Raw genomic sequence first — 115,343 nt, forward strand, 5'->3', positions numbered from 1 at the left:
TCCCCCTACGAATCCCCCGACTCGCGCAAGCTCAACGAAGCCGCCGAGCGTGCCCTCGACCATTACCTCAACCCGATGTTCGTCCCTGAACCCGCGCTCAAGATCAGCAAGCTCTACGCCATCGCCCCCGCCGCCGACAACGAGGAGCTGCTGGCCGACGCCTGCGAGACCCTGACCTCGGCCAAGGTCATGGCCAACAACTTTGCGGGGTTGTTAGACGGCCAGCACCGGCACACGGCGCAAGGCATCGCGCAGCTGATCATGCTCGGCGAACTGGCGGTGAACCGGGTGCTGGACAGCCTGGAACTGAAGGCCGACGCCGCCCTCTGACCAAACGCAAACCCCTGTAGGAGCCAGCCTGCTGGCGATCGCGGTGGGCCAGCCAACATCACATTCGGCTGACCTGCCGCCATCGTCAGCAGGCTGGCTCCCACACGGTCTGGCGGTGAACACCGGCCTCACGTCTGGGCCCTCCAAATAACAATATTTCTCGTTTAACCCTAAATCGCGCCCTTCCCCTTCGTCTCTGAGCAAACGGAAATTTTCCCTCGATGACAAGGAGTCGGCTGCGATGTTCGCGCCCATTACCCGTTCCATGACCCTCACCCTGGGCCTGTGCAGTGCCGCCCTGAGCTCGGACCTTCTGGCCGAGACCGAGGCCGAGCAGCGCCCGGAAACCGACGCGCCGGCCCTGGAACTGGCCGCCACCAGCGTCACGGCCCAGGGCCTGGGCAGCACCACCGAACACACCGGCGCCTACACCACCGGCGCGATGAGCACGGCGACGCGGCTCAACCTGTCGATCAAGGACACCCCGCAATCGATGTCGGTGGTCACCCGCCAGCAAATGGACGACTTCAAGCTCGGCACCCTGTCCGAGGCCATGAGCCAGACCACCGGCATCGTGGTGCAGCACAACGACTCGGACCGGATCAGTTATTCCTCGCGCGGCTATTCGATCAACAGTTTCCAGGTCGATGGCATGCTCAACACGTTCACGTTCATGAAGTCGGACTCGGACACGATCATCTACGACCGCATCGAGGTGGTGCGCGGTGCCACCGGCCTGACCACCGGCGCGGGCGATCCGTCGGCGACCATCAACATGGTGCGCAAGCGCCCCACCGCCCAATGGCAGGCCCAGGCCGGGGTCAGCGGCGGCAGCTACGACGATTACTACAGCTACGTGGACGTGGGCGGGCCGCTGGCGTTCGACGGGCGCCTGCGCGGGCGCAGCGTGCTGGCCTACCGCGACAGCCAGTCGTTCCGCGACAAGTACGCGCTGCAGCGGGAAGTCGGCTACGGCATCCTCGAAGCCGACCTGACCGATTCCACCGTGCTGGCGGTCGGCTACGACTACCAGGACAAACACGTGCAAGGCACCTCCTGGGGCACCGTGCCGTACTGGAACGCCGACGGCGGCAAGGCCGGCCTGGGCCGTTCCACCAACATGGCGACGTCCTGGAGCTCCTGGCCGATCAGGGACAAGACCGCCTTCGCCACCCTCGACCAGGCGCTGGCCGACGGCTGGCACCTCAAGGCCGCCTACACCCACCGCCAGAGCGACACCGACGGCAAGGTCTACTACGGCGGCGCCGGGTTCCCCGAGGCGGACCGCAGCGGCATGACGGCCTACACCTCGCACATGCTCGGCACGCAGAAGATGACCGCCTATGACTTCAACGTCTCCGGTCCCTACACGCTGCTGGGCCGCGAACACGAACTGATGCTGGGGTACGGCGAGGCCGAACGGCGCTCCGCTTCGCCCTACGCGATCGCCGGCCCCCGGTCAGACGACTACGGCACCATCCGCGACTGGAAATACATGGGCACTATCGCCAAGTTCCCCGACACCGTCACCGGGCTCACCGAATCCAAGGACGATACCCGGCAGAAGGCCGGCTACCTGGCCACCCGCCTGAGCCTCACCGACCGTCTGCATGCGGTGCTCGGCAGCCGTTACGGCAGTTGGGAGTCGTCCAGCACCAGCAACACCTTCGGCGACGACCTGCACGTGACGGCCGTGGACACCACCCGCCAGAAGCACAACGACCAGTGGACGCCCTACGCCGGACTGCTCTACGACATCACGCCCGAATACACCGTGTACGTCAGCTACACCGACATCTTCAAGCCGCAGACCAACCGCGACGCCAACCGCAAATACCTGGAGCCGGTGGTGGGCAGCAACTACGAACTGGGGCTCAAGGGCAGCCTGCTGGACGAGCGCCTGAACCTGGCCACGGCGCTGTTCTGGAGCAAGCAGGACAACGTCGCCGAGGTGGACGATTCGGTGCCGCCGGACCCGAAGACCGGCGAAGAGTTCTACAAGAGCGGCGGCAAGGGCAACAAGGTCAGCGGGTTCGAGGCGGAGGTGTCCGGCGAGGTGCTGGACGGCTGGAACCTGACCGCCGGCTACACCTACACCCACTCCGCCGACGGCGAGAAACGGCGCACCAACACCAACCAGCCGCTGAACCTGTTCCGCCTGTCCACAGCCTATCGCCTGCCGGGCAGCTGGAACGCGCTGACGGTGGGCGGCGCGGTGAACTGGCAGAGCGACATCTACGGCAAGGCCAATCGCCCCGTGGGGCGCGACGCCGACGGCGAGATCGTCACGCGCCGCACGCGGATCAGCCAGGACGCCTACACCGTGGTCAAGCTGATGTCGCGCTACGAGTTCGACCGGCACCTGTCGGCGTCGCTGAACGTCGACAACCTGTTCGACAAGAAGTACTACGACAACGTCGGCTTCTACAACGGCGTGTTCTGGGGCGACCCGCGCACGGTGACGCTGAGCCTGGACTGGAAGCTTTGACCCCAAGGTAGTTGGGCATCCCCTGTGGCGGGTTCCCTCGTCACAGGCAGCCGTTAACCCTTAGTTAATGCCTCCGGCGGACACTGCGCGCCGAGACCTCGATTCATGGACGAAAGGCTCCGACATTCACAGTGGGAGGCACCATGAACATCACCACCGCAATCCTCGCCGCACTGCTCGCCTTGGGATCCGCCAGCGCGTTCGCCGAAGGCGGCGCCGAGCGCATGCGGCACTATTACCAGAACTTCCCGGTGCATCACGACGCCGCCGGGCAACAGGCCGACAGCAAAGCCGATGAGCTGAAGGTTCCGGACGACCAGACCGCGCAAGTGACCGAGTCCTATCGCCCCTGATGGCCCGATGATCTACCGATGACCCTGCGACGGATCCGCAGTGGACAGTTGGGCGCCTCCCGGGCGCCCTTTTTCATGCCTGCAGGTATTTGGACCAGAACAGCATCGGCCCCTGCGCCGGATCCCGCGTGCCGGTCACGAACCCGAGCTTGGCATAGGACGCCTTCGCCACGTCGTTGCCTTCGAGCACCTCAAGGGTGATCTTGCAGCAGCCGCGCTGACGGGCGATATCCTCAACCTTGCGCAGCATTTTGTGGCTCAGGCCCCTGCCGCGAAATTTCGTCATCACCGCCACGTCATGCACGTTGACCAACGGTTTGCAGGCGAACGTGGAAAACCCCTCGAAGCAATTCACCAATCCGGCCGGCTCGCCGCCGACGAACGCCAGCACGCTGAAGGCGTGGGGCCGTTTGGCCAGCTCCTCAGGCAGACGCCGCAGCAAGTCGGGCGCGAGCGACTGGCCGCCGCCCATCGGGTCTTCGGCATAGTGATTGAGCACGACACCGATGGCCTCGGCATGCACCGGATTGGTATAGCTGGCTTGAAGCACAAGAATTTCTGCGGAATCCATTTCCATCCTCGATCGCACGGGGCCCCGGCGCGCGTCTTGCGCGTTGAAAGGCCCGGAGACCATAACGTGGCGGCGGCACGGGCGACAAGACAAACATTGGCTTGCTCCCAGAGGACTGTGCAGGCGGCGTGTCAGGGAATGAATGTGTCGGTTGGCCCGACGCCATCGCTGGCAAGCCAGCTCCCACAGGTTTTGCGCTGGCCGCTGATCCTGCGAATGTCTACGATCCTTGTGGGAGCTGGCTTGCCAGCGATAGGGCCGCCACATCCGACATCCCTGGTGCCTGATTCAACGCCTTCATTGCGCAGCCAGTCGCGGTCAGCGCCCCCAGATCAGTTCCTCGGTCCAGCCCAGCTCGGCGAAGTCCTCGGCCCGCAGGGCCGACTCGCCGGCGCAGAAAAACTCGTCAAGCTGCGGCGGTTCCACAGAGGTGCCGCTGAGCATGGCATGCACCTGTCCGCGATGGTGGATCTGGTGCTCGAACAGGTGCGAGAGCAGGCGCAGGCGGGTGTCGTGCTGCGGCGTGTCCCGGGCGATGGTCACCACCCGGCCCAGATCGGCGTCGCGCAGTTGCTCGCAATAGGCGATCAGGCGCCGGTCCACCTGGGCCTGCTCAAGGCGCAGGGAATGCCCTTCGGTAAACGGTTCGTCGACCGCGAAGAACGCATAGCAATCGGGATGCGGCTCATCGCCGCGCAATTCGCGCTCCAGCGCATCGACGTAGAACCCGTCGCAGGTGAGGATGTGATTGAGCGTGAGGCGGATGCTCGGGAAGAAGCTCACCCGTGGCGCCGCCAGCTCCGCGGCGTCGAGGCGGCTCCAGGCCTTGGCCAGCCGATGGTTGGCCCAGGCGTTCTGGTAAGCCATGGTCAGCAAGTGGTGGGACAGTGGCTGCGTCATCGCGCGCCCTCCTCGCTTCAGGTCTCGGCAAAGCGTTGCAGCTGCATCTCCTTAAGGCGGCTGAGGGTGCGGCGGAACGGGAATTCCAGATAGCCCTCGGTGTACAGCGCCTCCATCGGCACCTGCGCCTCGATGTACAGCGGCACCTTGCGGTCGTAGCACTCGTCCACCAGGGCGATGAAGCGGCGCACGCCGTCGTCGTGCACCGACAGCTGCGGCAACTCGCGGTCGCCGGCGGCCACCCGTTCGGCGCCGTCCTCGGTGCCGCGGGCGATCCGGCCTTCGCGCTTCTTCGCGCTGAGGTTGGGCACCTCGCTCAACAGGATAGCCCGGTAGCTGTCGCACAGCGCGATGAAGTCCATGGCGGCGAACGGCTGCTCGCAAAGGTCGGCGTAACGGCACCACACCACCGACCCGCCGGCCTGCACCACCGGCAGGCTCCGGTGACCGACGGCCACCGGGCCGGCATGGCAAGCCTGCCCGGCCGTCAGTGCCTTGAACACGTCGCCCAGGGCGCTGCTCTGCCCCGGCGCGGCGACCCAGTAGCGATGCGCGTGCGCGCCGGGGTGCAGGCGATGGTCCTCGGCGCCGTTCACCGCGACCACTTGCATGTGCGCCTGGATCGCGGCGATGGCGGGCAGGAAGCGGTCGCGGTTGAAGCCGTCGGCATACAGTTGGTCCGGCGGCAGGTTGGAGGTGCAGACCACCACCACGCCCTCATCGAACATCACCTGAAACAGCCGCCCCAGAATGATGGCGTCGCCGATGTCGTTGACGAACAGTTCGTCGAAGCACAGCACCCGCACCTCGGCCGCCAATTCCCGGGCCAGCGCCCGCAGCGGGTCGGCGATGCCGGTCAACTGGAACGAGCGCTGGTGCACCCAGCCCATGAAGTGGTGGAAGTGCTGACGCCGGGCCGGCACCCGCAGGCTCTGGTGGAAACGGTTCATGAGCCAGGTCTTGCCGCGCCCGACCGGGCCCCACAAGTAAACGCCGGTGACCGAACGGACACCGGCGTGCAAGGCCTCGTGGCACTTGTGCAGTGCGAAGACGGCATGTTCCTGGGCTTCATCCTGGATGAAACCGTCGTGTTCGATGGCGTACTGCCAGGCGCTGAGCGGAGAGTCGAATGTCATGCGCGGCAGTATGCCATGAGCGCTACAGGGAAATGTCCAGTCGGGCGATCTTGCCCTGTTCGTCGAGCCGGAACATGTAGCGCAGCGGCTGCGGGCTGCCTGGAAAGTCGCCGGACACCAGCCCGTGCACCAGCACCTTGCCGGTGCGGTGCTGCACGTCCAGCACCTCGACGCGGGGCTGGTAGCGCCGGCCGCTGTCCTCGATCCAGTGGGCGATGGCCGTAGGACCGACCTGATGGTGGCCCTCGTCGAACACGTTGGCGTTCTCGGCGAAGAAGCTCGCGATCTGCGTGGTGTCACGGGCGTTCGCTGCGTTGATGTACCCGGCGATGGCCGGGGCCAGAGTCGGATGGGACATGGTTGCAACTCCTTGTTGAGTGGTTCTGCCGCCATCCTAGAACAGCCCTGCGTCAATTCTTGTCAGGAGTGAAGCGCCGGGTTTCGTCCTGTTGCATCTGCTGCTGCCAGGTGCGCAGCAGGTCGCTGCGCCGGCCCGGATAGCGCCCGTCAGCGGCCGTGGCGGCGGCGATCCGGTCGGTGCGGAAGGTGCGGTAGGCGCCGCGCAGTTCGCACCAGGCCACCAGGATCCGCACTTCATTGAGAAAGCCCAGCGCCAGCGGCCAGATCGAGCGCTGGCTGGGCGTCTGCTGCGCGTCGGCGTAGTCGATCCGCAGTTTGCTCTGCTCGCGGATGGCTTGGCGCAGCACGCTCAGCGGCACGACGTTCTGCGGGAAGCCGTACCCCGCCGGCCCCGGCATCACGGTGGGGTTGAGCAAGGCGTCCCGGGCCTTGGGGTCGAGCACCGCCGCGATCTTGGCCAGGGCATCGGCGGCGGCCTTGCCCAGCACCTCGTCGCCGCGCTGATCGACGTAGCGCAGGCCGAGGACGATGGCTTCGGTCTCATCGGCATTGAGCATCAGCGGCGGCAGGAACAGGCCGCTGCGCAGCACGTAGCCGACGCCGGCCTCGCCGTGGATCGGCGCGCCCAGGGCGGTGAGCTCGGCGATGTCGCGGTACAGCGTACGCTCGGAGATCTCCAGCTCCGCCGCCAGCGTCGCCGCCGTCACCGGGCGCTTCTTGCCGCGCAGCACTTGCAGCAGGGTCAGTAAACGGGTGGTACGCGACACGGTGCAGGCTCCGTCCGGAAAATGGCCGAAGCTTAGCACCGGGCACTGTCAGATTCTGTCAGCAGGTCTCTGCAGTCATGCCCCACCCAAGAACCTGTGGGAGCGGGCTTGCCCGCGATGGCGGTGCATCAGGCGATGAATGTGTCGGCCGGACCGACGCCATCGCCAGCCCAGGCACCTCAGGGACAAACCTGCCTCAGGCATCGACCTTATGACGGGCCGCGTAGAGGCACAGCATCTCCATGGCCAGGGTCGCCGCCGCCAGGGACGTGACTTCGGCGTGGTCATAGGCCGGCGCCACTTCCACCACGTCCATCCCCACCAGGTTGATCCCGCGCAGGCCGCCGAGGATCTCCAGCGCCTGCACCGTGCTCAGGCCGCCGCACACCGGGGTGCCGGTGCCCGGGGCGAAGGCCGGGTCGAGGCAGTCGATGTCGAAGGTCAGGTACACCGGGCTTTCGCCGACCCGCGCACGGATGGCCTCGACGATGGCCTCGCAGCCGCGCCGGTGCACCTGCCGCGCATCCAGCACCTGAAAGCCCTGAGGGTCGTCGTTGGTGGTGCGCAGGCCGATCTGCACCGAACGCGCCGGATCCACCAGCCCTTCCCGCGCCGCATGCCAGAACATGGTGCCGTGGTCGACCCGCTTGCCGCCTTCGTCCGGCCAGGTGTCGCTGTGGGCGTCGAAGTGGATCAGCGACAGCGTGCCGTGCTTGCGTGCATGGGCCTTGAGCAGCGGGTAGCTGATGAAGTGGTCGCCGCCGAAGGTGAGCATGGCGCTGCCGCTCTGAAGGATTCGCTCGGCATGGGCCTCGATGCTTTCCGGGATGGAATGCGGCGCGCCGTAATCGAAGTCGCAATCGCCGTAGTCGATCACCGCCAGATGATCGAACGGGTCGAACGTCCACGGCCAGTGGCGTTCCCAGGCGATGCCGGCGGACGCCGCGCGGATCCCCCGAGGCCCGAACCGGGCGCCCGGGCGGTTGCTGGTGGCGGTGTCGAACGGCACGCCGCTGACGGCCACGTCCACTCCGCGCAGGTCACGGCTGTAGCGCCGGCGCATGAAACTGGTGATGCCGGCGTAGGTGCTTTCGGCGGCGGTGCCGAAAAGGCTGTCGCGGGTGATGGCTTGATCGTTTTGCATCGGCACGTCCACGGTGAATCTCCTTTTTATTGATGGCTGCGAAAAGCGGTCCACAGGCGGGTGCGCTGGCGCATGTCCTTGAGGCTCATGCTGCGGTCGGCATATAGCCGCTCACGCACACCGGGCTGCGGGTAGATGTCCGGGTCGTTGCGCACCGCCTCGTCCACCAGCGGCGTGGCGGCCTGGTTGGCGGTGGCGAAGAACAGGGTGTTGGTCAGCGCCGCCACGGACTCGGGCCGCAGCATGAATTCGATGAAGGCCCGGGCGGCCTCCGGGTGCGGCGCGTCCTTGGGGATGGCGAGGTTGTCTTGCCACACCAGCGTGCCCTCACGGGGGATGCGGTAGGCGATCTCGAACGGCTTGCCGGCCTTGCGCGCCTGGTCGGCGGCCATGCCTGCGTCTCCGTTGTAGGTCAGCGCCAGGCACACGCTGCCGTTGGCCAGGTCGTTGATCTGCCGGCCGGTGGCGACGTACAGCACCGACGGCTGCAACCGCTGCAACAGGGCTTCGGCGGCGGCCAGGTCTGCCTTGTCGCTGCTGTAGGGATCCTTGCCCAGGTAATGCAGGGCCAGGCCGATGACCTCCTGCGGCGAATCCAGGATCGCGATGCCGCAGTCCTTGAGCTTGCCGGCGTATTCCGGTTTGAACAGCAGATCCAGGCTGTTGAGCGGCGCATCCGGCAGGCGTTTCTTGACGGCCTCCACGTTCATCCCCAGACCCAGGGTGCCCCAGGTGTAGGGCACGCCGTAGCGGTTGCCGGGATCCACCGCCGCCAGTTTCTCCAGCAGATCCGGATCGAGGTTGGCGTAGCCCTTGAGCCCTTCACGGGGGATTTCCTTCAGGGCGCCCGCCGCCAGCCCGCGGGCCAGCACGGTGGAGGACGGCACGACCACGTCGTAGCCGCTGCCGCCGGTCAGAAGCTTGGTCTCCAGCACTTCAGTGGTGTCGAAGGTGTCGTAGCGCACATGAATGCCGGTTTCCTGCTCGAAGCGCTGCAAGGTCTGCGGCGCCACGTAATCGGCCCAGCTGTAGAGGTTGAGGGTCTTGTCCTCGGCGTGGGCCGTGAACACAGCAGAGATCAACAGCGCGGGCAAGCCCAGTTTGAACACAGAAGCCATGACGAACACCTGACCGAGGGGAGTGGTGGCAGGATGCGCCGGCGGATACATTACAAAAATCTCAAGTTCGTTAACCTGACATTAGCCGGAGACAATGTGATGCTCGGTCAACTCCACGACGTGGATCTGCAACTGCTGCGCCTGTTCGTCGGCGTGGTCGAATGCAACGGTTTCAGTGCCGCCCAAGGGGAACTGGGCTTGAGCCAGTCCAGCATCAGCCAGCAGATGGCCAAGCTTGAGACGCGCCTGGGCTACCGGGTGTGCAACCGCGGCAAGGCCGGCTTCAGCCTGACGCCCAAGGGCGAACGGTTGCTGGCCGCGACCCGTGCGCTGTTCCAGTCCATCGAAGCGTTCCGTCATGAGTCCAACGGCGTGGCCGGGCGCCTGATCGGCGAGGTGCGCCTGGGGCTGTCCGAAGCGGTGGACCACTCGGTGCTGCAACGGGTGGCTGATGCGATCCGGCGCTTTCGCGCGCGGGACGAGGCGGTGCGCATCGAGCTGATCAGCGCCATGCCGGGGGAAATGGAGCGCCTGCTGCTGCAGCAGCGGCTGGACCTGGCCATCGGTTACTTTTCCCAGGTGCAGACTGCGTTCGACTACCGCGAACTGTTCCATGAGACCCAACACCTGTACTGCGCCCCCGGCCATCCGCTGTTCACCGACGACGCACCGGACGACGCGGCGCTGCAGGCCTGCGACCGGGTCGACCATCCGTACCGGTTCCTGCGCAGCGACGAGCCGTTCCAGGGCCAGGTCTGCTCGGCGCGCTCGGAACAGGTCGAAGGCACGCTGGCGTTTATCCTGTCGGGCAAGCACGTCGGCTACCTGCCGAGCCATTACGCCCGCCAATGGGTGGACAAAGGCCTGCTGCGACCGGTGCGCGAAGGCGGATTAAGCTTTGAGGTGGCGTTTCACCTGGCCCGGCACCGGGCCCAGGTGCCGGGGGACGCGCAGAAGGCGTTCGAGGAGGATCTGTTGGCGGCGTTTGCCTGAGGGCCGCGTAAAACCTGACCTTTCAGGCAATTTTATTGCGTTGCCCTCACCGCTCGCTTCCGGCATCCTGCGCACCCATTTTCTGACCCGGCTGCGCCTTGCGGCGCGCACACCACCATGACCGTCTCCGAAAAAGCCCCGCGCAACAACGACCTGATCTACGGCCTCAACGACCGTCCGGACTTCACCGCCACGGTGTTCGCCGCCCTGCAGCACGTGCTGGCCAGCTTCGTCGGCATCATCACCCCGACCCTGATCATGGGCAGCGCCCTGGGCCTGCACAGCGAAATCCCTTACCTGATCAGCATGGCGCTGTTCGTCTCCGGCCTCGGCACCTTCGTCCAGGCCCGGCGCTTCGGCCCGGTGGGCTCGGGGCTGCTGTGCCTGCAAGGCACCAGTTTTTCCTTCATCAGCGTGATCCTCAGCGCAGGTTTCATGGTCAAGGCCCGGGGCGGCGGCACCGACGAGATCCTGTCGACGATCTTCGGCGTTTGCTTCTTCGCGGCGTTCATCGAAGTGGTGCTGAGCCAGTTCATCGGCAAGCTGCGCATGCTGATCACCCCGGTGGTCACCGGCACCATCATCACCCTGATGGGCCTGTCGCTGATCAAGGTGGCGATGACCGACATCGCCGGCGGCTTCGGCGCACCGGACCTGGGGGCGGCCAGCCATGTGTTCCTGGCCGCGCTGGTGCTGGGCACCATCGTGGTGCTGAACCGGGTCGATGTGCCGTTCCTGCGCCTGGGCGCCATCGTCATCGGCCTGACCCTCGGCTACGTGGTGGCGTGGCTGACGGGCCAGGTGGATTTCGCCAACCTGCCGCAGGTGCCGGCGGTCAGCATTCCCGTGCCGTTCAAGTACGGCTTCAACTTCGACTGGGTGGCCTTCGTGCCGGTGGCGGTGATTTTCCTGGTGTCGCCGCTGGAGGCCGCCGGCGACCTGACGGCCAACTCGATGATCTCGCGCCAGCCGGTCAAGGGCCCGCTGTACATCCGCAGGATCAAGTCGGGGCTGCTTGCCGACGGCCTCAACTCGGCCATGGCGGCGGTGTTCAACAGCATGCCGATGGTGACCTTTGCCCAGAACAACGGGGTGATCCAGCTCACCGGCGTGGCCAGCCGCTACGTGGCGTTCTTCATCGCCGGTCTGCTGGTGCTGCTGGGCCTGTTCCCGATGATCGGCGCAGTGCTGCAACTGATGCCCAAGCCCGTGTTGGGCGGCGCCGAGCTGGTGATGTTCGGCACCGTGGCCGTGGCCGGGATCAAGATCCTCGCCGAGGCCGGGCTGCACCGGCGCAACATGCTGATCGTGGCCATCTCGGTGGGCATGGGCCTGGGAATCGCCGCCGTGCCGGAAGTGCTGCGCGAACTGCCGCAGGCCCTGCGCAACATCTTCGAGTCGCCGATCACTGTCGGCGCCCTGTGCGCGATCGTGCTGAACATTTTCCTGCCGGAAGAGTTCATCGAACTGGAAGAGGACGACTTCGACCCGGAGGCGTCTATCCTGCAGGTCATGGAAAACCCGGAAATGCCGGCCAAGGCTGAACCTGCACAGCCGCCTGCGGTCGCACCGTTGAACCGCTGAGGCGGCCCGCCGCACAATCAAAGGGCCGGACCGTTGGCGGTCCGGCCCTTTTTCTTCATCGAGAGAACGCCCCATGCGCCGTCTCCCCGCCCTGCTGCTGTCCCTGCTTGTGCTGTCCCTCAGCGCCTGTGCGCTGTTCCCTTCCCGCGACCCGGTGAACATCAACGTGGTCGGCCTCGAACCGCTGCCCAGCCAAGAACTGGAAATGCGCTTCGCCCTCAAGCTGCGGGTGCAGAACCCCAATGAAACCGCCATCGACTACAACGGCATCGCGCTGGATCTTGAGGTCAACGGCCGTCCGCTGGCCTCGGGGGTGAGCGACCAGTCCGGCTCGATCCCGCGCTTCTCCGAGGCGGTGGTCAGCGTGCCGGTGAGCGTTTCGGCGTTCTCGGTGCTGCGCCAGACCCTGGGCCTGAGCCAGACCCAGAACCTCGACAACCTGCCTTACGTGCTGCGGGGCAAACTGGCGGGCGGCGCGTTCGGCACGATGCGCTTCACCGACCGCGGCAAGCTCAGCCTGCCCAGGGCCAGCGCCGCCACCTGGTGACGCTGGCCGGGTTCTGCGCCGATCCGGCTGACGCCATCGCCAGCAGGCTGGCTCCCACAGGGATTCAAGGTGAGCGCAGAATCTGTGGTCACCGCATAACAGTGTGGGAGCCAGCCTGTTGGCGATGGCGTCAGTGAAGGCACCGCAGGGCTTGCGGATCAGGCGATAAAGCGCACTCCGGGCTTGGCCCGCTCATCCACGCTCAACTCGAACACGTCCGGCCGCGCATAGTGACCCACCACGTCGTAGTCGTAACGGGCGCGCACCAGCTCGTCGGTATCGATCTCGGCGGTCAGCAGCCCTGCCCCGCCTTTCAGCGGGCCGGCCAGCACATCGCCCATCGGTCCGACGATCACGCTGCCGCCGGCGATCAGCGGACGGTCCGCCGGCCAGTTGGCGACCTCGACGCCCAACTCGTTCGGCGAAGCCTGCACCTGGCACGCGCTGACCACAAAGCAGCGCCCCTCATGGGCGATGTGGCGCATGCTCACTTGCCACATGTCGCGCTCGTCCACCGTCGGCGCACACCACACTTCAATGCCTTTGGCGTACATGGCCGTGCGCAGCAGCGGCATCATGTTTTCCCAGCAGATCACCGCGCCCAGTTTGCCGACCTGGCTGTCGAGCACCGGCAGCGTCGAGCCGTCGCCCTTGCCCCAGATCAGGCGTTCGGTGCCGGTGGGCATCAGTTTGCGGTGCTTGGCCGCAAGGCCCGCCTGAGGGTCGAAATGCAGCGCGGTGCAGTACAGGGTGCTGCCGGCACGCTCGATCACGCCGATCACCAGGTTCGCCCCGGTGCGCGCCGACAGGCCCGCCAGCGCCTCGGTCTCAGCGCCAGGCACATCGATGGCGTTGTCGAAGTAGCGGGCATAGGCCTCGCGCCCTTCCGGCAGCCGATAGCCCAGTTGCGTGCCGAAACCTTCGCCTTTCGGGTACCCGCCGAGCAGCGCTTCGGGCATCACCACCAGCGCGGCGCCGGACTCCAGGATGGCCGCCTCCCAGCTCAGGATCTGTTCCAGGGTTTCGCCTTTGCCGCCGGGCAAGGCGCCGATTTGCAGCGCGGCAACGATGGATTTGGGCATTGCGTTCACTCCGTGAGGATCAGGTGTTGCCGATTCTCCGGCCGCACGGGATCATGAATAAAGCCCTGCCCGCTGCTGAATGATATGAGCCACATGAATATCGCGACCCTCGACCTCAACCTGCTGAAAACCTTCGAAGCCCTCCACGAAGAGTCCAGCGCCAGCCGCGCCGCCCTGCGCCTGGGCGTGACCCAGTCGGCGGTCAGCGCGGCGCTGCGGCGTTTGCGCGAGGTGTACGGGGATCAATTGTTCGTGCGCACCGGCCGGGGCCTGGCGCCGACGCTCAAGGCCAATCAGTTGAAGCCGGTGGTCAGCGATGCGTTGAACAAATGCCGGCAAAGCCTGGCGATGGTCGACCCGGCCGCCGATCAATACGACGGCCGCTCGGTGATCATCGGGCTGTCGGACGATTTCGAGATCGCCTACGGCCGGCGGCTGATCGACGCGATCGCCGACGCTGCGCCGAAACTGCGGGTGATTTTCCGCCAGACCCACAGCCAGATCGTCGCCCGCGCCCTGATGGAGCGCAGCCTCGACCTGGCGATCACCGCCGGCGGGTTTGCCGAGCGGCTGCTCAGCCGTCAGGTGCTGGGTGAAGGGGGATATGCCTGCCTGGCGGATCCGGCGAGCCTGGCGCCCGGCCAGGGGCAGATCGGACTGGAGGAGTTTGTCGCCCGCGAGCACCTGCTGGTGTCCTCGGGCGGCTTCATCGGCATCACCGACGAAGGGTTGGCGGCGCTGGGGCTGAGCCGCCGGGTAGGCGCCTCGACCACTCATTTCGCCGCGTTGCCGCACCTGCTCAAGGGCAGCGGCGCCGTGGCGACGATCCCGGCTCATGCCGCCGAGGCCATCGCGTCGCTGAGCGGCCTGGCGCTGCTGCCCTGCCCCCTGGCGCTGCCGCGTTACCCGGTGGAGCTGGGCTGGCGCACCAGCCCCCAGACCGATCCGGTGGTGCTGAAGGTGCGCGAGGCGATCATCGCCTGTTTCGCCAACGCGTGACGGCGGGTTACTTGTTCGCCGCCATCAGCCGGTTGACTTCGCTGCGCACCATGTTGGAGTACTCCGGCGGCGACATGCCGTCCAGCTCCGACCGCACCCACTCGGCCCATTTGCCTTTGCGCTTGGCCCGCTCGCCGAACAGACGCGCGGCTTCGCCCTTGGCCTTGCCCAGGTTGGTCTTCCAGAGTTCGAACAGTCGGGATTTCTCGTCTTCCAGCGCGGCGCGCTCTGCGAGGGATTTGTCGGCCAGATTGAAACTCATCGGAAATTACCTGCTGCATGAAATGGCGACATCTTACACGCTGGACGGAATTCTCCGGCGGCGGTTTTTCTGCCGCAGATGAAATCGCTGCAACTTTTCAGTTTGCGCCACACTCCATTGATCACTGTCCATTCACCTGCAAGGAGTCACCCAATGGCCCGTAGAACCGCCGCGCACACCGCCGAAGACCAGATCAAGGATCAAGCCTTCAGCGACCTTCAGGCCCTGATCGAAGAATCGGAAAAACTGCTCAAGAGCAGCGCCGCGCTGGTCGGCGAAGAAGCGGAGACCCTGCGCGGGCAGATCGCCCAGAAGTTGCAGCAGGCGCGGGACTCGGTCACGAACGTGCGTGCCCGCACGCAACCGGCGGTCGAAGCCACCCAGAACTACATCGGCGGGCATCCGTGGCAGACCGTGGCGATCTCCGCCGGGTTCGGCCTGGTGGTGGGACTGCTGCTCGGCCGTCGCTGAACACGTGGCCAGGGAGCGTGCTCCCTGGCCACAGTCCGTTCAAAGGCCTGCCAATTCGCGCAGCTGCGCCATTGTCGCGCCGTCCAGCACAATCCCCTCGCTCAGCGACCGCGTCCGCTGAAGGTGCCGGCGATCGCCCGGCAAACGCTTGAGCCCCACCCCGTGCATCTGCCGCACCAGTTCCTGGCTGCGCTCAGCGAAGCTCTGCCCCGCCGCCTTGCTGGGGTCGATGACGATCAGCAACTGACCGGTCCACGGGGTTTTCGCGCCCGGATGGTTCGACCAGTCGAACTCGAAGGAGAAGTTGCCGCCGGTCAGCGCCGCCGCCAGCAACTCGACCATCATCGACAGCGCCGAGCCCTTGTGCCCGCCGAACGGCAGCAGCGCGCCGCCGCCCAGGACCGCCTTCGGATCCTGGGTCGGCTGGCCGAGGCTGTCCACGCCCATGCCCGCCGGCAGCTTCTCGCCCTGGCGCGCGGCGATCTGCACGTCGCCATGGGCGATGGCGCTGGTGGCCAGGTCGAACACGATGGGCGCGCCGTCGGCCCGGGGCGCGGCGAACGCGATCGGGTTGGTGCCGAACAGCGGCCGGTCGGCGCCATGGGGCACCACGCAGGTCATACTGTTGACCACGCTCAAGGCCACCAGACCTTCTTCGGCGAACGGCTCGACATCCGGCCACAGCGCCGCGAAATGATGGGAGTTGCGGATGGCCAGCACCGCGATGCCGGCCGAGCGGGCCTTTTCCACCAGCAACGGCCGGGCGGCGGCCAGCGCCGGCTGGGCGAAGCCGTTGCCGGCATCGACCCGCACGAAGCCGGACGCCACGTCCTCGACCTTTGGCACGGCCCGGCCGTCGACCCAGCCGCTGCTGAGCGTCGAGACGTAACCGGGCATGCGGAACACGCCATGGCTGTGGGCGCCGTCCCGTTCGGCGCCGGCGCAGTTGGCGGCCAGGATCCGGGCCACTTCGGCCGAGGTGCCGTGACGCACGAAGATGGTTTCGAGCAAATGAGTCAGTTCATCGAGGGACAGGGTGGACGAGACAGCAGGATCGTGTGGCGCAGACATCTGAAGCTCCAGAGTAATTATTGGAGGGAACGACAGCGTTCGGACAACTCGCCCGCCGATTAACCATGCCCCGACGACAGGCTGTCAACCCTTGCGTGGAACGACCGCTGTCTCGGCGGCGTATATAACGGTGTACCACCTGCAACGCGACACGGCACCTAACCTTGACGCTCCATTCACGGCGCCCGCGCCCCGATCGAGTGTCAACGATGACCGCTTCCCCCGCACCGCTGCTGTTTTCCCAGATCCTGGAAACCCCTTCCCTTTGGAAAGAGCTCGGCACGCCGCTCGGGCTGTCCGAAAATGACCTGAAATGGCTGTGCCATGTGGAGTTGGCCAGCCATGAGCGCCGCAGCCGGGAAAGCTCGCCGATGTTCGCTTACCGCATCATGCTCAAGGCCAAAGACGCCCCGGCGGTGCCGCTGGCCGGAAGCTTTGCCTTGGACGGCACGCCTGACGACGCTGCCGCCGTGCTTTACACACCCTTGGGCGGCGTGCGCAAGTTCTTCGATCTGAATGCCCTCACCCTCCACCTGAGCGACTACATCCAAACGGCCAAGGAGGACGATCCGCTGCTCGCGCTGATGTCACTCGCGCAACGCAAGCGCCTGGTCTCCGGGCAGCCAGTGCAAGTCTCCTACGCCCTGATCAACGGCGACATCTTCGATGACCAGCGCACGGTGATCGAGCAAGGCCCGGCAGACAACGCCAAGGCCATGCTGGATGAACTGCTGCGGCTCCCCACGCTGGCGGATGCGATACAGGACATGTTCGCCGAGCGGTTGCGGAAAATGTTTCCGGGCATCGACCAGCGCCTGACCCGCGTAAGCTTCCCGGGCGCCCGCTGGCCGGCGCCGATGCCCCTGAGCGAAGCCGCGCTCCTGGTCTATTGTCATCCGCTGGAGCCTGACGCCCAGGTGCGCTTCACCCACCCGTCTCAAGCCTCTGACGCCACGTCGGCGAAAGCCTGGGAGCAATCGCTGACGCAAATCGCCGGCATGCTGCTGCCGCTGCTGTTCGATCGCATGGAGCGATATTGGGACGAGCCTTCGGCAGACGGTCACTCGCGCCGTGAATACTTCGCCCGCGCCTTGGCGCAGCAGGCCTTCAACGACCTTGTGCTCAAGCGGGAGGCCCGCATCATCGACGACGTGCAATTCACGGATCTGCTGCGCTGGATCCGGCCCGACACGGCCATCGGCCCCTCCCGCAGCGTCGCGCTGGAGACCGTACGGTTGTGGGAGAACCCGGCCAGACCGGTGGAACTGGCCGGATCGTTGATGACCAGCCGGACCGAGGCGTTCCTGTATACGCCTTCCCAGGGCCTGCAGGTGCTGAAGGACCATGCGGATCTGAAGGATACGCTGCTGGCCAAGTTCAAGGCCGCCGGGCACGAGGATGAGCTCTACGGGTTATTGAGCCTGGAGGAGCGCCAGCGCTTCCTGGGCTTCAAGTACCCGACGGTTTCCGGCGACGTCATCGCCGGGGACATTTTCAAGGTGCTGTTCGAGGCCATCATCACCAAGCAACGGCAGAACCTCGAATACATCCTGCAGGTGTACCGCCACAGCGACGGCACAGTGAATCTGGAGGCCCTTTACGACAAGGCCCTGGATATCCGCTCAATGGTCGACGAGAGACTCATGGGCCTCGATCCCCGAGGCCGCTGGAGCACCCGGCCGGTCTTGACGGGCAGCCTGCAACCGTCGCAAGTGTTGGCGGATCGGGCGAAGGCCGAGGCCAAGAAGTTCGCCAGCGTGCAGATACCCATCGCCCGGGAGTTTTCCCGTCAGCCACTGTATCCCACGCAAGATCAGCAGAGCTATCTGCTCGATATGGTGCCGCGGCTCGCCCACGCCCTGTTCGTCGGCCTCAGCGGGGAGGCCTATCTCGCGACCCTCACGGGCAACTTGACGCACCAGGATGAGGAGATCGTCAAAGCGGTGTTCAACGCTGAGCACCCGAACCGGCGCACCCGTCGCGCGGTTGGCGGTTTCAGGCCGGACGCCTACCGCCTGACCCTGCAATACGCCGATGCGATGCACACCGTGCCGCTGGCCAACTGCATCCTGCTGACCGAACGCGGCGGACTCGACGCACAACACTCGGGCCATGCCCTGCTGTGGACGCCGGCCCTGGGCCTGGAAGTGTTCGACACACTCGACCAGGCCAAGGCGGCGCTGAGTCAACGTCTGCAGGACAGCAGCGCACGTCTGACCCTGCTGGAAAACCTCGCGCCGTCCGCCGACCGCTTCCACCGTGACTTCATACTCGGCCCGCTACGGTTGATCGACGGCGACGTGCGGCAAGACCGGGCCGAATCGTCCCTCGACCGGTTCATGGAAGAATGCACCTATTGGCGCGAGCTCAAACCGAAAGCCGCCTCACTGCAGCGCGCCCTGCAGACGCTGGCCGGCTCCCAGCCCCACACGAACCTGCAACGGGCGGCTGCGCTGGCCCGTGCCATCGCCCTGCAACAGACCTTGCCGGCCTGGTTGGGCATGGCTGCCGTCGAGGATCAGCGACTGCAGATCGAACTGCTCGAACAACTGAGGATCCTGGACAACGAAGACTATCTGCACGGACTGCCGTCCTTGACCGACCAGGTGCGCGAAACCCTCAACCGGTTGCTGGCGCGCCGCTTCCCCGGCGCTGGGCTCAATCCGGACGAGATCGAAATCGCCCCGGTGCTGGCATTGGCCGGGCCGGCGTGCAGCCTGACGGAATATGCCCTGCGACATGTCGACGAAACGCAAGGCGACTTCACGGTTGCCCTGCGCTCACTCGAACCTGTGCCGGCCGGCCTGAACCGCCAAGCCATCCGGCAACTGTTGCTCTCGCTCGAGATCCCCGCCACGTTTGCCAGGCAGGTGAGCGAAGCGTTGTCGACCGATGCGTCAGGCGTGCGCAAGCAACGCTTCGCCCGGCAAGTGTCCTGGCAATTGCTTCAGCACGCCCATGCGCTGAAATTGCAGCAATACCTTTCTGCCGTCGCCTTCGACCTCGTGCATCAAGTGCTGGACATGCCGGATGCGGTCGCCCGGAGCCTCGTCCAGGGCGCACATGCCCTGGTGCGCCCGCTGGAGCTGGTCAAGACCGCCGGCGCCGAGCCGGTACAGGCGCTGGGCCTTTACCTGATCGGTCCGCCCCGCGCAATCGCCGGGCCGCAGGTGCTGTATGCGCCTTACCATGCCGAACAGGTGTTTCGCGAGTTCGCCGACGAAGCGGCTGTCATCGCCGCGTTCAACGTGCCCGGCACACTGCAGGATATGCTGGTACGACGCCTGCCCGAGGCCCAGCGATCGGTGTTCGCTTCACTGTTCAAGGACAGTGCCGGACAGACCAGCGAGATGTCCCTGGCTTTCAGCCCCATCGGCGGTAACCTGCTGGATCGGCTGTTCACCGACAACATCCTGCTGCTGGAGCGCTTGATCGCCGGGCGGTCGCTGACCGGCGCACTGCCGGACTGGGAAACCGTCAAACGAATGTTCGGGAAAACCGTCAACCTCCTCGCCATGCTGCTGCCCGGCAAGATCGGCGCCATACCGTTCCTGTGGCAAAGCCTCAAGGATCTGCGACACTCCGTCGAGGCGCTGGAGCACCACCATTGGAAACAAGCGCTGGGCGACATCATCAACGCGGCCGCGCAACTGGTCGTTTTGAGACGCTTGCGCCTGAAATCGCTGTTCGGCCTCCAAGAGGCCGCCGCTGCGGAACCTGCGCCGGCCCTGCCCGATCCGCAGTGGGACAAGATCAGGTCGACGGCACCGGCCCGTACCTGCCTGAAGGCATTCGAGGCGCCCATGGTGTCCTTGCAGAACCTCAAGCGCGACAGGGTCAGCGGCACCTTTGCGGATCCGACGAGCGTGAAGCGCTACGCGGCGGTGGCCGGCAAGGTGTACCGCGCCGCCCGGGCAGGAATGGGATGGCGTCTCGTCGATGACACCCAGGAGGGCCCGGCACTGGAAAGGACGAAATCCGGACTGTGGGCGATCGATCCGAACCAGCATACCGTCCATTACGGCAAGGCCATGTCGAGACTGCTTGACCGGTACGCGAGCAAGCGCGAAGTCGGGCTCAAGATGAACGTCGAAGCCCAGGGCATGGAGCAGATTCGCGCCTGCCATCCGGAAAAGGCCCGCGCGTTGATGCAGGCGGTGTATCTGGCCCGCCACTACGCCTTCAACAGCCTGCACAACCTGGCCCAGTTCAAAACACTGGCGTCCGCCCCCCGGCTCGATCGGTTTCTCAAGGAATTCTTCGACCTCAACACCATTGGCACCGATCTGATGGAAAAGATCGCCAATGCCGTTAAGCCGGTCTGCCGGGCGCTGGTGGAGCCGACCGACGACCTGCTCGACACTGAACGTTTCGTCATCGGATCCAGCCGACACGCGGAGGAAAACGTGATTGCATTCGTGGTCGATGTCGATCACCGCAATCGAATTCACTTCACCGAGCACTTCTTCAACCAGGAACTGGACTGTTACAAGTCGGGCCTGACCCAGCCGTTCGACGTCGACTGCCACGCGCAAGCCGCAACGCTGCTCCATGAGCTGGCCCATCAGGTCAGCGGCGCCGTGGATATCGCGTCGCTCGAAGCGCGACGACCGTTCTCGGACCTGATCGCCACCATTACCCACGCAGGGAAGAAAATGCACAAGGATCAGGTGGCGTTTCAGCGTAAAGCCCTGTCCCGCTCCACCCCCAGGGAGCAGTTGTTCACCCGCTGGGAGGATGAAGACAGCGCCTGGATCGACATGGATCAGGAAACGGCCACCAAGCATGTGGCCAAGGCCGTGCTCGCCGCCACATCGAGCCGCACGCTGGATGAGGCACGCACCGCGTTCCTTCACCCGACCAACCCCGTGCCGCGCATCGACACGATCCTGCGCAATGCCGACTCGATCGCCTTCCTCATCTGCGAGATGGGCCGCCAACTGGATCCCGTCCCCCAGCGTCCGGCCGGCCCGGTCTGACGAACGTACGTGCAAACGCGCAGCCCCCCCGAACCTGCGCGTTTTCTGTGATGAGCGCGCCAGACGCGCCGAGCGCCGGCGACTGGACCCGTCTTTTGATCATTTTTTCACGCTGCGTATGAATACTGTTCTCAATACAGCCTGTTTTCAGGATGTCGTACGGGAAAAACGGGCCTCATTGATGGGAATTAGCCATGACGGCTGTTCTCGTCCCCTTCCCGTCAAGGTTAGAATGCAGCAAATCAGGACGACTCGATGACCCAGAACACCCTTTCGGAAGCCGAATACGACGCGATCACCGATGCCGCCGCGCACTGGTGCATGCGCCTGCACGCGGTCGACTGCACGGCCGATGAGCGTCGCGCATTCGAGCAGTGGCGCGATGCCGATCCCGTGCACGCGTTCGAGTACGAGGCGATGCTGGAGATCTGGGACATCGCCGAGCACTTGCCGCGCCCGGAACCCTCCGTGGTCGTGCCCCTCGGCAAACCCGTCCGGACCTGGCGCCAGTACGCCACCGTCGCCTGCTTCAGCGCGCTGGCCGTGCCGCTGGCGGCCTGGGCCGGCTGGAACCTGGGCTGGCTGCCCAACAGCTACCAGCATGTCGAAGCCTCCGGCAATGTCCGCCAGGTCACCTTGAAGGACGGCAGCCAGGTCGAACTGAACCTGAACACCGAACTGACCTACGCCAACTACAAGGACGGACGCCATGTCACCCTGAAAAAGGGTGAAGCGTTCTTCGAGGTCAGCCATGACCCGAACCACCCGTTCACCGTCCGTGCCGGCGAGGGGCGGATCCGTGTCACCGGCACCCGCTTCAACGTCTGGATGTACGAGGATCAGGTGAAGGTGAACCTGATCGAAGGTTCGGTGCTGGTCACCAGCAATGCACAGCTGCCGGGCGACGGCCTGCGCCTGGGGCCGTCGATGCAGGCCCGCTACCATCATGGCGACTTCATGCCGCAGATCAGCCAGACCTACGCCAACGACAGTTCGCTGGCCTGGCGCAGCGGCAAGCTGGTGCTGGACAACCTGTCGCTGACCGAAGCCCTGCCGCAGATCAACCGCTACCTGGCCAAGCCGCTGATGCTCGCCGACAACGCCACCGGCACGATCCGGGTCGGCGGGATCTACAACGTCAAAGAGCTCGACAGCCTCGTGACCTCGCTGCCCAAGGTGCTGCCGGTCTACCTGACCCGCAACCAGGACGGCAATCCGGTCATCAACTCGATGCCGCAGCAACCCCCGAAAAGCTGAAGGCCGTACCCCGCAAAGGGTACGGCCTTCATGCTGCATCCGTTTAGCGGCGCTTACTGCGCCGCCACCTTCCCGGCCTTCTCGTTGGTATCTCGCACCGTCTGCAACCGATACTGCGGATCGGCCTTGATCTGCTGTTCGGTGAACGGCAGCACGCTCCAGCGCTTTTTCGAGAACGCTTCGGTCTGGTCCTTCGAATGCTGCGACGCAGGGTCGCTCGACAGCGAGAACGCCAGCAGCCCTTGGGCATGGGGCCCGTTGTCGTCGAACGTGACCACCTGCAGGTAGCTGGTGCCGCTCACCACCTCCAACCGGCCATCTTCGCGCGGCACGCTCTGGATCGCGTTGTAGATGCCCAGCGTGCCCGGGCCGCCATGGATCGGCGTGTGATGCGCGCCGCTGCTGGCCACTTGCACGTCACCCCAACGGGCTTGCGCCGGCAGGCCTATCTTGGCGACCGATTCGGCGGACGCCTGCATCGCTTCACCCACTGCCTTGGCCACCGCCGGCCGCTCGACCGCCAGACCGCGCGGGGTCGTCTGCGGCTGCTGGGGATCGAACGCGACACGCCAGACGTCCGGCGCTTCCTGCAAGGCCTGCATGATGTTCTGGAAGTGCACCAGCCCAAGGCCCGCATCCAGGTCGGCCCGGCCATTCCAGGCCTTAAGGTCCGCGCACACCGTTTTCAGCGCTTGCCCGTCGGCGCTCGCCTCACAGAACTTCAGCAGATCCGGCATGACCTGGGTCGCCAGGTACACCTGGTCGTCCATCACCATGGCCTGCAGGTCCTGCACCGACAGCTTGCCTTTCTTGCCCAACGAGGCCAGGCGGTCCAGCGCGAAGCGCGAACGCAGGCCCAACGGCTGGCCTTCCTGGCTGATCAGCGGCGAGAACCCGGTCAGCGGCTGGGCCGGGTTGGCCAGCCAAGCCGAATCGTTGGAATGCTGGACGAAGTCCTTGCGCAGCAGCTGCGGCAATTGGCCGGAGGCGTAGATGCCTTGCTGCGCCGCTTTGGGGTCGATGTCCCAGGCGCAGTCGCGGCGCGAGCCGTCGAGCACGATCATTTGCAGGCCCGCACGCGGATCGCTGCATCGGGCCAGTTTGTCGGCACTGACGTTGGGCACCACCGACAGGTTCATGTACAGGGTCTGGCCCTTGTCATCCGCCGCCAGGGTGTTGACCCATGGGATGCCCTGGAACTTGTGCACCGAGTCCTGGAAGGCTTTCAGGTCCGCGGCGCGGTTCATCGAATACCACTGGGTCAGCACCCGGTCGTTGCCGAGGTTGGCGTCGCGCAGGCTGTAGGCGTACTGGTTGTCCCAGTCGAGCTTGCCCGGCCACTGCACCACCGGCCCGAACTGCGAGCTGTAGACGTCACGCGTCACCGGCACGACCTGCCCGTCGGCCTGTTTGACCTGCACGGTCAGGGTCTGCTTGCCCATCGGCACCGATTGGCCGTCGAGCAAGTAGCGGGTCGGATCCTTCGGATCGAGCTGCAGACGGTACAGGGTGTAGTGCTTGGACGCGTCGACGGTGTGTGTCCAGGCCAGGTGACGGTTGAAGCCGATATTGATCACCGGCAGGCCCGGCAGGGCCGCGCCCATCACGTCCAGCTTGCCGGGGATGGTCAGGTGCATCTGATAGAAGCGCATGCCGCCGACCCAGGGGAAATGCGGGTTGGCCAGCAGCATGCCGCGACCATTGAACGAGCGCTCGCTGCCCACGGCCACCGCGTTGCTGCCGCGATCCAGCGCGAAGCGTTGCATGTGCAGGTCGGCCACCCGGTAGGCCCGCGCATCGTCGGCGATCCGGGCGCTCGCCTGAGGCGGTGTGGCGCCGGCCAGGGCCTCGGCGAACTGCCCGACCCCGCCCTCGACCAGCAGACGGCGCGTCAGCTTCACCAGATCCTGGGCCGAAATGTCACGCACCCAATCGCCCTGGCATTGCTGCGGCAGCCCCTGCGGGCGCCGTTCGGCCAGGTATCGGTTGTAGCCGGCGGCATACCCTTCCACCAGGTCGCGCACTTCGGCCGGCTGCGCCTGCCAGAACGCCTGCACGGCCTGCGGGGTATTGAGCCAGGTGAAGAACAAGTCGCTGACGCGGTTCTCCCGTTCCTCGACCGTCAGTTGTTCCGGCCCGAAATAACGCGAACGCTCACCGTTGACGGTGACGATCTCGTTGGCCAGCAGGCACAGGTTGTCTTGCGCGTAGGCATAACCGATGCCGAAGCCGAGGCCGCGCTCGTTCTGCGCGCTGATGTGCGGCACGCCGAAACCGGTGCGGCGGATGTCGGCGCCGGTCTGGGCCGAGGGGCTCAACGCATGGGCGGGCAGACTCAGCCCGAGAAACATACCGGCAAGGGCCAGTCCGGTTAACTGCCTGGAAATAATCACGCTCGCTCCTGATCAAATGCCGAAGAGCAGGTCCGATCGTCTTGCCCGGGCACCGGGACAGACCGGATCCGCTCCGGAAACACCCACGCGTCCACGCGCAATGAGCCTTATCAGAGAACGAGCCCGGTAAAAAAAATTTAATCGGCCCGACGCCCGTTCCGCCCCGTGATGACGGAGAAACAACGAATCGGCGACAAATTTTCTACATTTTGACCTTCATGATTTGGCGTGCTGATTCGTCTTGTTACAGAGAGAGCAGCCACATTTTCCTGATCAGGCTCTGAGAAAGGAGTAATCCCATGTACAACCCACCACTACCAACGGACGGTAGCCTGGCGTCGCAAGGCGCTTCGATGGGCCCCCTCGCGAGCAATTTCGGTCAACGCCCCGAGCGCCACGGCAACGAGCGCATCCGCCTGCTGCTCAAAAGCTTCGGCCTGCGCACCAGCCTGATTCGCCTGAAAGTCATCGACGCCCTGCTGGTCGCCGCCGAGAACGACCGCCGCCTGGGTGTGCGCGGCGTGCACAGCCAGTTGCTGGACCTGGACATTCCCTTGTCCTTCCTCAGCGTGCGCGAAGTGCTCAAACGCCTGTGCACCGAAGGCGTGGTCATCTACAACGCCGACAAGAGCTACAGCCTGCACCCTCAGGCCTGCGCCGTGCTCAACGCCGAGTGAGGCCGCCTGCGATCGCCGTCAGGGCTTGACCTTGCGGCGCATCACGCCATTGATCACCACCACGACCACCGCCACACCGATGGCGATGTACTGGAACGTTTTCTCGCCGATCATGCCGGCGTTCTGCAGCCAGGACAGGCCGAGCATGATCGCCAGAACGGCCAGGGCGATCAGAATCGAATATTTCAAGCGTTGCGACTGGGTCATTGCGGGTTCCTGAATCTTGGAATGTATCCGGTTTGTATCGGCTTGCATGCCATGCGCTTACCGTATTGCGGGGATGCGCGGCAGCGGGCGGGGTCTCATGTTACAGCCGATGACGAGTTTTGGCTCGCAGGCGGCGTTAACCATGAGGACTTTCGAAATGCTGCGTCGAATCACCTGGCTGATTCCGGTTCTTGCACTGCTGACCCTCAGCGGCTGCATCATCTTTCCCCACGACGGCTGGCATGGCGGTCACCGTTACTACGCTCCGCAAGGCCCCGGCTATTACTACCATCGATAAGCCCGTCGCCCAGGAGCCTGTCGCGCTCCATTCAACTGTAACCAATTGATGAACACCTGAAGGAATGCCCACGAGGATGTGGGCATTTTTCGTGGGGCACCCGGCCTGAAACGCACCGGAAAAGAAACCGGCCAGCGCAGGAAAGGCCTCTTTGGCAACACGTTGCAAATCGGCCAAACATCGGGTCACACCTGCGGCGTGGCAGCCTCCCGCCCCCGCCCCCTATTCTTTGCGCTCCTCATCGATTGACCGCCATGGACGCGCATGCAAAGAACCCTCATCCCCCTTCGGCCCGTACAGGTGTTCGGCTTTTGCCTGGCCATCACCCTGTTCGAAAGCCTGACCTACCTGGCCAGCGACGTGGTCATGCCCGCGATGTCAGCCGTCACCCGCGAGCTGCAAGCCGATACGCGCCATGTTCCGTATGCCTTTCATCTCTACCTGATCGGCGGCGCCTGCCTGCAATGGCTGATCGGCCCCTTGTCGGATCGGTTCGGCCGACGCCCCGCCCTGCTGGCCGGCTGTGCGCTGTTCAGTGCGGCCTGCGCGGCGGCATGGGCCACCCACAGCATTGAAGCCTTCAATGCCTTGCGCTTTGTGCAAGGCATCGGGTTGGGCTTTGTCGTGGCCGTCAGCTATCCGGCGTTGCAGGAAGCGTTCCGGGAGGCCGACGCCGTGCGCCTCATGGCGCTGCTGGGCAACGTCGCCTTGCTGTCTCCCCTGTTGGGCCCGCTGCTCGGCAGTCTTTTGCTGGAATGGATCGGTTGGCGCGACCTGTTTCTGGGGTTGGGCATCATCGGCGCCGTCGCATGGATCGGGCTCTACCTGTGCATGCCGGAAACGGTCGCCAGCCTGCGGCACGGCCACACGCCACAGGCTTCATCCCCGTTCTGCTGGCGCCGGATCGGCCGCCGTTACCTGACCTTGCTGCGCAACCGCAGGTTCCTGGGCGCTTGCCTCGCCTTGGGCCTGATGAGCTTGCCGCTGATGGCCTGGATCGGCCTGGCGCCGCTGCTTTTGGTGGAGGTTTCAGGCCTGTCCACCCGAGCGTACGCGCTGTGGCAGATACCGGTGTTTTGCGCAGTCATCGTCGGCAACCTGATCCTCGACCGCTTGCTGGCGAGCCGCGACCTGACCGCCGTGATCCGCCTTTCGCTCTGGCCCTTCTGCCTTGGACTCCTCATCCTGGCCGGCGCAGCCGCGACCTCGCCCTCGGTGGTCTGGCTGATCGGCGGGCTTTCGGTCTACGCCCTCGGCGTGGGCATGAGCAACGCCGCCCTGTATCGCCTGGCGCTGTTCTCCAGCGATGACAGCAAAGGCCTGGTGTCCGCCGCCGCCGGCATGCTGTCCATTGGCGTCATGGGGGCCGGCGGCGCCCTCATCGTCGCCGTCGGCGGCGGCACCCGGCTGGCCTCCTTTGCCCTCTGGGCCGCGCTGGGCGGCCTGCTCAGCCTGCCCCTGCTCCACCGTTTCCTTCGCGGCCAGCCAAACGGCCGAACTTCTGCGGCACCACAATAAGGACAATCCGTGTTCCACTTCCCCCACAGCGATGCGCTCTGCGCGTTGACGCAGCCCTATTGCCCGCAATCCGTACCGCCGGGCCTGTTCGACCGGGCCATGGCCGAAGTCTCGCGGTTCCATGCCCGGCACACGCCCGGCTATGAATCCTGGCTCCAGGCCAACGGCCTGACCGTCGCGGATCTGGACAGCCTCGATGACTGGTCGCGGCTGCCGCCGGTGTTCGCCAACTTCTTCAAGCGCCGCATGCTGCTCAGCCCGACCGGCGAAGACGCCCTGGAACTCACCTCGTCCGGCACCCGCGGCCAGAAAAGCCGCATGCGCTATGACCGGCGCAGCCTGGAGGCCGCGCAGTTCATGGTCGGCCGGATCTTCAGCCATTACGGGTGGGACACGCCGCACGCGCCCTGCAATTACCTGCTGCTCAGTTACGAGCCCCAGGGCCGCATCAGCCTGGGCACCTCCTACACCGATCAGTTCCTGTGCCGGTTCGCCCCGGCCCACCGGGTGGCCTACGCCTTGCGCCCGACCGCCGACGGCCATCGCTTCGATCTGTTCGGCGTCGTCCAGGCGCTGCAGTCGTTCGCCGAGGAAGGCCTGCCGGTGCGCATCCTGGGCTTTCCCGCGTTTCTCTGGCAAGCGTTGCAGCACATGAGCGCCCAGGGCCTGCCTGACCTGCAGCTGCCGCCGGACTCGTTGGCGTTCTTCGGCGGCGGCTGGAAGGCCCGTGCCAGCGAAGAGATCCCCAAACAGCGGTTCTACCGACGCATTCAGCAACAGTTGGGCATCACGCCGGCCCGCTGCCGCGACGGCTACGGCGCGGTCGAGCACGCGGTGCCCTACATCGAATGCGCCCGGCACCGCTTTCATGTGCCGGTGTACGCCAAGGCGTTCGTGCGCGATCCGGCGGACTTGCGCGTCCAGCCCTACGGCCGTCCGGGCCTGCTGGGCTTCGTTTCCCCCTACATCACCTCAAGCCCGGCCCATGCCGTGGTCATGAGCGACCTCGCCACCCTGCACCCCGGCGCTGACTGCGGCTGCGGCCTGACCGGCGACTGGTTCGAACTGCACGGACGCGCCGGCACCAGCCCAGGCAGAAGTTGCGCCATGGCCGCCGCCGAACTGTTGGAGACCCACTGAAATGTACCTGATCAACGGACACCTGCGCGACGACTGCACCCTCAGCGACGCACTCGAACACCTGCGCACCGAACTGCCGCAACGCCTGGCAACCGCAGTGCGATCAACGACCGTGATCGCCGCAGCCGCCGCCCTTGCCGAACGTCTGCGGGACGTCTCTGCCCTGCCGATCCTGGAAGCCGAGCAACGCCAGGCGCTGATCGACTTCTGCCAGCCGTCGGCGCTGCGCGAAAAAGTCGAGCGCGAGCTCGGCGAGCAAGCGGATTCCTTGCGCCGCACCGACTACCGGCAATCGCGCTTTGAACGCTGGAGCCCGCTGGGCCTGGTGATTCACATCACCCCCGGCAATGCGCCGCTGCTGGCCTTCTGCGCCGTGGTCGAAAGCCTGCTGGCCGGCAACGTCAACTGGTTGCGCCCCAGCGCCAGCGACACGGGGCTGACCGCGCAACTGCTGCACGCGCTGGTGCACTGCGCCCCCGACGGCCTGCTCGCCGGCCATGTGGCGGTACTGCCGGCCACCACCGCGCAAACCCGCGAGCTGTGCCAATGGGCCGACGGCGTCTCGGCCTGGGGCGGCGAAGCGGCGTTGCAGGCGATCAGCCGACAGTTGCCGCCCGGCTGCCGCTGGATCGACTGGGGCCACCGCATCAGCTTCGCGTACCTGACCCCGGACAGCGCCTCGCCGGCAGCATTGGAGGCGGTGGTCGACGAAGTCTGCCGTCTCGACCAACAGGCCTGCTCCAGCCCGCAATGGCTGCTGGTGGACAGCGACGATCCGGCGCTGCTGCAGCGGATCGGCGCGGCGCTGGCCCAGGCGTTCGAACGCCGCTCGCAGCACTGGCCGATCCTTGAGCCGACCCTTGAGGAGGCGTCGGAAATCACCACCGTGACGGCGATGGCCCGGCTGGGCCGGCATTTCGCCGCAGAGACCGGCCACGTCTGGGACGGCCGGCATTGGCGGGTGATCTGGAGCCACGACCAGCCGCTGACACCGTCGCCGCTGTTTCGCACCGTGCACCTCTGCCCGGTGCCCCGTGCGCAGCTGACTGAAACCCTGCTGCCGTGGCGCAACAGGCTGCAAAGCTGCGCGCTGCAGTGCGCCGAACAGGACGTGGCCGACCTGTCGCGCCGGCTGCTCACCGCCGGCGTCACCCGCCTTGCGCCGGCCCCGTCCATCCATGACGGCTACCCCGGCGAACCCCACGATGGCGTCTACGCCTTGCAGCGCCTGAGCCGACGAGTGTCGGTCAGCCTGACCGCGGCCCTGTCGGGCAGCCGCACCACGCTGGATGAGGGGCCCGCCGCGCCGCCGCCCGGCGAGCGGCCGATCCTGTCCAAGGACGCCTTCACCCAGCGACCGGTCGACCCGGCGGCGCAGCTGTACTTCCGCTCCGGCGGCAGCAGCGGCGCCCCGGCGCTCGCGGGTTTCAGCCACCGCGACTTCCGCCGGCACATGCGCGCCACCGCCGACGGTTTGTTTGCGGCGGGCCTGGAACCGGCCCGCGACCGGGTGATGAACCTGTTCTTCAGCGGCGGGCTGTACGGCGGATTCTTCAGTTTCGCCAAGGCCCTGGAACTGCTCGACGTCACCCACCTGCCCATGGGCGCCCCGGCCGATGACGATTACCGCGAAATCGTGGACTTGATCATTCGCCTGCGGGCGACGGTGCTGGTCGGCATGCCCAGCACCCTGCACCGCCTGTTCCTCGACGGACAGGAACGCCTGCGGGCCTACGGTGGCCTGGAAAAGGTGTTCACCGGCGGCGAGCACCTGAGCGAGCCAAGCCGAGCGCTGATGCGCAGCTGCGGGGTCTCGCTGATCCGCTCGGCCATTTACGGCAGCGTCGACGCAGGCCCCTTGGGGCACGCCTGCCGCGCCACGGGCGATGGCATCTTTCATCTGATGAGCGAGACCCAACAGTTGGAGATCGTCGCGTTCGATGCCGACCGGCCGGTGGGCGGTCAGGAGCCCGGGCGCCTGCTGTTCACCTCGATCGGGGCTCAGAGCCAGGACGTGCAACGCTATGACATCGGCGACAGCGGACGCTGGGTGCCAGGCCGTTGTGCCTGCGGTCTGGTTTCGCCGCGCTTCGAGCTGCTGGATCGCCACGGCAAGCTCATTCGCATCGGCACCGACTTCATCTCCCTCGCCGAGCTTGCGCAGCACCTGCAGACGGCGTTTCAGGTGCTGCTCGACCATGCCCCCGACGGCCTCGAACGCCTGCGGATCCGCAGCGAACGGCCGGTCGAGGATGCCCGCCAACGACTGCTGGGCTACCCGATCCTGGCGACCTTGATCGACACCGGATTGCTGACGCTGGAGATCGAAAGGTGCCCCGCCGAGCGGTTCACCCGCAACCGGCACAGCGGCAAGACGCCATTGCTGATCGACTCGCGCCGCTGATGGCTGGCGCAGCGCTCACTCCCCCTGAATCCACTGTCGAGAACATTATGCTGAGCACTTCAACGCTGAACGGGCTGGTGACGTTCGCCCGTCGGCATTCGCGCTACTACCGACTGCTTCATGCAGACGCCCCCCGGGACTTCGGTTCACTGTCTCAACTGCCGGTCGTCGATCCCGGCGAATACTGGAAAGACGCTCAACACCTTGACCGCTGGCCGGTGCTGACGGGTGAGGCAGACGGCGCCCTGGTGTTCAAGACCGGCGGCACCACCGGCGACGGCAAGCTGTCGGTGTTCAGCCGTGACGAATGGCACATGCTGACCCGGGACTTCGGCCGCAGCCTGGCCCTGCAACTGAACCACGGCGACCGGGTGGCCAACCTGTTCTTTGTCGGCGATCTGTATGCCAGTTTCATTTTCGTCCACGATGCCCTCGCGCACGTCGGAACCGCCATCACCGAGTACCCCTTCACCGGCAGCGTGGATCCGGCGCCCCTGGCCGAGGCGGTCGTGCGCAATCGGATCAACGTATTGGCTGGCGTGCCCGCGCAACTGCTGACGTTCGCCGCCTGGCTCGCCGGCCGGGACCAGACGCTTGAGGGCGTCACGGCCTTGCTCTACGGCGGCGAAAGCGTATTCGCCGGCCAGCGGCGATTGCTCGAACGGGCCTTTCCCCGGGCTCGCGTGGCGTCCATCGGTTACGCCAGCGTCGATGCCGGGCTCATCGGCACCCGCCACCCCGATTGCGCGATGGATGAACACCGCACGCCGGACGGCCACAGCCTGCTGGAGATCCTCGATGAGGAAACGGGCGAAGCGATCGAAGCCTGCAACCGCCCCGGCCGGCTGGTGGTCACTAACCTCACCCGCCGCCTGATGCCGTTGATCCGCTATCCGGTCGGCGACCGCGCCTGCTGGCGGGAGCCGCCCGGAACGCCGCAGCGCAAGTTCGCGCTGACGGGCCGCAGCAGCGACAGCCAGCGGGTGCGGGTCGGCATCCTGAGCCTGGAGCCGCACGCCATCGGCGAGTGCGTGCGGCGCATCACCGCCAGTGACGATTGGCAGCTGCTCATCGAGCAATGCGAAGGCCGGGACGTCGTCAGCCTGAACTGGGTGCCGGACGCCTCATGCCCCGGCACCGAGACAGTCGGGCAGTCGCTGCGCGATGCGCTGACCGCACAGAACCCGCAGATCGAACGGTTGATCGCCGACGGTTTGCTGGAGCTGCGCATCGGCCGCTGCACGGTGCAGCAGTTGCTGCGCCATCCGCGCTCGGGCAAATGCCGGCGGGTGGTGGATCTGCGCCCCTACCAAAATCAGCCCCGGGAGCAGCCGTGATGGAGCCGGTCACTCTGCGGCGCTACCGCAGCGACGATGCGGCCGCCGTGACTCAGTTGTTCCGCGAGGTCTACGCACACCATTACGTTCAACCCCAGGTGTATCTGCCCCGCATGATCACCCAGAACCAAACGGATGGCCGCTGGCACTCCCTGCTGGCGGTGAGCGCTGACCGGGTGGTGGGGCATGCGGCGCTGATCCGCGACGAGGGCGGGCGCACCGCCGAACTGGCGCTGAGCGTGGTGCACCCCGATGCCCGCGGCCGAAGCATCGCGACACGGCTGGGCCGGGAGCTGTTGACCCAAGCCGAGGCCATGGGCTACCGGGGCGTGACGATCAAGCAAGTGACCCGGCACCCCTACACCCAGCGCATGGCCGAGACGCTGGGTTTTCACGGCACCGCCCTGTTTGCGGACTACGCGCCCTCGCCCGTCGGCGATCCGGAACCGGAGTCCGTCGTCATCGGTTACCGGCCCCTCGCCGGCCATCGGCGGCCTCTGCCTGCACAACGTTGGCCACACAGTTCTCGGCGCCTCATGCAGCACCTGTGCGATGTCTTCGGCACGGATCACCGAGCGGAGCCCTGGGTCGGACCCGCGGCACGCCTGCGCTTGCGCGGCGACCGCTACGATGGGGTGTTTGAGGCGCTCGACGCGGAGTTGGCCCGGCAGTTGATCGGCCTCCCGGAACGCTGGCGGATTTCCCTCAGGCTCAGGTTGGGGCAGGACTTCGCCTCGGATCTGCAGACCCTGTCGCACGCCGGGTTCGTGTTTTGCGGCGTGACGCCGGATGACGGGAGCAACGGCTGGCTGGCGCTGTTCCACCGGGGCGTGCGGCAATGCGCGCTGACATTGCACTGCCCTTACATGCAGGGTCTGCAGGACGACCTGCAGCGGAGCGCCCGGCCTTGACGCAAAAAAGGCCCGCCTTGAGGGGGCGGGCCTTTGTCGTTCGTCACGCCTTGGCGTTGACGCCCTTGTCGCTCGGAAGGGCGCGTTCGCCGCCCTGTCCGTACGTCTTCAGGTTCTGCAGCACGTAAATGGCTTTCTTGTATTCCGGAATCAACCCGTTGGCGTACTTGTTGCCCTTGAGGTTGTTGTTCTGGATGGTGTCCAGTTGGGTGGCAAAATACTCCAGTGCGTTGAACTTGGCATCCGGATCCTTCTGGACGCCGAAGCGGTCGAACTTGTCGCCGGCGTTGAGCAAGGTCATCGCGGTGATGTCGGAGATCAGCCCGCGGCTGCGCAGGAACGTGCTCAGGGTGCCCAGTTGCTTGGGCGAAACGTTTTCCGGATCGAACCCCTTGATGTTCTTGTGCAGGCGCTGCCTGTCCATCTCCGCCGTGTTGAGCGCGGTGGGGTCGTTGCCCACCAGGGCGAGCATCTGCTTGACCTTGACGCTTTGGGAGACGGGCTTGCTCGATGAACGGGTGTCTCTGACCAACAAGCCTGCCTTGCTTTGCCAGGCGCCGGTATAGCCGACGGTCATGATTGGGCTCCTTGCGGGATGAACATGGAAAGTCCTTGGTGAACGACTTGATTGGACGCGAGTATCGGCCGGCAAAGTGATAGCACCAACCGTTTTCTGTCCTTTTTTACAATTCTTGTACATTCTTGACACAAATGACGGACACCCCGAATCCATTGACCCAGAGCGGCATAAGCGAACGGCGGAAGTAGTTATTTTGCTCTAACGTACGGTTCGGTTAGTTTCTCTGTAACAGTTCGGATACGCCCGTTTGTCGCCCACTGCCGTTCTGGCACGAAAGTACCTAAAGCTTCGCGAAACGCCGACGATAGCTAAGGACACCTGCGTGTTTTTTTCGCTGCCCACAATAAGAATCGCCGCTCAAGGACTGGTCTTCATGCCCGCATTCCGCACCATTCAGGCTCGCTACACGTTGTTTCTGGTTCTGTTCATCCTCTTGCTCTCTGTGTTGACCGTGGTCGGCATCAGTCAGTTGGTCGCGCCCAAGCTGCGCCAGACCGAGGAGCAAGTGGCGCTCAACCGGATCGCCGAAGTCGCCGAACAGATCCAGGGCGAACTGAACAAGGTCCAGGCCCAGCAACGCAGCATCACCCAGACCGTCCCCCTGCTCGACAGCGCGGCCATCGACACGGTGCTGCCGGGCCTGGTGGATCAGTACGGCGAACTCAAGGTGTTCGGCGGCGGTATTTGGCCGCTGCCGGGCCAGCGTGAGGCCGGACGCAACAAATTCAGCACGTTCTGGCACCGCGACGCCTCGGGCAAACTGGCTGTGAACACCTTCTGGAACAGCGACGCGGCCCCCAACTACTACGACCAGAGCTGGTACAAGGGCGGCATGCAGACCCCGCGCGGCCAGTGCGCCTGGGCCGCCGCCTACAAGGACGACGCCAGCGCCGAGCCGCGCACCAACTGCGCCATGGCCATCCAGAAGAACGGCGCGGCCTGGGGCGTGTCGACCATCGACGTGACGCTGGGCTTCTTCAACGACCTGGTGGCGCGCAAGGAAAAGGACCTCAACGCGCAAATGCTGATCGTCGAGGCCGACGGCAAGATCATCAGCAACAGTTCGCGCATCAGCGGCCCGATCGTGCTCAAGAACATCAGCGAGCTGAATTCGCCCTTCGCCAGCCAGGTCAAGGCCGGCCTGCAGCAGCGCGACCGGACCCAGCGCAGCGAGTTCGACGACAACGGCGAAGCCAGCACCTTCTTCATGCGCCCGATCGAAGGCACCCCGTGGTTCCTGGCCACCGCCCTGCCGACAAGCACCATCACCGCCCAGCGCGACGACGTGCTCGGCACCCTGAGCCTCTTGCAGATTCCGTTGGTGATCCTGCTGGTGCTGTGGCAGGTCTATGCCATCCGCCAACTGATTCAGCGCATGAAGGCCCTCAAGGCCAACATCGATTCCCTGTCCAGCGGCGACGCCGACCTGACCCGGCGCATCACCATCCGCGCCGAGGACGAACTGGGGGCCATCGGCCATTCGGTCAATGCGTTCATCGCCTATCTGCAGAACATGATCGGCGAAGTGACCCAGGCCACCGGCGCCATGGCCTCGAGCCTGGACAACCTGCAACGCACCTCCGCGCATACCAGCCAGATCCTGTTGCGCCACGCCTCGGAAACCGACCAGACCGTCACGGCCATCAATGAAATGAGCTCCACCGCCGAAAGCGTCGCGCAGAACGCCGCCGAGACCGCCGCGTTCACCCGCCGCGCCAACGAGAACGCCGACCGCTCGCGGGTCGTCGTCGGCGAAGCCTCCGGCAGCGTGGTGGCGCTGATCGACGAAGTGGCCAGCGCCACCCACAAGGTCGAAAGCATGCAACAGGACGCCCAGCGCATCACCGAGATCCTCGGGGTGATCGGCGCCATCGCCGGCCAGACCAACCTGCTGGCCCTCAACGCCGCCATCGAAGCGGCCCGCGCCGGCGAGCAGGGCCGCGGCTTTGCCGTGGTGGCCGATGAAGTTCGTGCCCTCGCCGCCCGCACCCAGGCCAGCACCTCGGAAATCAACGAAATGCTGACCCGCCTGACCCAGGGCGTGAGTTCGTCGGTCAGCGCCATGGAAAACACCCAGGCCAGCTGCCAGTCGGCCGCCGACGCCACCGCCCGGGTCAACGCCGGGCTGGACGAGATGGCCGGCTCCGTCGGCCACATCAACAGCCTCAGCGCCCAGATCGCCACCGCCGCCGAACAGCAAAGCGCCGTGACCGAAGAGATCAACCGCAGCATGGTGCAGATCCGGCAGATGGTCGACGAACTGGTGCAGAGCGGCCAGGCCAGCGAACTCAACACCCGCCAGCTGGCAGAGGCGAACGGCCGGGTGAGCGCGATCATGGGGCGGTTCAAGGTGCGGTGAACCTTGCGCGGCTGACGGATTTGTCATCTGGCGCTCAGCGGGCTGACAGCCTTGATCTAGGATCATGCTGTCAGCCCGCTTCGTATTAATTGGAAACACTCCGTTGATGCCGAGCCGGAAAAACCGGTCAGAATGCGTTCCTTTTCTGGCCGTCACCCGAGTCGAGAACCTGCCATGCCAAACCTCCTGCGTCTGACCGCCCTGGGCGTCCTGCTCTTCTCTTCCCTGGCCCAGGCCGCCGACCTCATCCCGATCGAAGTCCACCGCGACGCCAACTGCGGCTGCTGCAAGAAGTGGGTCAGCCACCTGGAGGCCAACGGCTTCAAGGTCGAGGATCATGTCGAGTCCGACATGAGCGCCTTCAAGCAACAGCACGGCGTACCGCCGCGCCTGGCGTCCTGCCACACGGCGATCCTCAACGGCAAGTTCGTCGAAGGCCACGTGCCCGCCGAACAGGTGCGGGCCCTGAGCCAGCGCGACGACCTGCTCGGCGTGGCCGCACCGGGCATGCCGATGGGCTCGCCGGGCATGGAGATGGACGGCATGAGCGACGCCTATCAGGTCATCGGCCTGAAAAAGGACGGCACTGATGTGGTGGTGGCGGACTACCCGGCCCACTGATGGCCACGGCGTACGTCGGGCTGTTCCTGGCCGCGTTCGGGGCGGCGACCTTGCTGCCCCTGCAATCGGAAGCGGCGCTGGTGGGCCTGCTGGCCAGCGACCGCTACTGGCTCTGGGGCCTGCTGGCGGTGGCGACGGTGGGCAACGTCCTCGGCTCGCTGGTGAACTGGTGGCTGGGACGGGGGCTTGAGCGGTATCAGGACCGGCGCTGGTTTCCGGTCAGCCCACGGCACATGGACCGCGCCCGTACCCACTACCGGCGCTTCGGTCGCTGGTCGCTGCTGTTCAGCTGGCTGCCGGTGATCGGCGATCCGCTGACGCTGGTGGCGGGCGCCATGCGCGAACCGCTCGCTCGTTTCCTGCTCATCGTCACGTTCGCCAAGGGCGCCCGCTACGGGGTGCTGGCCCTGCTGACCCTGGGCTGGGCCGGTTGAACGTTCCCGTGCGGGTATTGCCTGTGTTTAACGTCGCCCTAATCCGGCCGTTCCAGCATCGGCCGATTTCCACCGGAGTCCGTCCCATGCCCGTCTCGCTCCGCCGCTGGTTGCCCGGCCTGTTCCTGAGCACCGCCCTGCCGTTGACTGCCCTGCCATTGACCGCACTGGCCGAAGCCCCGCAGTACGGCCCCGAACTGCAAGGTTTCGAATACCCCTACGCGCTCAAGCACTTCGCCTTCCAGTCCCAAGGCCAATCCCTGCAGATGGGCTACATGGATGTCGCCGCCCACGGCAAGGCCAACGGGCGCACCGTGGTGCTGATGCACGGCAAGAACTTTTGCGGCGCCACCTGGGACGGCTCGATCAAGGCCCTGAGCGACGCCGGCTACCGGGTGATCGCCCCGGACCAGATCGGCTTCTGCACCTCCAGCAAACCCGCGCAGTACCAGTTCACGTTCCAGCAACTGGCGGCCAACACCCAGCAATTGCTCAAGGCGCTGGGCGTGCAGAAAGCCACGCTGCTGGGCCATTCCACAGGCGGCATGCTGGCCACCCGCTACGCCTTGCTTTACCCCGACCAGGTCGAACGGCTGGCGCTGGTCAACCCCATCGGCCTGGAAGACTGGAAAGCCCTCGGCGTCCCTTACCGCACCGTGGACCAGTGGTATCAGCGCGAACTGAAGGTCACCGCCCAAGGCATCCGCGACTACGAGCGCAGCACCTATTACGGCGGCCGCTGGAAGCCTGAGTTCGACCGTTGGGTGGACATGCTCGCGGGCTTGAGCAACGGCCCGGGCAAGACTCAGGTCGCCTGGAACTCGGCGCTGATCTACGACATGATCTTCACCCAGCCCGTCTACTACGAGTTCAAGGACCTGAAGATGCCGACCCTGCTGCTGATCGGCACGTCGGACACCACGGCCATCGGCAAGGACATCGCTCCGCCGCCGGTGAAAGCCCGGATCGGCCGTTACGACGAGCTCGGCAAACAGGTCGCCCGGCTGATCCCGCAGTCCACGCTGGTGGAGTTCCCGGGCCTTGGCCATGCGCCGCAGATGGAAGAGCCCGCGCAGTTCCACCAGGCGCTGCTGGGCTGGCTGGACAACCCCCCTCCCGTTCGTTGAAGAGGTAAGGCTGATGGCGGTACAGATTGCAGTGCTCGATGACTGGCAGGACGTGGCCCGCGACGTGGTCGACTGGTCGGTGCTGGACCCGCTGGGCGAGGTGACGTTCCTTCACGACTACCCGGCGGACAACGCCACCCTGGCCACCCGCCTGGCCCGTTTCGACGTGATCTGCGTGATGCGCGAACGCACCCGCTTCGACGAAGACCTGCTCGGGCGCCTGCCGAACCTCAAGCTGCTGGTCACCGGCGGCATGCGCAACGCCGCGCTGGACATGCCGGCTGCCGCCCGGCTGGGGATCAAGGTCTGCGGCACCGACAGCTACAAGCACGCCGCACCGGAACTGACCTGGGCGCTGGTCATGGCCGCCACCCGCAACCTGGTCAACGAAGCCAACGCCCTGCGCGCCGGCCAGTGGCAGCAAGGCCTGGGCGGCGACCTGCACGGCAAGACCCTGGGCATCCTGGGCCTTGGCGCCATCGGTCAGCGGGTGGCGCAGTTCGGTCAAGTGTTCGGCATGCGCGTGATCGCCTGGAGCGAGAACCTCACGGCCGAACGCGCGGCGCAGGCCGGCGTCACCCTGGTCGGCAAGCAGGCACTGTTCGAACAGGCCGATGTGCTGTCGGTGCACCTGGTGCTCGGCGAGCGCAGCCGCGGCCTGGTGGATGCCCAGGCATTGGGCTGGATGAAGCCGACGGCGTTGCTGGTCAACACGGCGCGGGGCCCGATCGTCGACGAAGCGGCGCTGATCAAGGCCTTGCAGAAGCGCCAGATCGCCGGGGCCGCGCTGGACGTGTTCGACCAGGAGCCGCTGCCGGCGCTGCATCCGTTGCGCACGCTGGATAACGTACTGGCCACGCCTCATGTCGGTTATGTCAGCCGGCAGAACTACAGCCTGTTCTTTTCGCAGATGATCGAAGACATTCAGGCCTGGGCCGCCGGTGAACCGCTGCGCTTGCTCAACTGACGCCGCCCTCGCGGGCAGGCACGCGTCTACAGTCGAATGCTGTAGCCACGAACCTGCCCGCGATGATGCCTGACTGTCTCCCCGCCCACCGCACCGCAATAGTGCACCTGCCCCTTCCCCGCGCCCGGAATCGTGACTGACCGGTCACCAACTTGGGGCCAAGCCCGCCGCAAAACCTGCACTTCGTCGGTGCGTCTCGCCCCGCAGCCCACGGTTTCCAAGGCCCGGAAACGGATTGTCAAACAATTCATGCGTTTGTCATGGCCCGCTCTAGGATCTGGCCTAGACTGATTTTCGCGGCACAAGACCGACCGGTCACAAAGTAGAAAAACAATAGAAACTTTTGCTGATCGCGACAGGTCATCAGAAAGACAGGGCCAAGGCGGCTGGTTCGACTCTTGCAATGGCCTCTTCACCCATTCTGCTTGCGCGTGTTGGGTAGCGTGTGCTCTCCGATGCATGGCGCGTTTGCGCCCGGCCACAGGATCCGGCCATGGACATCGCTTGTTCCAGACAAGAATCAGTTCAAAGACACGGGAGATTCAAATGATCAGAGCGGCATTGGATATTCAGGGAGAGCGTGCCCATTCGTCCCTCGGCGACGCGAACGCCATGACCGTTTCCGGCAGCCGGTCGATCAACGCCCCGGTGGCCCGTCCGCTGACGCCCGCGACCGGCCAGAACCCCAACCGCAAGAAAGTGCTGTTCGTCACCTCGGAGATCGCCGACCTGGTCAAGACCGGCGGCCTGGGCGACGTCTCCGCCGCCCTGCCCCGGGCCATGGCCCACCTGCACGATGTCCGCGTGCTGATCCCCGGCTACCCGCAAGTGATGAACAGCGAAAACCCGATCCACGTCGTCGGCGAACTGGGCGGCCACGCGGCGTTGCCGCCGTGCAAGATCGGGCGCATGGACATGCCCGACGGCTTGGTCATCTATGTGCTGATCTGCCCCGAACTCTATGCCCGCGAGGGTTCGCCCTACGGCGCCAACAACGGCCGCGACTGGCCGGACAACCATATCCGCTTCGCCCGCCTGGGCCTCGCCGCCGCCGACATCGCCGCCAACCTGGCGCAGATCCACTGGTGCCCGGACCTGGTGCACGCCCATGACTGGCCCGCCGGCCTGGCCCCCGCCTACATGCACTGGCGCGGGCAGCGCACCCCGACCCTGTTCACCATCCACAACCTGGCCTACCAGGGCGTCACCAGCCTGGGCTCCTGCCCGGAACTGGGCATCCCCGCCCATGCCCTGCAACAGGAAGGCATGGAGTTCTACGGCAAGATGTCGTTCCTCAAGGCCGGCATGGCTTATTCGAGCCACATCACCACGGTCAGCGCCACTTATGCGCAGGAGATCACCACGCCGGACTTCGGCTGCGGCCTGGACGGTTTCCTCGCCGCCAAGACCCAGCAAGGCCTGCTCAGCGGCATCCCCAACGGCATCGACGAGAGCTGGGACGCGGCGACCGACCCGCACCTGTTCGCGCCGTTCGCCATCGGCGACTGGGACGGCAAGGCGACCAACGCCGCCCATGTGCGCGAGCTGTTCGGCCTGGACGATTGCGACGGCCCGCTGTTCGCCGTGGTCTCGCGGCTGGTCTACCAGAAAGGCCTGGACCTGACCGAGGCGGTGTCGGAGTACATCGTACGCAACGGCGGCCAGATCGCGATCATCGGCCGCGGCGAACCGGAAGAGGAACAGGCCATGCGTGAACTGGCGTTGCGCTTTCCGGGGCGGATCGGCGTGCGCATAGGCTTCAACGAGACCGACGCCCGGCGGATGTTCGCCGGTAGCGATTTCCTGCTGATGCCCTCGCGTTACGAGCCCTGCGGATTGAGCCAGATGTACGCCCAGCGTTTCGGCTCGCTGCCGGTGGCGCGCAACACCGGCGGCCTGGCCGATACCATCGAGAACGGCGTCACGGGTTTCCTGTTCAACGAATCCACGGCCGACAGTTACCGCGAAGCGTTGAGCCGCGCCTTCAAGGTGTTCGCCTACCCCGGCCTGCTCAACGCCATGCGCTGCCGGGCGATGGCCGCGCCGTTCAACTGGTGCAAGGCCGTCGAGCCCTACGCCGAACTCTACGAGCAATTGGTGGCCAAGGCGCTGGGCAAAGCGAGCCACAAATAACCAGGGAGGTTGTCAGCGATGCCGTCACGGTCCCTTGAAACCTGGCCCCACGGCGCAACCCTGCTGGAGACCGGGCACACGCAGTTCGCCCTGTGGGCGCCGGATGCGTTCTACGTCAGCGTCGAACTGGACGGCGGCCGCTCGCTGCCGATGCTGCCCCAGGCCGACGGCTGGTTCGTGATCAAGACCCCGTGTCCGGCCGGCAGCCGCTACCGCTTCAGCATCGACGGCGAACTGGAGGTGCCGGATCCGGCCTCCAGGGCGCAGGACGGTGGTCTTACGCGGCCCAGCGTGGTGGTCGACCCCCATGCCTATGCCTGGCGGCACACCACCTGGCACGGCCGGCCCTGGAACGAAGCGGTGATCCACGAACTGCACGTCGGCGCCATGGGCGGTTTCGCCGAGGTCGAGCAGCACCTGCAACGTCTCGCGGTGCTCGGCTTCACCGCCATCGAGCTGATGCCGGTCGCGCAGTTTCCCGGTGAGCGCAACTGGGGCTACGACGGCGTCCTGCCCTATGCCCCGCAGGCGTCCTACGGCACGCCGGAACAGCTCAAGCACCTGATCGACAGCGCCCACGGACATGGCCTGGCGGTGATCCTCGACGTGGTCTACAACCATTTCGGCCCCGACGGCAATTACCTGCACCGCTACGCCAAGGGCTTTTTCCGTGAGGACAAGCACACGCCCTGGGGCGCGGCCATCGACTTCCGCCGCCGCGAAGTGCGGGACTTCTTCATCGAAAACGCGCTGATGTGGCTGCTTGAGTACCGCTTCGACGGGCTGCGCCTGGACGCGGTGCACGCCATCGAGGATCCGGACTTCCTCCAGGAACTGGCCCATCGCGTGCGCCGGCAGGTGGATCCGGCCCGCCACGTCTGGCTGACCCTGGAAAACGAACAAAATCAGGCCAGCCTGCTCGAAGAAGCCTACGACGCCCAGTGGAACGACGACGGCCACAACGCCCTTCACGTACTCCTGACCGGCGAGACCGACGCCTACTACGCCGACTTCGCCGAACACCCGACCGAACAGTTGGCCCGGTGCCTGAGCCAGGGCTTCGTGTTCCAGGGCGACATCTCCCGCCACGGCACGCCACGGGGCGAGCCCAGCGAACACCTGCCTTCGACGGCCTTCGTGCTGTTCCTGCAGAACCACGACCAGATCGGCAACCGCGCCCTCGGCGAGCGCCTGCATCAATTGGCCGCGCCCAAGGCGCTGCAAGCCGCCACGGTGCTGCTCCTGCTGTCGCCGATGATTCCGTTGACGTTCATGGGCGACGAATACGCCGCCGAACAGCCGTTCCTGTTCTTCACCAGCCATCACGGCGAACTGGCGAAACTTGTGCGCGAAGGCCGGCGCAACGAATTCGCCGCCTTCAGCGCGTTCGCCGACCCGCACGCACGGGAGCGGATTCCCGACCCCAACGCCGAACGCACCTTCCTCGCTTCGCAACCACGGCCGGCAGGCACCGCCACGCCCCGGCAACACGCCACCCTGGCGCTGTACCGGCAGCTGCTGCAGCTGCGTCACCGGCACATCATCCCGCACCTGCCCGGCACCCAGGCCCTGGGCACTCAAGTACTCGGCCATGGCGCCGTCAGCGCACGCTGGCGGCTGGGCGACGGCAGCGAACTGCGAATCGACCTGAACCTGAGCGAGTCGCCGCAGGTCAACCCTCCACGCCCTGACGCCCGGCGGTTGTTCCCGGCAACCGCCGACGAGTGGCCCGAACCGGGCCTGCTGCCTGCGCACTGCGCGCTGGTCAGCCTCACGGCCGCCACCCCTTTGCCCCCTTTGACGGAGAGCGTGCATGAGTGATGCGCAACTGGAAATCCTCGCCAGCCGGGCAGGCCTCGCCGTGGACTGGATCGACGCCAACGGCCGCCCGCAGAAGGTCGCCCCGGCGGTGTTGCGCGCGGTGCTCACCGAACTCGGCCATCCGGCCGGCACCGCCCAGGAGATCGACGCCAGCCTGCTGGAGCTGCAGCAACGCCAGCAGGAACGCCGCCTGCCGCCCCTGTTGACCGTCGATGTCGATACGCCATTGGACCTGGCCCGCTACTTCGAGGCCGACACACCTTGCGAAATCCACCTTGAAGACGGCGCACGCCTGTCCCTGAGGCTCGACGACCAGGCCCGGCTGCCGGGCCTGGTTCCGGTGGGCTACCAAAACGTGCACATCGCCGGCCAGCGCTTCACCCTGGCCGTGGCGCCGCCGCGCTGCTACACCGTCGCCGACGCGGTGGACCAACCGGTTCCCCGCGCCTGGGGGCTGAGCGTGCAACTGTATGGCCTGCGCCGCCCCGGCGACGGAGGCTTCGGCGACACCCAGGCCCTGGAGGAACTGGCCCGGGTGGCCGGCGAACGCGGCGCCGATGCCTTGGCGATCAGCCCGCTGCACGCGATGTTCAGCGCCGACACCGGGCGCTACAGCCCCTATTCGCCGTCCAGCCGCCTGTTCCTCAATGCCCTGTACGCCGCGCCGGGAATGATCCTGGGCGAGCGGGCCCTGCGCGATGCGATCGACAGCAGCGGCCTGAGCGACCGCTTCAGGCACCTGGAAGACCTCACGCTGATCGACTGGCCGGCCGCCGCCGACGCCAAGCAAACGCTGCTGCAGGCCCTGTACGACGGGTTCATCGCCGGCCAGCACCCGCTGCATCCGGACTTCGCCAGTTTCCGCCATGCCGGCGGCGAAGCGCTGGAGAACCACTGCCGGTTCGAGGCGATCCAGGCCATGCGCGCCGCCAACGGCGAAAGCCTCGACTGGCGCCAATGGCCGCCCCAGTGGCATGACCCGCAAGGCGCGGCGCTGAAGGCGTTCGCCGAGGCGCAGGCCGACCGCATCGGCTACTTCGCCTTTTGCCAGTGGCTGATCCACCGCGGCCTGGAGCGCGCGCAGACCGCCGCCCGCAGCGCCGGCATGGGCATCGGCCTGATCGCCGACCTGGCGGTGGGCGCCGACGGCGCGGGCAGCCAGGCCTGGAGCTTCCAGGACGAATTGCTCGCCTCGCTGACGGTCGGCGCGCCGCCGGACATCCTCAACCGCAGCGGCCAAGGCTGGGGCATCTCCGCATTCTCCCCCGAGGGCCTGGTGCGCAACGGCTTCCGCGCCTTCATCGACATGCTCCGCGCCAACTTCGCCCACGCCGGCGGCCTGCGCATCGACCATGTCATGGGCCTGCAACGCCTGTGGGTGATCCCCAACGGCTCGGCCCCGGCGGACGGCGCCTACCTGTACTACCCGGTGGACGACCTGCTGCGCCTGCTGACGCTTGAGTCCCACCGCCATCAGGCCATCGTGCTGGGCGAGGACCTGGGCACCGTGCCCGACGGGCTGCGGGAAAAGCTCAGCGCCCGGGGAATGCTCGGCATGCGCGTGCTGCTGTTCGAACAGGACAACACCCGTTTCAAGCCGATCCTCGACTGGCCCGACAACGCGCTGGCCACCACCAGCACCCACGACCTGCCGACGCTCAACGGCTGGTGGCACGGCCGCGACATCGACTGGAACGCGCGCCTGGGGCTGATCGACGCCAACGGCGAAATCGACTGGCGCCGCTACCGCGAGCGGGAGCGCGAAGGCCTGCGCGCCGCCCTGAGCCAGGATCCGCAGAACTTTCGCGAGGAATCCCACGAGGCCGATCAGGTGGTGGACGCCAGCGTGCGTTTCCTCGGCCATACCCGGGCGCCGCTGGTGCTGCTGCCGCTGGAAGATGCATTGGGCCTGGACGAGCAAGCCAACCTGCCCGGCACCCTCGACTCCCACCCCAACTGGTCGAGGCGCTTGCCGGGCCTCGGCGAAGCGTTGCTCGACGGCGCGGACGCCGCACGGCGCCTGGAACTGCTCGCCTGCGCTCGCCTGCAGGCCGCCGAGCGTGACCGATGAGCGCGCCGCCGGCCCGGCCGCTGCGCGCCACGGTGCGGCTGCAGTTCCACAAGGGGTTCACCCTCGCGCAGGCGATCCCGCTGGTGCCGTATTTTGCCCGGCTGGGCATCAGCCATGTGTACGCCTCGCCGCTGCTCGCCGCACGGGCCGGCTCCCTGCACGGCTACGACGTGGTCGACCCGACCCGGGTCAACCCGGAGCTCGGCGGCGAAGCGGCGCTGCGCCAGTTGGTGGCGGCCCTGCGCGAGCACGGCATGGGCCTGATCCTGGACGTGGTCTCCAACCACATGGCCGTGGGCGGCGGCGACAACCCATGGTGGCTCGACCTGCTGGAATGGGGACGCCTGAGCCCCTACGGCGAGTTCTTCGACATCCAGTGGCACTCCCCCGACCCGTTGATGGAAGGCCAGTTGCTGCTGCCGTTCCTGGGCAGCGACTACGGCGTCGCGTTGCAGGAAGCCACCCTGCCGTTGGCCTTCGATGCCGGCGCCTTCCACGTTCAACACTACGAACACCGCTTCCCGGTCTGCCCCAGCGACTACGGCGAACTGCTCAAGCCCGACGAATCGCTGGACGAGGAGCGCCGGTCTCGGCTCAAGGCGCTGGCCGACCGTTTCGAGGCGCTCAGTTACCAGAGCGACGCCCGCTCGCTGTCGATCCCGCTCAAGCAAGAACTGGCGGAACTGGCGAACGACGGGCCGATCCTGCAGGCCATCGAACGCAACCTGACGCTGTACGACTCGAAGACCGAAGAAGGCTTCGCCCGCCTGCACCGCCTGCTGGAGCGCCAGAGCTACCGGCTGGCCAGCTGGCGCACCGCCGCCGATGACATCAACTGGCGGCGCTTCTTCGATGTCAACGAGCTGGGCGGCCTGCGGGTCGAGCGGCCTGCGGTGTTCGAGGCCACCCACGGCACGATCTTTCGCCTGATCGCCGAAGGCCTGGTCGACGGCTTGCGCATCGATCACATCGACGGCCTGGCCGACCCGCGCGGCTACTGCCGCAAGCTGCGCAGAAGGCTGGACCGGCTGACGCCGGGGCGCCGCTTGCCGATCTATGTCGAGAAGATCCTCGGCCCCGGCGAAACGCTGCCCGCCGACTGGGCGGTGGACGGCACCACCGGCTACGAGTTCATGAACCAGCTATCGCTGCTGCAGCATGACCCGGCCGGCGAGCACGTGCTCGGCGAACTCTGGCAGCGTCGCACGGAGCGGCCCGCCGCGTTCGCCGAAGAAGCGCAACTGGCGCGACAGCAGATCCTCAACGGTTCGCTGGCCAGCGACTGCGAGAGCGTCGCCCAAGCCCTGCTGCAAGTGGCGCGGGACGACCTGATGACCCGCGACCTCACCCTGGGCTCGATCCGCCGGGCGTTGCAGGCGCTGATCGTGCACTTCCCGGTGTACCGCACCTACATCGGCCCGCTGGGGCGTCCGGCCCGCGACGAGGTGTTCTTCGGGCAAGCCCTGGAAGGCGCACGCCAAAGCCTGGGCGAAAGCGATTGGCCGGTGCTCGAGTGCCTGGCCCGCTGGCTCGGCGGCGACCCTTGGCGCAGCAGGCCCCGGGGCCGCCCGCGCAAGATCCTGCGCCATGCCTGCGTGCGCTTTCAGCAACTGACCTCCCCCACCGCCGCCAAAGCCGTGGAGGACACCGCGCTGTACCGCTCGGCGGTGCTGCTGTCGCGCAACGACGTGGGTTACGACACCGAACGCTTCAGCGCCCCGGTCAGCGACTTCCACGAGGCGAACCGACAGCGTCTGGCGAGCTTTCCCGACAACCTGCTGACCACCGCCACCCACGACCACAAACGCGGCGAAGACAGCCGCGCGCGCCTGGCGGCGATCAGCGAGCGCGGCCCGTGGTACGCCGAACAGGTCGAGCTGTGGCGCGCCCTGGCCCGCCCCCTGCGCAGCGGTGACCAGGTGCCGTCGTCCGGCGACGAACTGATCCTTTACCAGGCGCTGGTCGGCAGTTGGCCGTTGCAGCTGGACCTCGACGATCACGCGTCCATGGCCGAGTACGCCGGGCGCATCGTCCAGTGGCAACGCAAGGCCCTGCGCGAAGCCAAGCTGCAAAGCAGCTGGAGTTCGCCGAACGAGCCCTACGAACACGCCGCGCACACCTTCGCCGAACAACTGCTGCTGGCCCCCGAAGGCGAACTGCTGCGGACCGCGCTGGCCAAGTCGGTCAACGGCATCGCCGCCGCCGGCGCCCTGAACGGGCTGGCGCAAACCTTGCTGCGCATGACCGTGCCGGGGGTGCCGGACCTGTATCAGGGCAACGAGTTCTGGGACTTCAGCCTGGTGGATCCGGACAACCGCCGGCCGGTGGACTACCCGGCGCGGGAGCAGGCGTTGCAGGCCGACGTGCCGGTTGCGCAGTTGCTGACGCAGTGGCGCGACGGGCGCCTCAAGCAGGCGTTGATCGCCCAGGCGCTGCAACGGCGCGCCGAACACACCGAGCTGTTTCGCCGGGGTTCCTATCAGGCCCTTGAGGTGCTGGGCAGCCAGGCGCACAACGTGCTCGCGTTCGCCCGCGAGCATGAGGGACAGCGGGCCATCATCGTGGTGCCGGTCCGCTGCGCCGCCCTGCTGGAAAACGGTGCCGTGCCCCAGGTGGACGCGCTGCGTTGGGGCGACACCCGAGTGATGCTGCCGTTCGCCCCCGGGGAAACAAACCTGAAGGGACTTTTCTCAAGCGGGGCAGTCACAAAAAACAGGGAGCTGAACGTCAGCGCCGCGCTGGGGGAGATCCCGGTCAATCTGTTTATCCAACTCTTCTAAAGCATGAGTTCAGTCCAGGAGCATTGCGATGAGTAACGACGATAAACGCATCCGCGAGTTCGCCTATCAGATCTGGGAATCCGAAGGCAAACCCGAAGGCCAGGAAGCGCGCCACTGGGAGATGGCGTGCAAGCTGGCGGAGGCCGAGGCGCTGGCGCCGACGAAACCGCCGAAGGCCGCCGGCAAACCCGCCGCGACCAAACCCAAGGCCCCCGCCAAGGTCAAACCGGCCGGCGTCGCCAAAGTCCTTCCGCCGGGCGAAAAGGTGACCGAGAAAAAACCCCGGGCCCCGCGCAAGCCGCCGGTGGCCTGACGTATCGATCACTGACCCAATCACTGTGGGAGCGGGCTTGCCCGCGATTGCGGACGGCCCTCCACCGCCGATGTCGCCATTCACGACGCCATCGCGAGCAGGCGCGCTCCCACAGGGAAGACGGTGACCGAACCGCCCCTTCCCGTTTTGCAGGAGCATTGGCATGACCCGTCCCAAGCAGACCGAGCCCGCCACACACACCGAACCCACCCGCATCCGCGAAGGCCGGCCCTTCCCGCTCGGCGCGACCTGGGACGGCCTGGGCGTCAACTTCGCCCTGTTTTCCGCCCACGCCACCAAGGTCGAGCTGTGCCTGTTCGACGACGCAGGCGAAGTCGAGCTCGAACGCATCGAACTGCCGGAATACACCGACGAGATTTTCCACGGCTACCTGCCCGACGCCCATCCGGGGCTGATCTACGGCTACCGCGTCCACGGTCCGTACGACCCGGCCAACGGTCACCGCTTCAACCCCAACAAGCTGCTGATCGACCCCTACGCCAAACAGCTGATCGGCCAGCTGAAATGGTCCGAGGCGTTGTTCGGCTACACCATCGGCCATCCGGACGCCGACCTCAGCTTCGACGAACGCGACAGCGCGCCCTTCGTCCCCAAGTGCAAGGTCATCGACCCGGCGCACACCTGGGGCCACGATCAGCGCGTCAACGTGCCGTGGGACAAGACGATCATCTACGAGACCCACGTGCGCGGCTTCAGCATGCGCCACCCCTCGGTGCCGGAGAACGTGCGCGGCACCTTCGCCGGGCTGATGGTCGATGACGTGCTCGACCACATTCGCAAGCTCGGCGTGTCGACGGTGGAACTGCTGCCGATCCATGCCTTCGTCAACGACCAGCACCTGCTGCACAAGGGCATGACCAACTACTGGGGCTACAACAGCCTGGCCTTCTTCGCCCCGGATCCGCGCTACCTGGCCAGCGGCAAGATCGCCGAATTCAAGGAGATGGTCGCGCACCTGCACGAAGCCCGGCTGGAGGTGATCCTGGACGTGGTCTACAACCACACCGCCGAAGGCAACGAACAAGGCCCGACCCTGTCGATGCGCGGCATTGACAACGCCTCGTACTACCGGCTGATGCCCGACGACAAGCGCTTCTACATCAACGATTCCGGCACCGGCAATACCCTGGACCTGAGCCACCCGTGCGTGCTGCAGATGGTCACCGACTCGCTGCGCTACTGGGCCGGCGAGATGCACGTGGACGGCTTCCGCTTCGACCTGGCGACGATCCTGGGCCGCTACCACGACGGATTCGACGAACGCCACAGCTTCCTGGTGGCCTGCCGCCAGGATCCGCTGCTCAGCGAGGTGAAGCTGATCGCCGAACCCTGGGACTGCGGCCCCGGCGGCTATCAGGTCGGCAACTTCCCGCCGGGCTGGGTCGAGTGGAACGACCGCTTCCGCGACACCGTGCGCGCCTTCTGGAAAGGCGACGAAGGCCAGCTCGCCGACTTCGCCAACCGCATGACCGCCTCCGGCGAAATGTTCAACCAGCGCGGGCGCAGGCCCTATGCGTCGGTGAACTTCGTCACCGCCCACGACGGTTTCACCCTCAACGACCTGGTGTCCTACAACGACAAGCACAACGAGGCCAACGACGAGAACAACCAGGACGGCAGCAACCACAACCTGTCCTGGAACCATGGCGTCGAAGGCCCCACCGACGACCCCGAGATCAACGCCCTGCGCCACCGCCAGATGCGCAACTTCTTCGCCACCCTGCTGCTGGCCCAGGGCACGCCGATGCTGGTGGCCGGCGACGAGTTCGCCCGCACCCAGGACGGCAACAACAACGCCTATTGCCAGGACAGCGAGATCGGCTGGGTCAACTGGGACCTGAGCGATGACGGCAAGGCCCTGCTCAAGTTCGTCAAGCGCCTGATCAAACTGCGCCTGACCTACCCGATCCTGCGCCGGGGACGTTTCCTGGTGGGCAACTACAACGAGGACATCGGGGTCAAGGACGTAACCTGGCTGGCCCCCGACGCCAGCGAGATGACCACCGAACACTGGCACGACGCGCACAACCGCTGCCTGGGCATGCTGCTCGACGGCCGCGCCCAGGAAACCGGGATCCGCCGCAAGGGCGGCGATGCGACGTTGCTGCTGGTGGTCAACGCCCACCACGACATCGTCGACTTCACGCTGCCGGACGTGCCTGAAGGCAGTTTCTGGATCTGCCTGGTCGACACCCACCAGCCGCAGGTGCGCGGACAGGAACGGTTCGCGTTCGGTCATCGCTACTCGGTCACCGGCCGCTCGCTGCTGCTGTTCGAGCTGCAGCATGAGCAAGACGAATGAGCAAACGCCCGGATTCACGGGACCAACTGCGACACACGACACAGGCAAGACAAAAAAAAGCAGATCAGATTGATCTGCAGCGCGACGAACCGCGCTTCTTGAGCAATACTCTGCATCGCGGCAATCCAGGGCTCGGAGCGTCGCACGGCAACCCACTGCCTCAACAGACCGGACGGCACCCGGATTTCAAGCGCCGCATTCGGCTGCGGGCAACGCACAACAAGGACGTAGCACCCATGAAACCGTTATCCCTGAGTGAACAGAGACTGCCGGCGCAGATCTGGAACAGCGCGCCGCAAATCGAACACATCCCCGTCATCAACACCCAAAGCCTGGTGCCCGCCGGCGCCCGCGCGGTGGTGATCGCCCCTCATCCGGGCGATGAAGTGGTGACCTGCGGCGGCCTGCTGCAACTGCTGAGCGGCCTGGGCCATCCCCTGCAACTGCTCTCGATCACCGACGGCAGCGCCAGCCACCCCGGCTCGCGCCAGTGGTCGGAGAAACGCCTGAGCGTGTTCCGCCCGCAGGAAAGCGTCGAGGCCCTGCGCCGCCTCGGCCTGCCGATGCACAGCCTCAAGTGGGTGCGCGGCGGTTTCGCCGACAATGCCCTGATCGAGCACGAATCCCAGCTGACCGACTTCATCAGCCGCTACCTGCGCCCCGGCGACGTGGTGTTCAGCACCTGGTGCGAAGACGGCAACCCCGACCATGAGGCGGTGGGCCGCGCCAGCGCCCAGGCCGCCCAGAGGGCCGGTGCCACGTTCCATGACGTGCCGGTCTGGGCGTGGCACTGGCCGGAGCGCGACCATGCGCTGATCCCCTGGCAGCGGGCGCGCAAGCTGCGGCTCGACACCTGGACCGTGGCGCGCAAGAGCCACGCCACCCACGCCTACGCCAGCCAGCTCAACGGCGAGCCGGCGGTGGGCCTGGAGCCGCTGCTGCCCAAGGTGATCCTGGAACGCATGCGCCTGCCCTACGAAATCGTCTTCGTCTGAGCCGCCTGCGGCGCGAAGGCGTGCGCAGGCAAAATGAACTGCCTGGCCTGCGCTCAGTCGCATGCACAGGCAGCCATGATTCAGAGGAGCGAACGTGTCCAGCGATCCCGAGCGTCACAGCCGCAATGTCCAGCCCGCCGACCCGCCCGCCATCCACCGGCTGCGGGTGCTGACGGTCAATACGCACAAGGGGTTCACGGCGCTGAACCGGCGCTTCATCCTGCCGGAACTGCGCGAGGCGGTGCGCAGCACGTCGGCGGACCTGGTGTTCCTGCAAGAGGTGGTCGGCGAGCATGAGCGCCATTCCAGCCGCTACAACGAATGGCCGCCGACCTCGCAGTACGAGTTTCTGGCCGACAGCATGTGGAGCGATTTCGCCTACGGGCGCAACGCAGTCTACCCCGACGGCCACCACGGCAACGCCTTGCTCTCCAAGTATCCCATCCGCGAATACCGCAACCTCGACGTCTCGATCACCGGCCCCGAACGGCGCGGCCTGCTGCATTGCGTGCTGGACGTGCCGGGGCACCCGGCGGTGCACGCCATCTGCGTGCACCTGAGCCTGCTGGAAAGCCATCGTCAATTGCAGCTGCAGCTGCTCTGCCAACTGCTGGAGTCCCTTCCCGACGACGCGCCGGTGATCATCGCCGGCGACTTCAACGACTGGCAGCTGCAAGGCAACGCCGCCCTGGGCCGGCGCAACTACCTGCATGAAGCCTTCGAACGCCACCACGGCCGCCCGGCCAAGACCTACCCCGCCCGCTTCCCGCTGCTGCGCCTGGACCGCGTCTACTTGCGCAACGCCAGCAGCCATGACCCGCAGATCCTCGGCAACAAACCGTGGACGCACCTGTCGGATCACCTGCCGTTGGCCGTGGAGGTGCGCATCTGATACCCCGCCGCACCTGTCAGACCTGACAGTAGGCACCTTGGGAAAGCCTTGTTAGGGTGCAGGCATTGCGCTGTCCACCGGCGCCAATGGACGGGGATACGGCATGAAATCGCCCGGTTTTCCTGCACCGTACGCCATCGTACGGCTGGCCCTTTCGATCGGGCTCGCCTCACTCCTGCCGCAGGGCGCCCTCGCCGCCTGCGCCTTCAGCCCGACGCAAGGAGACGACCGCTACGTCTGCGACAGCCCCGGCAGCGGCCCGCTCACCGACCTTTCCGGCAACAACAGCCTGACATTCCCCACAGGCGGCAACGGCAGCGTGCCCGGCAACGTCACCTTCGGCGGCGGTGCCGACCGGGTGCTCATGCAGTCCGGTACGATTCAGGGCGACCTCGACATGGGCGACGGCGCCAACGTGCTGCAGATCGACGGCGGGCGGATCACCGGCGAGGTGCACCAGCACAGCGGCGTGGACACGTTCATCATGAACGGCGGCACCATCGCCTCGCTGGCCCAGGGCGACGGGTACGACCAATTCACGATGACCGGCGGCACGATCGCCGGGGCGTTCGAGGACGGCGACTCCGCCCGCATGAGCGGCGGCACCATCGGCCGGGTCGACATGAAGCTGGACGACAACGTCTTCGACCTCTCCGGCGGCCAGATCCTGGGCAATCTGGTGACCGGCTTCGGCAGGGACACCATCGTCGTGTCCGGCGGCCGCATCGGCGGCAACCTCAGCGTCAGCGGCGGCGACGACAGCGTGACCGTCAGCGGCGGCGAAATCGTCGGTGAAGTGCGCACCAGCTTCGGCAACGACCGCTTCCTGTGGGACGGCGGCGGGATCATCCGCTCCGCGGTGCTGATGGGCGACAACGACGACAGCGCGACCTTGCGCAACCTCGACGACACCCTCCTCGGCCCGACGCCGCGCATCGACGGCGGCCTCGGCCAAGACACGCTGACCTACGACAACACCCGGACCGCCTTCGCCCAGCGCGCCGTCAATTGGGAAACGGTCAACCTCAGCAACGGCTCGCAGCTGGATCTGGCGGCCGCCCGGCTGGTGCTGGGCGACCCGCAAACCGGCAGCGGTGTGCTGAACATCGACGCCAGCAGCGTGCTGAGCGCCGCACAGGGCGAAGTGGCGCCCGCCGTCGCAGGACGGGCCGTGACCGTCAACAATGCCGGCGCCATCGACCTGACCCGCGACAACACCCGCACCGACGACACCCTGACGATCCAGGGCAACTATGCCGGCAACGGCGGCCAACTGCGGCTGCAAAGCCAGGTCGCCGGTGACGGCTCGCCCAGCGACCGACTGGTGGTGAACAACGGCAGCCTGACCGGCACGACGGTCATCGCGGTGACCAACCTCCAGGGTACAGGCGCACTGACCCGGGAAAACGGCATCGAGCTGGTGCAGGCCCTGGGCACCGCCACCAGTGACAACACGGCGTTTTCCCTGCGCGGCCCGGTGTCCGCCGGCGCCTACGACTACTTCCTGTTCAAGGGCGGCGTCACCGTAGGGACGGAAAACAACTGGTACTTGCGCTCGGCCGTGGTCGCGCCTCAGGTCGTCAGTGTGCCCAATCCCGACCCGGCGCTGCCGCCGTTGTCGGTGCCCGTGGTGCCTGTGCCGGTCGCGGCACCGGTCACTGCGTCAGCCGCTTCCCCCGGCACCCCCGCCGTGTCCACGCCTGCGCCCTTGCCGGTCGCCGTTCCGGGCGCCGCGCCGATTCCGCTCTACCGCCCGGAGGTGCCGACCTGGTCGGTGCTGCCCCCGGTTGCCGCGCTCCTGACCCTCAACGCGCTGGGCACCTACCACGAGCGCCAGGGCGACCAACGCCTCACCGGGCAACCCGCCACGTTCGGCGCCGGGTGGGCCAGGGCCTACGGCAACCAGATCGACCGCACGTGGGCCGGCACCGTCGCGCCACGCCTGGACGGCTCGCTCACCGGGTTCCAGGTCGGCCATGACCTGATGGACTCGGTCTCTGCCGAAGGCCGAACCCACCGCGTGGGGTTCTTCATCGGCCACAGCCGCTTGCGGGGCGATGTCGATGGGTTCAACCAAGGCATATCCGGCAAGCAGGCAGGCAAAGTCCGGCTTGAGGGCGACAGCGGCGGCCTCTACTGGACCCTGCTCGACCCGCAGGGCTGGTACGTGGACACCGTGGCCATGGGCACCCGCTTCTCGGGCGACAGCCGCTCCGACCGGGGCCTGAAACTGGACAACCGCGGCCACGCCCTGACGCTCTCGGTGGAGTCGGGCTATCCGATGGCGCTGGACGATGGCTGGGCCGTCGAGCCGCAGGTGCAGGTGATCCACCAGAACATCGCCCTCGACAGCCAGGACGACGGAGTCGCGCGGGTTTCGTTTCATTCGGACGATTCGTGGACCGGGCGCCTCGGCGTACGGCTCAAGGGCAACGGCAGCGTCTGGGGACGCCCGGTGCAACCCTATCTGCGGGCCAACCTGTGGCGCACGTTCGCCGGCACCGACAGCGTGACCTTCGACGATGCCGACCGCATCGACACCCGCCAGGCGGCGTCCACCGCGCAGGTGGGCCTGGGGGTGACGGTGTCGCTGGCGCCGTCGGTAGCCGTTTACGCCAGTACCGACTACAGCCGCAGTATTGACAGCAATGACAGCCGGGAACTGAGCGCCGACCTCGGCTTGCGCATCGAATGGTGACCGGTTGTCGGCTGTCCGGACGCCTCTCTGCGGGTGCTCGCGGAGCGATACGCCGCACAAACAAGAACTTATATAAATCACAATAAACAATCGCTTGTGGCGCCCGTTTTGCGGCTACCGCTTATCGTCCAATTTCTTGACGCACTGGCGCAGGTCTTCTTATCTCTACCTTACTACCCCCGGAATCACTACCCGGGGCGGGCCTTCGGACACTCGCGAAAACGGGCGGCCACGGTTCGCCCCGCTCCATTCGGTCGCCCCTCATTCGGGGTAGGAGAGACGCCAAGGCGAGACAGCGCATGCGATAGCAAGGTTGACCTCCATGAAAACCTCACTCACCTCACATGAGATCACAATCACCTTCTGCACCTTTTCAAGCTCTATCCTGCTGTGCTCGTCCATGGAGGCGCAGGCCGGCCCTGCGCAGGACGAGACCACGCCGTGGTATCGCCAGGATGTACCGGTCATGACCTTGCCCGCGACCCTCGTCACCCCTGAGGCGCAACGCCTGAACCCGCGCCCCGACCGCCAGGGCGAACACCTGATCACCGAAGACCTGGCCCCCGGCGCCTGGGACCGGCTGTACGGCGCCAGTTCGCGCCAGGCGCAGCTGGATGTGCTCACGCCCGGCTTCGCGACGCCCGGCAGCGGCGACTTCAAGGGCCCTGCGGTGCTGACGGTGCGAAGCGACAACGGCCACACCCAACGGATCGGCCTGATCGGCGGGGTCAAACAGATCCAGGTCAACGGCGGCGGGCTGGTCACCAGCCGCGCCCTCGCCGACCCCACCAGCGACACCCTCAACCTGCAAGGCCAGAGCCTGGGGGCCTACTACAGCCTGACCGGTGCCCAAGGCTGGCACGTCGACCTGTCGGCCAGCGGCGGCCGGGTCAGCGGCTTCAGCCGCAACGAGCAAGGGGCACGCCTGGCCACCGAAGGCAGCGCGATGACGTTCTCGGTCGAGGGCGGATTCCCCATCGGCCTGACCGACAACTGGGTGGTCGAACCGCAGGCGCAATTGATCAACCAGCGCATCACCCTCGACACGCCGTACGCGGGATCGGGCAATGCGTCCTCCAGCGACATTTCGGCGTGGAGCGGCCGGGTCGGCGCCCGCTTGAAAGGCAGTTACGACCTCAACGGCCTGCCGGTGGAACCCTACGTGCGCACCAACCTGTGGCACACGGTGTACACCGGCAACACCGTGACGCTGGATCAGGTGGACAAGATCAGCAGCAGCCGCAAGTCATCGACGGTGGAACTGGGGTTGGGCCTGGTGGCCCGCATGACGCCGACGGTCAGCCTGTACGTCAGCGCCGACTACAGCAGCGATGTGGACGACAACGACCTGAACGGACTGATCGGCAGCCTGGGTGTGCGGATGCGTTGGTGAGCCCCACAGACATCTCCGGTGGCTGACAGGTCGCAATCGCTAGCAAGCTAGCTCCCACAGGGTTCTCGGGCGTTCGCAGGCCTTGCGGACATCCGCAAAACCTGTGGGAGCTAGCTTGCTAGCGATGAGGCCGGCACATGCAGCCTCGGAACTGCCTGGCCGGACACCTTCGCTCAACCTTCCGGCTTGAGGATCAGCACCGCCAGCGGCGGCAGGTTCAGTTCCAGCGACAGCGCCTGCCCGTGGCTCGGCACCTCTTCGGCGAACGCGCCGCCGCCGTTGCCGTAGTTGGAGCCGGCATAGGTGTCGGAATCGCTGTTGAGCAACTCGTTCCAGCGCCCTGCGAACGGCACGCCGACCCGGTAGGACTGGCGCGGCACCGGGGTGAAGTTGGCCACCACCAGCAACGGCGTGCCGTCCCGGCTCCAGCGCAGCCAGGCGTAGACGCTGTTGATCGCGTCGTCGCCGATCAGCCACTGGAACCCCTGCGGCACGTCGTCCTGCTCATGCAGCGCCGGCTCTTCGCGGTACAGCCGGTTGAGGTCGGCGACCAGTTTCTGCACGCCCTGGTGCTCGGAATACTGCAACAGATACCAGTCCAACTGCTGATCGTGGTTCCACTCGCGCCACTGGCCGAACTCGCAGCCCATGAACAGCAGCTTCTTGCCGGGATGGGCCCACATGAAACTCAGGTACGCCCGCAGGTTGGCGAACTTCTGCCAGCGGTCGCCGGGCATCTTGTCGATCAGCGAATGCTTGCCGTGCACCACCTCATCGTGGGAGATCGGCAGGATGAAACGCTCGGACCAGGCGTACACCAGGCCGAAGCTCAGTTCGTTGTGGTGATGGGCGCGGTACACCGGATCCTGCTGGATGTAGTGCAGCGAATCGTGCATCCAGCCCATGTTCCATTTGTAGGCGAACCCGAGGCCACCCTGCTGGGTGTCCTGGCTGACGCCGGGCCAGGCGGTGGATTCCTCGGCGATCACCAACGCGCCCGGCGCCTCCAGCGCCACCACATCGTTGAGGTGGCGCAGGAAGTCGATGGCCTCCAGGTTCTCCCGCCCGCCGTGGCGGTTGGGCACCCACTCGCCGGCCTTGCGCGAATAGTCGCGGTAGAGCATCGACGCCACGGCATCGACCCGCAGCCCGTCCACATGGAAATGCTTGAGCCAGTGCAGCGCCGACGCCAGCATGTAGCCGTGCACTTCGGTGCGGCCGAGGTTGTAGATCAGCGTGTCCCAGTCCTGGTGGAACCCTTCCAGCGGGTTGCCGTACTCGTACAGGGCCGTGCCGTCGAACTGGGCCAGGCCATGGGTGTCGGTGGGGAAATGCGCCGGCACCCAGTCGAGGATCACCCCCAGCCCTGCCAGGTGGCAGGCGTTGACGAACGCGGCGAACTCGTCCGGCGTGCCGTAGCGTGCGCTCGGCGCGAACTGCGACAGCAACTGATAGCCCCAGGAGCCGCCGAACGGGTGCTCCATGATCGGCATCAGTTCGATGTGGGTGAAGCCCAGATCCTTGACGTAGGGGATCAGCCGCTCGGCCAGTTCCGGCCAGGTGTATTGGCGGGCGACTTCGCCCAGGTCGTCCAGCTCGCACTGCCAGGAACCGGCGTGCAGCTCATAGATCGCCAATGGCGCCGCAGGCCGTTGGCGCTCGACGCGGCCGCTCATCCAGTCCTCGTCCTGCCAGTCGATGCGCAGCGGCGTGGCGACTTTCGATGCGGTGTCCGGCGGCAGGCTGGTGGCCAGCGCCATCGGGTCGGCCTTGAGCGGCAGGATGCCGTGGGGTCCGAGGATTTCGTACTTGTACAGCTCACCGGCCCCCAGGCGCGGAACGAACAGCTCCCAGACCCCGGATGGATGGCGCAGGCGCATCGGGTGGCGGCGCCCGTCCCAGACGTTGAAGTCGCCGACCACCGACACCCGGCGGGCATTCGGCGCCCACACCGCGAAACGTACGCCGTCGACGCCGTCGACCGTCTTCAGTTGCGCGCCGAGGCAGGCGCTCAGGTCGCGGTGATTGCCTTCGGCGAACAGGTACAGGTCCATCTCGCCCAGCAACTGGCCGAAGCTGTAGGGATCTTCCGCCACCTGTTCGCCGCCGGCCCACTGGGTGCGCAACAGATAGGGCCGGACCTGGCCGAAATGGCCGACGTACAGCCCCGGCGTCGCCGTCGCCTCCAGCGGGCCGAGTTCCTCGCCGCTGTCGCGGTCCAGCACCGAGACGCTCAACGCGCCCGGCAGGTACGCCCGGATGAACTGCCCCCCGGCGCCGTCGCCGTGGGGGCCGAGGATGGCGAAGGGATCGTGGTGCTCGGCGCGCACCAGGGCTTCGATGTCCTTGGCGCGCGGCAGCGCGGTGTGTTTGACGTGACCCTGTTCCCTGTTCGAGACACTCATGACTGCTCTCCATCAAGACCGGAAAAGGGTTTGAGCCCCCTCAGCAGCCCGTGCAGGCCGCGCAACGGCACGGCCAGCCAGACGGGGCGGTTTTCGGCTTCATAGGCCACTTCGTAGGCCGCTTTCTCCAGGCCGAACAACGCCAGTGCGGCGTCGGCACCTTCAGGATCTTGCCAGGCATGATCAAGACTAGCTGCCGCCCGGCGATACGCCTGGACAAATGCCTCGCAGGATTGCTCCAGGTAGCGCCCGGCCACCCGCCGGCGCGCCGCCTCGGCCTCGGGGCTGTTGTCGACGGCATGCACGTTGAGGGCCATCGCGGCGGCGTAACCGAAGGAACGCAGCACGCCGCTGACATCCTTGTACGGGCTGTGCTTGCCCCGCCGCTCGGCCAGCGGCCGCGCCGGTTCACCCTCGAAATCGATCAGGTAGGCATCGCCCTTGATCACCAGCACCTGGCCCAGATGCAGGTCGCCGTGGACGCGGATGCGCAGACCGCCGACGGACTGTTCCGCCAGCGCCTGGACGTGGCCGAGAATGGCCTTGCGGTGTTCCAGCAAGCGCGTGACGAGTCCGCGGTCCGCCTCGCCGAGCTCGCCCTGGTGGGCCTTGAGCAGCGTGAGCGCATGCTCGACCTGGGCCGCCACGTCCTTGCCGCAGGCCTTGGCCTCCTTGGCGGAAAACACCTGCGGCGCGAAATCCGGATTGTCGCTCGGGGCCGCCAGCACTTGGTGCATCTCGCCCAGGCGTTGGCCGAGCATCCCGGCAAAGTCCTTCAGCTCGCCCAGCGCGTTGTAGTGCTGCTCCTGTTCGGAACGGGCAGCGGCCAGCTCATCGCGCAGCGCCCGTTCCAGGTTGTTCTGCGTCCATTCCCAGGCATCGCCCTGATTGCTCAAGTAGCCTTGGGCGATCATCAGCAGGTTGTCTTCGCCCTGGGCGTCGCGGCGAACCACGGAGCCCATGAGCGGTGAAATGTTGGCGAATCCCGCCGCCGTCAGGTAGGCGCTCATCTCCAGTTCCGGGTGCACGCCCGGGGCGACCTTGCGGATCAGCTTGAGCACCAGGCCGTTGCCGATCACCACCGAACTGTTGGACTGCTCGGCGGACAGGTAACGCACATCGGGCTCGTCCCCCAGGCCCAGGGCCGCCAGGTGCGGTGTGGCCTCGAAACGGATCTCGCCGGCCTCGCACGCCAGCGCCGTCCCGGCCTGCAGGCCTTGCAGCACCGCACGGATGAACGCTTCCAGGCTGAAGGCGTCGGTGATCAACCCGACCTGACGCCCCCGGCGCACGCGGGCGAGCGCCAGTTGCTGCGGCAACGCCGGGCCGACCTGATCCTCGGAAATGAAGCCGAACGGCAATTGATAGCGGCTGACCTGGCCTGCGGCGATCACTTCGATCTCGCTGAGCAACACCGGATGCCTGGCGTCGCCGAAACGCACCCCGTACGCCAGCTCGACCCGCTCGATGGCGGCGTCCTTGCCGGCGAACCAGCGGCGGTTCTGCAGCCAGTCCGGCAGGATGCCCTGCTCCAGCGTGGCGCGGACCGGCGCTTCGAGCAGCTCTTCCATGCGCTTTTTCAGCACCAGCGTGGTGAAGTCCGGCAGGCTCTGGGCCGGCTCCACGTGCCAGCTCGGCATCTGGTTCTCCGCCGCCAGGCCGAACCAGTAGAAGCCGTACGGCGCCAGGGTCAGCAGGAAGCTCAGCTGACCGATGGGCGGAAACGCATTACCGCCGAGCATCTCCACCGGCACCATGCCGACGTACGCCGACAAGTCCAGCTCCACCGCCTGGGCGCTGCGCGAGACGTTGGCCACGCACAGAATGATTTCGTGCTTGCCGTCGGCGCCGGTGTATTCGCGGGTATAGGCCAGCACGCGGCGGTTGGCCGGGGACAGCATCTTCAGGCTGCCGCGGCCGAACGCCTTGGACTGCTTGCGCACCGCCAGCAGGCGCCGCGTCCAGTTGAGCAGCGAGTGGGGGTCGCCGGCCTGGGTCTCGACGTTGACCGACTGATAGCCGTACAGCGGATCCATGATCGGCGGCAGCACCAGGCTGGCTGGGTCGGCGCGGGAGAACCCGCCGTTGCGGTCGATCGACCATTGCATCGGCGTGCGCACGCCGTCGCGGTCGCCCAGGTAGATGTTGTCGCCCATGCCGATCTCATCGCCGTAGTACAGGGTCGGCGTGCCCGGCATCGACAGCAGCAGGCTGTTGAGCAGCTCGATGCGCCGGCGGTCGCGCTCCATCAGCGGCGCCAGCCGGCGACGGATGCCGAGGTTGATCCGCGCCCGGCGGTCGGCGGCGTAATGGTTCCACAGGTAGTCGCGCTCCTTGTCGGTGACCATTTCCAGGGTCAGCTCATCGTGGTTGCGCAGGAAGATCGCCCATTGGCAGTTGGCCGGGATCTCCGGGGTCTGGCGCAGGATGTCGGTGATCGGGAAGCGATCCTCCTGGGCCAGGGCCATGTACATGCGCGGCATCAGCGGGAAATGGAACGCCATGTGGCATTCGTCGCCGTTGAGGCCTTGGGCGTCGGTGTCGCCGAAGTACAGCTGGGTGTCCTCCGGCCACTGGTTGGCCTCGGCCAGGAGCATGCGGTCAGGGTAGTTGGCGTCGATCTCCGCCCGGATCACCTTGAGCACGTCATGGGTTTCCGGCAGGTTTTCGTTGTTGGTGCCGTCACGCTCGATCAGGTACGGGATGGCGTCCAGGCGCAGGCCGTCGATGCCCATGTCCAGCCAATAGCGCATCACCGCCAGCACGGCTTTCATCACTTGCGGGTTGTCGAAGTTCAGGTCCGGCTGGTGGGAATAGAAGCGGTGCCAGAAATACTGGCCGGCCACCGGATCCCAGGTCCAGTTGGATTTCTCGGTGTCGAGGAAAATGATCCGGGTGCCGTCGTACTTCTGGTCGTCATCCGACCACACGTAGAAGTCCCGGGCCGCCGACCCGCGCTTGGCCCGGCGCGCACGCTGAAACCAGGGGTGCTGATCCGAGGTGTGGTTGATGACCAGCTCCGAGATCACCCGCAAGCCGCGCTTGTGTGCCTCGGCGATGAAGCGCCGGGCGTCGGCCATGGTGCCGTAGTCGCTGTGCACGCCCCGGTATTCGGCGATGTCGTAGCCGTCGTCGCGCCGTGGCGAGGGATAGAACGGCAACAGCCAGATGGTGTTGACGCCCAGTTCGGCGATGTAGTCGAGCTTGGCGATCAGGCCGGGAAAATCGCCGATCCCGTCGTTGTTGGAGTCGAAGTAGGATTTGACATGAACCTGATAGATCACCGCGTCCTTGTACCAGAGCGGATCCTTGATGAAGGTGGCTGACCTGGTTTTCTTCGCCATGTGAAACTCCTGTCAGTGCTGAGGATTGCCGGGCAGACCGCCCGCCCCGAGAACAGCCGATGCCCTGTGGGAGCGGGCCTGCTGGCGATGGCGGTTTGCCCGTCACCCGTTCATGACCTGATGCCTCGTCATCGCGAGCAGGCCCGCCCCACAGGAATGTACCTAAGCGCTGATCCGCCAGATGCCGAACGGCTGGTGCGCCGGATCGATGCGCATGAACTGGTGCTTGCCGTGCCAGTCCCAGCGGTGACCGTTCATCAGATCCTCGCCGTGGGTGGTGGCGTCGTCCGGCAGGCCCATTTCCCACAACGGCAGTTCGAAATTCGCTTCCTGGACGTTGTGCGGATCGAGGCTGACGGCCACCAGGATGAAGTTGCCGCCGTCCGGGCTGCGTTTGCCGAAGTACAGGATCCGGTCGTTCCAGGCGTTGTACACCTTGAGCCCCAAGTGCGAATGCAGCGCCGGGTTCTGCCGGCGGATGCGGTTGAGCTGGGCGATCTCGGCGATGATGTTGCCGGGCGCGTTGAAGTCCCGGACGCGGATCTCGTACTTCTCCGAATCCAGGTATTCCTCCTTGCCGGGCACCGGCGCCGACTCGCACAGCTCGAACCCCGAATACATGCCCCACAGGCCCGAGCCCATGGTCGCCAGCGCCGCGCGGATGAGAAACCCCGCCCGCCCCGACTCGTGGAGGAACGCCGGGTTGATGTCCGGCGTATTGACGAAGAAGTTCGGCCGGTAGCACTCGCGCCACGGCGATTCGTTGAGTTCGGTGAAGTAGGCGGCCAGCTCGGCCTTGGTGTTGCGCCAGGTGAAATAGGTGTAGCTCTGGCTGTAGCCGACCTTGCCCAGCCGCGCCATCATCGCCGGCGTGGTGAAGGCTTCGGCGAGGAAGATCACCTCCGGGTGCAGCGCGCGCACATCGGCGATCAGCCACTGCCAGAACGGCAGCGGCTTGGTGTGCGGGTTGTCGACGCGGAACATCTTGACGCCTTCCTTCACCCAGCCGACGACGATGTCGCGCAGCTCAAGCCACAGGCTCGGAATCGCCTCGGGCGCATAGAAATCGACGTTGACGATGTCCTGGTACTTCTTGGGCGGGTTCTCGGCGTACTTGATCGTGCCGTCCGGCCGCCAGTTGAACCAGCCCGGATGCTGCTTGAGCCACGGGTGATCCTGGGAACATTGGATGGCGAAGTCCAACGCGATCTCCAGGCCGTGCTCGGCGGCGGCGGCCACCAGCCGCCGGAAGTCCTCGCGGGTGCCGAGCTGGGCATGGATCGCCTCGTGCCCGCCCTCCTCGCTGCCGATGGCGTAGGGGCTGCCAGGGTCGTCGGGGCCGGCGGTCAGGGCGTTGTTGCGGCCCTTGCGGTGGCTGCGCCCGATCGGGTGGATCGGCGTGAAATACAGCACGTCGAAGCCCATGTCGCGGATCATCGGCAAGCGCCCGTGCACGTCGTTGAAGGTGCCGTGGCGGACGGGATCGTCGGTGACCGAGCGGGGAAACAGTTCGTACCAACTGGCGAACTCCGCCTGCTCGCGCTCGACGTCCAGCGGGTAAGGATTGCTGATGCTCAAAAAGGCGCGGTGGTCGGCCTCGGCCATCGGCTGCGCACTGCGCGGGTGCAGGAACAGCGCGACCTGCTCGGCTTCGGGCAGGCCGGACAGCTCGTGGTGCAGCGCCGCCAGCCGTTCGCTGAGCGGCCCTTCGCTGCGCTCGGCGGCCTGCTGCACCATGGCGCGGCCCTCCTGCAACTCAAGGCTGACCGGTACGGCCGCCACGTGCTTTTTCTCCAGTTCGTACTGGAAACTGGCGAACGTGTCGATCCACGCTTCGATCAGGAACCAATGGCGCCCCTGGCGCCCGGGCCGGAACCGCCCTTCCCAGCCGTTGTTGCCTTGGTCGGCCATGACTTGGCTGTGCCAGGACTCTTCGCCGTCCTCGCGCCAGCGGATGCGCACCGCCAGTTTGTCGTGGCCGTCGGCGAACACCTTGGCGGTGACGACGACCTCGCGCCCGACGATGGCCTTGGCGGCGAACTGTCCGCCGTCGATGACCGGGCGAGTGTTCTCGATGACGATCCGCGGCAGCAGCAACGCCTGCGACAGCGGCATGTGCGGGTTGCAGCCCGGAGCGGAAGGGTTTTCAGCGGTCATTGAGCATCTCTCCTTAACGCCCCAAGGACGCTCGTGTGCCTGTCGGAAAGCGGCGGCGGATCCACCCGCCGCGCACTCACTTAGGTTCCGAGCGAACGCCCTCGGGAAAAGTTCACCGGGATTTGCCGCGCGCCGAGACCGGATCGAATCCGCCCTGCAGCGGTCAATCCACTTAAGCACTTCTTGCGCCATGTGCCATATGGAGGTTCACGATGAGTATCCCGATCCCGGCCGAAACACCCGATCCGAACATCGACAAGCCCGTGCTGCCCGAGACCGAACCGTCGCAGGTTCCGGAGCAGGATCCGCCCGGCACCACCCCGCCGGCCAAGGAGGAACCGCCGACGACCATGCCGCCGGTGATCGTCCAGCCTGATCAGGGTTTGTGATCCTTTTCGAACAGATTGACGATCTTCGGCATCACGCTGAACACCCCCAGCGCCAGCAACGTGCTGAGCACCGCCGTCGCCTCGCGGCCCAACCCGGCCGCGACGCCGATGGCGGCGGTCATCCACAGGCCGGCGGCGGTGGTCAAGCCCTTGACGTGGCCCTCGTCGCCTTCGTGGTTCTTCAGGATCGTGCCGGCGCCGAGGAAGCCGATGCCGGCGATCACTCCCTGCACCACCCGGCTCATGGCGTCGGCCTGGGCCCCGGACACCTGCGGCACCAACACGAACAGCGCCGCACCGAGCGCCACCAACATGTGGGTGCGCACGCCGGCGGCCTTGCCTTTGTGCTCGCGCTCAAAGCCGAGGATCCCACCCAGCAGCGCCGCCATCAGCAGGCGCACGGTGATGCGCGTCACTTGCGCGGCGTCGCCGACATCGGCGAACTCCGCTTGCAGGGTTTGCCACACTTCATGCCACCACGCGTTCATCGCACCGTCCTCGCCAGGAGCCCTTAAGGGATGGACAGCGCCGACCGCTGATCGGTTGCGCAGAACCCTGCGCCGCCGCGGCGCCCTAACCTTTCAACAGCCTTTGCCAAAGGATCGTCCCATGACCGTGCGCATCGAGAACCAGACCTGTTTTTTCCCCACCGAAAACGGTGAGCAGATCCGTCTGTGCGGCGACCTCACCGTCATCACCGACAGCGAAAAGGCCATGTCCGCCGTCGAGATCGAAGGCCGGCGCATCTACATCACCGAAGCCGAGGCCGACGCGCTGACCGTCGCCGGCGCCAAGGACGGCCGCCAGCACCTGAAGGCCAGCGACAGTGATTCGGTGATTTGACTGACCCCGGTCAAGACCCAGCGCAGACGCCTGCGATAGGCGTTTGCGCCTTGGCCGGCGGGCTGCTTCAAGTTGTCGCAGGGCCGGGCGCAGAACGCATCTGATACGCTTTTTATGGAAATACCTGAGTCTGTTATGCAAACAGATCGGCGCTCATAGTGCATTGGCCTGATGGAGGCTGATGAGCGAACGACCATGAGCGAACAAATCCCCGTCCGAACCCTAGATCCAACACCCGACATAAAAAGTGTGCCCGCACGCCCAATGAAGGCGACGGCCAAGTCCAGCGACAACCAGATCTTCACCCGCAGCTTCACCGGCCTGTTCCGCACCCTGCGCATGAGCGGCGCCGGGTTCCTGTTCCTGCTGTTCTTCGGCACCGTGTGGCTGAACTGGGGCGGCCGCCAGGCCGTGCTGTGGGACTTGTCGGAGAGCAAGTTCCACATCTTCGGCGCGACGTTCTGGCCGCAGGACTTCATCCTGCTGTCGGCGCTGCTGATCATCGCTGCCTTCGGCCTGTTCGCCATCACCGTGTTCGCCGGCCGGGTCTGGTGCGGCTACACCTGTCCGCAGAGTTCGTGGACGTGGATCTTCATGTGGTGCGAAAAGGTCACCGAAGGCGAACGCAACCAGCGGATCAAGCTGCAGGCGGCGCCCTGGGGCGTGAACAAACTGGCGCGGCGTGCGGCCAAGCACACGCTGTGGCTGGGCATCAGCCTGCTGACCGGCCTGACCTTCGTCGGCTACTTCACCCCGATCCGGCCGCTGGCCCAAGAGCTGTTCACCTTGCAGATCGGCGGGGTCAGCCTGTTCTGGGTGCTGTTCTTCACCGCCGCCACCTACATCAACGCCGGCTGGCTGCGCGAAGCGGTGTGCATGCACATGTGCCCGTACGCACGGTTCCAGAGCGTGATGTTCGACAAGGACACCCTGGCCATTTCCTACGACGCGGCCCGCGGCGAGAACCGTGGCCCGCGCAAGCGCGACGTCAAGCCTGCCGAGGCTGGCCTGGGCGACTGCATCGACTGCCAGATGTGCGTGCAGGTGTGCCCGACCGGCATCGACATCCGCGACGGCCTGCAGATGGAATGCATCGGCTGCGCGGCGTGCATCGACGCCTGCGATTCGATCATGGACAAGATGAGCTACCCACGCGGCCTGATCCGCTACACCTCCGAGCGCGAACTGCAAGGCGGCAAGACCCACCTGCTGCGCCCGCGCCTGATCGGCTACACCACCGTGCTGGTGATGATGATCGGCGCCCTAGCCCTGGCGCTGGCCGAGCGGCCGATGGTGTCGCTGGACGTGACCAAGGACCGCGGGCTGTTCCGCGAGAACGGCCAGGGCCAGATCGAGAACATCTACACCCTCAAGGTCATCAACAAGACCCAGCAGCGCCAGGACTACACCTTGAGCCTGGAGGACGGCGACGGCTTCCAGTTGCAGGGCCGCACCGAACTGAGCCTGGCCGCGGGCGAGATCGTCGATGTGCCGGTGTCGGTGGCCATGACCACCGAACGCGCCGCCAGCAGTTCGCAGACCTTGAGCTTCAGGATCGCCGACAGCGACGACCCGCAGGTCTACAGCGTGGCCAAGAGCCGGTTTGTCGCGCCAATGAACCGCTGAGCCAGTAAGATGGCTGCCCTGTGGCGAGGGCGCTTGCGCCCCCACCACACCCCCTCTGCTCCGTGCGCAAGCAACGCCTTTCGAATTCAGTCCATCGCGGGATACCGATGAAACGCTACGAAAAATTCGCCGACGACATCGCTGAACTGATCCGCTCCGGCGTCCTCGGGCCCGGCCAGCGGGTGCCGTCGGTGCGCTATGCCAGCCAGACCTACGGCGTCAGCCCGTCCACGGTGTTCCAGGCCTATTACCTGCTGGAGCGTCGCGGCCTGATCCGCGCCCGGCCGCGCTCGGGCTACTTCGTCAACACCCACGCCCCGAGCCCGTTCTCGGAGCCGGTGATCAGCAGCCAGGTCAACGAATCCACCGAGGTCGACGTCAGCGAACTGGTGTTCTCGGTGCTGGAGTCGATCAAGGATCCGGGCACCGTGCCGTTCGGCTCGGCCTTCCCCAGCCCGACCCTGTTTCCGTTGCAGCGCCTGTCGCGTTCGCTGGCCCACGCGGCGCGGGAGATGGACCCACGCATGGTGGTCACCGACATGTCGCCGGGCAACCCGCAGCTGCGCCGGCAGATCGCCCTGCGCTACATGGTCGGCGGGCTGATGCTGCCGATGGAAGAACTGCTGATCACCAACGGCGCCCTCGAAGCTCTGAACCTGTGCCTGCAAGCGGTGACCGAGCCCGGCGACCTGGTGGCCATCGAAGCCCCGGCGTTCTACGCCAGCCTGCAAGTGCTGGAGCGCCTGAAGCTCAAGGCCGTGGAAATCCCCGTGCACCCGCGCGACGGCATCGACCTGGGCGTGCTCGCCCAGACCCTGGAACGCCATCCGATCAAGGCCTGCTGGTGCATGACCAGTTTCCAGAACCCCATGGGCGCGACCATGCCCGAGGCCAAAAAACAGGAATTGGTGGAGCTGCTGCGCCGGCATCAGGTGCCGTTGATCGAGGACGACGTCTATGCCGAGCTCTACTACGGCCAGCAGGCGCCGAAGCCGGCCAAGGCGTTCGACACCGAAGGCCTGGTGATGCACTGCGGCTCGTTCGCCAAGAGCCTCGCCCCCGGCTACCGCATCGGTTGGGTCGCCGCCGGGCGCTACGCGCAGAAGATCGAGCGGCTGAAACTGATGACCTCGCTGTGCGCCTCGATGCCGGCCCAGGCGGCCATCGCCGACTACCTGCAGCACGGCGGCTACGACCGTCACCTGCGCAAGCTGCGCTATGCCCTGGAGGAACAGCAAAGCGCGATGCTGGCGGCCATCGCCCGGTACTTCCCGGCGCAGACCCGGGTCAGCCAGCCGGCGGGCGGCTACTTCCTGTGGCTGGAACTGCCGCCGCAGATGGACTCGCTGAAACTGTTCCAGATGGCCCTGGCCCAAGGCATCAGCATCGCCCCGGGACCGATCTTTTCGCCGACCCAGCGCTTTCGCAACTGCATCCGGCTGAACTACGGCAGCCCGTGGACCGAAGCGTCGGAGAAGGCGATGGAAACCCTGGGGCGGATCGTGCGGTCGTTCTGACCGCACTCCTTCACTCAATCAGACGCTCAGTGCTGGACAGATACGACGGATGACTCGTTCCGGGCCGAAGGCCGGCCGCCACCAACAACTGCCCTCCAGGCAACAGACTGGCCGTGTGTATGAACCGAGCGTGTGCCAGTTCGGCGCCGATGGCCCATTCATGGGTGTCAGGGTCAAAAACTTCGGTCATGTTGCCGGACTCCACGCTTAGGCCATCTCCGATCACCAGTACATGCCCTGAAGCCAGTCGCGTGACGCTGTGCCCCTTGCGGCCATGAACCATTGTCCCGCCAAGGCTCCAGCTGTCCGCTTGCGGGTCGTAGAGGTACGCATCCGCCCGTCCAGGATTGAACGGGGCATCAGCCCCGCCCACCACCAGGATCCGGCCATCGGCCAACCGCGTTGCCGTGTGCTGCATGCGCCTTTCGGGCAACGGCTGGACGGTACTCCACCCACCCGTGGCCGGATCAAACAACGAAGCGTCATCGATCGCCGCATTCAGTTGCGCCGAATACCCTCCCAACACCAGCAATTTTCCGGACGCCAACAAGGTCGCTGTGTGATCCATGCGGGCGAACGGAACATCGGCGGCGGCACGCCACCGGTTGGTGACCGGATCGTAGATTTCGACGCTGGCGAGCACCTGCCCCTGCCCTTGGGACTGATGGTTGCCCCCGCAGACCATGACATGTCCGCTGTCCAGGAGCGTTGCGGTATGGGCAAAGCGCGGAGTCTCAAGCGTCGCCGCCGCAACCCATTGATCCGTTGCCGGGGAATACAGCTCGACGCCGTTGATCGAGCCCACCGCCCCGCTGCCGGCAATGACCATGACCTGCCCGCTGTTCAGACAGACAGCGCGATGCCCCAAACGGGGTCCAGGCAACACAGCCACCCGCGTCCAGGCATTGTTTGACGGGCTGTAGCGTTCGACGTCTGACAGCGCGCCGGACAGCCCCTGGCCGAGATGATGCCAAGGCACCTGACCGCTCGCCCCGCGTGTACCGTCCGTCAGCCATGAAGCGGGCTCCATGCCATTGGTTCCGCCCACCACCAGCACATCGCCATCGGGCAGCACGGTCGCCGAGTGATAGGCCCGCAAAACGTTCATGGGGGCGGCCGGAACAAAGGAACCGTCGACGGTATTGTTCATCACAGTGCTCCATTGCAGATCGTCGGTACCCACGGGTGACGCAGCGACTGCCCCGTCACTCGTTTCGCCCAGACGAATCTAAAAGCCCCGCTCACAACCGTCTACTGTCAGAAGTAACAGGTGCACGCGGCGTCTTCGCTCAACGCCGCCCTCACACTCACACCACCTCGCGCACCAGCAACACCCGCGTCACCCGCCGCTCCTCGACCGCCATCACGGTCATCCGCCAGCCGTCGTGCTCCAGCCGGTCGCCGATCATCGGCAACCGGTCGAGCAGGCTCATCACCAGGCCGGCGAGGGTCTGGTAGTCCTCGGTGGCGGGCGCACCGAAACCGGTGCGCTGACGGATCCGCGCCAGGTTCAACGCACCGTTGACCAGGAAACCGCCCTGCTCCTCGACCACGTCGGGCCCCTCGATCTCGCTGGCGTCCGGCAACTCGCCGGCGATCGATTCGAGGATGTCGGTCATGGTCAGCACGCCGACGAAATCACCGAACTCGTTGACCACGAACGCGATGTGGGTCGAGGCGGCGCGCATCTGCTCCAGCGCGTTGAGGATCGAGTAGCTGTCGAGCAGGTTGATCGTCTGGCGCGCCAGGTGTTCGAGGTTCGGTTCGTGACCGGCCAGGTATTCCTTGAGCAGCTCCTTCTTGTGCACGAAGCCCAGCGGCTCGTCCACCGCGCCGTTGCGAACCAGCGGCAAACGCGAGTAGGACGAATGCATCAACCGCGTGCGGATCGTCTCGGCATCGTCGGCCAGGTCGATATGGTCGACGTCGGCGCGCACGGTCATCAAGGCACGGATCGGACGCTCGGCCAGTTGCAGCACGCCGCTGATCATCACCCGCTCGCGGCGGTCGAACAGCTCGGCGCTCGGCGCGTCGCCGTCATCCAGAAGGTCGGAGATTTCCTCGCCCACCTCCTCCACCGCCAGCTTGCGCCCGCCCAGCAGGCGCATCACCGCATGGGCCGTGCGCTCGCGCAGCGGCCGCAGGCCCTGCATCGAACGCTTGCGCCGGGCCCGGGCGATCTGGTTGAACACCTCGATCAGGATCGAGAAACCGATGGCGGCGTACAGGTAGCCTTTAGGGATGTGGAAGCCCAAGCCTTCGGCGGTCAGGGCGAAACCGATCATCATCAGGAAGCCCAGGCACAGCATGATCACTGTCGGGTGCGCGTTGACGAAGCGGGTCAGCGGCTTGCTGGCCACGATCATCAGGCCGATGGAGACGATCACCGCGATCATCATCACCGCCAGCTCATCGACCATGCCCACGGCCGTGATCACCGCGTCCAGCGAGAACACCGCATCGAGCACCACGATCTGCGCCACGATCGGCCAGAACAACGCGTAAGCGGTGTTGGCCGAACGCTGGCCGACGTGGCCTTCCAGCCGTTCGTGCAGTTCCATGGTGGCCTTGAACAACAGGAACACACCGCCGAACAGCATGATCAGGTCACGGCCGGAGAAGCTCTTGCCGAACACCTCGAACAGCGGCTGGGTCAGGGTGACCAGCCAGGAGATGCTCGCCAGCAGGCCCAGGCGCATGATCAAGGCCAGGGACAGGCCGATGATCCGTGCGCGGTCGCGCTGATGCGGCGGCAGCTTGTCCGCCAGGATCGCGATGAACACCAGGTTGTCGATGCCGAGCACCAGCTCCAGCACGATCAACGTCAAAAGGCCCAGCCAGGCCGTGGGATCCGCTAACCATTCCATATTCTGTCTCGGTCTCTCTTCAGTGTTTTCGGGCTGCCGGGCACGGCAAAGTGCGACGCGAAAGCCCGAAGGCTGCGCCATCAACGATAGTCGGGAGTCGGAAGACCGGATGCTGCGAGTGCGTCAAGACCGCGCCTGGGCGCGAGAGGAAGGGGCGACTGGGAGGCTCCGTGAGGGTGTTCATGCAAGTCCTGAATGGGAAAAAGGACTTGGAGAGTACAGGCTGAGGCGGCCATCGCCACAGCGGCAAATCATTTCAAAATCTGTAAAGCACCTCGCCGGAGCGGTGGCCGGGATGGCCTCATCGCGGGCAAGCCCGCTCCCACAAGGATCTCAGTTGTACTCGGAACTCGCGTTCGCCGCAAAACACTGTGGGAGCGGGCTTGCCCGCGATGGGGCCGCCACAGACTAACGCTTGATCGACGACAGCAGCCGCTCGGCATTCGCCCCGCAGCTCATGCCTTCGGGCCGCGACAGGATGCCGTCGATCACCTCCAGCAACCGTGCCCGGCTCTGCGCCAGGTGCCGCTGCATGGCCTCGATCTCCTGGACCTTGCCCCGCAGGCTGGTCACCAGTTCGTCCTGGTCGTACTCGCCGGTGACGGCGTCCGGCAGCAGCAGCTTGAGTTCATCCAGGGAGAATCCCGCGCGCTGGGCGCTCTGGATGATGTGCAGGGTCTGCAGCACCTGCGGCGAGTAGCGCCGGTAGCCGTTGCCCAGCCGCTCGACCTTGGGGATCAGGCCCTGAGCCTCGTAGAAGCGGATCCTTGAGGCGCTCAGCCCGCTCTGTTGCGCCAGTTCACCGATTTTCATGGACACCTCGCATTCCTGCTTGACCTTAAACTTGACTTTAAGCTTAGCCTCGCTTCATCACTGATGAGGAGTCAAGCATGTCGCCCTTCAACACCCTGAATCTGCCCAACGGCCAGACCGTCGGCAACCGCATCGCCAAGGCGTCCATGGAGGAAAACCTCGCTGACGCCGACCAGGCCCCCTCCGCCGCCCTGTACCGTCTGTACCAGGCCTGGGCCGACGGCGGCGCCGGCCTGCTTTTGACCGGCAACGTCATGATCGACCGCCGCGCCATGACCGGCCCCGGCGGCGTGGTGCTGGAGGATGAGCGTCATTTGGCGCAGTTCCGCCGTTGGGCCGAGATCGGCCGCTCCGGCGGCGCGCAGTTGTGGATGCAACTCAACCACCCCGGCCGCCAGACCTTCGCCAACCTGGGCCAGCCGGCCCTGGCGCCGTCGGCGGTGGCGCTGGAGATGGGCGCGTTCTCCAAGCTGTTCGCCGAACCCCGGCCGATGAGCGAAAGCGATATCGAAGAGGTCATCCAGCGCTTCGCCACCAGCGCCGCCCTGGCGGAAAAGGCCGGTTTCACCGGTATCCAGATCCATGCGGCCCACGGCTACCTGCTCAGCCAGTTCCTGTCGCCGCTGACCAACCGCCGCACCGACCGCTGGGGCGGCTCGCTGGAAAACCGCGCGCGCCTGCTGCTGTCGGTGATCGAAGCGGTGCGTCAGGCGGTTTCGCCGCAGTTCTGCGTGGCGGTGAAGCTCAATTCGGCGGACTTCCAGCGCGGCGGCTTCGACACCCACGATGCGCGTCAGGTGATCGAATGGCTCAACGAGCGGCCCGTGGATCTGCTGGAGCTGTCCGGCGGCAGCTACGAGGCCCCGGCCATGCAGGGCGAGGCGCGGGACGGCCGCACCCTGGCCCGCGAGGCGTTCTTCCTGGAGATGGCCAGCGAACTGGCCGGCGTGGCACGGATGCCGGTGATGGTCACCGGCGGCATCCGCCGCCTGCCGATCGTCGAACAGGTGCTCGACAGCGGCCTCGACATGGCGGGCATCGCCACGGCGCTGGCCATCGAGCCGGGCCTGGTCAACCACTGGCGCGCCGGCCGTCCGAGCGAGCCGCAACTGCCGCCGATCCGTTGGAAGCGCAAACCGCTGGCGTCGCTGGCCAACATGGCCGTGGTGCGCTTCCAGATGGCCCGCCTGAGCCGGGGGCGCAAGACCAGGCCCGAGGTGTCGGCGCTGTGGGCGCTGATCCTCGACCGGTTGTACCTGGGGCGACGTACGCGGCAGTACCGGCAGGCGATGTCTGACTGACGCCCGTGGTTGCGACGCTCGCCGTCACCAGACCGCTCCGGCGGTGCGTCAGCCGTCAAACGAGTAGCGCTGGATGATGGCGACGTACTTCTTCACTCGATGGCGAGGCGGCTTCTTCTGCTTGGCGATCAAGTCCGCGTATATCGCCATTATTTCCCTGAAGCGCTCAAATTCGGCGAGATTCTCAGCGGATGGGTCGAGGCTGACCAGGCCTTTCAGCTCGTTCATTTCAAAGGTGTCACTCTTCGATCTGAGAGGCTGCAGCAAACTCGAAAAACACAACGGGGTGCCCAGCGCCACCGCCAGCAAGGTCAGCAGCGCTTTGTATTCACCCCCCTCGAGTGCCCGGAGGTCATCGGGCTTGAGGCTGACCTTGATCAGGCGATAGACATTCAGGAAACGCAGCGCGCGTCGAGGGGAGGACCCCATGTACCTTGCCAGCAGTTGCAGCGCCTCAGTCTCACCGGAGGAGATCTTCAACATTTCGGCTGGAACAGTTTGAATGCCGACGGCTCCTTCCGTTTCGTTTAGACCCGTTGGCACTTTGTCAGTCTGATCAGCGCCCCTTACCCTCTTCAACTGTGCTTGCAGAAACTGCTCACTGGCTACGCTGTCCATCGGGCGCATCCAGTAAGGGATCTGAAAGATCTTTTCCAGGTAGTCAGACACAGAGGCCGTCTGTTGCTGCTGGCCGTTCGCAGCCATCAAGTTGGGGTAGTGATCGAGCAAGGCCTGACGCACCCAACGCACATCCACCGCGACCATCACCACGAACAAGGGAAAGGTCAGCAGCAGATGCACCGCCTGCAGCACCTCGACGACTTTGTCCGGCGGACAGCGATCCAGGTCGTCGATGTACAGGGCGATCCGTTTGAAGGATCGGACTTCCTCAGGGGAATGCGTGGCCGCCGCCCGCAGCTTCTGGATGTCTCCGTCGTCCAGGAACGTTTTGTTGGCCTCCAGGAACGCATCCATTTTCAGCAGAAATGCAGCGCGCTCCGCCTCGACCGAATCCCGGAGGCTGCCCGCTTCCGTCACGTTGAACGCCAACTCCTCGAAGTCCTTGCGCACCGTGGCGATCAATCCAAGATGTTGCGCATAGTCGCCGTCCGTCGCGCGGGCCCGGACGAACTTCTTCAGGCGCCCGGCACCGGTTCCTTGAGAGAAATCGTGAGTGGCGAGCGCCAATTGTTCGCTGGTGACTTGCACCAAGGCCTTTGCCTCGTCGACGCTGGCATTCGCCTTGGCTTGCCTCTGAACGGCGTGCTCTAGCGCTTTCTTCTGTTCGGCCAGTCGGCTATCGATGGCTTTGTCCAGCGCCCTCTTGCCCGCCTCCAACTGCTTCAACGCCCCGCGGGCCTTGCCCCAGACCCAGCGCAGTCGGGCAGTCACCGCTGCCACCGCTACACTCGCCAACATCAAGCCGTCCTGCAGACCTTGCAGGAAAGGGAGTCGTGCCTTGAGGATTGCCACACCCTCTGTCGCCATCCAAGGCATCGCCAAGACCAACACGACAAAGGCACCGACGTTCCACCAGCTCAGCAGTTGGGACTTGTATCCGCGGGCCAGCAACCTAGCCTTTCCCGCTTCCTCATGCAGGGCATCGGATACGCTCTGGAAAGCCTCGGCACGCTCGGTCAAGGCATCGATTCCAAGGATCTTGGCCGCCTTCGCGAACTCGTCTTTTGCGTCTTTGATCTCTTGGCCGGCATCCGCGCCGTTGAACACCTCACTCAACGCCGCAAGATAGACAGACGGCGTAGTCGCGGTCTTGGCTTGAACCTCTTCGAGCGCCTGGCGGGCCTTGAGCAGTTGCTCTGCGGCCGCACGCTGGTCTCGACGGCGACGAACCAGCTCCTTGGCAGCGTCCAGCGTCAGCATTCGCGAAGTGGACAGGTGTTCGAGCAACGGGTCGCGAACCTCGGGATTGTGCTTCGTGTACCAACGGTCCAGCTCGACGAATATATGGCTGACCAGACTGGCCCACAGGTTCGTCTCCGCGTAATGCCAGGCATTGAACCGAATCTGCACGACATCCGTATGGAATTCCTTCGAGCCTGCTTCCGGGGCCTGGGCACTTGCCTTTCCCTGGCTGAGGCGTTCGATGTGCTGATGGATCAGGCGCATGAAAAAGGACTTGCCGCTGCCCCAGTTGCCGAACAGCCCAATGGCAAGCGGCGGCATGACATCTTTCGCTACGGCCAGGCGCGCAAAGGCTTTCGCCTCATCGTTGGCGCCCAGACGGTCATCCAGGTCAGACGCCCATGGATCGTCGTTTTGGGTGACGGCGATAGAGGTGGTGCCGGGACGGGAACCCCGTGTGTTTCCCTTCCCCCCCGGGACGTTCGTCACCTCGTCAGTCTTCTTTTTGTCGTCCGACGATGACAGCCCGTTCGGATTGTTTTCCGGTGGCGCAGAAGCCCCCTGGTCTGGATCCCGCACTCGCTGCTGGTCATTTTTCAGATCGGAAGGCGATAGCGAGGTCGTGTAGAACTTTGCTCTTTGATTCCTTGGGGACACCGATGAGCTCGGCTCGTCGTCACGGTTTACGGGTTCATCACTTTCTCTGTCCACGTAACACTCCATCGCATCCACAACATAAAAAACGCATTCAGATGTACAGGCCTGAACGTCCCGTTCCGGCTTGCTACCGCCCGGAAAACCGCAACCGCGACAACTGCCGCAAATCCCCGTCGACGTAATAGTCATCCGTCCAGCTGTCATCCGCCGCCAGCGGCTGCACCTGCTTGAGATCCAGTTTCTTGGCGAAATAGCGGAAGCGGTAATGCTCGTAGAAGCGCAGCAATTCCAGGCCGTAGCGGTCCGCCAGGTCGGTGTCGCCGCGGATGATCAGGAAGTTTTCGTCGTTGCCGTTGCTGGCCGAGGTGCTGAGGTTGTGGCTGCCGCTGATGATGGTCGGGGCGTCCGTGGTGAAGTCGGTGACCACCGCTTTGGTGTGCACCAGCAGGTTGCCCTTCTGGCCTTTCATGTTTTCCCGCAGCCAGCCTTCAAGGCCCGTGTTGAGCAGCGCAGTGGCGGCGAACTCGGCGGTGCGGTCGGCATGGAAGCCGGTGATCCGGCTCGCGGTGTTCTGCAGGCCGTAGCGCAGGATGTCGTCGTGAGGCTGGCCGAGCAAGGCGTTGAGGATCGGGTCGGGCAAGTCGAATGCGGTGACGAACAGCACGTCCTTTTTCGCCGCGTTGATGATGTCGACGAACTCGCGCAGGTCGGCGCCGCCGGAGCGCGGCGAAAACCCGGCGAACAGCGGTTTGGCCGGATCCATCGGATTGACGTCGGTGATCCAGTCGCGGGTGGCGCCGACATCGGCAGGCGTCGTCCAGATTTCCTCGAAGGTGCGCAGGTAGCTGGCGGCGATGGCCGGATCGTCCAGCACATGCACCACGTTGGCCTGGCGGTAGACGCCGTTGGCGGTGAAGTTGGTGCTGCCGCACAGCACCGCTTGTGGCTGGCGCACGCCGCCGGCATCGAGGCGGCTCAAGACGATGAACTTGTCGTGGAAGATGTTGTGGGTGACCCGCCCGCGCTTGCTGGCCTCTGGCAGGTGCGCCAGGCTCGCTTGGTTGATCGTGGTGTCTTCGTCGTCGGGCCGGGCGTGGTACAGCACCCGCACCTGCACCCCACGGTCGAATGCCGCGTTCACCGTGTCGATGATGGCTTGCAGTTGGTATTCGTAGATTGCGATGTCCAGCGCCCACTGGCCGTCGGTGGCGCGCTGGATGAAGCCTTGCAGACGCCCGAGCAGGCCGTTCTCCAGCCATTGGCGCGCCGCGTCGGGCCAGGCTTCGATGGGCAGGTTGCGGTTGGCGCTGATCTGCGCGTCAAGGTCCGGGAACTTGCGCTGGAAGGCTTGGCTGGCCGCGACGGCACGGTTGAAGATCACGCTTTGGTTGGCCGGGTGGCCGTCGTCGGAGCGGATGGTCAGCTCCAGCGATTCGCCGAGCGCGGGGGCGTCCGGCGTGCCGTAGGCCAGGTGCACGCGGTAATGGATCGTCATGCCGGGGTTCACGGCGTAGTCGGCCCAGCGAAATTTCTGCAAAGGGGCCAGGTCGCTCGGGGTGGCGTGGAACTCCGGCCGGGTGTGCGCCTTGCCGGGGAAGGTCAGGCTGTTGAACAGGAACAGCCACGGCTTGTCGCCCTGCTGCTTCTCGATGGCGAAACCGAGCAGGCCCTTGCGCCGGGGTTCGGCGACGTCCATGGCGAGCAGCACGCCGTTGGTGCCGGCGTAGGCCTTGACGCGGAAATCGTCCTGGGGGTTGGCGACCAGTACGCGCATGGTTCACTCCTTGTGATGGGCTGGGGTGCAGCATAGAGCAGCGCGGGGGGTTTTACGCGGTGGATCAGGCGAAAGCGATGCGGAATGTGCCGACGTCATCGCTGGCTTGCCAGCGATGGCGGTGGGTCAGCGAGCAGAGATGTCGACTGTGTTGGCCTCATCGCTTGCAGGCAAGCTCCTACAGGGTTCTGTGGGGTACATGGATATTGCGGATAACCGGGATCCCTTGTGGGAGCCAGCCTGCTGGCGATGGCGCTGGGTCAGCTCAGGTGCAGCTCATCGATGTGCCGGTATTCGGCCTCCAGCGCCGTCGCCAGCTGCCGGGCGCGGCCCAGGCGGATCGGTCCGCGTTCGATGTCGATCAACAGGCCCGGGCACGCCAGCGCCGGCAGGCCCCCCAGATCCTTCAGGCGCCCGTCCGTCACCACCAGCAACCGTTGCCGTTCCGCCGGGAAACGCTGGCGGCGCAGCGTCAGCCATTGCCCGGCCTCTGCGAGCGCCGCCAGCAGCGGCGTGCCGCCCCCGGCCCCCAAGCCGTCGAGCCAGGCCCGCAGGCCACTGCCGGACTTGAGCCCCTGCACCTGCCACTTCGGCGCTGCGCCGCTGGCGGTGAGCAAGGCCAGGCGCGCGCGCTGCCGGTAGGCGTCGTCGAACACCTGGGCGAGCAGCCCCTTGGCATCGCTCAGGGCCTGATGGCGACGGGTCGAGCCGGACGCATCGACGATCACCAGCCACAGTTCATAGGGCGTGCGGGTGCGCATCTGCAACAGCAGGTCCGCCCGGCACCGTGGCCGACCGTTGAGCAAGGTGCCCGGCCAGTTCACCGAGCCGCTGCGGGCGGCGTGGCGCCGCCCTTGCCTGCCGTTGTCGAGCCGTCCGGCGCGGGGTCTGGCATTCGCCCCCGCGTCGGACCGGGGGCGAATGCCTAGGGCTTTTTTGGCCAGTGCGGCACTTCGCGGCGGGCACCGGTGGCTTGCGCCGGCGCAGGCATCTCACCCCATTGGCCCTGCCCTTCGCGGCTGTCGGCCTGGCTGTCGGCGGGAGACTGTGCCGGTGCCTGCGCAGGCGGCGAAGGCTGTACGCGACGGCGGTGGCGCAAGGCGAATTCGGCCACCGCGTCGATGTCCTGCCCTTCGATCGCGCCGGCGCCGCGCCAGGCCGCATGGGCCCGGGCCGCCCGCAGCCAGACCAGGTCCGCCCGCAAGCCATCGACGCCGGCGGCGAAGCAACGCTCGGTGATCTGCGCCAGGGCGTCATCGTCCAGCGGAATGTCCGCAAGCCTGTCGCGGGCGCTGCGGCAGCGCTCGCGCAGGGCTTGCTGCTCGCCTTCCCATTGCGCGCAGAACCCTTCGGGGTCACTGTCGAAGTCGAGCCGGCGACGGATGATCTGCCCGCGCTCGGCCGGTGCCGTGTGCCCGCCCAAGGCGACGTTGAGGCCAAAGCGGTCCAGCAACTGCGGCCGCAGTTCGCCCTCCTCCGGGTTCATGGTGCCGATCAGGACGAACTTCGCCGAGTGCCGGTGGGAAATGCCGTCGCGCTCGATCAGGTTGGTGCCGCTGGCGGCCACGTCGAGCAGCAGATCCACCAGATGGTCGGGCAGCAAGTTCACCTCATCGACGTACAGCACGCCGCCGTCGGCCTTGGCCAACACGCCCGGCGAAAACTGCGCGCGGCCTTCGCCCAGCGCGGCATCCAGATCCAGCGTGCCCACCAGCCGCTCTTCGGTGGCGCCCAACGGCAAGGTGACGAACTGACCGCCGTTGAGCAGGTCCGCCAGCCCCCGGGCCAGGGTCGACTTGGCCATGCCCCGCGGGCCCTCGATCAGCACGCCGCCGATCTTCGGGTCGATGGCGGTCAGGCACAGGGCCAGTTTCAGGTCATCGGCGCCGACCACGGCGGACAGAGGGAAATGGTAGGTGTCGGTCATCTATCGGTACTCAATCAAGGTCGGGCCTGGGGCAACTGCGGGAGCGAGCAGGCTCGCGATCGCGGTGGAGCAGGCAACCCAAGGGATACTGGGGCAAGGCTATCGCGAGCAGGCTCGCTCCTACAGGGGTATGGGTCAGGTCTCTTCTTCTATATCCAGCAACAGGTTCTCCAGCGCCTCGCGGTACGCGCCCGGATCCTGCCACATCCCCCGCTGCTGCGCCTCCAGCATCCGCTCGGTCATGTCCCGCAGGGCATGGGGGTTGTGCTCGCGCACGAACTCGCGGGTCGAAGGATCCAGCAGATAGGCGTCGGCAAGCAAGGCGTACTGGTGGTCGTCGATCAGCTGCGTGGTGGCATCGAAGGCGAACAGGTTGTCCACGGTCGCCGCCAGTTCGAACGCGCCTTTATAGCCGTGGCGCTTGACCCCGTCGATCCATTTCGGATTGGCCGCCCGGGAACGGATCACCCGGTTGAGCTCTTCCTTGAGGGTGCGGATCTTCGGCAGGTCCGGTTGGCTGTGGTCGCCGTGATAGCTGGCGGCGGCCTCGCCGCGCAGGCTCTCCACCGCCGCGAGCATGCCGCCCTGGAACTGGTAGTAGTCGTTGGAATCGAGCAGGTCGTGTTCGCGGTTGTCCTGGTTGTGCAGCACCGCCTGTACCTGACTCAGGCGCCGGGCGAACCGGTCGCGGGCGGCGGTGCCTTCATCGGATCCGCCGTAGGCGTAGGCGCCCCAGTTCAGGTAGACCTCGGCCAGGTCCTCGCGGGTCTGCCACAGGCGTGCGTCGATGGCGCCTTGCACGCCCGCGCCATAGGCGCCCGGCTTGGCACCGAAGATCCGCCAGCCGGCCTGGCGCCGGGCGGCCTCTTCGTCCAGCCCCGACTGCACCAGCGCTGCACGTTCGGCGCGCACCTTGGCGGCCAGCGGGTTGAGGTCGTCCGGCTCGTCGAGTTCGGCCACCGCCTGCACGGCGGCGTCGAACAGGCGGATCAGGTTGGCGAAGGCATCGCGGAAGAACCCGGACACCCGCAGCGTCACGTCGACCCGGGGCCGGTCGAGCAGGCTCAGCGGCAGGATCTCGAAATCGTCCACCCGCTGGCTGCCGGTGGCCCACACCGGGCGCACGCCCATCAGCGCCATGGCCTGGGCGATGTCGTCGCCGCCGGTGCGCATGGTTGCCGTGCCCCACACCGACAGGCCGATCTGGCGCAGGTGGTCGCCATGGTCCTGCAAATGCCGCTCAAGGATCAGGCTGGCGGACTGGAAGCCGATGCGCCACGCAGTGGTGGTCGGCAGGTTGCGCACGTCCACCGAATAGAAGTTGCGCCCGGTGGGCAACACATCGAGGCGGCCGCGGCTCGGCGCACCGCTGGGGCCGGCGGGCACGAAACGACCGTCCAGGGCATCGAGCAGGCCACGCATCTCCGCCGGCCCACAGGCGTCCAGGCGCGGGGCGATGACCTCGCGCAGGTTCGCCAGGATCTCATTGACCGGGGCCCAGCGAGGTTCCTTTGGATGCGAATCGGTCGTGCCTTCAGCATTGCGTTCAACGGACACACCGCTCCCACAGGGGGACGGCGTCGTCGAGGCGATCAATTGGGCGGCGAACAACTCCAGCCGTTCGCGGGTATCGCCGCAGGTGCGCCAGGCCTCGTCGCTGACCGCTTGCAGTTCATCCGGGCGCGGGCCGGCCCACGGTTCGGCCAATGCGCAATCCAACGGGTCGAAACCCAGCCCGAACGCCTTGGCCAGCGCCCGCAGCAGGCTCGACTGCGCGCCCTTGCCGTCGCCCCGGGGGATGCGCAGCAAAGCCAGCAACGTGTCGGTGCGCAGCGGCCCGGTGGGCGACTCGCCGAACACGTGCAGGCCGTCGCGGATCTGCGATTCCTTCAGGTCGCACAGGTAGGTGTCCAAGCGCGGCAGCCACACCGCCGCATCCGCATCGCTGTCGAGCGCGGCATCCAGTTGCAGTTCGCGGTCGATCTGCGTGTCACGCACCAGTTGCAGGATGTCGCGCTGCAGTTCGCGGGCGCGGCGCGGGTCGAGCAGTTGCGCTTCGTAGTACTCGTCCGCCAGCAACTCCAGGTTGCGCAGCGGGCCGTAGGTTTCGGCGCGGGTCAGCGGCGGCATCAGGTGGTCGATGATCACCGCCTGCGTGCGGCGCTTGGCCTGGGCGCCCTCGCCGGGGTCGTTGACGATGAACGGATAGATGTTCGGCAAAGGCCCGAGCAACGCGTCCGGCCAGCACTGATCGGACAGCCCCACCCCCTTGCCCGGCAGCCATTCGAGGTTGCCGTGCTTGCCGACGTGGATCAGCGCGTGGGCGCCGTAGGTGCGGCGCAGCCAGAAGTAGAACGCCAGATAGCCGTGGGGCGGCACAAGGTCCGGGTCGTGGTAGACCGCGCTCGGATCGATCTGATAACCCCGCGCCGGCTGGATGCCGACGAAGGTCAGGCCAAAGCGCAGGCCGGCGACCATCATGCGGTTGTCGCGGCACATCGGGTCTTGCTGCGGCGTGCCCCAGCGCTCCAGCACCGCCGCGCGGTTGGCGTCGGGCAAGGCGTCGAACATCGCCAGGTACTCGTCCATGCCTAGGCTTTGCTGGCAGGGGCGCTGGTCGAGAGTGTCAAGATCGTTGCTGACGCCGCCGAGCAACTGGCGGATCAGGTCGGTGCCGCTGGCCGGGAGTTCGGCGGGCAGCGGATAGCCGTGCTGATGAAGCGCCCTGAGGATGTTCAGGGCCGCCGCCGGCGTATCCAGGCCGACGCCGTTGCCGATGCGTCCGTCACGGGTCGGGTAGTTGGCCAGGATCAGCGCCACGCGCTTTTCGTGGTTCGGCACACGGGCCAGGTCAGCCCAGCGCCGCGCCAGTTCGGCGACGAAATCCATGCGTTCCGGTTGCGCCCGGTAGCAGACGACGTCCGATTGGCTGCGTTCGCTGCGCCAGGCCAGATCCTTGAAGCTGATCGGCCGGCTGATGATCCGCCCGTCCAGTTCCGGCAAGGCGATGTGCATCGCCAGGTCGCGCGGGCCCAGGCCTTGTTCACTGGCGCGCCAGCCGGGTTCGTTGTCCTGGGCGCAGATGGCCTGGATCACCGGGATGTCGCGGCGGAACGGCCGCAGGTGCGGCGCCTCCGGGCTGGACTGGGCGAACCCGGTGGTGTTGAGGATCACGCCGGTTTCGGTTTCGTCCAGCCAGTCCTCGACCACCGTCAGGCAGCCGGGCTCCTTCAGGCTCGCCACCGCGATGGGCAACGGGTTGAGCCCCGCCGCCTGCAAGCGCTGGCAGAACACATCGATGAACGCCGTGTTGGCCGCCTGCAAATGCGAGCGGTAGAACAACACCGCCGCCACCGGCCGGCCGGCTTGCCAATCGGCCTGCCAGTCGCCCAGGGCGGCGGTGCTTTTATTCGGGTGATAGATCGCCGTGCGCGGCAGCGCCTGCGGTTCGCCCCAGGCGTAGGGGCGATCCAGCCAGCGGTTGGCCAGGCAACGGAAGAAATCCAGCGCATTGCCCAGGCCGCCCTGGCGCAGGAACTGCCAGAGCCGGTCGCGGTCCTCGGCGCCGACGGTGCTCAGGCCGCTGAGTTCCGGGTCGGGCCGGTCGTCGCCCGGCACCAGGATCACCTGCACCCCGCGCCCGGCCAGCTCCACCAGGCGCTCGACGCCGTAGCGCCAATAGGCGATGCCGCCGTGCAGGGAGATCAGGATCACTTTGGCGTGGCGCAGCACTTCGTCGACGTACAGATCGACCGAGGCATGGTTCTGCACCTGCATCGGGTTGGCCAGACGCAGGCTCGGATAGTCGTCGGGCAACTGCTGCGCGGCTTCGGCGAGCAGCGCCAGGCTGGAATCGCCGCTGCACAGGATCACCAGTTCGGCGGGGGTCTGTCCAAGGTCGGCAATATTGTCATCCGACACGAAACCGCCGGGCTGGGTCCTGAGCAGGTGCATGGCTTACACGCTGAGCGCGGCGCGCAGTTGCGCTTCGAGCTGGGCGGCGTCCAGTTTCTGGCCGATCAGCACCAGACGGGTGATGCGCGCCTCGTCTGCGCCCCACTGGCGGTCGAAGTGCTTGTCGAAACGGGTGCCCACGCCCTGGATCAGCAGGCGCATTGGCTTGTTCGGGATCGCCGCGAAGCCCTTGACCCGCAGGATGCCGTGCTGAACCACCAGTTGGGTCAACGCGTCGAGCAGCAGGCTTTCGTCGGCCTGCGGCAGTTCGATGGAAATCGAATCGAAGGCGTCATGGTCATGGTCGTCGTGGTCATCGCCGTCATGGTGGTGGTCGTGATGGCTGTGGCGACCGTCGATGTGTTCCTCGGAACCGGCGCCCAGGCCGATCAGCACGTCCAGCGGCAGGCGGCCGTTGCTGGCTTCGACGATCTTGACCGCCGGCGGCAGCTCTTCGGCGACTTCCAGGCGCACGCGGGCCAGGTCTTCGGCGCTGGCCTGGTCGGCCTTGTTGAGGATGACGAGGTCGGCGCTGGCCAGTTGGTCGGCGAACAGTTCGTGCAGCGGCGATTCGTGGTCCAGGTTCGGGTCGAGCTTGCGTTGGGCGTCGACCTGATCCGGGAACGCGGCGAAGGTGCCGGCGGCCACGGCCGGGCTGTCGACCACGGTGATCACCGCGTCGACGGTGCAGGCGTTGCGGATTTCCGGCCACTGGAAGGCCTGCACCAGCGGCTTGGGCAGCGCCAGGCCGGAGGTTTCGATCAGGATGTGGTCGAGGTCGCCGCGACGGGCCACCAGCTCGCGCATCACCGGGAAGAACTCTTCCTGCACCGTGCAGCACAGGCAGCCGTTGGCCAGTTCGTAGACGCGGCCGGTGGCCTCTTCTTCGGTGCAGCCGATGGTGCATTGCTTGAGGATTTCGCCGTCGATGCCCAGTTCGCCGAACTCGTTGACGATCACCGCGATGCGGCGGCCCTGGGCATTGTCGAGCATGTGCCGCAGCAGGGTGGTCTTGCCCGAGCCGAGGAAGCCGGTGACGATGGTGACGGGGAGTTTGGCCAGTGTTTTCATCGGATGCCCTTTGGCGAGGTGGCGGGCATGCGGGACGAGAGCCGGCGACGCGCTTGCGCGCCGGGAGCGTTCGCCACCGGATCACCCCGCCCGGTTGTAGTGAGAATCTGTGTCGAGGCAGGTCTCCTGGCTGACGGCGCGCCGGCCTTGGGGCCCGGCATCCGCTGCGCCTTCCCGCGGCCCTGTTGAAGCAGGCTTGCAGTGGCATGGCAGCGAACATCACCGTTCACAGTTGCGGGGGCAGCCGCGGCTTGGACCGCGTTCCCTTCTTAGCTTCGGCAGCCGCCGAAGAACCTCGAAAGCGCAAGGCTACGCATGGTCGGCAGGCGGGTCAATGTCTAGTGCGTTATCGCTATATAGACTTTATTTATTCATATATAGGCCGCGACCTTTTCTCAACCAAAAAGTTCAACGTAAGTTATTTCCTACAAGTTCACAAAACAGAAACTTCTCCTACACCCCGCTTCCCCTCGGACTAGAGCGTCCGAACAGCAAAATTACATATCTTTACAAAAACAGAATTGATAATTCAAAACAGGAAATGAACCATGACCCCACATAAGGAATATGTATTTCATAAGAAAGGACTTCTTGCATGCCTGATTATCGTCAGTGTCCGCGCCTGTCTATTCCTCTGAAACCTGCCTGTGTGCCTGCGCCATGAGTGCCGGTAGCGCCATCGGGCATCCGGGCAGTGCCGTGCTGTTCGAACTGTCCGAACGGCTGCGCAACGACCACTACGCCGACAGCGACGTCTTTCCGGCGGCGCAGGTGGCGTCCTTGGGCCGCGAAGCGTGCCGCGCCTTCGACCGCACCTGGGACAACCTGCCGCCGGACACCTACCTGAACGCAGAGAACGGCCGCCGCGAGCGGCGCATCTGCAAGTTCGAGTACCGCCAGCGGGAGCGCCACTGGACGCCCCTCGACGACTGCCATTTCTTCCAGGCCCAGGCCCACAACCCGCTGCTGGGCGGCGTCCAGCGCACCTATGCGCACAGCGAGCCGGCCTTCACCGGATCGCCGGTGCTGCGCAGCCTGCTGGCGGCGGACCTGGCGCTGATGGACCTGGCCGTCGGCCACCGCGACTGGCTGGTGACCTGCCATCAGTTTCGCATCCTGTGCGACGAAACCCGCGAAGGCCAGGCCACCCCCGAAGGCCGCCACCGCGACGGCCACGATTTCGTCTTTCAGCACCTGATCCAGCGCCAGCACGTCATCGGCGGCGAAAGTCGGATATTCAATGAGAACGGCGACAATGTTTTCAGCGCAACTTTGACGAACTATCTGGAAACCGTCGTATTGAATGACCGAATACTCCTGCATGAAGTTTCCCCATTGCAGAAGTTAGGCATTAGTTCAAATCACAGCACTCGCGACATGTTGATCATCGACTTCGACCTGGCGGATTACTAATGAACCATTCAACTTATGCAGTGCCCTCCGTCGCGCCCAGCGCGCACAGTTTCATTATCGAACAGTTCGAAGAGGCCTTGGCGCGCCGAACGTCGACAGTGTCCCTGACCGCCAATGAAAATGTATTGTCCGACACGGCCCGGGCCTTGGGGCAAAACCGCCATTACGACCGTTACCTGTTCAACGTCCGGCCGATTGCGGGCCAGCGCTACGCCGCCGAGTTCGGCGGGATGCAGGTCGAGCACTTTCCGGAGGTCGAAACGCTGAAGGCGCTCGCGACCCAGGCCGCGCAGACGATGTTCAACGCCGAGTTCGTCGAGTACCGCGTGCTGTCCGGCGTCCACTGCACCTTGAGCGTGCTGGCGGCGCTGAGCGTGCCGGGGGACATCGTCATGTCCCTGGCGCCCGAGAGCGGCGGTCATTTCGCCACCGGGCCGCTGGTGCAGAAGATCGGTCGCCAGAGTGTGTTTTTCGGGCTCGGCACGGACGGCCAGATCGATCTCGACGCCTTCGATGCGCAACTTCAGTCCCTCGGGCAACCGCCGGCCGCCGTGCTGCTCGACCACGGCCTGACCACCCGGGCGATCGCCGTCAAGCCGCTGCGCAAGCTGCTCAACCGGCGCGGCCTCGACCGCACGCTGATCATCTGCGACGCCTCGCACACGCTGGGGCTGATCGCCGGCCAGGCCTATCCCAACCCGCTCGACGAAGGCGCGGACATCCTCCAGGGCAACACCCACAAATCCCTGCCGGGCCCGCACCGTGCGCTGATCGTCTGCCGACGCGCCGAACTGGCCCGGCAGATCGAACACAACGTCGGCGGCGCGCTGGTGTCCTCCCCCAACCTGCCCGGCCTGCTGCAACTGTTCGTCACCCTGATGGAGATGGAACGCCACGGCCAGGCCTACGCCGAACGCATGTGCGCCAACGCCCGCCAACTGCGCGAGGGGCTGGCCGGGCTGCCGGGCTGGACGGCGCACGCCACCGACACCCATATGCTGCTGCTCGAAGGCGCCTTCAGCCAGCACGCGGCGCAGCAGCTCAACGAGCTGGGGATACGGGTCAACAACAAACGCATCGGCGGGCGCGACTGCCTGCGGTTCGGCGTGCAGGAAATCACCCGCCTGGGGATCGCCGGCGAAGACCTGGACGCCCTCGCCCACATCATCCGCAACGTGCTGACCGACAGCGTCAACGCCGCCGACCGGATCCGCCTGGCCCACATCTGTCACCGGTTGAACCGGGTTCACTACAGTTTCGACGAGGAGTCCTGCCGATGAGCGCAGCCGCTTGCCTGATTGTCGGCAACATCCGCGACGGCGAATACGAAGGCCTGGTCGCCGAGGGCGTCACACCGCTGCTGATCGCCGACAGCCGCGCCACCAGCAAGATCGCCGACGCGGCCAAGGTGCCGCCGGTGGCCCGTTACGACTTTTCCAAAGGCCTGACACCGGAACTGATCGACCTGACCCAACGCCTGCTGGATGAGCACAGGTTCACCAGCGTGCTGAACTTCCGTGAAGGTTATGTCGCCGTCACCGGCCGCCTGTGCGCGGCAGTGCCGGCCTTGGCCCATCTGCACCGCAACGTCGAGCACACGCTGGACAAGGTGCTGCAGCGCCAGCGCTTCCAGGCGTCGGCCAATCCCGACCTGCACGTGATCTCCCGCGAAACGGGCATCGACGAACTGCTCGCCGCACCGGATGCGCTGCCTTACCCGTTCGTCCTGAAGCCTGCGAACCTGTACAGCAGCCTGTTCGTGCGCTGCATCCGCGACCGCCACGAACTGCTGGACTACAGCCGCCGCGAATGGCCGGCGCTGCAACGCTACGTCGCCGGCAAGCAGCGGGAAACCGACCAACTGCTGCTGGAGGAATACCTGCACGGCTCCAACCATTCCATCGATTGCGCCATCGGCCCCGACGGCAACATCAGCAGCTTTCCCATCGTCGATGTGATCGCCGGGGTCGACATCGGCCGCGACGACTTCCACCATTTCGCCCGCTACACGCCCTCGACCATCGAACCGGACGCGTCGCTCAAAGCGCGCTGCCACCGTTTGGCCCACGACGCCGTGCAGGCCCTCGGCCTCAAGGGCACGTTCGCCCATGTCGAGTTCATCCTCACCGCACGCGGGCCGAGGGTTCTGGAGGTCGGTGCACGGCCCGGCGGCAGCCGGATCCACGTGATCCGCCAGGCGTGGCGACTGCCGCTGGATGTCTGCTATCACCGCGCCCTGTCCGGGGAAGCGCTGCCGCCCGCCTGCGACGTCCCCCAGCCGTTCGGGATCGCCACGCCTTTCGCGCGCACCCACCGGACCTACGACGGCCTGCATCACGCCCAACGCCTGCGCAGCCTGCCGGGCTTCCAGCGCTGGTACGCCTACGCCGCACCGGGCGACGCCATCGGCCCGGCCAGCAACGGGTTCCAGAACTACCTGTACGTCGAGTTCCGCCAGCCCGACACGGCCCGACTGCGCGAATCGCTGCTGGCGGTCACCGACATCGACGTGTATGGCGAGCGCACCGACCCCGAGCCTGCCAAACGCATCCTGCTGATCGGCGGGCGGGATTCAGGGTTGGACTGGGACACCGCACACCGCTTCCACTTCACCCTGGTGCAGCAACCCGACCAGTTGTCCGACTATCAGCGTGAACACGCGGCGCTGGTGCTGACGCCCGACATCGCAGACCTGGCCGGCTACGGCGACACGGTCGAACGCCTGCACCGTCAGCGGCCGTTCGACGCCGTGGTGTCGTTCTCGGAACTGGGCCTTTTGCCAGCCTCGCAACTGGGCGAACGGCTGGGCATCCCCCACAACAGCGTGCGCAGCGTCGAGGTCAGCCGCGACAAGCTGCTGTTCCGAAGGCTCCTGCAAGGCAGCCCCTACGAACTGCACAGCGCGGCGGCGGACAGCGCCGAGGCCGTGCGCGCCTTCGTCGAGCGCCACGGCGCCTCGATCGTCAAGCCCGTCAGCGGCTCGGGCAGCCAAGGGGTCTACGCGGTCAATCGCCCGGAAGACGTCGACGCCCTGCCCCTGCAGGGCCGCAACCTGATCGAAGCCTTCGCCGGCGGCGACGAATACAGCGTGGAATCCCTGAGCCTCGACGGCCGCCACCGGATCCTCGGCATCACCCGCAAGCACACCAGCGGCGCGCCGGGCTATGTCGAGACCGGCCATGACTTTCCGGCCGCGCTGGACGATGCCAGCCGCACCCTGATCGAAGACGCGGTGCTGTGGCTGCTCGAACGCATGGGCAACCGCTGGGGGCCGGCGCACACCGAGGTCAAGCTCGACGGATCGCGCCTGCATTTCATCGAGACCCAGACCCGCTTCGGCGGCGACCAGATCTGGGAGATGGTCTGGAAAACCACCGGCGTGCACCTGGCGGCCAGCACCCTCGCGGCGATGACCGGCACCGACCTGCCGGCCCCCGAGCAGGCCTTCGTGCAAATGGCGATCCGCTACATCGAGACCGACGGCACGACCGACCCCGAACACCTGCGCGACCAACTGCTGCGGCACCCCTTCGCCCTGCGCGCGACGCTCGACCAGGGCAAGTTCGGCCGGCCCATCCGCCGTTCCGCCGACCGGCACGGCTACGTGCTGCTGGCCTGCGCCGCCGAAGACGACCCGAACGTCTTCAGCGCCGCGATCTCCCACCCTCGTTTCACCACCCAAGGACTGGCGCAATGAGCACCCAAGAGACCCTGTTCCACATCGACGGCCCGATCAGCCCGAACTTCCCGCTGATCTCCTTTTCCACCAACGTGTACGACAACCCGGCGGACATTCTCGGGTCGATCACCGACCTCTCCAGGCATTTCAAGGCCGTGGAGTTCGAGATCGGCGAAGACGCCGAGACCGTGTTCTGGTCGCTCAGCGCCGAGGAGCGCAGCGAACTGGCGCGGCAAGTCCGCGCCTTCACCGAGCAGAACGGCATCACCCTGACGGTGCACGCCGGCTGGTGGGGCCGCCAGTACAACCTGTGCTCGCCCGATCCGGTCGAACGGGGCCAGGCGGTGGACTGCCTGAGCGCCGCCGTGGACTTCTCGCGTCAGGCCGGCGCCACCAGCGTGACGTTCCATCCGGGCTACAAGGACCAATTGGAGAACACCGAACTGCTGGACAACCTGATCGTGGCGATCAACGAGGTCAAACAGCGCGTCGACACCCGTGGCATCGACCTGTGCCTGGAGAACATGGGCGGCCAGCGACCGAAGTTCCCGGTGTTCAGCGTCGGCGAGCACTTGCGCTTCCACCGCGAAACCGGCTGCTTCGTGACCATCGACGTGACGCACCTGTGCTCGCTGATGCCCTACGGCGACAGCCTGTTCCAGGCCATCGCCGAGCTGGCCCCGGTGACCCGTCACCTGCACATCGCCGACCTCAACGACACCCACCACCAGCACCTGCCCATCGGTGAAGGCAACCTGCGCCTGAGCGATGTGCTCAACCGCTTCGCCGTCAACGGCTACCGCGGCGTGGCGGTGGTCGAGGAGTTCATCCCGCGCTTCTCCACCGAGTACTACCTGGAGAAGGCGCTGGCCTACAAGGACGGTGTCGAAGGCCTGCTGGCGGGCGCACGGCAGAGCGCCCATGCCGGCTGAGTCCGCGCTGGCCGAACCGGCCACCCACAGCGAGATCACGACCGGCCTGCGCGATGCGTTGCCGTTCGTGTTCTCGCTGCTGCTGACCTTCACCCTGATCGGCATGCTCGGCCGGCGTCACGGCCTGGATCTGCCGTCGATGGTGGTGTTCAGCGGCACGGTGATGGCCTCGCCGCTGCAGCTGACATTGCTGGAGACGCCGGCGCACCTGCTGAACGCCTTCGGGGTACTGGTCTCGGCGCTGAGCATCAACTTGCGCTTTCTGGTCTTCACCCTGAGCCTCAAATCCAGCCTCAAAGGCTCCGTCAGGTCCTTTGTCCCGGCCTTGGCGGTGATGGCCAACGCGGCCTTCACCCTGATGTCGATCCGCAAGGAACAAGGGCCGGTCAGCCGCCCCTACGCCAACACCGTGTGCTTTGCGCTGTACGCCGCCGCCCTGCTCGGCACCGCCGCCGGCTACGGCTTCGCCAGCCTGGCCGCCAACGGGCTGATGGAGCATGTCAGCGTGGTGATCGCCATTTTCATCAGCGCTTCGCTGGGCAAGATGGCTCGCGACCGGCATAGCCTGCACGCGCAATGGATCGCCGGGCTCGCCGCGGCGGCCAGCCTGCTGTGGCTGGGGGACATCAGCCTGATGGCGGTGCTCGCGGTGACCGTCCTCACGAGTTACGCCTATGACCGAGCCTAGTGTGTTCTGGCTGTATGTGCTGATTTGCGCGCTGGTGTCCGCCACCTGCCGGCTGCTGCCGCTGGCGGTGGATGTCGAACGCTTGTCCGGCGGGGCCCGGGCGTTCATCGACCGGCTGGGCAAATACACTTCCGTGGCGATGCTGATCAGCCTGCTGGCCGGTTCGCTGCAACCGTTGGCCGGCCAGCAGCCGTCGGCGCACCTGTGGATCGGGCCTGTGGCGCTGGCCTGGCTGCTGGGCCTGACGCGCATGAAGTCCTACTACGCCTTTCTGATCGCGCTGGGCGCCTACGTTCTGCTGGCCATGCGTTAGCCGTCGATTGACTCGGATCGTGCGCCCATGCTCTCCTACACAACTTGTTACGGGTGCCCTTCACAGGGTGAAACGGGAAACCGGTGAATCATGTGCTTTACTTCAAGGCCATGTCAGTCCGGTGCTGCCCCCGCAACGGTAAGCGAGCGAAGCGTCAGATCCACTGTGCCTGCGGCATGGGAAGGTGACGCTTGCAGGTCGGCCGACGCCGACCCCTCGCGAGCCCGGAGACCGGCCCGCAACACACAGCGCGCACCTGCGCCGCTGAACATAACAAACCCGCGGTGGGCGGGCGCTGTTCGAACCCTGCGTGCCCGTCCCGCAGGGTTTCCATGCGCTCTATTCACCCGCTGACACCACAGAGGGAAGCGCCATGTCGATCATCACCAGCACCGGCAGCACTGACAAGAGCTCCGCCGGCACCACTACCCTGAGCCAACGCCTGACCGCCGCCGTCTGCGCGTCGATCCTGGGGGCCTGCCTCGTCTACTTCGCCGGGTTCTCGCACATCGAAGCGGTGCACAACGCCGCCCACGATACCCGCCACAGCGCCGCGTTCCCGTGCCACTGAGACCTGCCGACATGATCAAGCGCATTGCCCGGACCGCCGGGTTCACCGGCCTGCTGGCCGCCCTGCTGCTCACCCTGCTGCAAAGCTTCTGGGTCTCCCCGCTGATTCTGCAGGCCGAGACCTACGAGAAGGCTGAACCTGCGGCCGAAGTCCACGAACACGCCGCCGGCACCCCGGCCCACACCCATGACGCCGAAGCCTGGGAGCCGGAAGACGGCTGGCAGCGCGTGCTGTCGACCACCGGCGGCAACCTGGTGGTGGCCGTGGGCTTCGCCCTGATGCTCGCCGGCCTCTATACCCTGCGCGCACCGACCAAGACCGCACAGGGCCTGCTCTGGGGCCTGGCCGGCTACGCCACCTTCGTGCTGGCGCCGACCCTTGGCCTGCCGCCCGAACTGCCCGGCACCGCCGCCGCCGACCTGGCCTCGCGGCAGACGTGGTGGATCGGCACCGCGGCGTCCACCGCCGTGGGCCTGGCCCTGATCGCCTTCAGCCGGAACTGGCTGATGAAGATCCTCGGCGCGGCCATCCTCGCCGTGCCCCACGTGATCGGCGCACCGCAACCGGAAGTGCACTCGATGCTGGCGCCGGAGGCGCTGGAAGCGCAGTTCAAGATCGCCTCGCAGCTGACCAACGTTGCGTTCTGGCTGGCCCTGGGGCTGATCAGCGCGTGGCTGTTCCGCCGCAACGGCGAAGGCCAACACCACGCATGACTGCGGACGGCGCAGCGCCGGCCCTGGTGGTCGGCCTGGGCTGCCAGCGCGGCTGCCCGGCCGCCACCCTGCGGGCCTTGCTCGACCAGGCCCTGCAGGCACATCGCATCGAACTGGCGGCGGTCAAGGCGCTCGCCAGCATCGACCTCAAGCGCGATGAGCCCGGCTTGCGGGAACTGGCCGCGCAACTGGCGCTGCCCTTGCTGTACTTCAGCAGCGCGGAACTGGCCGGTTACCGGCCGCGCCTGAGCCACCAGTCGCAGATCGCCTTCGAGCGCACCGGCTGCTACGGCGTGGCGGAAAGCGCCGCCTTGGCGCTGGCCGAGCAACTGATCCAGGCGCCGGCAAAGCTGCTGATTCCGCGGCAAAAGTACGCCCAGGCCACATTGGCATTGGCCGGCGCGGCCTGAATTCCCGATAATCCCCGCTTTCGATCATGAGCAACGCTCATGCGGGACCCTCATGACGCCCTGCACCGCTCCCTTTTTCAGGATGGAACAATGACCGTCTACTTCATCGGCGCCGGCCCCGGCGATCCCGAATTGATCACCGTCAAAGGCCAACGGCTGATCCGCAGTTGCCCGGTGATCATCTATGCAGGCTCGCTGGTGCCGGCGGCGGTGCTGGAGGGGCATCAGGCGGTCAGCGTGGTGAACAGCGCCGAACTGCACCTGGAACAGATCATCGACCTGATCAAGACCGCCCACGCCAATGGCCAGGACGTCGCCCGGGTGCATTCCGGCGACCCGAGCCTGTACGGCGCCATCGGTGAGCAGATCCGCTGCCTGCGCGAGCTGGGCATTGCATTCGAGATCATCCCCGGCGTGACCGCCACGGCGGCATGCGCTGCGCTGCTGGAGGCCGAGCTGACCCTGCCGGACGTGTCGCAGACCGTGATCCTGACCCGTTACGCGGACAAGACCGCGATGCCCGCCGGCGAGGAGTTCGGCAGCCTGGCGCAGCACGGCGCGACCATGGCCATTCATCTGGGGGTCAATCATCTGGAGAAGATCGTCGGCGAACTGCTGCCGCACTACGGCGCGGACTGCCCGATCGCGGTGGTTCACCGGGCGAGCTGGCCGGATCAGGACTGGGTGATGGGGACGCTGGAGGACATCTCCGCGAAGGTGGCCGCCAAGGGCTTCAGGCGTACGGCGTTGATCATCGTGGGGCGGGTGCTGGGCAGCGACCATTTCAGCGAATCGTCGCTGTACCGTGCGGGGCATGCGCATTTGTATCGGCCTTAGCGGCCAGCCTGCCGGTGATGGCATCCGTGATGTTCACCCATAAAAAAACGGCGCTCACGGGGCGCCGTTTTTTTGTGTCCGCAGGGAACGCCTTAGTAGTAGGCGTTTTCTTTCTGCGTGTGGTCGGTCACGTCGCGAACGCCCTTGAGCTCCGGAATGCGTTCGAGCAGGGTGCGCTCGATGCCTTCCTTCAAGGTCACGTCCGCCTGGCCGCAGCCCTGGCAGCCGCCGCCGAACTGCAGCACGGCGATGCCGTCGTCGACCACGTCGATCAGGCTGACCTGGCCGCCGTGGCTGGCCAGCCCCGGGTTGATCTCGGTTTGCAGGTAGTAGTTGATGCGCTCGTTGATCGGGCTGTCTTCGTTGACCATCGGCACCTTGGCGTTCGGTGCCTTGATGGTCAGCTGGCCGCCCATGCGGTCGGTGGCGTAGTCGACGACGGCATCGTCGAGGAACGCTTCGCTGAACGAATCGATGTACGCGGTGAAGCTCTTGAGCCCCAGCGCCTTGTCTTCGGGTTTTTCTTCGCCCGGCTTGCAGTAGGCAATGCAGGTTTCGGCGTACTGGGTGCCAGGCTGGGTGATGAAGATGCGGATGCCGATGCCCGGGGTGTTCTGCTTGGAAAGCAGATCAGCCAGATAATCGTGGGCGGCGTCGGTGATGGTGATAGCGGTCATGGAAACTCCTCGCAGGCTTGGGCGGAGTTTACGCCAATCGGCGCCCGGGACAAAGTCCTAGTATTTACGTAGGAATAGTTCGCAAATCGCCGGGTGGCAGCCCCTACCCTGCGGGAGCCTCCAGTGGCTCCCGCAGGATGGGTGGCGACATCGCCGCTTCAGAGGTTCTCGTAGCGGTTCATGTCCAGCACGCCCTCTTCCACCGGATCCGTATCGTGGATGTAGCGGCTCAGGTCATGGAAATAGAACCAGAATTGCGGATGGCTGCGGCGGATGCCCCAGCGTTCGACGATTTTCTCGAACTGCTCCTGATCCTTCGCGCCCTCCATCGCATCGACGAATGCCGGCACCTGGTCCGCCGGCAGGTTGAACATGAAGTTCGGATAGCTGGTGAGCACGCCCGGGTAGATCGTCAGGGTGTCGAGCCCCGGCTGGTAGCGCAGCGATTCGCCGAGCAGGAACGCCACGTTGCTGTGGGCCCGGTTGCGCAGCAGGCTGTAGACCTCGCGCTTGCCGCTGGCGGTCTCGACGCGCAGCAGGGTCGCTTCCGGCAACTGATCGATCACCTTGAGCCCGGCGGCCGGGCGCGATGCCAGGCGGCTCAGGGCCTGCTCGGCGTTCTGCAGGGCCGGGTCGATGTTCGGCCGCGAGCAATAGGCGTCCTCGCAGCGGTTGATCGGGTCGGGACGGGCGTTCAGGTCACCGTAGCGGGCCAGCAACTGGCGGGCGAAATCGCGTTTCGGGTCCTTGGCGTCGAGCTTCAGCGCGGTGGGCTTGTCGTCGTCGATGGCCTCGTAGTCGAGCCACATCTTGAACTGGCCGCTGCTCTGATACCAATCGTCCAGGTAGCCCTCGCGGGAGTCGGCGGGCATCAGGCGCAGGAAGTTCTGCTCGGCGCCGTTGCGGATCAGGTCGAAGTACAGGCGCGTCTGCGCCTGATGGGAGACGTTGCCGAACACATCGAAGTTGACCGCCAACTGGTAATAGGTGCGCTCGAGCAACGGGAAGTCGAACAGCCACATCGTCTGCGGCACTTCGCCGATCAGGCCCTTGGTGACCGAAGCGCTGTCGAAGTGACGGAAAATGCTCAGCAGCGCGTTGTCGTTGCCGGCCCACAGCGTGGACCAGCTCGGCGCAGGCAGTTCGGCGTAGCTGTCGCGGCGCAGGGCTTCGTACTGGTTGCGCTTGTTGCGGTAGTCGTGCCAGAGGCTCAGCACGCTGCCGACGTCGTCGTTCTGCCCCGGCATCGCCAGCAACGGCGTGGCCTGGCCGCGGTAGTTCGGGTCGGTGATGTACAGGTCGTGTTCCGGGGCCTGGAACAGCGCCCAGAAGTTGTCGCGGATCACGTCGGTCGCAATCTGCCCGCGGCACACCGGCCCGCGGATGAAGGTGCGCACGAAGTACTCGGCGTTGTCGAGCATGAACTGGTAGCGCGCCTGGGCCGGGATCGCCTCGAAGGTGGCGAACGGGTTGGCCCGGCTCTGGGGCCCGTAGCCCGGCAAGGCATGCACCTGCCACTTGCCGTTGTAGAACAGGCTCTTGACCCGCGCCAGCTTGGCCGCGCTCAGCGGATAGGTGATGTGGGTCTTGTGCACGATCACCCCCTGCACCGGCCACAGGCGGTAGTACACCTGAGTGCCCGGGTCGTCGTTGGGGCGACGGGTGTTGATCAGGTCGATCGGCTGGCCGGTCGGCGTGCGCGAACGCACCCACTGGAAGAAGTGACCCGGCTCGCCGTCCTTGAAGTAGATGTGCGCCAGGAACCAGTGCTCGAACAGCCACCGCCCCACCAGGCTCTGCCGGGCGCCGGGGGTGTTGAGCAGGTTTTCCCACTGCACGACCTGCATCGCCTCTTTGGCGCTGGGCGTCAGCCCTTGCTCGTCGATGGGCGCACCGGACGCCAGCCAGCGCTGCAGCGTCTGGTACTGCTGCTGGGTCAGGCCGGTCACGGCCAGCGGCATGCCTTCGGTCGGATGGCTTTGGGCATAACCCTCGAACTCGGCGGGCATGGCGCAGAGGTTCTCGCGCTGCAGGCCGAGCACGATGTCTTCGGGCAGCTTGGCGTTAGGTTGCAGGGGCGTCTTGTGGCCCAGCTCCAGCATGCGCGCCATCAGCGCGGCCTGGCTGCCCTGGGCGTCGAGCACCGAATAGAAGCCCTTCTCCTGCCATTGCCGTTTGCCGAAGGCGTCATAGAACAGCCGGGTGGTCGGCGCGGCCTGGGTGCGTTCGCCGTCGTAGACCGGCATCTTGCTGGCGCCGCGGGCCGCGCCCTCGCCGCTGCCCAAGTTCAGTTGGCAGGCGGAGTCGTAGCAGGCGTGGCAGGCCACGCACTTCTCGGTGAAGATCGGCTGGATGTCGCGGGTGTAGGAAATGGCCGTCCCCTGCGCCCCCGCGCCAAAGCTTAAAAGCAGCAACACGGTGCCGATGACGCGGTTCAACATATCCCTGATTCCGATCCTGAAGAAAACCGCGCGATTCTACCGCCGGTACGCCCGCTCCAACATGAGCGATATTCATGCAAATGCGCCGCCTGCTCTAAATCCGCGCAGGTTTGTTATGATTCCGGCCCTTCGTCATGGTCTTTTCGAGTAGTCCCAATGTCCGATCGCAGCGTCCGCCTCCAGGCCCTCAAGCAAGCTCTCAAAGAGCGCATCCTGATACTTGACGGCGGCATGGGCACGATGATCCAGAGCTACAAGCTCGAAGAGCAGGATTACCGCGGCAAGCGCTTCGCCGACTGGCCGAGCGACGTCAAGGGCAACAACGACCTGCTGGTGCTGACCCGCCCCGACGTGATCGGCGGCATCGAAAAGGCCTACCTGGATGCCGGCGCCGACATCCTGGAGACCAACACCTTCAACGCCACCCGGATTTCCATGGCCGACTACGGCATGGAAGAGCTGGTCTACGAACTCAACGTAGAAGGCGCCCGCCTGGCCCGCAAGGTGGCCGACGCGAAAACCCTGGAGAACCCGGCCAAGCCGCGCTTCGTCGCCGGCGTCCTCGGCCCGACCAGCCGCACCTGCTCGCTGTCGCCCGACGTGAACAACCCCGGCTACCGCAACGTCACCTTCGATGAACTGGTGGAGAACTACACCGAGGCCACCAAAGGCCTGATCGAGGGCGGCGCCGACCTGATCCTGATCGAGACCATCTTCGACACCCTCAACGCCAAGGCCGCGATCTTCGCCGTGCAAGGGGTGTTCGAGGAACTGAACCTCGAACTGCCGATCATGATCTCCGGCACCATCACCGACGCCTCCGGCCGCACCCTGTCGGGCCAGACCACCGAAGCGTTCTGGAACTCCGTGGCCCACGCCAAGCCGATTTCCGTCGGCCTGAACTGCGCCCTCGGCGCCCGCGAGCTGCGCCCGTACCTGGAAGAGCTGTCGGACAAGGCCAGCACCCACGTCTCGGCGCACCCGAACGCCGGCCTGCCGAACGAGTTCGGCGAATACGACGAACTGCCGGCGGACACCGCCAAAGTCATCGAAGAGTTCGCCCAGAGCGGCTTCCTCAACATCGTCGGCGGCTGCTGCGGCACCACGCCTGGGCACATCGAAGCCATCGCCAAGGCCGTGGCCGGCTACGCGCCGCGGCAGATCCCGGACATCCCCAAGGCCTGCCGCCTGTCGGGCCTGGAGCCGTTCACCATCGACCGCAGCTCGCTGTTCGTCAACGTCGGCGAGCGCACCAACATCACCGGTTCCGCCAAGTTCGCCCGCCTGATCCGCGAGGACAACTACACCGAAGCCCTGGAAGTCGCCCTGCAGCAGGTCGAGGCCGGCGCCCAGGTGATCGACATCAACATGGACGAGGGCATGCTCGATTCGAAGAAGGCCATGGTGACCTTCCTCAATCTGATCGCCGGCGAGCCGGACATCTCCCGCGTCCCGATCATGATCGACTCCTCCAAGTGGGACGTGATCGAAGCCGGCCTCAAGTGCATCCAGGGCAAGGGCATCGTCAACTCGATCAGCATGAAAGAAGGCGTCGAGCAGTTCATCCACCACGCCAAGCTGTGCAAGCGCTACGGCGCCGCCGTGGTGGTGATGGCGTTCGACGAGGTCGGCCAGGCCGACACCGAGGCGCGCAAGAAGGAAATCTGCAAGCGTTCCTACGACATCCTGGTCAACGAAGTCGGCTTCCCGCCGGAAGACATCATCTTCGACCCGAACATCTTCGCCGTCGCCACCGGCATCGAAGAGCACAACAACTACGCCGTCGATTTCATCAACGCCTGCGCCTACATCCGCGACGAGCTGCCGTACGCCCTGAGCTCCGGCGGCGTGTCCAACGTGTCGTTCTCGTTCCGCGGCAACAACCCGGTGCGCGAGGCCATCCACTCGGTGTTCCTGCTGTACGCGATCCGTGCGGGCCTGACCATGGGCATCGTCAACGCCGGCCAGCTGGAGATCTACGACCAGATCCCGCAGGAGCTGCGCGACGCCGTCGAGGACGTGATCCTCAACCGCAACGGCGACGCCACCGACGCCCTGCTCGCCATCGCCGACAAGTTCAAGGGCGACGGCAGCGTCAAGGAAGCCGAAACCGAAGAGTGGCGCAGCTGGGACGTCAACAAGCGTCTGGAACACGCGCTGGTCAAGGGCATCACCACCCACATCGTCGAAGACACCGAAGAGTCGCGCCTGTCGTTCGCCCGGCCGATCGAGGTCATCGAAGGCCCGCTGATGGCGGGCATGAACATCGTCGGCGACCTGTTCGGCGCCGGTAAGATGTTCCTGCCGCAGGTGGTGAAGTCCGCCCGCGTGATGAAGCAGGCCGTGGCTCACCTGATCCCGTTCATCGAGCTGGAAAAAGGCGACAAGCCGCAGGCCAAGGGCAAGATCCTGATGGCCACCGTGAAGGGCGACGTGCACGACATCGGCAAGAACATCGTCGGCGTGGTGCTGGGCTGCAACGGCTACGACATCGTCGACCTGGGCGTGATGGTGCCGGCGGAGAAGATCCTCCAGGTGGCCCGCGACGAGAAGTGCGACATCATCGGTCTCTCCGGCCTGATCACCCCGTCGCTGGACGAAATGGTGCACGTGGCCCGCGAGATGCAGCGCCAGGACTTCCACCTGCCGCTGATGATCGGCGGCGCCACCACCTCCAAGGCGCACACCGCCGTGAAGATCGAGCCCAAGTACAGCAACGATGCCGTGGTCTACGTCACCGACGCCTCCCGCGCGGTGGGCGTCGCCACCCAGTTGCTGTCCAAAGAGCTGAAGGCCGGCTTCGTCGAGAAGACCCGCGCCGAATACGTCGACGTGCGCGAGCGCACCGCCAACCGCAGCGCCCGCACCGAGCGCCTGAGCTACGCGGCCGCCATCGCCAAGAAACCGCAGTTCGACTGGGCCGCCTACGCGCCGGTCAAGCCGACCTTCACCGGTACCCGAGTGCTGGACGACATCGACCTGAACGTGCTGGCCGAATACATCGACTGGACGCCGTTCTTCATCTCCTGGGACCTGGCCGGCAAGTTCCCGCGCATCCTTGAGGACGAAGTGGTCGGCGAGGCCGCCACCGTGCTGTACAAGGACGCCCGCGAAATGCTGAGCAAACTGATCGACGAGAAGCTGATCAGCGCCCGCGCGGTGTTCGGCTTCTGGCCGGCCAACCAAGTGCATGACGACGACATCGAGCTGTACGGCGACGACGGCAAGCCGCTGGCCCGCCTGCACCACCTGCGCCAGCAGGCGATCAAGACCGACGGCAAGCCGAACTTCTCCCTGGCCGACTTCGTCGCGCCGAAGGACAGCGACGTGACCGACTACGTGGGCGGCTTCATCACCACCGCCGGCATCGGCGCCGAGGAAGTGGCCAAGGCCTACCAGGACGCCGGCGACGACTACAACTCGATCATGGTCAAGGCCCTGGCCGACCGCCTGGCCGAGGCCTGCGCCGAATGGCTCCACGAACAGGTGCGCAAGGAGCACTGGGGCTACGCCAAGGACGAAGCCCTGGACAACGAAGCGCTGATCAAGGAGCAGTACTCCGGCATCCGTCCGGCACCGGGCTACCCGGCCTGCCCGGACCACACCGAGAAGGCCACGCTGTTCGCCCTGCTCGACCCCGAGTCCAGCGAGATGCGCGCCGGCCGCAGCGGCGTGTTCCTCACCGAGCACTACGCGATGTTCCCGGCGGCGGCGGTCAGCGGCTGGTACTTCGCCCACCCGCAGGCGCAGTACTTCGCCGTGGGCAAGGTCGACAAGGATCAGGTGCAGAGCTACACCTCGCGCAAGGGCCAGGAGCTGAGCGTCACCGAGCGCTGGCTGGCGCCGAACCTGGGCTACGACGACTGAGACCGGCCTCGCCGCCCTTGTGCCCGCCCAAGGCGCAAGGGCCGGCCTATCCGGGCTTCCCTCCCCCGCGCCGTGCGGGCTCGGCCAAGGCTCCAGGCAACGGGAGCAGGATTGGCTATGCTCAATGGGCAAACACACAGACGGGGGATTTATGGACGATCCAGTCGACAACAAGCCACCGACCTTCTGGCAGATGGTGCACAGCGTCATGGCCGCCGCGTTCGGGGTGCAGAGCGGGAAGAACCGCGCCCGGGACTTCACCCACGGCAAGCCCAGCCACTTCGTGATCCTCGGCATTGCCTTTACGGCGCTGTTCGCGCTGACGCTGTTCGCCATCGTCAAGCTGGTGGTGCATCTGGCGGGGGTCTGACGCGGATCAGTGCATCAATGTCTGCAGGCTGAAGGGGTAACGGTAGGACGCCGGCCGCCCCTTGGCCGACAGCTTGCGGAACGGCACGCCGTAGTCCGGCGAATTGCCCATGGCCAGCATCTGCCGGGCCTGGGCCTTGTCGATCAACTGCATCAGCGGGATCTGCCGGTCGCGTCCGCCGTACCGGTCCAGGTTCACGCCCTGCGCATGGTCGTGCAATTCCACCAGCGCCCAGCCGCCCAAGGTGAAATGCCCGCCGAGCAACGCGCTCAGACGACCGTCGAGCAACGCCTGCAAGGCCGCAGGCGAAGTATTGACCGCACTGAACAGCACGTCTTTGCCCGGCACCTTGCCCGCTTCGGCGAAGGCCTGCATCGCGCCGAACGCCATTTCGTCATTGGCCGACCACACCAGCGACACCTTCGGGTAGCGCGCCTGCAACTGCTTGGCCTGCTCGTAGGCGCGCTGGCGTGTCCAGCCGCTGTAGACCAGTTGGCGCAGCCGTACCTGGGGATGCTCGGCCAGCGCCCGCTGCATGCCGCTTTCACGCAGTTGCGCCGACGGCGTGATCTTGAGCCCGGAGAACGCCAGCAACTCGATCTCCTCACCGGGCGCCACCGCCGGATGCAGGCGGATCAGCTCGTTCATCATCAGGTAGCCGCCCTCCTCGTCGTTGGGCACCAGGCTGCCGATCCGGTCGGCGCGCTCGCCCACCAGGCTTTGCTGATTGGGGGTCAAGGCAGCGTTGACCATGAACAGCTTCACGCCGCTGTTGTACGCCATGCGCAAGATCTGCGGCGCCACGTACTGCTCGTTGGCGAACATCAGGTAATCCGGACGGCGGGTGCCCTGCAGCGCCAGCCGTGCCTGGGCCAGGGTCTGTTCGGGAAGGCGTTGGGAATAGACGATCTCAAGGTCGATGCCCAGATCCCGGGCGGCGGCCTGCATGAATTGCGAATAGCTGACCCAGAACGCTTCCTGCTCCGAGCCCGGATTGAGGAACAGCACCGATTCCGCCCGCGCGCAGGATCCGAAAACCGCGCCGAACAGCAGCAGGCTGAGGTGGAGAATCTTCAACATGACACATCCGGGCCCATAGGAAAAACGGCGGCGCATTATAGCCTTCGATCAACCGGCCACTGGCGCTTGATCCTGCAATTTGTCCGACAACCGTCGGTAGCGGGCCCGGACGGGTCGCTTATTGATGACTGACCCAGAACACCGCCGTGCCCACGACCAGAATGATCAGGAACAGAATGGCCCAGGCATCAACGGTGCTGTCGCTCTTCCTTGCTTTGGTTGGGTTGCTCATTGCATCGCCTCTTGTCGGTTTTGTCGGTGATTGCAGAAGACTCGACCACAGTTAAGACGATGATTGTCCGCACGACAAATGTGGGTTAGCGGATACCCGCCCCTGTTAGGCGATTTGGTTCTTTACATATACTCAAACATCACTTTTGCGCATAAACGCAAACGGGTATATTGCCCCGGCTCCGTTGGGAGTGCGCGGCCGTGCGCGCAGAATTGCAGAGCATCCCTCGGTCTCAAGCAAGCAAACAAAAGCAGCGTTTTCCGAGTGGCCCAAGCCTGAGAACAGGACTTATATGTACGTATACGACGAATACGATCAGCGGATCATCGAGGACCGCGTCAAGCAGTTCCGTGATCAGACCCGACGCTATCTGGCAGGTGAGCTGAGCGAAGAGGAATTCCGGCCGCTGCGCCTGCAGAACGGCCTGTACATCCAGCGTTTCGCCCCGATGCTGCGGGTGGCGGTGCCTTACGGCCAGCTGACCTCGCGTCAGGTGCGCATGATGGCCAAGATCGCCCGCGACTACGACAAGGGCTACGCCCACATCAGCACCCGGCAGAACGTGCAGTTCAACTGGCCGGCGGTGGAAGACATCCCGGACATCCTCGCCGAACTGGCCACCGTGCAGATGCACGCGATCCAGACCAGCGGCAACTGCCTGCGCAACGTCACCACCGACCAGTTCGCCGGCGTCGCCTTCGACGAACTGATCGACCCGCGCCCGTGGTGCGAGATCGTCCGCCAGTGGACCACGTTCCACCCGGAATTCGCCTACCTGCCGCGCAAGTTCAAGATCGCCGTCAACGGTTCGACCTCCGACCGCGCCGCCATCGAAGTCCACGACATCGGCCTTGAGCCGGTGCACAACGCCGCCGGCGAGCTGGGCTTCCGCGTGCTGGTGGGCGGCGGCCTGGGCCGTACCCCGGTGGTCGGGGCGTTCATCAACGAGTTCCTGCCGTGGCAGGACCTGCTGAGCTACCTCGACGCCATCCTGCGGGTCTACAACCGCTACGGCCGTCGCGACAACAAATACAAGGCGCGGATCAAGATCCTCGTCAAGGCGCTGACCCCTGAGGTCTTCGCCGAGAAGGTCGACGCCGAGATGCAGCACCTGCGCGGCGGTCAGACCACCCTGACCGAAGCCGAAGTGCATCGCGTCGCCAAACACTTCGTCGACCCGGACTACAAGGCCCTGGACGACCAGGCCGCCGAACTGGCCGCGCTCGACAAGGAGCACCCGGGCTTCGCCCGCTGGCGCACCCGCAACACCCTGGCCCACAAGAAGCCGGGCTATGTGGCCGTCACCCTGTCGCTGAAACCGACCGGCGTCGCGCCGGGCGACATCACCGACAAGCAGCTCGACGCCGTCGCCGACCTGGCCGAGCGCTACAGCTACGGCCAGCTGCGCACCTCCCACGAGCAGAACATCATCCTGGCCGACGTCGAGCAGAGCCAGCTGTTCACCCTGTGGGGCGAGCTGCGCGAGCAAGGATTCGCCACGCCGAACATCGGTCTGCTGACCGACATCATCTGCTGCCCGGGCGGCGACTTCTGCTCCCTGGCCAACGCCAAGTCGATCCCGATCGCCGAATCGATCCAGCGCCGTTTCGACGACCTGGACTACCTGTTCGACATCGGCGAGCTGGACCTGAACATCTCCGGTTGCATGAACGCCTGCGGCCACCACCACGTCGGCCACATCGGCATCCTCGGGGTGGACAAGAAAGGCGAAGAGTTCTATCAGGTGTCCCTCGGCGGCAGCGCCAGCCGCGACGCCAGCCTGGGCAAGATCCTCGGCCCGTCCTTCGCCCAGGAAGACATGCCCGACGTGATCTCCAAGCTGATCGACGTGTACGTGGAACAGCGCACCGAAGACGAGCGTTTCATCGACACCTACCAGCGTATCGGCATCGACCTCTTCAAGGAACGCGTCTATGCAGCGAATCATTAAGAACAACGAGGTCATCGACGAAACCTGGCACCTGCTGCCCAAGGACTCGACCCTCGACGGCATCTCCAACTGCGACGACCTGATCGTGCCGCTGGCCCTGTGGCGTGACCACGCCCATGCGCTCAAGGCCCGCGACGGCGGCCTGGGCGTCTGGCTGGACGCGGACGAAGAAGCCGAGGAGATCGGCGACGACGTGGACCAGTTCCAGGTCATCGCCCTGAACTTCCCGGCCTTCACGGACGGGCGCAACTACTCCAACGCCCGCCTGCTGCGTGACCGCTACGGCTTCAAGGGCGAACTGCGGGCGATCGGCGACGTGCTGCGCGACCAGCTGTTCTACATGCGCCGCTGCGGTTTCGACGCCTACGCGCTGCGCGCCGACAAGGATCCCTACGAAGCCCTGGAAAGCCTCAAGGACTTCTCGGTGACCTACCAGGCCGCCACCGACGAACCGCTGCCGCTGTTCCGTCGCCGCTGAACGTCCGTCCTGCCCGCTTTGACCGAAGCGGGCAGGACAACGACGCACCACCGGCTCAGCCGATCATCGGCACAGGCCGCCCCGACGCCACCCAGTCCCTGTAGAACTTCACCCGGCCCTCCAACGCCTCGAACGCCACGAACGGGTTCTCGGCATCGCCGAACGCACTCGCCAGCCAACCGCTCAACAATCCCCACAGCTCATCGCTGGCATCGGCCTGCACCAGGAGCAACCATACGCGCACCTGAAGATCCCGATAGGCCACCCGGAAGTCCGCCGTCAGGCTCAAACCGCTCACCATCCGCAGCAGATCCGGGCCGGACGGTTTCGCGGCCACGCTCGCCCATATCGACCGGCGTGCCCGGTTCAGCACCTCATTGCCTTCCCCAAGCCAGGGTTCTGCGCCGCTTTCCTCCCGGGAGGGATCGAGCCACAGGTTGATGCCGGTGCGCCTGCGGTGTTCGACGACCCTTTCCAGCGTCTCTTCGTCGGACAGCGGATTGCCCCAGAGCATGACCCGCTGACGCGAGACGGCCTGGCTGAACACCGCCGCAGGCACCCGTTCGATCCGGTTTTCGGCCAGGTTCAGCAGGGCCAAGCGAGGCTGCTCCGGGATCCCGACGGGACATCGGGTGATGGCGGCATTCCTCAGGTTCAGGACGCGCAGTTCGCCCATCCCCAGCACCACCGGCGCCTCCGTGAGCGGGTTGTCGCTCAGGTCGAGCTCTTGCAGGTGCGTCAGTTCCCGGAACTGCGAGGCCGTGGACTCCTTGAGCTCCAGGAAGGTCGAGCGCAGGTTCAGCCGGGTCAGATGGCGCATCCTCAGGATCGATGGCGGCAATGCCCCCTCCAGCACGTTGTTGCCGTTGAAGCGACGGATGTCCACGCTTTCCAGGTTCAAGGTGCGCAGATTCGGGAAGCTCTCGAGGAAACCGTCCAGGCTTTCCTGCTCGATCACATGCAAGCCTCGCATCGACAGCTCGAACACTTCCCCGAAACGGACCGGGGTGGTCGGCAGGCGCAAATAGTCCTCGAAATCCAGATCGAGACGGTACACCTCCCTCTGCTCACCGGCCGTCACACGATTGACCCTGGGAGGCCGCTTCTGCCAGATGGCGATCAACTCCTGGGCCAGTTCGGTGCGCATGACGCGTTCCTGGGCAATGGCTTCCTCCAGCAGGTTCTGGTTGTGCTCGGCCAGTTGCGCCGGAGGCATGTGCGCCGCCTCGGCGTCGCCCGGCGCCAGAAAGTCGATGTCCATTTCATCGACGTCGGTCGCCGACAGGCCGATCCAGTCATTCAGGTCGAGGTTCAGCTGATCCAGCTCCAGGCGCAACGCCGCCAGCGTCGACTGCGCCTGCGGGCCGGCCTGAAGCAGCCAGGCATCCGCCTGGGCAGCGTCGAACTCGGGATAGAGTTCCTGGACCTGCAGGCGATCCACCTCGACCGTCAAGCTCCGCCCTTCAAGGGTTGTGGGAAAGCCGCCCCCCGCCAGCCGCCCCCAGGACTCGAACGCCAGGCCCGCGTCCGTTCGCTGCAGGCCCCGCTGCAGTTCGTCGCGGGGCAACGCATGCTCGCCCAGCTTCAGGCGCAAGGCACCGGCAGGATCCGCCGAGGCCAGGCCCAGCGAGGAACGCTCCTGTTCCGTCAGCACGGCAGACAAGGCCCGGTACAGATCGCCGGCTTCATCCGGTGCCCCATCACTGGCGCGGTAACGGCTGCCTGCCTTGATCAACCGGCGGATGTCATGGCCGCCCGGCACCCCGGCACGCTCCAGCACACGACCGCTGATCGAGCTGTCCAGTACCTGCACGGCCACACCCGATGGCCAGCCCGGCAGATGCCTCAGGGTGTGCAGCGCAAGCCTGTCCGTGTCGGGATGGTTCACGGCGCGCAGGTACAGCCCCGCATAGGCCTGATCCAGGCGGGCATGGGCCTGGTACTGACGGGCCTTGCCGTCCAGCGCCCGGAGCGCACGCCGGGCTTCATTCGGATCGAAAGGACGTGCGGCATCGATGTCCAGGCGTGCGAGTAGCTGTTCGATGGCCGCCTTGGGCAATCCCGGGTACTGTTCCTGACACAACCGCACCCACGCGCGCTCCGAGCGCTGGAGCGCCCGGTAGCGCCTGTTGAACTGCTCTGTGCGCACGGCGGGATCCAGCGTCGGATCAATGCTCTGCTCAAGCCTGAACCGGTCGATGGCGTCCGCCAGCAAAGGAAACGGTGTCGAACCGTCGCCGGTCAGCGGCCGCTCCTCATCGCTCCAGTCGATCACCCGGCCGATCTGCATCAGCACCTCATCGGTGAAGGCGGCGACAGGCTCGCCCAGTCCGCGCAGCGCAGCCAGGCGCGCGGCGGCAGGCACCCATGCATCGCCGGAGACCTTGCCGGCCGGCAGCAGGACAGCAGCCCCCTCCTCCGACGCCCGCAAGGCCCGCGCTTCACTCTTCACCGCCGCGAGCTCCCCGGCCACCGGCAACGCGTTCAGCAGGCCGAACACCGTGCGCGTCAGCCCTTCGGACTGGGCCGGCGCGGAGCTGCCGTTGACGGCGGCATCGAGGCCATAGCCCGCATCGATCAGCCCCGCCAGCGCCAGCACGCCCTCGCCCCCGGGCACGAACAACGCCAACGGCGCCAGACGGTTGATCCATTGCACGACCGGCTCGACCACGGCGCTGAGTTCATCGCGATTGACCTGGGCGTCGTCGCGGATGCCGTCGGCACTGGCCAGCGCGTCCTGTTTCATCGTCAGCACCCATTGGGCGAACGGATCGCAGCGTCCCTTGAACGGCTCCAGCACGACGTAGTCGTCGGGGTTCCAGTAACCGTCATTGTTGAAGAATCCGGCCGTCCGGCCCAGCCAGTGCACCTTCGGATACAGCCCGATGCCGTCCAGCGCGGTCAGGACACCGGCGTGGAACAGCCCGTCCTCGATGTCGTCCTCGGCAAAATGCGTCCCCAATGCCCGCCGTCCTCCTTCGGTCCGGCCTTGAGCCGCGAGCCATTGGCGCAACCGGCCGGTGTCCGTGAATTCGTGCAGCGGCGACGAGTTGCCGGGAATGTGCAGAAGCACCCGGTGGCTGGCACGGTCATGGAAGTACCAGATGTCCTTTGACGTATAGCGGTAGATGGCCAGACGCCCGGTTTCGATCCCTTCCGCCGGCCGGGTGGCTGCCTGCAATTGCGCGAAGGTCAGATCTTTCCAGCGCAGATCCGGCGCCAGACCGGCGCAACGCAACGCCAGCGCCAACCCTTCACGGCTCAGGCTGCGCTCGCTGCGCTGGAGAAAGGCACTCATGATGAAGGCCGCTTTCACGGTGGTTCTCAAGGGATAGGGAGCATCGGCCAACAGGATCCTGTCCGACGGCCAGACACTGTCCAGGTAGTCCTGGTACAGCGGGCGCAGCTCCAGGGTCCAGACCCACCGCTTGAAGTCCGCCGCACGGATGGGCAATTGCGTGGCAGGGCCGTAGACCTGAGGCGTGGTCTGGCGGTAGATGCCTTCGTAGTCGCGCAGCCAACCCGGCTCATTCGTCGCGTCCGCTGCGCTTTCGTCCTGGATCACGACGGTCGGACCGATGTCCGGCGGGGTATACAGGCCGAACAGGTTTTCGCCGAACGCGCCGTCCGCCACGGTCTGGTCATTGTCCAGCAAGGCCCGGATGAGCGTGTGCGAACGCCGCACCTTGCCGTGATGCACGCCGTTTTTGCCCTGATCCCAGTCACGGTCGTAGTCGAGCGTGACCATCCGGGCGGTCTGCGGGTCGATGTCGGCGCCCCACCGGGCGCGGATCCGGGCGATGCCGAAGGCTTCCGGCGTCAAGGGCAGCGCCGACGCCACCGTGGCGTTCAGCGCCGAGCGCATGTCCGGGCCGGGAGGGTTCAGGGAAAGGGATTCGTCGTTGTTGTCGGTCATGGTCGCAATGCAATCCTTTGCGGTGCTGGAGATAGCGCAACGTAACCCGACGCATGTGATTTGAAAGTAGGAACGGTCAGCGGCACCGAATGGATTTTTCTCCTTGTCGCCCGCAAGCGCCGGGCAAAGAAAAACCGTGGCAGGACCACGGTTCGTTCAGGCGCCGACGAGGGCAAGAGCGTTCATCGGAGCCCGGCCGTCGCCGGTTCGGGCAGCGCCAGGCCCGGATGCCGAGCCAGCGCCTCTTGCGTCAGTCGTTGGTACAGGCTCCGGTTTTCATTGCGGAAATTGTCCACGATCGCCATCGTCCTCTGCGTCGCGGCCTCACGCGACAGATCGTTTTGCGTCTCCAGCTCGGCAAACGCTTGGGCGGCGCGTTCCTCCACGCCGAAGAACAGCTCTTGATGGGTCGAATGCAGATACTCCGTCCAGAAAGGCTGGGTATCGATCAGATCAAGCAACGCGGGTGAGTTTTCCGCCTTGACCACTTCTGCGTAAGCCTTGTCCAGTTGCTGCTCGGTCACGTCGACGTCGAACGCGGTGTCGATCGCACTTGGCTGGGCCAACAGTTCCAGGCGGCGCGCCAGCCTGACCCGATAGATCAGGCTCAGTTCCGACGCCTGCCGGCGGCTGAGGGTGTTGTCGCGCAGGCGATGGCCGATCTCGATCTGAGCCTGCCTCTTCAGTTCCTGCAGGCGAAACAGCCCTCGCAGCAACCGCACCAGTTCGCCCTCCAGCGATCGCTCGCCCGTGCGTGCCGCCCTCATGGCGCGATAGCCCAGCACCCTGATCTCCAGATCATTGAACACACTGCCGGCCTCATCGGCGCTGACCCGTCCGATCCGTGCCATGCGAAACAGTTCGCTGCGCAAGCTGTCATCTTCCGCGGCCGCCCGCAGCAGGTTCCAGACGCGAGCGGCCAGGTTCGAATGCTCACGCACGTCATCGGCCGAATCGCGCATCTGATCGAGCACCAGGAAGAAGTCACGGGAACGTGGATAAGCCGACAACGAGGTCCATGCGGCCTGCATCTGCGCAATGTCCTCCTGCGCCAGCCCGCTCTCCCAATGGGCGCCGGGACCACTGTCGGGCAACAGGTCGACGGGCGGATGGGTATAGTCGACGGTGATCACGCCGAGATTGACGCCGGTGGACTGCTGATATCGGGCAATATCCTCCAGCGCCTTGGCCGACAACGGATTGCCGTCGATGTTGGTGCCTTGGTTCAGCTCCGTCCGCGCCTTGAAGATCGCGTCCGCCAGCACCTTGATCTGGTTGTCGCGCAGGTCAAGGGTCCGAAGCATCGGATGCTCTTCAAGGCCCGTCGGCCATTCGTCGATTCCGCTGCCGCGCAAGGCCAAATGCTGCAGGTTGCGCATCGAAGCAAAGGACGGCAGCCGCCTGAGGCCGGGGTTGAAACTCAGGTTCAACGATTGCAGATGTTCTTTGGCACCCAATGCGGCCGCTGCCTCTGCCGTCAGGACGATCTGGTTGTCACTCAGGTCCAGGTGGGTCAGGCGCGGCATGTCATGGATCGCCAGGGGCAGCCGGGTCAGGCCGTTTCCGGTCAGGCTCAGCGTGTGCAGGTTCGGGAAGTTTTTCAGAAACGCATTCAGCCCCGCGCTCTCTCCGACGTTGTTCATTTCCAGTGCGCCGATGTGCCTGAAGTCTGCGATGATCGTCGGCAGCGATCCCAGCGGCTGCGCATCGAACGTCAGTCTGTCGAATATTTCAGGGAGCTGCCCGACGGTTCCCGGCTCTTTGCGCCATGCCCGCAGGATCGCCTGCGCAGCCAGGGCTTTGCTGCGCCGGGGAACCGTGTGCCGGGCGTCATCCGCTTTCTGGTAATGGGTTTGGCTGTTTATCCACTGCTCCAGGGTATTGCGCATCTTCAGGTATTGCTGCCTGAGCGCTTCGAGGGATCGCGTCGCCAGCACCTCGTCGTCGCCCAGCGTCATCAGAAAACTTTCGATCCGCGCAAGTGAGTGCAAGGGGTACAGTTCACGGGCCCGCTGTCGCAGCGCTGCCACTTCGGCGATCGCGGAGGCGGGAGTCGATTGCTTGAACTCCACCACAGGTTCACCGCGAGGGTCGGCCAATCCCATTGGCGAACGATAACCTGCCCGCCACGACTGACCAGCCACCAAACGGGCGATATCGTCACGCTGTTGCAGGGCCGACGTGGTGATTTTCCGGCGCAACTGCGCGCCCGACTCGTCTCTCTCGACACCCAGCGCCTTTCTTGCGTGGGCAGGCAGGCTCTGCCACAACGTCTGGAAATAATGCGCGCGGGTGTTCGAGGCGGACTCTGCCAGCAATTGCCCATTGGCATCGACCGCCCGGTAACGCGCCTCAAGCGCCTTGAACGACACTTTGTGCCGGGCTTCGGCCGGGCCCGTCTGGGCCCTGTCACTGGAGGCCGCGTTCTGCTCCGTGATTTCGAAGAACACATCCTCCGGCCAACCCGGCAGCCTGGCCAAGGTGTCGAGCACTATCAGGTCAGTGCTCAAGTCACGCGGAGCATCCAGGTAGAGCCCCTCATACGCGCGATTCAAGTTCACCACCTGGGTGTATCGCCGCGCCTCCTCGTCGATGCGCAATGGCAGCTTGCCGGCTTCGAGCTGTTGCCACTCACTGGCGTCGGCATTGAGAACCAACTCATCGGCGACCGCCCCCGGCAATTCGGGGAACGCTTGCTTCACCGCAGCCGCCAACGGTTCACTGCTGATGTCGGTGCGCTCATACAACCGCTCAAACACATTCAGCCGCAAGCGTTCGGCGTCGTTGGCTAGCATTTCCACGAGCGCTGCAGTGTGGCTGGCCGAGTCTTGGGATGTGATGCCCAGCAGCCGATGTCGTTGCGGGGCCTTGAGGCCTGCCAACAGCGATGGGTAAAACGTTCCCTTACGCAATAGCTCTTGGCCGAGCCTCAGCTCTTGTTCCGCCGTTGCCGGGCCGTAGCGCTTGAGTTCGTTGCCAAGGGCGTCGACAACGCTCACGGCCGTGTCTCTTGGCCATTTCGCGGAAGCGGTCAGCAGGAACAGTTGCAGGTCAGCATCCGCCGCAGGGGCGGATGTCAGCTTGCCCATCTGCTCGATGAACCGATTGACGGCACTGTCGGCGGTAAATCGTCTGACCGTGTCCTCCAATGTCGCCATCGGCTTGCGGCGTTCGGCAAACAATCGGCGCAGTTGAGGCTCTCCCACGCCGACGACACCCAGAATCTGCGAGGCCTGGGCATCCGGCACACGTTCTGCGCGGTAACCGAGGCGCCGGAACAACGTCAGCGGACTCCAGTCCTGGAACAGCTCGGAGTCGTGCCGCCACGCACCGGCTCCGTTGGTTTCGAGTACCGGCAGATAGCGTTCGGACTGTTGCGGGCGCACTTCCCAGACATTCGTGTCTTTCTTGGGCTGGACCGCAAAGTGATCCGCGCCGATATTCAAGTATCGGTCCTGGCCAAACGTGACAAGCCCCTGCTCGCTCACCTCAAGTCCTTGGGGAAGACTTTGCCTTGCGCGATAAGGCGTAAGGTCGGGCTTCCACAAGCGCATACCCTTGGACGAAATCGGCACCTTGCGCAAGCTCAAGACGAAATCGCTCTGGCGCACGACTTTGAAGAGGCTGCTTCCCCCCTTGGCGGCCGTACCCAGTGCCGCCATCAAGATCAGGTTCTCGATGGTATCGAACAGGCAGTCCGCCGCCAGTTCCTGTTCCCCGGCGGCCCAATGGGAAACCCCTTCGTAGACCGTCGCCAGCAGCTGGATGCCGGCGACGGCGAACAGGACCTCGCCCACTATCGGAACGAATGCCCCCATGAACAGCAACGCATTGATGCCAATGGCCTTGTAGGTTTCGAGCCTCGCCAGCCGGCTTTTCTCATCCTCGTCGTCGGTCGGGACAACGAGCAAGCGGGCATCGGCCAGCACTTTCTCGGCATGCTGTCGATAGATCGCCAGAAACAGGTCGTTGTTGCTTTCGGCGTCCAGGTCAAGTCCATCGACCTGCACGTAATTGTTGCTCCAGAGGGAAACCTTGACTGAAAGGCTCTGATCCAGGCTTCCAAGAAACTCGGCCCGATCCTCCAGTTTGATGAAGCGCATGAAGAACTGGCGGAATGCAGGTGACTTCAAGCGACGGCTCAGCTCTCCCTCGAAGTGGGAGAACGAGGCATATTCCTTCAAGGGGTGCAATGGATCTCCGGGCACGTACACAACACACCGGTAGTCATCATCTTCATGTTCGCTGACGGGCCCGATGAACATCGGGCCATTGAGTGTCGTGTCGAGCATCTTCAGCTGTTGATAGCCCAAGGTGTTCTTGCCCAAGATGATCGACGGCTTGCGCTCGACGACGGACCTCAACATCTCATAGACATCCTTTCCTATATGCCTTTGCATATACGCGAGATGCCGTTCAACCTCAAACCGGTCTTTCAGGCAAGCGACCGCCTTCTTTCGCAGCCTGCCAAGTTGCGTCTTGTTTCCAAAGAACTCAGACACATGGGCCTGATAGCTTTTGCCCAGATCCAGCACACGGCAAAGTTGCGCAAACTCATGGGGCCGGATCGGGAGAATCCTGTGGGGGTGTCCGCTGACCCGTTCCGGAATATAGATCAATGAACTTTCATGATAGTTTTCTGCGCGAGTTTCGCTGAGTTCGAAGTTTTCGCAAGCGGCCCCCAACAGATCGCGGTCGATTGGCAGCACCAGTTTCCTTCTCAGTCCGAGCAGGCTTGAGGTGGAGCGAACATGTTGAAAAATGACGCCTTCAACCTGTACAGGCTCGACCAGCTTTGCCGACAACGCCTTGGCGAGCAGCGGCGCACAAAAACTTTCCGGACTTTTGAAGGCACGCAACTCTTCAAGCACCGCGAATCGGGAACGGAAACCGGATTTCAGACTTCCATACAGCGCCGCCCTGGACTCTTGCGATGATTCCAGCACCCAGGCCGGTATTTGATTCTTCAGCAGGTCGAAGAATACGCCTTGCTGAGCTGGGGTCATCTGCGGAGGGGAGTGGGTCTTTTCAACTTCCATGTAAAACAACCTTTCATGCCATTTTGAACAAACAGCTTAAGGTTTAGACATTCATGGAAAAAGCGGGAATACCTGATCATTGAACCGAGTCAGGCAACAACAATATGGAAGTTTGAAATAGATAAGCACCGCACATTCAACACTTGAATGTGTCTGGCGCCCTGTCTGCGACGATGCGGACAAGGCGCCTGACGGGACTCACCAGAACCGTTGCTGGGTCAAGCGGCTCCACCAGTTCAGCAGCACACGGTCCACCGAACCGCTGGCCGCCATGCCGATGCGTTCCTGCAGGCTTTTGCGTTCGGCGTAGTGCAGGTGATACAGCTCCGATTGCCTGGCCCGCTCGGCCAGGTACTCGTCGCTGGTCTTGAGTTCGTCCACCAGTTGCTTGTCCAGCGCGGCGACGCCCAGCCAGATCTCGCCG

General features: G+C 65.7%; 82 protein-coding genes, 2 pseudogenes and 2 riboswitches (1 of these 86 running past the window's edge). Of the genes and pseudogenes, 52 read left to right on the plus strand and 32 right to left on the minus strand.

Going from position 1 to position 115,343, the window contains the following annotated elements:
* From CAG29_RS22995 to CAG29_RS23005, 3 genes are all read left to right on the plus strand, one after another.
* A partial coding sequence (locus CAG29_RS22995) for a DUF6124 family protein (RefSeq protein ID WP_085695188.1) occupies positions 1-330 on the plus strand: 330 nt, incomplete at its 5' end.
* Between the two features lie 241 nt (positions 331-571).
* Positions 572-2,818 carry a TonB-dependent siderophore receptor gene (locus CAG29_RS23000; protein ID WP_085695189.1) on the plus strand — a complete coding sequence of 749 codons (2,247 nt, stop codon included), beginning with the start codon at positions 572-574 and terminating at the stop codon, positions 2,816-2,818.
* 143 nt (positions 2,819-2,961) lie between these two features.
* Positions 2,962-3,171 carry a hypothetical protein gene (locus CAG29_RS23005; RefSeq protein ID WP_085586024.1) on the plus strand — a complete coding sequence of 70 codons (210 nt, stop codon included), beginning with the start codon at positions 2,962-2,964 and terminating at the stop codon, positions 3,169-3,171.
* 73 nt (positions 3,172-3,244) lie between these two features.
* Here CAG29_RS23005 and CAG29_RS23010 read toward each other — a convergent pair whose 3' ends face one another.
* The 7 genes from CAG29_RS23010 to CAG29_RS23040 form a co-directional block, all read right to left on the minus strand.
* Positions 3,245-3,742 (minus strand): GNAT family N-acetyltransferase, encoded by a 498-nt coding sequence (locus CAG29_RS23010; RefSeq protein WP_085586026.1) that lies wholly within the window; start codon positions 3,740-3,742, stop codon positions 3,245-3,247.
* A 318-nt stretch (positions 3,743-4,060) separates the two neighbouring features.
* Positions 4,061-4,642 carry a DinB family protein gene (locus tag CAG29_RS23015; protein WP_085633211.1) on the minus strand — a complete coding sequence of 194 codons (582 nt, stop codon included), beginning with the start codon at positions 4,640-4,642 and terminating at the stop codon, positions 4,061-4,063.
* A 17-nt stretch (positions 4,643-4,659) separates the two neighbouring features.
* Positions 4,660-5,778, minus strand: coding sequence for a cell division protein ZapE (gene zapE / locus CAG29_RS23020; protein WP_085695190.1), 1,119 nt, complete (start codon positions 5,776-5,778; stop codon positions 4,660-4,662).
* Positions 5,779-5,800: 22 nt separating this feature from the next.
* Positions 5,801-6,136 carry a nuclear transport factor 2 family protein gene (locus CAG29_RS23025; RefSeq protein ID WP_085586032.1) on the minus strand — a complete coding sequence of 112 codons (336 nt, stop codon included), beginning with the start codon at positions 6,134-6,136 and terminating at the stop codon, positions 5,801-5,803.
* A 52-nt stretch (positions 6,137-6,188) separates the two neighbouring features.
* On the minus strand, positions 6,189-6,905 hold the full coding sequence (locus CAG29_RS23030; protein WP_085633209.1) for a YafY family protein: 717 nt from the start codon (positions 6,903-6,905) through the stop codon (positions 6,189-6,191).
* A gap of 196 nt (positions 6,906-7,101) precedes the next feature.
* Positions 7,102-8,061 (minus strand): agmatinase, encoded by a 960-nt coding sequence (gene speB / locus CAG29_RS23035; RefSeq protein ID WP_085586036.1) that lies wholly within the window; start codon positions 8,059-8,061, stop codon positions 7,102-7,104.
* A 14-nt stretch (positions 8,062-8,075) separates the two neighbouring features.
* The gene (locus CAG29_RS23040) at positions 8,076-9,167 is read right to left on the minus strand and encodes an extracellular solute-binding protein (RefSeq protein WP_085586202.1); all 1,092 of its coding nucleotides are present in this window, start codon (positions 9,165-9,167) and stop codon (positions 8,076-8,078) included.
* Positions 9,168-9,266: 99 nt separating this feature from the next.
* On the opposite strand from CAG29_RS23040, the gene CAG29_RS23045 reads away from it, so the two are divergent.
* From CAG29_RS23045 to CAG29_RS23055, 3 genes are all read left to right on the plus strand, one after another.
* Entirely contained in the window at positions 9,267-10,160 is an 894-nt protein-coding gene (locus CAG29_RS23045) for a LysR family transcriptional regulator (RefSeq protein ID WP_085656964.1), read from the plus strand.
* Between the two features lie 117 nt (positions 10,161-10,277).
* Positions 10,278-11,744 carry a nucleobase:cation symporter-2 family protein gene (locus CAG29_RS23050; RefSeq protein WP_085586040.1) on the plus strand — a complete coding sequence of 489 codons (1,467 nt, stop codon included), beginning with the start codon at positions 10,278-10,280 and terminating at the stop codon, positions 11,742-11,744.
* 73 nt (positions 11,745-11,817) lie between these two features.
* Positions 11,818-12,291, plus strand: coding sequence for an LEA type 2 family protein (locus CAG29_RS23055; RefSeq protein ID WP_085586042.1), 474 nt, complete (start codon positions 11,818-11,820; stop codon positions 12,289-12,291).
* Between the two features lie 158 nt (positions 12,292-12,449).
* Here CAG29_RS23055 and CAG29_RS23060 read toward each other — a convergent pair whose 3' ends face one another.
* Positions 12,450-13,373 carry a carbon-nitrogen hydrolase family protein gene (locus CAG29_RS23060; RefSeq protein WP_085656962.1) on the minus strand — a complete coding sequence of 308 codons (924 nt, stop codon included), beginning with the start codon at positions 13,371-13,373 and terminating at the stop codon, positions 12,450-12,452.
* Positions 13,374-13,457: 84 nt separating this feature from the next.
* Here CAG29_RS23060 and CAG29_RS23065 point away from each other — a divergent pair, with 84 nt between their 5' ends.
* The gene (locus CAG29_RS23065) at positions 13,458-14,372 is read left to right on the plus strand and encodes a LysR family transcriptional regulator (protein WP_085586046.1); all 915 of its coding nucleotides are present in this window, start codon (positions 13,458-13,460) and stop codon (positions 14,370-14,372) included.
* 7 nt (positions 14,373-14,379) lie between these two features.
* Here CAG29_RS23065 and CAG29_RS23070 read toward each other — a convergent pair whose 3' ends face one another.
* Positions 14,380-14,634 carry a hypothetical protein gene (locus CAG29_RS23070; protein WP_085586048.1) on the minus strand — a complete coding sequence of 85 codons (255 nt, stop codon included), beginning with the start codon at positions 14,632-14,634 and terminating at the stop codon, positions 14,380-14,382.
* A 153-nt stretch (positions 14,635-14,787) separates the two neighbouring features.
* On the opposite strand from CAG29_RS23070, the gene CAG29_RS23075 reads away from it, so the two are divergent.
* Positions 14,788-15,105 carry a YqjD family protein gene (locus CAG29_RS23075; protein WP_085586050.1) on the plus strand — a complete coding sequence of 106 codons (318 nt, stop codon included), beginning with the start codon at positions 14,788-14,790 and terminating at the stop codon, positions 15,103-15,105.
* Positions 15,106-15,144: 39 nt separating this feature from the next.
* On the opposite strand, the gene CAG29_RS23080 is transcribed toward CAG29_RS23075, so the two are convergent.
* Positions 15,145-16,176, minus strand: coding sequence for an Ldh family oxidoreductase (locus CAG29_RS23080; RefSeq protein WP_085695191.1), 1,032 nt, complete (start codon positions 16,174-16,176; stop codon positions 15,145-15,147).
* Between the two features lie 209 nt (positions 16,177-16,385).
* On the opposite strand from CAG29_RS23080, the gene CAG29_RS23085 reads away from it, so the two are divergent.
* Together CAG29_RS23085 and CAG29_RS23090 are read left to right on the plus strand one after the other, a co-directional pair.
* Positions 16,386-21,155, plus strand: a complete 4,770-nt coding sequence (locus CAG29_RS23085; protein ID WP_085695192.1) for a DUF6543 domain-containing protein — start codon at positions 16,386-16,388, stop codon at positions 21,153-21,155.
* Positions 21,156-21,410: 255 nt separating this feature from the next.
* Positions 21,411-22,412 carry a FecR family protein gene (locus CAG29_RS23090; RefSeq protein WP_085695193.1) on the plus strand — a complete coding sequence of 334 codons (1,002 nt, stop codon included), beginning with the start codon at positions 21,411-21,413 and terminating at the stop codon, positions 22,410-22,412.
* Positions 22,413-22,465: 53 nt separating this feature from the next.
* On the opposite strand, the gene CAG29_RS23095 is transcribed toward CAG29_RS23090, so the two are convergent.
* Positions 22,466-24,805 carry an acylase gene (locus CAG29_RS23095; RefSeq protein WP_085695194.1) on the minus strand — a complete coding sequence of 780 codons (2,340 nt, stop codon included), beginning with the start codon at positions 24,803-24,805 and terminating at the stop codon, positions 22,466-22,468.
* Positions 24,806-25,104: 299 nt separating this feature from the next.
* Here CAG29_RS23095 and CAG29_RS23100 point away from each other — a divergent pair, with 299 nt between their 5' ends.
* Positions 25,105-25,482, plus strand: a complete 378-nt coding sequence (locus CAG29_RS23100; RefSeq protein ID WP_085633190.1) for a fe2+ zn2+ uptake regulation protein — start codon at positions 25,105-25,107, stop codon at positions 25,480-25,482.
* An 18-nt stretch (positions 25,483-25,500) separates the two neighbouring features.
* On the opposite strand, the gene CAG29_RS23105 is transcribed toward CAG29_RS23100, so the two are convergent.
* Positions 25,501-25,689 carry a hypothetical protein gene (locus CAG29_RS23105; protein ID WP_085586062.1) on the minus strand — a complete coding sequence of 63 codons (189 nt, stop codon included), beginning with the start codon at positions 25,687-25,689 and terminating at the stop codon, positions 25,501-25,503.
* 157 nt (positions 25,690-25,846) lie between these two features.
* Between CAG29_RS23105 and CAG29_RS28570 the strand changes: the two genes are divergently transcribed.
* From CAG29_RS28570 to CAG29_RS23130, 6 genes are all read left to right on the plus strand, one after another.
* On the plus strand, positions 25,847-25,987 hold the full coding sequence (locus tag CAG29_RS28570; RefSeq protein WP_170930006.1) for a hypothetical protein: 141 nt from the start codon (positions 25,847-25,849) through the stop codon (positions 25,985-25,987).
* Positions 25,988-26,251: 264 nt separating this feature from the next.
* Positions 26,252-27,505: an MdfA family multidrug efflux MFS transporter gene (locus CAG29_RS23110; protein ID WP_085695195.1), complete on the plus strand. Its 1,254-nt coding sequence runs from the start codon at positions 26,252-26,254 to the stop codon at positions 27,503-27,505.
* Positions 27,506-27,514: 9 nt separating this feature from the next.
* Positions 27,515-28,645 (plus strand): acyl-protein synthase, encoded by a 1,131-nt coding sequence (locus CAG29_RS23115; protein WP_085656958.1) that lies wholly within the window; start codon positions 27,515-27,517, stop codon positions 28,643-28,645.
* Between the two features lies 1 nt (position 28,646).
* Positions 28,647-31,049 carry an aldehyde dehydrogenase family protein gene (locus CAG29_RS23120; RefSeq protein WP_085695196.1) on the plus strand — a complete coding sequence of 801 codons (2,403 nt, stop codon included), beginning with the start codon at positions 28,647-28,649 and terminating at the stop codon, positions 31,047-31,049.
* Between the two features lie 47 nt (positions 31,050-31,096).
* Complete coding sequence (locus tag CAG29_RS23125; RefSeq protein ID WP_085695197.1) at positions 31,097-32,386, plus strand: phenylacetate--CoA ligase family protein; 1,290 nt, start codon at positions 31,097-31,099, stop codon at positions 32,384-32,386.
* Positions 32,386-33,297 carry a GNAT family N-acetyltransferase gene (locus CAG29_RS23130; protein ID WP_085656956.1) on the plus strand — a complete coding sequence of 304 codons (912 nt, stop codon included), beginning with the start codon at positions 32,386-32,388 and terminating at the stop codon, positions 33,295-33,297. The genes CAG29_RS23125 and CAG29_RS23130 overlap by 1 nt, the downstream gene beginning before the upstream one ends.
* A gap of 43 nt (positions 33,298-33,340) precedes the next feature.
* On the opposite strand, the gene CAG29_RS23135 is transcribed toward CAG29_RS23130, so the two are convergent.
* Positions 33,341-33,874, minus strand: a complete 534-nt coding sequence (locus CAG29_RS23135; RefSeq protein ID WP_085586075.1) for a hypothetical protein — start codon at positions 33,872-33,874, stop codon at positions 33,341-33,343.
* A gap of 376 nt (positions 33,875-34,250) precedes the next feature.
* On the opposite strand from CAG29_RS23135, the pseudogene CAG29_RS29165 reads away from it, so the two are divergent.
* The 16 genes and pseudogenes from CAG29_RS29165 to CAG29_RS23210 form a co-directional block, all read left to right on the plus strand.
* Positions 34,251-35,375, plus strand: a pseudogene (locus CAG29_RS29165) (cache domain-containing protein); the annotation flags it as partial.
* Positions 35,376-35,708: 333 nt separating this feature from the next.
* Positions 35,709-36,236: pseudogene (locus CAG29_RS29170) on the plus strand (methyl-accepting chemotaxis protein); the annotation flags it as partial.
* A gap of 174 nt (positions 36,237-36,410) precedes the next feature.
* Positions 36,411-36,857 (plus strand): DUF411 domain-containing protein, encoded by a 447-nt coding sequence (locus CAG29_RS23145; RefSeq protein ID WP_085586079.1) that lies wholly within the window; start codon positions 36,411-36,413, stop codon positions 36,855-36,857.
* A complete protein-coding gene (locus CAG29_RS23150; protein ID WP_085586081.1) occupies positions 36,857-37,291 on the plus strand; it encodes a YqaA family protein in 435 nt (144 codons plus the stop codon). The genes CAG29_RS23145 and CAG29_RS23150 overlap by 1 nt, the downstream gene beginning before the upstream one ends.
* Positions 37,292-37,377: 86 nt before the next feature.
* Entirely contained in the window at positions 37,378-38,418 is a 1,041-nt protein-coding gene (locus CAG29_RS23155) for an alpha/beta fold hydrolase (protein WP_085656955.1), read from the plus strand.
* 13 nt (positions 38,419-38,431) lie between these two features.
* Positions 38,432-39,385, plus strand: coding sequence for a D-2-hydroxyacid dehydrogenase family protein (locus CAG29_RS23160; RefSeq protein ID WP_085586086.1), 954 nt, complete (start codon positions 38,432-38,434; stop codon positions 39,383-39,385).
* Positions 39,386-39,931: 546 nt separating this feature from the next.
* Positions 39,932-41,518: a glycogen synthase GlgA gene (gene glgA / locus CAG29_RS23165; protein ID WP_085586088.1), complete on the plus strand. Its 1,587-nt coding sequence runs from the start codon at positions 39,932-39,934 to the stop codon at positions 41,516-41,518.
* Positions 41,519-41,536: 18 nt separating this feature from the next.
* Positions 41,537-43,339 carry a malto-oligosyltrehalose trehalohydrolase gene (gene treZ, locus CAG29_RS23170; protein ID WP_085695198.1) on the plus strand — a complete coding sequence of 601 codons (1,803 nt, stop codon included), beginning with the start codon at positions 41,537-41,539 and terminating at the stop codon, positions 43,337-43,339.
* Entirely contained in the window at positions 43,332-45,410 is a 2,079-nt protein-coding gene (gene malQ, locus CAG29_RS23175; RefSeq protein ID WP_085586092.1) for a 4-alpha-glucanotransferase, read from the plus strand. Before treZ ends, malQ begins: the two co-directional genes overlap by 8 nt.
* Entirely contained in the window at positions 45,407-48,190 is a 2,784-nt protein-coding gene (locus CAG29_RS23180; protein WP_085695199.1) for a malto-oligosyltrehalose synthase, read from the plus strand. Before malQ ends, CAG29_RS23180 begins: the two co-directional genes overlap by 4 nt.
* A 28-nt stretch (positions 48,191-48,218) precedes the next feature.
* The gene (locus CAG29_RS23185; protein WP_085695200.1) at positions 48,219-48,503 is read left to right on the plus strand and encodes a DUF2934 domain-containing protein; all 285 of its coding nucleotides are present in this window, start codon (positions 48,219-48,221) and stop codon (positions 48,501-48,503) included.
* Positions 48,504-48,666: 163 nt separating this feature from the next.
* Complete coding sequence (gene glgX, locus CAG29_RS23190; protein WP_085586099.1) at positions 48,667-50,826, plus strand: glycogen debranching protein GlgX; 2,160 nt, start codon at positions 48,667-48,669, stop codon at positions 50,824-50,826.
* A 236-nt stretch (positions 50,827-51,062) separates the two neighbouring features.
* Positions 51,063-51,821, plus strand: a complete 759-nt coding sequence (locus CAG29_RS23195; RefSeq protein ID WP_085633171.1) for a PIG-L deacetylase family protein — start codon at positions 51,063-51,065, stop codon at positions 51,819-51,821.
* Positions 51,822-51,915: 94 nt separating this feature from the next.
* On the plus strand, positions 51,916-52,713 hold the full coding sequence (locus CAG29_RS23200) for an endonuclease/exonuclease/phosphatase family protein (RefSeq protein WP_085586103.1): 798 nt from the start codon (positions 51,916-51,918) through the stop codon (positions 52,711-52,713).
* Between the two features lie 103 nt (positions 52,714-52,816).
* Positions 52,817-55,411 carry an autotransporter outer membrane beta-barrel domain-containing protein gene (locus CAG29_RS23205; RefSeq protein WP_085695201.1) on the plus strand — a complete coding sequence of 865 codons (2,595 nt, stop codon included), beginning with the start codon at positions 52,817-52,819 and terminating at the stop codon, positions 55,409-55,411.
* A gap of 322 nt (positions 55,412-55,733) precedes the next feature.
* Positions 55,734-56,804 carry an autotransporter outer membrane beta-barrel domain-containing protein gene (locus CAG29_RS23210; protein WP_085695202.1) on the plus strand — a complete coding sequence of 357 codons (1,071 nt, stop codon included), beginning with the start codon at positions 55,734-55,736 and terminating at the stop codon, positions 56,802-56,804.
* Positions 56,805-56,977: 173 nt separating this feature from the next.
* On the opposite strand, the gene glgB is transcribed toward CAG29_RS23210, so the two are convergent.
* From glgB to CAG29_RS23225, 3 genes are all read right to left on the minus strand, one after another.
* Entirely contained in the window at positions 56,978-59,209 is a 2,232-nt protein-coding gene (gene glgB, locus CAG29_RS23215) for a 1,4-alpha-glucan branching protein GlgB (RefSeq protein WP_085586109.1), read from the minus strand.
* The gene (gene treS, locus CAG29_RS23220) at positions 59,206-62,553 is read right to left on the minus strand and encodes a maltose alpha-D-glucosyltransferase (protein WP_085695203.1); all 3,348 of its coding nucleotides are present in this window, start codon (positions 62,551-62,553) and stop codon (positions 59,206-59,208) included. Before treS ends, glgB begins: the two co-directional genes overlap by 4 nt.
* A gap of 162 nt (positions 62,554-62,715) precedes the next feature.
* The gene (locus CAG29_RS23225; protein ID WP_085586113.1) at positions 62,716-64,710 is read right to left on the minus strand and encodes an alpha-1,4-glucan--maltose-1-phosphate maltosyltransferase; all 1,995 of its coding nucleotides are present in this window, start codon (positions 64,708-64,710) and stop codon (positions 62,716-62,718) included.
* A 212-nt stretch (positions 64,711-64,922) separates the two neighbouring features.
* On the opposite strand from CAG29_RS23225, the gene CAG29_RS28575 reads away from it, so the two are divergent.
* Positions 64,923-65,099, plus strand: a complete 177-nt coding sequence (locus CAG29_RS28575) for a hypothetical protein (protein ID WP_170930007.1) — start codon at positions 64,923-64,925, stop codon at positions 65,097-65,099.
* Here the strand turns inward: CAG29_RS28575 and CAG29_RS23230 are convergent.
* On the minus strand, positions 65,087-65,587 hold the full coding sequence (locus CAG29_RS23230; protein WP_085586115.1) for an MgtC/SapB family protein: 501 nt from the start codon (positions 65,585-65,587) through the stop codon (positions 65,087-65,089). The genes CAG29_RS28575 and CAG29_RS23230 overlap by 13 nt on opposite strands.
* 121 nt (positions 65,588-65,708) lie before the next feature.
* On the opposite strand from CAG29_RS23230, the gene CAG29_RS23235 reads away from it, so the two are divergent.
* The 3 genes from CAG29_RS23235 (at position 65,709) to mapR (ending at position 69,085) form a co-directional block, all read left to right on the plus strand.
* A complete protein-coding gene (locus CAG29_RS23235; protein ID WP_085586117.1) occupies positions 65,709-65,942 on the plus strand; it encodes a DUF3203 family protein in 234 nt (77 codons plus the stop codon).
* A 195-nt stretch (positions 65,943-66,137) separates the two neighbouring features.
* On the plus strand, positions 66,138-67,568 hold the full coding sequence (gene ccoG / locus CAG29_RS23240) for a cytochrome c oxidase accessory protein CcoG (protein WP_085633156.1): 1,431 nt from the start codon (positions 66,138-66,140) through the stop codon (positions 67,566-67,568).
* A 107-nt stretch (positions 67,569-67,675) separates the two neighbouring features.
* Positions 67,676-69,085 (plus strand): GntR family transcriptional regulator MpaR, encoded by a 1,410-nt coding sequence (gene mapR / locus CAG29_RS23245; RefSeq protein ID WP_085586121.1) that lies wholly within the window; start codon positions 67,676-67,678, stop codon positions 69,083-69,085.
* Between the two features lie 10 nt (positions 69,086-69,095).
* On the opposite strand, the gene CAG29_RS23250 is transcribed toward mapR, so the two are convergent.
* The 3 genes from CAG29_RS23250 to CAG29_RS23260 all read right to left on the minus strand — a co-directional run bounded on the left by CAG29_RS23250 (position 69,096) and on the right by CAG29_RS23260 (position 72,765).
* Positions 69,096-70,235 (minus strand): kelch repeat-containing protein, encoded by a 1,140-nt coding sequence (locus CAG29_RS23250; protein WP_085695204.1) that lies wholly within the window; start codon positions 70,233-70,235, stop codon positions 69,096-69,098.
* Between the two features lie 157 nt (positions 70,236-70,392).
* Positions 70,393-71,952 carry a TerC family protein gene (locus CAG29_RS23255; protein WP_085586125.1) on the minus strand — a complete coding sequence of 520 codons (1,560 nt, stop codon included), beginning with the start codon at positions 71,950-71,952 and terminating at the stop codon, positions 70,393-70,395.
* 408 nt (positions 71,953-72,360) lie between these two features.
* Positions 72,361-72,765, minus strand: coding sequence for a MerR family transcriptional regulator (locus CAG29_RS23260; protein WP_085633150.1), 405 nt, complete (start codon positions 72,763-72,765; stop codon positions 72,361-72,363).
* A gap of 77 nt (positions 72,766-72,842) precedes the next feature.
* Between CAG29_RS23260 and CAG29_RS23265 the strand changes: the two genes are divergently transcribed.
* On the plus strand, positions 72,843-74,066 hold the full coding sequence (locus tag CAG29_RS23265; protein ID WP_085586129.1) for an NADH:flavin oxidoreductase/NADH oxidase family protein: 1,224 nt from the start codon (positions 72,843-72,845) through the stop codon (positions 74,064-74,066).
* 48 nt (positions 74,067-74,114) lie between these two features.
* Here the strand turns inward: CAG29_RS23265 and CAG29_RS23270 are convergent, their stop codons facing one another.
* The 6 genes from CAG29_RS23270 to cobW form a co-directional block, all read right to left on the minus strand.
* Positions 74,115-76,640, minus strand: a complete 2,526-nt coding sequence (locus CAG29_RS23270; protein WP_170930393.1) for a P-loop NTPase fold protein — start codon at positions 76,638-76,640, stop codon at positions 74,115-74,117.
* A 73-nt stretch (positions 76,641-76,713) separates the two neighbouring features.
* Positions 76,714-78,360: a phospholipase D-like domain-containing protein gene (locus CAG29_RS23275; RefSeq protein WP_085639072.1), complete on the minus strand. Its 1,647-nt coding sequence runs from the start codon at positions 78,358-78,360 to the stop codon at positions 76,714-76,716.
* 260 nt (positions 78,361-78,620) lie between these two features.
* A complete protein-coding gene (locus CAG29_RS23280; RefSeq protein WP_368665199.1) occupies positions 78,621-79,304 on the minus strand; it encodes a magnesium chelatase in 684 nt (227 codons plus the stop codon).
* Positions 79,286-80,287 carry an ATP-binding protein gene (locus tag CAG29_RS23285; RefSeq protein ID WP_085633142.1) on the minus strand — a complete coding sequence of 334 codons (1,002 nt, stop codon included), beginning with the start codon at positions 80,285-80,287 and terminating at the stop codon, positions 79,286-79,288. Before CAG29_RS23285 ends, CAG29_RS23280 begins: the two co-directional genes overlap by 19 nt.
* Before the next feature lie 135 nt (positions 80,288-80,422).
* Positions 80,423-84,241: a cobaltochelatase subunit CobN gene (gene cobN / locus CAG29_RS23290; RefSeq protein WP_085695205.1), complete on the minus strand. Its 3,819-nt coding sequence runs from the start codon at positions 84,239-84,241 to the stop codon at positions 80,423-80,425.
* A gap of 3 nt (positions 84,242-84,244) precedes the next feature.
* Complete coding sequence (gene cobW, locus CAG29_RS23295) at positions 84,245-85,312, minus strand: cobalamin biosynthesis protein CobW (protein WP_085695206.1); 1,068 nt, start codon at positions 85,310-85,312, stop codon at positions 84,245-84,247.
* A gap of 98 nt (positions 85,313-85,410) precedes the next feature.
* A riboswitch (cobalamin riboswitch) is annotated at positions 85,411-85,625 on the minus strand.
* 347 nt (positions 85,626-85,972) lie between these two features.
* Here cobW and CAG29_RS23300 point away from each other — a divergent pair.
* From CAG29_RS23300 to cobM, 10 genes are all read left to right on the plus strand, one after another.
* On the plus strand, positions 85,973-86,725 hold the full coding sequence (locus tag CAG29_RS23300) for a 2OG-Fe dioxygenase family protein (protein ID WP_085656406.1): 753 nt from the start codon (positions 85,973-85,975) through the stop codon (positions 86,723-86,725).
* Positions 86,725-88,005 (plus strand): hypothetical protein, encoded by a 1,281-nt coding sequence (locus CAG29_RS23305; protein WP_085695207.1) that lies wholly within the window; start codon positions 86,725-86,727, stop codon positions 88,003-88,005. The genes CAG29_RS23300 and CAG29_RS23305 overlap by 1 nt, the downstream gene beginning before the upstream one ends.
* Positions 88,002-90,422 carry an acetyl-CoA carboxylase biotin carboxylase subunit family protein gene (locus tag CAG29_RS23310; protein WP_085695208.1) on the plus strand — a complete coding sequence of 807 codons (2,421 nt, stop codon included), beginning with the start codon at positions 88,002-88,004 and terminating at the stop codon, positions 90,420-90,422. Before CAG29_RS23305 ends, CAG29_RS23310 begins: the two co-directional genes overlap by 4 nt.
* Entirely contained in the window at positions 90,419-91,336 is a 918-nt protein-coding gene (locus CAG29_RS23315; protein WP_085633134.1) for a sugar phosphate isomerase/epimerase family protein, read from the plus strand. The genes CAG29_RS23310 and CAG29_RS23315 overlap by 4 nt, the downstream gene beginning before the upstream one ends.
* The gene (locus CAG29_RS23320; protein ID WP_170930009.1) at positions 91,326-92,024 is read left to right on the plus strand and encodes an AzlC family ABC transporter permease; all 699 of its coding nucleotides are present in this window, start codon (positions 91,326-91,328) and stop codon (positions 92,022-92,024) included. Before CAG29_RS23315 ends, CAG29_RS23320 begins: the two co-directional genes overlap by 11 nt.
* Positions 92,011-92,337 (plus strand): AzlD domain-containing protein, encoded by a 327-nt coding sequence (locus CAG29_RS23325; RefSeq protein ID WP_139831372.1) that lies wholly within the window; start codon positions 92,011-92,013, stop codon positions 92,335-92,337. Before CAG29_RS23320 ends, CAG29_RS23325 begins: the two co-directional genes overlap by 14 nt.
* A 34-nt stretch (positions 92,338-92,371) precedes the next feature.
* Positions 92,372-92,592, plus strand: a riboswitch (cobalamin riboswitch).
* Positions 92,593-92,710: 118 nt separating this feature from the next.
* Complete coding sequence (locus CAG29_RS23330) at positions 92,711-92,908, plus strand: CbtB domain-containing protein (RefSeq protein ID WP_085586156.1); 198 nt, start codon at positions 92,711-92,713, stop codon at positions 92,906-92,908.
* Between the two features lie 11 nt (positions 92,909-92,919).
* Positions 92,920-93,621: a CbtA family protein gene (locus CAG29_RS23335; protein WP_085586158.1), complete on the plus strand. Its 702-nt coding sequence runs from the start codon at positions 92,920-92,922 to the stop codon at positions 93,619-93,621.
* Complete coding sequence (locus tag CAG29_RS23340) at positions 93,618-94,031, plus strand: cobalamin biosynthesis protein (protein WP_085586160.1); 414 nt, start codon at positions 93,618-93,620, stop codon at positions 94,029-94,031. Before CAG29_RS23335 ends, CAG29_RS23340 begins: the two co-directional genes overlap by 4 nt.
* 90 nt (positions 94,032-94,121) lie before the next feature.
* The gene (cobM, locus tag CAG29_RS23345; RefSeq protein ID WP_085656409.1) at positions 94,122-94,868 is read left to right on the plus strand and encodes a precorrin-4 C(11)-methyltransferase; all 747 of its coding nucleotides are present in this window, start codon (positions 94,122-94,124) and stop codon (positions 94,866-94,868) included.
* A 92-nt stretch (positions 94,869-94,960) separates the two neighbouring features.
* Here cobM and nfuA read toward each other — a convergent pair whose 3' ends face one another.
* Together nfuA and CAG29_RS23355 are read right to left on the minus strand one after the other, a co-directional pair.
* Positions 94,961-95,545: a Fe-S biogenesis protein NfuA gene (gene nfuA, locus CAG29_RS23350; protein ID WP_085586164.1), complete on the minus strand. Its 585-nt coding sequence runs from the start codon at positions 95,543-95,545 to the stop codon at positions 94,961-94,963.
* A 158-nt stretch (positions 95,546-95,703) separates the two neighbouring features.
* A complete protein-coding gene (locus tag CAG29_RS23355) occupies positions 95,704-97,986 on the minus strand; it encodes a fatty acid cis/trans isomerase (RefSeq protein ID WP_085695209.1) in 2,283 nt (760 codons plus the stop codon).
* Between the two features lie 156 nt (positions 97,987-98,142).
* Here CAG29_RS23355 and metH point away from each other — a divergent pair, with 156 nt between their 5' ends.
* Both metH and CAG29_RS23365 read left to right on the plus strand, forming a co-directional pair.
* Complete coding sequence (metH, locus tag CAG29_RS23360; RefSeq protein ID WP_085695210.1) at positions 98,143-101,853, plus strand: methionine synthase; 3,711 nt, start codon at positions 98,143-98,145, stop codon at positions 101,851-101,853.
* Positions 101,854-102,004: 151 nt separating this feature from the next.
* On the plus strand, positions 102,005-102,223 hold the full coding sequence (locus tag CAG29_RS23365; protein WP_085586170.1) for a DUF2970 domain-containing protein: 219 nt from the start codon (positions 102,005-102,007) through the stop codon (positions 102,221-102,223).
* A gap of 6 nt (positions 102,224-102,229) precedes the next feature.
* Here CAG29_RS23365 and CAG29_RS23370 read toward each other — a convergent pair whose 3' ends face one another.
* On the minus strand, positions 102,230-103,303 hold the full coding sequence (locus CAG29_RS23370) for an ABC transporter substrate-binding protein (protein ID WP_085695211.1): 1,074 nt from the start codon (positions 103,301-103,303) through the stop codon (positions 102,230-102,232).
* A gap of 524 nt (positions 103,304-103,827) precedes the next feature.
* Between CAG29_RS23370 and CAG29_RS23375 the strand changes: the two genes are divergently transcribed.
* Together CAG29_RS23375 and CAG29_RS23380 are read left to right on the plus strand one after the other, a co-directional pair.
* On the plus strand, positions 103,828-105,486 hold the full coding sequence (locus CAG29_RS23375; RefSeq protein WP_085633122.1) for a nitrite/sulfite reductase: 1,659 nt from the start codon (positions 103,828-103,830) through the stop codon (positions 105,484-105,486).
* Positions 105,470-105,964, plus strand: coding sequence for a DUF934 domain-containing protein (locus tag CAG29_RS23380; protein ID WP_085586176.1), 495 nt, complete (start codon positions 105,470-105,472; stop codon positions 105,962-105,964). The genes CAG29_RS23375 and CAG29_RS23380 overlap by 17 nt, the downstream gene beginning before the upstream one ends.
* Positions 105,965-106,019: 55 nt before the next feature.
* On the opposite strand, the gene CAG29_RS23385 is transcribed toward CAG29_RS23380, so the two are convergent.
* The 3 genes from CAG29_RS23385 to sohB all read right to left on the minus strand — a co-directional run.
* A complete protein-coding gene (locus CAG29_RS23385; RefSeq protein WP_085695212.1) occupies positions 106,020-109,880 on the minus strand; it encodes a dermonecrotic toxin domain-containing protein in 3,861 nt (1,286 codons plus the stop codon).
* 182 nt (positions 109,881-110,062) lie between these two features.
* On the minus strand, positions 110,063-114,919 hold the full coding sequence (locus tag CAG29_RS23390) for a dermonecrotic toxin domain-containing protein (protein ID WP_085695213.1): 4,857 nt from the start codon (positions 114,917-114,919) through the stop codon (positions 110,063-110,065).
* Positions 114,920-115,117: 198 nt separating this feature from the next.
* On the minus strand, positions 115,118-115,343 hold the 3' portion of the coding sequence (gene sohB / locus CAG29_RS23395) for a protease SohB (protein ID WP_085695214.1). It continues 797 nt past the right edge of the window; the window shows 226 of its 1,023 coding nt (coding positions 798-1,023); its start codon lies off the right edge, out of view — the gene reads right to left on this strand; the stop codon is at positions 115,118-115,120.

It is taken from the genome of Pseudomonas sp. B7(2017), assembly GCF_002112745.1.
GTDB lineage: Bacteria > Pseudomonadota > Gammaproteobacteria > Pseudomonadales > Pseudomonadaceae > Aquipseudomonas > Aquipseudomonas ekonensis.

Excerpts from the sequence above, each read along its gene's own strand:
- CAG29_RS23000 (WP_085695189.1), top strand. The coding sequence starts at position 572 with ATGTTCGCGCCCATTACCCGTTCCATGACCCTCACCCTGGGCCTGTGC.
- CAG29_RS23005 (WP_085586024.1), top strand. The coding sequence starts at position 2,962 with ATGAACATCACCACCGCAATCCTCGCCGCACTGCTCGCCTTGGGATCC.
- CAG29_RS23010 (WP_085586026.1), bottom strand. The coding sequence starts at position 3,742 with ATGGATTCCGCAGAAATTCTTGTGCTTCAAGCCAGCTATACCAATCCG.
- CAG29_RS23015 (WP_085633211.1), bottom strand. The coding sequence starts at position 4,642 with ATGACGCAGCCACTGTCCCACCACTTGCTGACCATGGCTTACCAGAAC.
- zapE (WP_085695190.1), bottom strand. The coding sequence starts at position 5,778 with ATGACATTCGACTCTCCGCTCAGCGCCTGGCAGTACGCCATCGAACAC.
- CAG29_RS23025 (WP_085586032.1), bottom strand. The coding sequence starts at position 6,136 with ATGTCCCATCCGACTCTGGCCCCGGCCATCGCCGGGTACATCAACGCA.
- CAG29_RS23040 (WP_085586202.1), bottom strand. The coding sequence starts at position 9,167 with ATGGCTTCTGTGTTCAAACTGGGCTTGCCCGCGCTGTTGATCTCTGCT.
- CAG29_RS23045 (WP_085656964.1), top strand. The coding sequence starts at position 9,267 with ATGCTCGGTCAACTCCACGACGTGGATCTGCAACTGCTGCGCCTGTTC.
- CAG29_RS23050 (WP_085586040.1), top strand. The coding sequence starts at position 10,278 with ATGACCGTCTCCGAAAAAGCCCCGCGCAACAACGACCTGATCTACGGC.
- CAG29_RS23055 (WP_085586042.1), top strand. The coding sequence starts at position 11,818 with ATGCGCCGTCTCCCCGCCCTGCTGCTGTCCCTGCTTGTGCTGTCCCTC.
- CAG29_RS23060 (WP_085656962.1), bottom strand. The coding sequence starts at position 13,373 with ATGCCCAAATCCATCGTTGCCGCGCTGCAAATCGGCGCCTTGCCCGGC.
- CAG29_RS23065 (WP_085586046.1), top strand. The coding sequence starts at position 13,458 with ATGAGCCACATGAATATCGCGACCCTCGACCTCAACCTGCTGAAAACC.
- CAG29_RS23070 (WP_085586048.1), bottom strand. The coding sequence starts at position 14,634 with ATGAGTTTCAATCTGGCCGACAAATCCCTCGCAGAGCGCGCCGCGCTG.
- CAG29_RS23075 (WP_085586050.1), top strand. The coding sequence starts at position 14,788 with ATGGCCCGTAGAACCGCCGCGCACACCGCCGAAGACCAGATCAAGGAT.
- CAG29_RS23080 (WP_085695191.1), bottom strand. The coding sequence starts at position 16,176 with ATGTCTGCGCCACACGATCCTGCTGTCTCGTCCACCCTGTCCCTCGAT.
- CAG29_RS23085 (WP_085695192.1), top strand. The coding sequence starts at position 16,386 with ATGACCGCTTCCCCCGCACCGCTGCTGTTTTCCCAGATCCTGGAAACC.
- CAG29_RS23090 (WP_085695193.1), top strand. The coding sequence starts at position 21,411 with ATGACCCAGAACACCCTTTCGGAAGCCGAATACGACGCGATCACCGAT.
- CAG29_RS23100 (WP_085633190.1), top strand. The coding sequence starts at position 25,105 with ATGTACAACCCACCACTACCAACGGACGGTAGCCTGGCGTCGCAAGGC.
- CAG29_RS23105 (WP_085586062.1), bottom strand. The coding sequence starts at position 25,689 with ATGACCCAGTCGCAACGCTTGAAATATTCGATTCTGATCGCCCTGGCC.
- CAG29_RS28570 (WP_170930006.1), top strand. The coding sequence starts at position 25,847 with ATGCTGCGTCGAATCACCTGGCTGATTCCGGTTCTTGCACTGCTGACC.
- CAG29_RS23110 (WP_085695195.1), top strand. The coding sequence starts at position 26,252 with ATGCAAAGAACCCTCATCCCCCTTCGGCCCGTACAGGTGTTCGGCTTT.
- CAG29_RS23120 (WP_085695196.1), top strand. The coding sequence starts at position 28,647 with ATGTACCTGATCAACGGACACCTGCGCGACGACTGCACCCTCAGCGAC.
- CAG29_RS23125 (WP_085695197.1), top strand. The coding sequence starts at position 31,097 with ATGCTGAGCACTTCAACGCTGAACGGGCTGGTGACGTTCGCCCGTCGG.
- CAG29_RS23130 (WP_085656956.1), top strand. The coding sequence starts at position 32,386 with ATGGAGCCGGTCACTCTGCGGCGCTACCGCAGCGACGATGCGGCCGCC.
- CAG29_RS23135 (WP_085586075.1), bottom strand. The coding sequence starts at position 33,874 with ATGACCGTCGGCTATACCGGCGCCTGGCAAAGCAAGGCAGGCTTGTTG.
- CAG29_RS23145 (WP_085586079.1), top strand. The coding sequence starts at position 36,411 with ATGCCAAACCTCCTGCGTCTGACCGCCCTGGGCGTCCTGCTCTTCTCT.
- CAG29_RS23150 (WP_085586081.1), top strand. The coding sequence starts at position 36,857 with ATGGCCACGGCGTACGTCGGGCTGTTCCTGGCCGCGTTCGGGGCGGCG.
- CAG29_RS23155 (WP_085656955.1), top strand. The coding sequence starts at position 37,378 with ATGCCCGTCTCGCTCCGCCGCTGGTTGCCCGGCCTGTTCCTGAGCACC.
- CAG29_RS23160 (WP_085586086.1), top strand. The coding sequence starts at position 38,432 with ATGGCGGTACAGATTGCAGTGCTCGATGACTGGCAGGACGTGGCCCGC.
- glgA (WP_085586088.1), top strand. The coding sequence starts at position 39,932 with ATGATCAGAGCGGCATTGGATATTCAGGGAGAGCGTGCCCATTCGTCC.
- treZ (WP_085695198.1), top strand. The coding sequence starts at position 41,537 with ATGCCGTCACGGTCCCTTGAAACCTGGCCCCACGGCGCAACCCTGCTG.
- malQ (WP_085586092.1), top strand. The coding sequence starts at position 43,332 with ATGAGTGATGCGCAACTGGAAATCCTCGCCAGCCGGGCAGGCCTCGCC.
- CAG29_RS23180 (WP_085695199.1), top strand. The coding sequence starts at position 45,407 with ATGAGCGCGCCGCCGGCCCGGCCGCTGCGCGCCACGGTGCGGCTGCAG.
- CAG29_RS23185 (WP_085695200.1), top strand. The coding sequence starts at position 48,219 with ATGAGTAACGACGATAAACGCATCCGCGAGTTCGCCTATCAGATCTGG.
- glgX (WP_085586099.1), top strand. The coding sequence starts at position 48,667 with ATGACCCGTCCCAAGCAGACCGAGCCCGCCACACACACCGAACCCACC.
- CAG29_RS23195 (WP_085633171.1), top strand. The coding sequence starts at position 51,063 with ATGAAACCGTTATCCCTGAGTGAACAGAGACTGCCGGCGCAGATCTGG.
- CAG29_RS23205 (WP_085695201.1), top strand. The coding sequence starts at position 52,817 with ATGAAATCGCCCGGTTTTCCTGCACCGTACGCCATCGTACGGCTGGCC.
- CAG29_RS23210 (WP_085695202.1), top strand. The coding sequence starts at position 55,734 with ATGAAAACCTCACTCACCTCACATGAGATCACAATCACCTTCTGCACC.
- glgB (WP_085586109.1), bottom strand. The coding sequence starts at position 59,209 with ATGAGTGTCTCGAACAGGGAACAGGGTCACGTCAAACACACCGCGCTG.
- treS (WP_085695203.1), bottom strand. The coding sequence starts at position 62,553 with ATGGCGAAGAAAACCAGGTCAGCCACCTTCATCAAGGATCCGCTCTGG.
- CAG29_RS23225 (WP_085586113.1), bottom strand. The coding sequence starts at position 64,710 with ATGACCGCTGAAAACCCTTCCGCTCCGGGCTGCAACCCGCACATGCCG.
- CAG29_RS28575 (WP_170930007.1), top strand. The coding sequence starts at position 64,923 with ATGAGTATCCCGATCCCGGCCGAAACACCCGATCCGAACATCGACAAG.
- CAG29_RS23230 (WP_085586115.1), bottom strand. The coding sequence starts at position 65,587 with ATGAACGCGTGGTGGCATGAAGTGTGGCAAACCCTGCAAGCGGAGTTC.
- CAG29_RS23235 (WP_085586117.1), top strand. The coding sequence starts at position 65,709 with ATGACCGTGCGCATCGAGAACCAGACCTGTTTTTTCCCCACCGAAAAC.
- ccoG (WP_085633156.1), top strand. The coding sequence starts at position 66,138 with ATGAGCGAACAAATCCCCGTCCGAACCCTAGATCCAACACCCGACATA.
- mapR (WP_085586121.1), top strand. The coding sequence starts at position 67,676 with ATGAAACGCTACGAAAAATTCGCCGACGACATCGCTGAACTGATCCGC.
- CAG29_RS23250 (WP_085695204.1), bottom strand. The coding sequence starts at position 70,235 with ATGAACAATACCGTCGACGGTTCCTTTGTTCCGGCCGCCCCCATGAAC.
- CAG29_RS23255 (WP_085586125.1), bottom strand. The coding sequence starts at position 71,952 with ATGGAATGGTTAGCGGATCCCACGGCCTGGCTGGGCCTTTTGACGTTG.
- CAG29_RS23260 (WP_085633150.1), bottom strand. The coding sequence starts at position 72,765 with ATGAAAATCGGTGAACTGGCGCAACAGAGCGGGCTGAGCGCCTCAAGG.
- CAG29_RS23265 (WP_085586129.1), top strand. The coding sequence starts at position 72,843 with ATGTCGCCCTTCAACACCCTGAATCTGCCCAACGGCCAGACCGTCGGC.
- CAG29_RS23275 (WP_085639072.1), bottom strand. The coding sequence starts at position 78,360 with ATGCGCGTACTGGTCGCCAACCCCCAGGACGATTTCCGCGTCAAGGCC.
- CAG29_RS23285 (WP_085633142.1), bottom strand. The coding sequence starts at position 80,287 with ATGACCGACACCTACCATTTCCCTCTGTCCGCCGTGGTCGGCGCCGAT.
- cobN (WP_085695205.1), bottom strand. The coding sequence starts at position 84,241 with ATGCACCTGCTCAGGACCCAGCCCGGCGGTTTCGTGTCGGATGACAAT.
- cobW (WP_085695206.1), bottom strand. The coding sequence starts at position 85,312 with ATGAAAACACTGGCCAAACTCCCCGTCACCATCGTCACCGGCTTCCTC.
- CAG29_RS23300 (WP_085656406.1), top strand. The coding sequence starts at position 85,973 with ATGAGTGCCGGTAGCGCCATCGGGCATCCGGGCAGTGCCGTGCTGTTC.
- CAG29_RS23305 (WP_085695207.1), top strand. The coding sequence starts at position 86,725 with ATGAACCATTCAACTTATGCAGTGCCCTCCGTCGCGCCCAGCGCGCAC.
- CAG29_RS23310 (WP_085695208.1), top strand. The coding sequence starts at position 88,002 with ATGAGCGCAGCCGCTTGCCTGATTGTCGGCAACATCCGCGACGGCGAA.
- CAG29_RS23315 (WP_085633134.1), top strand. The coding sequence starts at position 90,419 with ATGAGCACCCAAGAGACCCTGTTCCACATCGACGGCCCGATCAGCCCG.
- CAG29_RS23320 (WP_170930009.1), top strand. The coding sequence starts at position 91,326 with ATGCCGGCTGAGTCCGCGCTGGCCGAACCGGCCACCCACAGCGAGATC.
- CAG29_RS23325 (WP_139831372.1), top strand. The coding sequence starts at position 92,011 with ATGACCGAGCCTAGTGTGTTCTGGCTGTATGTGCTGATTTGCGCGCTG.
- CAG29_RS23330 (WP_085586156.1), top strand. The coding sequence starts at position 92,711 with ATGTCGATCATCACCAGCACCGGCAGCACTGACAAGAGCTCCGCCGGC.
- CAG29_RS23335 (WP_085586158.1), top strand. The coding sequence starts at position 92,920 with ATGATCAAGCGCATTGCCCGGACCGCCGGGTTCACCGGCCTGCTGGCC.
- CAG29_RS23340 (WP_085586160.1), top strand. The coding sequence starts at position 93,618 with ATGACTGCGGACGGCGCAGCGCCGGCCCTGGTGGTCGGCCTGGGCTGC.
- cobM (WP_085656409.1), top strand. The coding sequence starts at position 94,122 with ATGACCGTCTACTTCATCGGCGCCGGCCCCGGCGATCCCGAATTGATC.
- nfuA (WP_085586164.1), bottom strand. The coding sequence starts at position 95,545 with ATGACCGCTATCACCATCACCGACGCCGCCCACGATTATCTGGCTGAT.
- CAG29_RS23355 (WP_085695209.1), bottom strand. The coding sequence starts at position 97,986 with ATGTTGAACCGCGTCATCGGCACCGTGTTGCTGCTTTTAAGCTTTGGC.
- metH (WP_085695210.1), top strand. The coding sequence starts at position 98,143 with ATGTCCGATCGCAGCGTCCGCCTCCAGGCCCTCAAGCAAGCTCTCAAA.
- CAG29_RS23365 (WP_085586170.1), top strand. The coding sequence starts at position 102,005 with ATGGACGATCCAGTCGACAACAAGCCACCGACCTTCTGGCAGATGGTG.
- CAG29_RS23370 (WP_085695211.1), bottom strand. The coding sequence starts at position 103,303 with ATGTTGAAGATTCTCCACCTCAGCCTGCTGCTGTTCGGCGCGGTTTTC.
- CAG29_RS23375 (WP_085633122.1), top strand. The coding sequence starts at position 103,828 with ATGTACGTATACGACGAATACGATCAGCGGATCATCGAGGACCGCGTC.
- CAG29_RS23380 (WP_085586176.1), top strand. The coding sequence starts at position 105,470 with ATGCAGCGAATCATTAAGAACAACGAGGTCATCGACGAAACCTGGCAC.
- CAG29_RS23385 (WP_085695212.1), bottom strand. The coding sequence starts at position 109,880 with ATGACCGACAACAACGACGAATCCCTTTCCCTGAACCCTCCCGGCCCG.
- CAG29_RS23390 (WP_085695213.1), bottom strand. The coding sequence starts at position 114,919 with ATGGAAGTTGAAAAGACCCACTCCCCTCCGCAGATGACCCCAGCTCAG.